Source organism: Cellulomonas sp. NPDC057328 (assembly GCF_042667215.1).
Classification (GTDB): Bacteria; Actinomycetota; Actinomycetes; order Actinomycetales; family Cellulomonadaceae; genus Cellulomonas.
Window position 1 is genome coordinate 1 of record NZ_JBHUZW010000001.1, and the last position, 113,255, is coordinate 113,255.

At 77.0% G+C, this 113,255-nt stretch carries 105 protein-coding genes and 1 riboswitch (1 of these 106 running past the window's edge); of the genes, 49 read left to right on the plus strand and 56 right to left on the minus strand.

Annotated elements, in window-relative coordinates; translation table 11 throughout:
- Positions 1-121: 121 nt before the first annotated feature.
- The 4 genes from ACFUMH_RS00005 to ACFUMH_RS00020 form a co-directional block, all read right to left on the minus strand.
- Positions 122-346, minus strand: coding sequence for a DUF6458 family protein (locus ACFUMH_RS00005; RefSeq protein WP_378198370.1), 225 nt, complete (start codon positions 344-346; stop codon positions 122-124).
- 121 nt (positions 347-467) lie between these two features.
- Positions 468-1,319: an alpha/beta hydrolase gene (locus ACFUMH_RS00010; protein WP_378198373.1), complete on the minus strand. Its 852-nt coding sequence runs from the start codon at positions 1,317-1,319 to the stop codon at positions 468-470.
- An 11-nt stretch (positions 1,320-1,330) separates the two neighbouring features.
- Positions 1,331-2,155: an alpha/beta fold hydrolase gene (locus ACFUMH_RS00015; protein ID WP_378198377.1), complete on the minus strand. Its 825-nt coding sequence runs from the start codon at positions 2,153-2,155 to the stop codon at positions 1,331-1,333.
- A gap of 122 nt (positions 2,156-2,277) precedes the next feature.
- Entirely contained in the window at positions 2,278-5,028 is a 2,751-nt protein-coding gene (locus ACFUMH_RS00020; RefSeq protein ID WP_378198380.1) for a helix-turn-helix transcriptional regulator, read from the minus strand.
- A gap of 176 nt (positions 5,029-5,204) precedes the next feature.
- On the opposite strand from ACFUMH_RS00020, the gene ACFUMH_RS00025 reads away from it, so the two are divergent.
- Positions 5,205-5,612: an SRPBCC family protein gene (locus tag ACFUMH_RS00025; protein ID WP_378198383.1), complete on the plus strand. Its 408-nt coding sequence runs from the start codon at positions 5,205-5,207 to the stop codon at positions 5,610-5,612.
- 41 nt (positions 5,613-5,653) lie between these two features.
- The gene (locus ACFUMH_RS00030) at positions 5,654-5,968 is read left to right on the plus strand and encodes a hypothetical protein (protein WP_378198387.1); all 315 of its coding nucleotides are present in this window, start codon (positions 5,654-5,656) and stop codon (positions 5,966-5,968) included.
- 86 nt (positions 5,969-6,054) lie between these two features.
- Here the strand turns inward: ACFUMH_RS00030 and ACFUMH_RS00035 are convergent, their stop codons facing one another.
- The 5 genes from ACFUMH_RS00035 to ACFUMH_RS00055 all read right to left on the minus strand — a co-directional run bounded on the left by ACFUMH_RS00035 (position 6,055) and on the right by ACFUMH_RS00055 (position 14,718).
- The gene (locus tag ACFUMH_RS00035) at positions 6,055-8,169 is read right to left on the minus strand and encodes a prolyl oligopeptidase family serine peptidase (RefSeq protein ID WP_378198390.1); all 2,115 of its coding nucleotides are present in this window, start codon (positions 8,167-8,169) and stop codon (positions 6,055-6,057) included.
- A gap of 138 nt (positions 8,170-8,307) precedes the next feature.
- Positions 8,308-10,401 (minus strand): PhoX family protein, encoded by a 2,094-nt coding sequence (locus tag ACFUMH_RS00040; RefSeq protein WP_378198393.1) that lies wholly within the window; start codon positions 10,399-10,401, stop codon positions 8,308-8,310.
- 147 nt (positions 10,402-10,548) lie between these two features.
- Positions 10,549-12,636: a cytochrome c oxidase assembly protein gene (locus tag ACFUMH_RS00045; RefSeq protein ID WP_378198396.1), complete on the minus strand. Its 2,088-nt coding sequence runs from the start codon at positions 12,634-12,636 to the stop codon at positions 10,549-10,551.
- A gap of 30 nt (positions 12,637-12,666) precedes the next feature.
- Positions 12,667-13,413 (minus strand): copper resistance protein CopC, encoded by a 747-nt coding sequence (locus ACFUMH_RS00050; protein ID WP_378198399.1) that lies wholly within the window; start codon positions 13,411-13,413, stop codon positions 12,667-12,669.
- A gap of 480 nt (positions 13,414-13,893) precedes the next feature.
- Complete coding sequence (locus tag ACFUMH_RS00055; RefSeq protein WP_378198402.1) at positions 13,894-14,718, minus strand: hypothetical protein; 825 nt, start codon at positions 14,716-14,718, stop codon at positions 13,894-13,896.
- 141 nt (positions 14,719-14,859) lie between these two features.
- On the opposite strand from ACFUMH_RS00055, the gene ACFUMH_RS00060 reads away from it, so the two are divergent.
- On the plus strand, positions 14,860-15,369 hold the full coding sequence (locus ACFUMH_RS00060) for a Rieske (2Fe-2S) protein (RefSeq protein WP_378198405.1): 510 nt from the start codon (positions 14,860-14,862) through the stop codon (positions 15,367-15,369).
- Positions 15,362-15,790: a hypothetical protein gene (locus tag ACFUMH_RS00065; protein ID WP_378198408.1), complete on the plus strand. Its 429-nt coding sequence runs from the start codon at positions 15,362-15,364 to the stop codon at positions 15,788-15,790. Before ACFUMH_RS00060 ends, ACFUMH_RS00065 begins: the two co-directional genes overlap by 8 nt.
- Positions 15,791-15,936: 146 nt before the next feature.
- Here ACFUMH_RS00065 and ACFUMH_RS00070 read toward each other — a convergent pair whose 3' ends face one another.
- The 7 genes from ACFUMH_RS00070 to ACFUMH_RS00100 all read right to left on the minus strand — a co-directional run bounded on the left by ACFUMH_RS00070 (position 15,937) and on the right by ACFUMH_RS00100 (position 22,339).
- Positions 15,937-17,478, minus strand: coding sequence for a dihydrolipoamide acetyltransferase family protein (locus ACFUMH_RS00070; protein WP_378198411.1), 1,542 nt, complete (start codon positions 17,476-17,478; stop codon positions 15,937-15,939).
- A 26-nt stretch (positions 17,479-17,504) separates the two neighbouring features.
- Positions 17,505-18,578, minus strand: a complete 1,074-nt coding sequence (locus ACFUMH_RS00075; RefSeq protein ID WP_378198414.1) for an alpha-ketoacid dehydrogenase subunit beta — start codon at positions 18,576-18,578, stop codon at positions 17,505-17,507.
- Positions 18,575-19,720, minus strand: coding sequence for a pyruvate dehydrogenase (acetyl-transferring) E1 component subunit alpha (gene pdhA, locus ACFUMH_RS00080; RefSeq protein WP_378198418.1), 1,146 nt, complete (start codon positions 19,718-19,720; stop codon positions 18,575-18,577). Before pdhA ends, ACFUMH_RS00075 begins: the two co-directional genes overlap by 4 nt.
- A 122-nt stretch (positions 19,721-19,842) precedes the next feature.
- On the minus strand, positions 19,843-20,139 hold the full coding sequence (locus ACFUMH_RS00085) for a hypothetical protein (protein WP_378198421.1): 297 nt from the start codon (positions 20,137-20,139) through the stop codon (positions 19,843-19,845).
- Positions 20,140-20,192: 53 nt separating this feature from the next.
- Entirely contained in the window at positions 20,193-21,272 is a 1,080-nt protein-coding gene (gene hisC / locus ACFUMH_RS00090; RefSeq protein WP_378198424.1) for a histidinol-phosphate transaminase, read from the minus strand.
- Positions 21,273-21,396: 124 nt separating this feature from the next.
- A complete protein-coding gene (locus ACFUMH_RS00095) occupies positions 21,397-21,996 on the minus strand; it encodes a hypothetical protein (RefSeq protein WP_378198427.1) in 600 nt (199 codons plus the stop codon).
- A gap of 1 nt (position 21,997) precedes the next feature.
- Positions 21,998-22,339, minus strand: a complete 342-nt coding sequence (locus tag ACFUMH_RS00100; protein ID WP_378198430.1) for a hypothetical protein — start codon at positions 22,337-22,339, stop codon at positions 21,998-22,000.
- A 328-nt stretch (positions 22,340-22,667) separates the two neighbouring features.
- Between ACFUMH_RS00100 and ACFUMH_RS00105 the strand changes: the two genes are divergently transcribed.
- The 4 genes from ACFUMH_RS00105 to ACFUMH_RS00120 all read left to right on the plus strand — a co-directional run bounded on the left by ACFUMH_RS00105 (position 22,668) and on the right by ACFUMH_RS00120 (position 25,854).
- Positions 22,668-23,696: a peptidoglycan-binding protein gene (locus ACFUMH_RS00105; protein ID WP_378198433.1), complete on the plus strand. Its 1,029-nt coding sequence runs from the start codon at positions 22,668-22,670 to the stop codon at positions 23,694-23,696.
- A 26-nt stretch (positions 23,697-23,722) separates the two neighbouring features.
- The gene (locus tag ACFUMH_RS00110; protein ID WP_378198437.1) at positions 23,723-24,340 is read left to right on the plus strand and encodes an ABC transporter ATP-binding protein; all 618 of its coding nucleotides are present in this window, start codon (positions 23,723-23,725) and stop codon (positions 24,338-24,340) included.
- A complete protein-coding gene (locus ACFUMH_RS00115; RefSeq protein WP_378198440.1) occupies positions 24,337-25,398 on the plus strand; it encodes a hypothetical protein in 1,062 nt (353 codons plus the stop codon). Before ACFUMH_RS00110 ends, ACFUMH_RS00115 begins: the two co-directional genes overlap by 4 nt.
- 81 nt (positions 25,399-25,479) lie before the next feature.
- Positions 25,480-25,854, plus strand: a complete 375-nt coding sequence (locus ACFUMH_RS00120; protein WP_378198443.1) for a phage holin family protein — start codon at positions 25,480-25,482, stop codon at positions 25,852-25,854.
- Here the strand turns inward: ACFUMH_RS00120 and ACFUMH_RS00125 are convergent.
- The 7 genes from ACFUMH_RS00125 to ACFUMH_RS00155 form a co-directional block, all read right to left on the minus strand.
- On the minus strand, positions 25,838-27,436 hold the full coding sequence (locus ACFUMH_RS00125) for a hypothetical protein (RefSeq protein WP_378198446.1): 1,599 nt from the start codon (positions 27,434-27,436) through the stop codon (positions 25,838-25,840). The two genes, ACFUMH_RS00120 and ACFUMH_RS00125, sit on opposite strands and share 17 nt — an antisense overlap.
- Positions 27,433-27,693 carry a hypothetical protein gene (locus tag ACFUMH_RS00130; RefSeq protein ID WP_378198449.1) on the minus strand — a complete coding sequence of 87 codons (261 nt, stop codon included), beginning with the start codon at positions 27,691-27,693 and terminating at the stop codon, positions 27,433-27,435. The genes ACFUMH_RS00125 and ACFUMH_RS00130 overlap by 4 nt, the downstream gene beginning before the upstream one ends.
- A 161-nt stretch (positions 27,694-27,854) precedes the next feature.
- Complete coding sequence (locus ACFUMH_RS00135) at positions 27,855-28,535, minus strand: hypothetical protein (RefSeq protein ID WP_378198452.1); 681 nt, start codon at positions 28,533-28,535, stop codon at positions 27,855-27,857.
- The gene (locus ACFUMH_RS00140; protein WP_378198456.1) at positions 28,532-29,878 is read right to left on the minus strand and encodes a DUF58 domain-containing protein; all 1,347 of its coding nucleotides are present in this window, start codon (positions 29,876-29,878) and stop codon (positions 28,532-28,534) included. Before ACFUMH_RS00140 ends, ACFUMH_RS00135 begins: the two co-directional genes overlap by 4 nt.
- The gene (locus ACFUMH_RS00145; RefSeq protein WP_378198459.1) at positions 29,875-30,885 is read right to left on the minus strand and encodes an AAA family ATPase; all 1,011 of its coding nucleotides are present in this window, start codon (positions 30,883-30,885) and stop codon (positions 29,875-29,877) included. The genes ACFUMH_RS00140 and ACFUMH_RS00145 overlap by 4 nt, the downstream gene beginning before the upstream one ends.
- The gene (locus ACFUMH_RS00150) at positions 30,882-31,439 is read right to left on the minus strand and encodes a hypothetical protein (RefSeq protein ID WP_378198462.1); all 558 of its coding nucleotides are present in this window, start codon (positions 31,437-31,439) and stop codon (positions 30,882-30,884) included. Before ACFUMH_RS00150 ends, ACFUMH_RS00145 begins: the two co-directional genes overlap by 4 nt.
- Positions 31,436-32,293: a DUF4129 domain-containing protein gene (locus ACFUMH_RS00155; protein WP_378198465.1), complete on the minus strand. Its 858-nt coding sequence runs from the start codon at positions 32,291-32,293 to the stop codon at positions 31,436-31,438. Before ACFUMH_RS00155 ends, ACFUMH_RS00150 begins: the two co-directional genes overlap by 4 nt.
- Before the next feature lie 194 nt (positions 32,294-32,487).
- On the opposite strand from ACFUMH_RS00155, the gene ACFUMH_RS00160 reads away from it, so the two are divergent.
- The 10 genes from ACFUMH_RS00160 to ACFUMH_RS00205 all read left to right on the plus strand — a co-directional run bounded on the left by ACFUMH_RS00160 (position 32,488) and on the right by ACFUMH_RS00205 (position 42,985).
- Positions 32,488-33,330 carry a DUF2243 domain-containing protein gene (locus ACFUMH_RS00160; protein WP_378198468.1) on the plus strand — a complete coding sequence of 281 codons (843 nt, stop codon included), beginning with the start codon at positions 32,488-32,490 and terminating at the stop codon, positions 33,328-33,330.
- A gap of 64 nt (positions 33,331-33,394) precedes the next feature.
- Positions 33,395-34,261 carry a cytochrome c oxidase assembly protein gene (locus ACFUMH_RS00165; protein WP_378198471.1) on the plus strand — a complete coding sequence of 289 codons (867 nt, stop codon included), beginning with the start codon at positions 33,395-33,397 and terminating at the stop codon, positions 34,259-34,261.
- Positions 34,262-34,535: 274 nt separating this feature from the next.
- Entirely contained in the window at positions 34,536-34,886 is a 351-nt protein-coding gene (locus ACFUMH_RS00170) for a hypothetical protein (RefSeq protein WP_378198474.1), read from the plus strand.
- A 23-nt stretch (positions 34,887-34,909) separates the two neighbouring features.
- Positions 34,910-35,164, plus strand: coding sequence for a hypothetical protein (locus tag ACFUMH_RS00175; protein WP_378198477.1), 255 nt, complete (start codon positions 34,910-34,912; stop codon positions 35,162-35,164).
- Positions 35,165-35,575: 411 nt separating this feature from the next.
- A complete protein-coding gene (locus tag ACFUMH_RS00180; protein WP_378198480.1) occupies positions 35,576-36,064 on the plus strand; it encodes a M15 family metallopeptidase in 489 nt (162 codons plus the stop codon).
- A gap of 47 nt (positions 36,065-36,111) precedes the next feature.
- Positions 36,112-37,239, plus strand: coding sequence for a class I SAM-dependent methyltransferase (locus ACFUMH_RS00185; RefSeq protein WP_378198483.1), 1,128 nt, complete (start codon positions 36,112-36,114; stop codon positions 37,237-37,239).
- 204 nt (positions 37,240-37,443) lie between these two features.
- A complete protein-coding gene (locus ACFUMH_RS00190; RefSeq protein WP_378198486.1) occupies positions 37,444-38,814 on the plus strand; it encodes an SWIM zinc finger family protein in 1,371 nt (456 codons plus the stop codon).
- Complete coding sequence (locus ACFUMH_RS00195) at positions 38,811-41,348, plus strand: DUF6493 family protein (RefSeq protein ID WP_378198488.1); 2,538 nt, start codon at positions 38,811-38,813, stop codon at positions 41,346-41,348. The genes ACFUMH_RS00190 and ACFUMH_RS00195 overlap by 4 nt, the downstream gene beginning before the upstream one ends.
- A gap of 153 nt (positions 41,349-41,501) precedes the next feature.
- Complete coding sequence (locus ACFUMH_RS00200; protein WP_378198491.1) at positions 41,502-41,738, plus strand: helix-turn-helix transcriptional regulator; 237 nt, start codon at positions 41,502-41,504, stop codon at positions 41,736-41,738.
- Entirely contained in the window at positions 41,735-42,985 is a 1,251-nt protein-coding gene (locus tag ACFUMH_RS00205) for a HipA domain-containing protein (RefSeq protein WP_378198494.1), read from the plus strand. The genes ACFUMH_RS00200 and ACFUMH_RS00205 overlap by 4 nt, the downstream gene beginning before the upstream one ends.
- Before the next feature lie 21 nt (positions 42,986-43,006).
- Here ACFUMH_RS00205 and ACFUMH_RS00210 read toward each other — a convergent pair whose 3' ends face one another.
- From ACFUMH_RS00210 to ACFUMH_RS00220, 3 genes are all read right to left on the minus strand, one after another.
- Positions 43,007-43,831 carry a hypothetical protein gene (locus ACFUMH_RS00210; protein WP_378198497.1) on the minus strand — a complete coding sequence of 275 codons (825 nt, stop codon included), beginning with the start codon at positions 43,829-43,831 and terminating at the stop codon, positions 43,007-43,009.
- Between the two features lie 268 nt (positions 43,832-44,099).
- On the minus strand, positions 44,100-44,876 hold the full coding sequence (locus ACFUMH_RS00215; protein ID WP_378198500.1) for a hypothetical protein: 777 nt from the start codon (positions 44,874-44,876) through the stop codon (positions 44,100-44,102).
- 34 nt (positions 44,877-44,910) lie between these two features.
- Positions 44,911-45,792 carry a hypothetical protein gene (locus ACFUMH_RS00220; protein ID WP_378198503.1) on the minus strand — a complete coding sequence of 294 codons (882 nt, stop codon included), beginning with the start codon at positions 45,790-45,792 and terminating at the stop codon, positions 44,911-44,913.
- A gap of 65 nt (positions 45,793-45,857) precedes the next feature.
- Here ACFUMH_RS00220 and ACFUMH_RS00225 point away from each other — a divergent pair, with 65 nt between their 5' ends.
- The 3 genes from ACFUMH_RS00225 (at position 45,858) to ACFUMH_RS00235 (ending at position 49,842) form a co-directional block, all read left to right on the plus strand.
- Positions 45,858-47,246: a DUF4240 domain-containing protein gene (locus ACFUMH_RS00225; protein WP_378198507.1), complete on the plus strand. Its 1,389-nt coding sequence runs from the start codon at positions 45,858-45,860 to the stop codon at positions 47,244-47,246.
- A gap of 87 nt (positions 47,247-47,333) precedes the next feature.
- Complete coding sequence (gene purB / locus ACFUMH_RS00230) at positions 47,334-48,785, plus strand: adenylosuccinate lyase (RefSeq protein ID WP_378198510.1); 1,452 nt, start codon at positions 47,334-47,336, stop codon at positions 48,783-48,785.
- A gap of 202 nt (positions 48,786-48,987) precedes the next feature.
- On the plus strand, positions 48,988-49,842 hold the full coding sequence (locus ACFUMH_RS00235) for a hypothetical protein (protein WP_378198749.1): 855 nt from the start codon (positions 48,988-48,990) through the stop codon (positions 49,840-49,842).
- Positions 49,843-50,937: 1,095 nt separating this feature from the next.
- Here ACFUMH_RS00235 and ACFUMH_RS00240 read toward each other — a convergent pair.
- Positions 50,938-52,221, minus strand: a complete 1,284-nt coding sequence (locus ACFUMH_RS00240; protein WP_378198513.1) for a glutamyl-tRNA reductase — start codon at positions 52,219-52,221, stop codon at positions 50,938-50,940.
- A gap of 25 nt (positions 52,222-52,246) precedes the next feature.
- Here ACFUMH_RS00240 and hemE point away from each other — a divergent pair, with 25 nt between their 5' ends.
- From hemE to hemL, 6 genes are all read left to right on the plus strand, one after another.
- Complete coding sequence (hemE, locus tag ACFUMH_RS00245; RefSeq protein ID WP_378198516.1) at positions 52,247-53,332, plus strand: uroporphyrinogen decarboxylase; 1,086 nt, start codon at positions 52,247-52,249, stop codon at positions 53,330-53,332.
- The gene (locus ACFUMH_RS00250) at positions 53,329-54,810 is read left to right on the plus strand and encodes a protoporphyrinogen/coproporphyrinogen oxidase (RefSeq protein ID WP_378198519.1); all 1,482 of its coding nucleotides are present in this window, start codon (positions 53,329-53,331) and stop codon (positions 54,808-54,810) included. The genes hemE and ACFUMH_RS00250 overlap by 4 nt, the downstream gene beginning before the upstream one ends.
- 192 nt (positions 54,811-55,002) lie before the next feature.
- Positions 55,003-56,019 carry a hydroxymethylbilane synthase gene (hemC, locus tag ACFUMH_RS00255; RefSeq protein WP_378198522.1) on the plus strand — a complete coding sequence of 339 codons (1,017 nt, stop codon included), beginning with the start codon at positions 55,003-55,005 and terminating at the stop codon, positions 56,017-56,019.
- On the plus strand, positions 56,016-56,921 hold the full coding sequence (locus ACFUMH_RS00260; protein WP_378198525.1) for a uroporphyrinogen-III synthase: 906 nt from the start codon (positions 56,016-56,018) through the stop codon (positions 56,919-56,921). The genes hemC and ACFUMH_RS00260 overlap by 4 nt, the downstream gene beginning before the upstream one ends.
- Entirely contained in the window at positions 56,918-57,988 is a 1,071-nt protein-coding gene (hemB, locus tag ACFUMH_RS00265) for a porphobilinogen synthase (protein ID WP_378198528.1), read from the plus strand. The genes ACFUMH_RS00260 and hemB overlap by 4 nt, the downstream gene beginning before the upstream one ends.
- A complete protein-coding gene (gene hemL, locus ACFUMH_RS00270; RefSeq protein WP_378198531.1) occupies positions 57,988-59,415 on the plus strand; it encodes a glutamate-1-semialdehyde 2,1-aminomutase in 1,428 nt (475 codons plus the stop codon). Before hemB ends, hemL begins: the two co-directional genes overlap by 1 nt.
- Before the next feature lie 1,310 nt (positions 59,416-60,725).
- Here the strand turns inward: hemL and ACFUMH_RS00275 are convergent.
- Together ACFUMH_RS00275 and ACFUMH_RS00280 are read right to left on the minus strand one after the other, a co-directional pair.
- Positions 60,726-61,673 carry a sulfite exporter TauE/SafE family protein gene (locus tag ACFUMH_RS00275; protein WP_378198534.1) on the minus strand — a complete coding sequence of 316 codons (948 nt, stop codon included), beginning with the start codon at positions 61,671-61,673 and terminating at the stop codon, positions 60,726-60,728.
- A 180-nt stretch (positions 61,674-61,853) separates the two neighbouring features.
- Positions 61,854-62,312 (minus strand): RrF2 family transcriptional regulator, encoded by a 459-nt coding sequence (locus ACFUMH_RS00280; RefSeq protein WP_378198537.1) that lies wholly within the window; start codon positions 62,310-62,312, stop codon positions 61,854-61,856.
- Between the two features lie 138 nt (positions 62,313-62,450).
- Here ACFUMH_RS00280 and ACFUMH_RS00285 point away from each other — a divergent pair, with 138 nt between their 5' ends.
- The 3 genes from ACFUMH_RS00285 to ACFUMH_RS00295 all read left to right on the plus strand — a co-directional run bounded on the left by ACFUMH_RS00285 (position 62,451) and on the right by ACFUMH_RS00295 (position 65,788).
- The gene (locus tag ACFUMH_RS00285; protein ID WP_378198752.1) at positions 62,451-62,792 is read left to right on the plus strand and encodes a metal-sensitive transcriptional regulator; all 342 of its coding nucleotides are present in this window, start codon (positions 62,451-62,453) and stop codon (positions 62,790-62,792) included.
- A gap of 63 nt (positions 62,793-62,855) precedes the next feature.
- Positions 62,856-63,089, plus strand: coding sequence for a heavy-metal-associated domain-containing protein (locus ACFUMH_RS00290; RefSeq protein WP_378198540.1), 234 nt, complete (start codon positions 62,856-62,858; stop codon positions 63,087-63,089).
- A gap of 74 nt (positions 63,090-63,163) precedes the next feature.
- Positions 63,164-65,788, plus strand: a complete 2,625-nt coding sequence (locus ACFUMH_RS00295; RefSeq protein ID WP_378198755.1) for a heavy metal translocating P-type ATPase — start codon at positions 63,164-63,166, stop codon at positions 65,786-65,788.
- Positions 65,789-65,920: 132 nt separating this feature from the next.
- Here ACFUMH_RS00295 and ACFUMH_RS00300 read toward each other — a convergent pair whose 3' ends face one another.
- From ACFUMH_RS00300 to ACFUMH_RS00315, 4 genes are read right to left on the minus strand one after another with little or no spacing between them, the layout of a single operon-like run.
- Positions 65,921-66,718, minus strand: a complete 798-nt coding sequence (locus ACFUMH_RS00300; RefSeq protein WP_378198543.1) for an ABC transporter permease — start codon at positions 66,716-66,718, stop codon at positions 65,921-65,923.
- The gene (locus ACFUMH_RS00305; protein ID WP_378198547.1) at positions 66,715-67,677 is read right to left on the minus strand and encodes an ABC transporter ATP-binding protein; all 963 of its coding nucleotides are present in this window, start codon (positions 67,675-67,677) and stop codon (positions 66,715-66,717) included. The genes ACFUMH_RS00300 and ACFUMH_RS00305 overlap by 4 nt, the downstream gene beginning before the upstream one ends.
- The gene (locus ACFUMH_RS00310) at positions 67,674-67,979 is read right to left on the minus strand and encodes a transcriptional regulator (protein WP_378198550.1); all 306 of its coding nucleotides are present in this window, start codon (positions 67,977-67,979) and stop codon (positions 67,674-67,676) included. The genes ACFUMH_RS00305 and ACFUMH_RS00310 overlap by 4 nt, the downstream gene beginning before the upstream one ends.
- Positions 67,976-68,605 carry a hypothetical protein gene (locus ACFUMH_RS00315; protein WP_378198553.1) on the minus strand — a complete coding sequence of 210 codons (630 nt, stop codon included), beginning with the start codon at positions 68,603-68,605 and terminating at the stop codon, positions 67,976-67,978. Before ACFUMH_RS00315 ends, ACFUMH_RS00310 begins: the two co-directional genes overlap by 4 nt.
- A 145-nt stretch (positions 68,606-68,750) precedes the next feature.
- On the opposite strand from ACFUMH_RS00315, the gene ACFUMH_RS00320 reads away from it, so the two are divergent.
- A complete protein-coding gene (locus ACFUMH_RS00320; RefSeq protein ID WP_378198556.1) occupies positions 68,751-69,626 on the plus strand; it encodes a CPBP family intramembrane glutamic endopeptidase in 876 nt (291 codons plus the stop codon).
- A gap of 379 nt (positions 69,627-70,005) precedes the next feature.
- Here the strand turns inward: ACFUMH_RS00320 and ACFUMH_RS00325 are convergent, their stop codons facing one another.
- Both ACFUMH_RS00325 and ACFUMH_RS00330 read right to left on the minus strand, forming a co-directional pair.
- Positions 70,006-70,593 (minus strand): HdeD family acid-resistance protein, encoded by a 588-nt coding sequence (locus tag ACFUMH_RS00325; RefSeq protein ID WP_378198559.1) that lies wholly within the window; start codon positions 70,591-70,593, stop codon positions 70,006-70,008.
- A 121-nt stretch (positions 70,594-70,714) separates the two neighbouring features.
- Entirely contained in the window at positions 70,715-70,927 is a 213-nt protein-coding gene (locus ACFUMH_RS00330; protein WP_378198758.1) for a hypothetical protein, read from the minus strand.
- A gap of 173 nt (positions 70,928-71,100) precedes the next feature.
- On the opposite strand from ACFUMH_RS00330, the gene ACFUMH_RS00335 reads away from it, so the two are divergent.
- Positions 71,101-73,710 (plus strand): YbhN family protein, encoded by a 2,610-nt coding sequence (locus ACFUMH_RS00335; protein WP_378198562.1) that lies wholly within the window; start codon positions 71,101-71,103, stop codon positions 73,708-73,710.
- 146 nt (positions 73,711-73,856) lie between these two features.
- Here the strand turns inward: ACFUMH_RS00335 and ACFUMH_RS00340 are convergent, their stop codons facing one another.
- The 6 genes from ACFUMH_RS00340 to ACFUMH_RS00365 form a co-directional block, all read right to left on the minus strand.
- Complete coding sequence (locus ACFUMH_RS00340; RefSeq protein WP_378198564.1) at positions 73,857-74,003, minus strand: hypothetical protein; 147 nt, start codon at positions 74,001-74,003, stop codon at positions 73,857-73,859.
- A gap of 15 nt (positions 74,004-74,018) precedes the next feature.
- Positions 74,019-74,093, minus strand: a riboswitch (cyclic di-GMP riboswitch).
- A 190-nt stretch (positions 74,094-74,283) separates the two neighbouring features.
- On the minus strand, positions 74,284-74,454 hold the full coding sequence (locus tag ACFUMH_RS00345; protein WP_378198567.1) for a CsbD family protein: 171 nt from the start codon (positions 74,452-74,454) through the stop codon (positions 74,284-74,286).
- Positions 74,455-74,600: 146 nt separating this feature from the next.
- Positions 74,601-75,227, minus strand: coding sequence for a 1-acyl-sn-glycerol-3-phosphate acyltransferase (locus tag ACFUMH_RS00350; protein WP_378198570.1), 627 nt, complete (start codon positions 75,225-75,227; stop codon positions 74,601-74,603).
- Complete coding sequence (locus ACFUMH_RS00355; protein ID WP_378198573.1) at positions 75,224-77,539, minus strand: SpoIIE family protein phosphatase; 2,316 nt, start codon at positions 77,537-77,539, stop codon at positions 75,224-75,226. Before ACFUMH_RS00355 ends, ACFUMH_RS00350 begins: the two co-directional genes overlap by 4 nt.
- A gap of 79 nt (positions 77,540-77,618) precedes the next feature.
- Positions 77,619-78,596, minus strand: a complete 978-nt coding sequence (locus tag ACFUMH_RS00360; protein WP_378198576.1) for an aldo/keto reductase — start codon at positions 78,594-78,596, stop codon at positions 77,619-77,621.
- Between the two features lie 66 nt (positions 78,597-78,662).
- Positions 78,663-80,705 carry a penicillin-binding transpeptidase domain-containing protein gene (locus ACFUMH_RS00365; protein ID WP_378198579.1) on the minus strand — a complete coding sequence of 681 codons (2,043 nt, stop codon included), beginning with the start codon at positions 80,703-80,705 and terminating at the stop codon, positions 78,663-78,665.
- Between the two features lie 185 nt (positions 80,706-80,890).
- Between ACFUMH_RS00365 and ACFUMH_RS00370 the strand changes: the two genes are divergently transcribed.
- Positions 80,891-81,682 (plus strand): GNAT family N-acetyltransferase, encoded by a 792-nt coding sequence (locus ACFUMH_RS00370; protein WP_378198581.1) that lies wholly within the window; start codon positions 80,891-80,893, stop codon positions 81,680-81,682.
- 74 nt (positions 81,683-81,756) lie between these two features.
- Here ACFUMH_RS00370 and ACFUMH_RS00375 read toward each other — a convergent pair whose 3' ends face one another.
- A complete protein-coding gene (locus tag ACFUMH_RS00375) occupies positions 81,757-82,605 on the minus strand; it encodes an LLM class flavin-dependent oxidoreductase (protein ID WP_378198584.1) in 849 nt (282 codons plus the stop codon).
- 254 nt (positions 82,606-82,859) lie between these two features.
- Between ACFUMH_RS00375 and ACFUMH_RS00380 the strand changes: the two genes are divergently transcribed.
- The 4 genes from ACFUMH_RS00380 to ACFUMH_RS00395 all read left to right on the plus strand — a co-directional run bounded on the left by ACFUMH_RS00380 (position 82,860) and on the right by ACFUMH_RS00395 (position 87,304).
- A complete protein-coding gene (locus ACFUMH_RS00380; protein ID WP_378198587.1) occupies positions 82,860-84,338 on the plus strand; it encodes a phytoene desaturase family protein in 1,479 nt (492 codons plus the stop codon).
- 145 nt (positions 84,339-84,483) lie between these two features.
- The gene (locus ACFUMH_RS00385; RefSeq protein ID WP_378198590.1) at positions 84,484-85,059 is read left to right on the plus strand and encodes an ATP-binding protein; all 576 of its coding nucleotides are present in this window, start codon (positions 84,484-84,486) and stop codon (positions 85,057-85,059) included.
- A gap of 85 nt (positions 85,060-85,144) precedes the next feature.
- Positions 85,145-85,966 (plus strand): type I 3-dehydroquinate dehydratase, encoded by an 822-nt coding sequence (gene aroD, locus ACFUMH_RS00390; protein WP_378198593.1) that lies wholly within the window; start codon positions 85,145-85,147, stop codon positions 85,964-85,966.
- A 102-nt stretch (positions 85,967-86,068) separates the two neighbouring features.
- Entirely contained in the window at positions 86,069-87,304 is a 1,236-nt protein-coding gene (locus tag ACFUMH_RS00395) for a serine hydrolase domain-containing protein (RefSeq protein ID WP_378198596.1), read from the plus strand.
- Between the two features lie 75 nt (positions 87,305-87,379).
- Here ACFUMH_RS00395 and ACFUMH_RS00400 read toward each other — a convergent pair whose 3' ends face one another.
- From ACFUMH_RS00400 to ACFUMH_RS00410, 3 genes are all read right to left on the minus strand, one after another.
- Complete coding sequence (locus ACFUMH_RS00400) at positions 87,380-88,726, minus strand: AI-2E family transporter (RefSeq protein WP_378198599.1); 1,347 nt, start codon at positions 88,724-88,726, stop codon at positions 87,380-87,382.
- A 213-nt stretch (positions 88,727-88,939) separates the two neighbouring features.
- Positions 88,940-89,884, minus strand: a complete 945-nt coding sequence (locus tag ACFUMH_RS00405) for a DMT family transporter (protein WP_378198602.1) — start codon at positions 89,882-89,884, stop codon at positions 88,940-88,942.
- A 334-nt stretch (positions 89,885-90,218) separates the two neighbouring features.
- Positions 90,219-90,782, minus strand: a complete 564-nt coding sequence (locus ACFUMH_RS00410; RefSeq protein ID WP_378198604.1) for a TIGR03086 family metal-binding protein — start codon at positions 90,780-90,782, stop codon at positions 90,219-90,221.
- Positions 90,783-90,817: 35 nt separating this feature from the next.
- Between ACFUMH_RS00410 and ACFUMH_RS00415 the strand changes: the two genes are divergently transcribed.
- Positions 90,818-91,690 (plus strand): helix-turn-helix domain-containing protein, encoded by an 873-nt coding sequence (locus ACFUMH_RS00415; RefSeq protein ID WP_378198607.1) that lies wholly within the window; start codon positions 90,818-90,820, stop codon positions 91,688-91,690.
- A 135-nt stretch (positions 91,691-91,825) separates the two neighbouring features.
- On the opposite strand, the gene ACFUMH_RS00420 is transcribed toward ACFUMH_RS00415, so the two are convergent.
- Both ACFUMH_RS00420 and ACFUMH_RS00425 read right to left on the minus strand, forming a co-directional pair.
- Positions 91,826-92,266, minus strand: a complete 441-nt coding sequence (locus ACFUMH_RS00420; RefSeq protein ID WP_378198610.1) for an ArsR/SmtB family transcription factor — start codon at positions 92,264-92,266, stop codon at positions 91,826-91,828.
- Positions 92,263-92,991, minus strand: a complete 729-nt coding sequence (locus ACFUMH_RS00425; RefSeq protein WP_378198613.1) for an SRPBCC family protein — start codon at positions 92,989-92,991, stop codon at positions 92,263-92,265. Before ACFUMH_RS00425 ends, ACFUMH_RS00420 begins: the two co-directional genes overlap by 4 nt.
- Before the next feature lie 99 nt (positions 92,992-93,090).
- Here ACFUMH_RS00425 and ACFUMH_RS00430 point away from each other — a divergent pair, with 99 nt between their 5' ends.
- Positions 93,091-93,699: a hypothetical protein gene (locus ACFUMH_RS00430; protein ID WP_378198616.1), complete on the plus strand. Its 609-nt coding sequence runs from the start codon at positions 93,091-93,093 to the stop codon at positions 93,697-93,699.
- Here the strand turns inward: ACFUMH_RS00430 and ACFUMH_RS00435 are convergent.
- Positions 93,696-93,917 carry a hypothetical protein gene (locus tag ACFUMH_RS00435; RefSeq protein ID WP_378198619.1) on the minus strand — a complete coding sequence of 74 codons (222 nt, stop codon included), beginning with the start codon at positions 93,915-93,917 and terminating at the stop codon, positions 93,696-93,698. The genes ACFUMH_RS00430 and ACFUMH_RS00435 overlap by 4 nt on opposite strands.
- 147 nt (positions 93,918-94,064) lie before the next feature.
- Here ACFUMH_RS00435 and ACFUMH_RS00440 point away from each other — a divergent pair, with 147 nt between their 5' ends.
- Both ACFUMH_RS00440 and ACFUMH_RS00445 read left to right on the plus strand, forming a co-directional pair.
- On the plus strand, positions 94,065-95,201 hold the full coding sequence (locus ACFUMH_RS00440) for a 6-phosphofructokinase (RefSeq protein WP_378198622.1): 1,137 nt from the start codon (positions 94,065-94,067) through the stop codon (positions 95,199-95,201).
- 61 nt (positions 95,202-95,262) lie between these two features.
- Positions 95,263-96,225, plus strand: coding sequence for a DUF4240 domain-containing protein (locus tag ACFUMH_RS00445; protein ID WP_378198625.1), 963 nt, complete (start codon positions 95,263-95,265; stop codon positions 96,223-96,225).
- A 101-nt stretch (positions 96,226-96,326) separates the two neighbouring features.
- On the opposite strand, the gene ACFUMH_RS00450 is transcribed toward ACFUMH_RS00445, so the two are convergent.
- Complete coding sequence (locus ACFUMH_RS00450; RefSeq protein WP_378198627.1) at positions 96,327-98,693, minus strand: hypothetical protein; 2,367 nt, start codon at positions 98,691-98,693, stop codon at positions 96,327-96,329.
- Positions 98,694-98,800: 107 nt separating this feature from the next.
- Between ACFUMH_RS00450 and ACFUMH_RS00455 the strand changes: the two genes are divergently transcribed.
- Positions 98,801-100,066 carry an alpha-amylase family protein gene (locus tag ACFUMH_RS00455; protein ID WP_378198630.1) on the plus strand — a complete coding sequence of 422 codons (1,266 nt, stop codon included), beginning with the start codon at positions 98,801-98,803 and terminating at the stop codon, positions 100,064-100,066.
- Here the strand turns inward: ACFUMH_RS00455 and ACFUMH_RS00460 are convergent.
- On the minus strand, positions 100,051-100,545 hold the full coding sequence (locus ACFUMH_RS00460; protein WP_378198633.1) for a MarR family winged helix-turn-helix transcriptional regulator: 495 nt from the start codon (positions 100,543-100,545) through the stop codon (positions 100,051-100,053). The genes ACFUMH_RS00455 and ACFUMH_RS00460 overlap by 16 nt on opposite strands.
- Before the next feature lie 71 nt (positions 100,546-100,616).
- Between ACFUMH_RS00460 and ACFUMH_RS00465 the strand changes: the two genes are divergently transcribed.
- Positions 100,617-101,849: a Bcr/CflA family efflux MFS transporter gene (locus ACFUMH_RS00465; protein WP_378198636.1), complete on the plus strand. Its 1,233-nt coding sequence runs from the start codon at positions 100,617-100,619 to the stop codon at positions 101,847-101,849.
- 2 nt (positions 101,850-101,851) lie between these two features.
- Here ACFUMH_RS00465 and ACFUMH_RS00470 read toward each other — a convergent pair whose 3' ends face one another.
- The 3 genes from ACFUMH_RS00470 to ACFUMH_RS00480 form a co-directional block, all read right to left on the minus strand.
- Positions 101,852-103,258, minus strand: coding sequence for a hypothetical protein (locus tag ACFUMH_RS00470; RefSeq protein ID WP_378198639.1), 1,407 nt, complete (start codon positions 103,256-103,258; stop codon positions 101,852-101,854).
- Positions 103,259-103,383: 125 nt separating this feature from the next.
- Positions 103,384-104,208 carry a nitroreductase/quinone reductase family protein gene (locus ACFUMH_RS00475; RefSeq protein WP_378198642.1) on the minus strand — a complete coding sequence of 275 codons (825 nt, stop codon included), beginning with the start codon at positions 104,206-104,208 and terminating at the stop codon, positions 103,384-103,386.
- The gene (locus tag ACFUMH_RS00480) at positions 104,205-104,810 is read right to left on the minus strand and encodes a dihydrofolate reductase family protein (protein ID WP_378198645.1); all 606 of its coding nucleotides are present in this window, start codon (positions 104,808-104,810) and stop codon (positions 104,205-104,207) included. Before ACFUMH_RS00480 ends, ACFUMH_RS00475 begins: the two co-directional genes overlap by 4 nt.
- Before the next feature lie 103 nt (positions 104,811-104,913).
- Between ACFUMH_RS00480 and ACFUMH_RS00485 the strand changes: the two genes are divergently transcribed.
- Both ACFUMH_RS00485 and ACFUMH_RS00490 read left to right on the plus strand, forming a co-directional pair.
- Positions 104,914-106,083 carry an AAA family ATPase gene (locus ACFUMH_RS00485; RefSeq protein WP_378198648.1) on the plus strand — a complete coding sequence of 390 codons (1,170 nt, stop codon included), beginning with the start codon at positions 104,914-104,916 and terminating at the stop codon, positions 106,081-106,083.
- Positions 106,084-106,087: 4 nt separating this feature from the next.
- The gene (locus tag ACFUMH_RS00490; protein ID WP_378198652.1) at positions 106,088-106,888 is read left to right on the plus strand and encodes a glycoside hydrolase family 16 protein; all 801 of its coding nucleotides are present in this window, start codon (positions 106,088-106,090) and stop codon (positions 106,886-106,888) included.
- A gap of 13 nt (positions 106,889-106,901) precedes the next feature.
- On the opposite strand, the gene ACFUMH_RS00495 is transcribed toward ACFUMH_RS00490, so the two are convergent.
- Positions 106,902-107,516: a LysE/ArgO family amino acid transporter gene (locus ACFUMH_RS00495; RefSeq protein WP_378198654.1), complete on the minus strand. Its 615-nt coding sequence runs from the start codon at positions 107,514-107,516 to the stop codon at positions 106,902-106,904.
- 69 nt (positions 107,517-107,585) lie between these two features.
- On the opposite strand from ACFUMH_RS00495, the gene ACFUMH_RS00500 reads away from it, so the two are divergent.
- On the plus strand, positions 107,586-108,461 hold the full coding sequence (locus tag ACFUMH_RS00500) for an ArgP/LysG family DNA-binding transcriptional regulator (RefSeq protein WP_378198658.1): 876 nt from the start codon (positions 107,586-107,588) through the stop codon (positions 108,459-108,461).
- A gap of 40 nt (positions 108,462-108,501) precedes the next feature.
- On the opposite strand, the gene ACFUMH_RS00505 is transcribed toward ACFUMH_RS00500, so the two are convergent.
- On the minus strand, positions 108,502-108,933 hold the full coding sequence (locus ACFUMH_RS00505; RefSeq protein ID WP_378198661.1) for a DUF1905 domain-containing protein: 432 nt from the start codon (positions 108,931-108,933) through the stop codon (positions 108,502-108,504).
- A gap of 60 nt (positions 108,934-108,993) precedes the next feature.
- Positions 108,994-109,761 carry a potassium channel family protein gene (locus tag ACFUMH_RS00510; protein ID WP_378198664.1) on the minus strand — a complete coding sequence of 256 codons (768 nt, stop codon included), beginning with the start codon at positions 109,759-109,761 and terminating at the stop codon, positions 108,994-108,996.
- 238 nt (positions 109,762-109,999) lie between these two features.
- On the opposite strand from ACFUMH_RS00510, the gene ACFUMH_RS00515 reads away from it, so the two are divergent.
- From ACFUMH_RS00515 to ACFUMH_RS00525, 3 genes are all read left to right on the plus strand, one after another.
- Entirely contained in the window at positions 110,000-111,283 is a 1,284-nt protein-coding gene (locus ACFUMH_RS00515) for a cellulose binding domain-containing protein (RefSeq protein ID WP_378198667.1), read from the plus strand.
- A 193-nt stretch (positions 111,284-111,476) separates the two neighbouring features.
- The gene (locus tag ACFUMH_RS00520) at positions 111,477-112,865 is read left to right on the plus strand and encodes a TrkH family potassium uptake protein (protein WP_378198670.1); all 1,389 of its coding nucleotides are present in this window, start codon (positions 111,477-111,479) and stop codon (positions 112,863-112,865) included.
- 100 nt (positions 112,866-112,965) lie between these two features.
- On the plus strand, positions 112,966-113,255 hold the 5' end (the start) of the coding sequence (locus ACFUMH_RS00525; protein ID WP_378198673.1) for a LysE family translocator. The gene runs 322 nt beyond the window's last position; the window shows 290 of its 612 coding nt (coding positions 1-290); its start codon is at positions 112,966-112,968; the stop codon falls past the right edge of the window.

The following is a 113,255-nucleotide window of genomic DNA, read 5'->3' on the forward strand; positions in this document are numbered from 1 at the left end:
GTCCGCGGCCGCGGGGGGGGGCCCGGGCGGCGCCGCCCCCCCGCGGCCCCCGGCCGGCGCCGGGTGGTACGGGTGGTGCGGTGGTGCGGGGCGGCGTCCGTCGCGGGACGCCGGCGGGTCCTCAGGCGCGCGGCGCCGGCGGGTTGTCGTGCCGCTCGACGACCTCGCGGTGGGTGGTGTTGGTGCGCTGCGCGTTCGTCGCGATCGCCGCGATGAGCCAGATCAGGCCACCGCCCATGAGGATGTACCCGATCACCGTGAGGTTGATGCCCTCGATCCGGTCGGCGACGCCGAACGAGAGGATCGCCCCGATGACCAGGAGAGTGATGCCTCCTCCGATGCCCATGTCCGCTCCTTCAGCCGGGACCGGGGCGGCGCCCCGGTCGTGGTGCGGGAAGTCTGTCGGTGTCCGGCCCGGCCCGCACCTCGAGCGGTCGGCGGCGCCGGACGCGCGTCCAGCCCGCCGGTCATCCCGCCGGTCGGGCGACGGCCCACGGCCGGTCGACGCGGGCGTGGTCGAGCGCCCAGTCGAGCGCGAGGTCGGCGACGTCCTCCCAGCCGGGTGCGCCGCACGTCCAGTGGTCCCGTCCCGGCAGCTCCTGGTAGTCCGTGACCGCCGGCGAGCGGTGGTAGTGCCGGGCGTTGGACCGGTTCACCGACGGCGGCATGATGTGGTCCTTCTCGCCGGCGACGAAGAGCAGCGGCGCGCGGTCCGCGTCGTAGTCCACCCACGTCTCCTGGTGACCGGGCTTGAAGTTCGCGAACAGCCCGTACTCGAACACCCAGTGGCCGGGCGCGGCGATCGCGTAGCGCTCCCAGACCCGCCGCGACTCCTCCTCGTCGAGCGTGTTGGTGAACGCGTAGTGGAACTCCTCGGGGGTGAACGCGACGGCCGCGCGCCGGTTCGCCGGGTTCTTCAGCGCGGGGAACAGCGAGCGCGCCTGCGACAGCGGGTTGACGCGCACGCCCTCGGTGGGCGCCGAGTCGATCGCGACGCCGGCCGAGCCCAGACCGCGGGCCAGCAGCAGCTGCGTGAGGGCTCCGCCGAAGGAGTGGCCCATGATGATCGGCGGCGTCGCGACGGACTCGACGACGGCCGCCAGGTGGTCCACCGTCTCGGGCACGGTGAGCCGGGCGATCACCTCCGGGTTCTCGCGCAGCGCCTCGACCTCGATCTCGAAGCCCGGGTAGGCGGGTGCGAGGACGGTGTAGCCCTTCGCCTCGTAGTGCGCGACCCAGTCCTCCCAGCTGCGGGGGGTCATCCACAGCCCGTGGACGAGGACGATCGTGTCCGGGCGCGTGCCGGTGGTTCCGGTCATGGCGGTGCTCCTCAGCCGTCGATGAAGGTGAGCAGGTCGGCGTGCAGGCGCTCGCGGTCGGTGTCGGGCAGCGCGTGCGGGCTGCCCTCGTAGACCCGGAGCGTGGCGCCCTCCACGAGCTCGGCGGTGCGCTGCCCGCCGACCGTGAAGGGCACGATCTGGTCGTCGTCGCCGTGGACGACCAGGGTGGGGACGTCGATCGTGGCGAGGTCCGGGCGGAAGTCCGTCGCCGAGAACGCGGCGATGCACTCGTACGCGGCGCGGTGCCCGCACGCCATGCCCTGCAGCCAGAACGCGTCGCGGAACCCCTGCGGCACGTCGTGCGTGCGGTTGTGCCCGAAGAACGGGCCGTCCGCGAGGTCGCGGTAGAGCTGGGCGCGGTTCGCGCGCTCGCCGGCGCGCAGGCCGTCGAACACCTCCCCCGGGACGCCGTCGGGGTTGTCGTCGGTGCGGAGCATGAGCGGCGGGACGGCGCTGACCAGCACCACCTTGGCGACGCGCGCCGTGCCGTGCCGCCCGACGTAGCGGACCACCTCGCCGCCGCCGGTCGAGTGGCCGACGAGGGTGACGTCGGTCAGGTCGAGGTGGTCGAGCAGGCACGCCAGGTCGTCGGCGTAGGTGTCCATCTCGTTGCCGTGCCAGGTCTGGCTCGAGCGGCCGTGGCCGCGGCGGTCGTGCGCGATCGCGCGGTGGCCGTGCTCGGCGAGGAAGAGCGCCGCGGCCTCCCACGCGTCGGCGTTCAGGGGCCAGCCGTGGCTGAGGACCACGGGCGTCCCGCCGGTCCCCCAGTCCTTGTAGAAGATCTGCGCGCCGTCGTCGGCGGTGACGTAGGGCATGGCGGGTACCTCCGGCGGGTCCGGGCGGGTGGGCGGACCCAGCGTCCTGCGGGGACACGGGCGCGTGGACCACGGACGGTGCGTAGTGCCCCGAACACGTCGGTGGCGCGCGGCCGGCGGCCTCAGGCGCGGCCGAGGCGGTCGGCGAGCTGGCGGCGCGAGGAGATGCCGAGCTTCTGGAACACCTTGCGCAGGTGGTAGTCGACGGTGTTGACGCTGAGGAACATCGTCGCGCCGATCTCGGCGTTGGTCCGGCCCGCCGCCGCGAGCTCGGCGACGGTCAGCTCCTGCGGCGTCAGCCCCGCCGGACGCCCCGGCGCGGCGGCGACGGCCACGGTGTCCCCCGCCGCCTCGAGCTCGCGCCGCGCCCGCGCCGCGAACGGCTCCGCCCCGGCGTGGTCGAGGATCTCCGCGGCCCGCCGCAGGTGCGTGCGCGCGTCGGCGCGGCGCCGCCGCCGGCGCAGCCACTCGCCGTGCAGCAGGTGCGCGCGGCCGAGGTCGACCGGGGTGCGGAGCCCGTCGAGCAGCGCGACCGCGGTGCCGAACGCCTCCTCGACGCGGGCGGACGCACTCGCGTCGTCGGCCGCCCGGGCGGCGTCCACCAGCGCCCGGCTGCGCGCCGCCAGCCCCAGCGCCCACGGCGACGCGCACGCCGCCGCCCGCTCCTCCAGCAGGCGCAGCACCCGCTCGCCCTCGTCCAGGCGCCCGCTGCGCACGCAGGCCTCGACGTGGTCCGGCCAGAGCGTCGGGGTGACGTGGAAGAACGGGTCGGCGACGAAGGGCGCCAGCAGGTCGTACGCCTGCGCGTACCGGCCGTCGGCGAGGTCGACCACCGCCAGGCCCGCGAGCGCCGCCGAGTGCACCCCGCCGAACCCCGTGGCGAGCGTCGCCCCGGCGATCGCGTGCACCTGCTCGCGCGCGACGCCCGACCACACCAGGACGGACAGGTTCACGACGTGCTCCGCCTCGTACCCGATCGCGCGGCGCAGCTCGCGCACCTGCTCCATGTACTGCACCGCCCGCCGCGGCGAGCCGTCCGCCGCCTCGACGAGCGCGAGCGCCCACAGCGCGCAGTCGAGCGCCTGCAGGGCGCCCGCGTCGCGCGCGACGTCGGCGCAGCGGGTCATCAGCCGGTGCCGCGCGTCGACGTCCCACACCGCGGTGGCCAGCCCGACGCTGCTCGCGCCGAGGCGCAGGAACGACGCGTCGTCCATCCGCTCGAACGCGTCGAGGGCCGCCCGCACCAGCGGGACCGCCTCGGCGTAGGGCAGGCGCACGAGCGCCCCCAGCGCGCGCAGCACGACCGCCGCGTCGCCGTCGCGCACCCCCGCCCCGGCCGTCAGGCGGCGGCCGACGTCGTCCCAGTCCAGGCCGGTGGCCGAGCGCTCGGCCGGCAGGGCGCGCTCCCACGCGCGCACGAGCGCCGTCTGCTCCAGCTCGGGGTCCTCGTCGTGGAAGAGCTCCGCGGCGGCGAGCATGTCGGCCGCGGCGTGCGTCAGGGCCGGCGCGGCGACGAACAGCGCGTAGTCGGCGTCGACCACCATGAGCCGCCCGCGGGACACCGGGTCGAGCACCTCGTCGTCGATCTCGTCGACCAGGTCCTTCGCGAGCTGCCCGCGGCCGGCGACGAGCGCCGCCTCGGCCGCCCGGACCAGCCGGGCGTACCTGCGGCGGCCGGGCGGGGTCAGGGCCGACGCCTCGGCGAGGACGCGGGCGCGCGAGGCGAACCCGCCGCGGGCCGCGGCCTGGTCGGCCACCAGCTCCAGGCGCTGCGCGACGTCCTCGTCCGTGCCGACCGTCGCCTTCGCCGCGTGCCACGCCGCACGCTCCGGCAGGTCCGTCTTCTCCGCGATGGTCGACAGCGCGCGGTGCACCTGCCGGCGCTCCTTGCCGTGCGCGGCGTTGTACGCGGCCGACCGGACCAGCGGGTGCCGGAAGGCGACCGCACGGCCGCGCTCGACGAGCCCGGCGGTCTCGGCGGCGTCGGCCGCGTCGTCCGCGAGGCCGAGCTCGCGCGCGGCCGCGTCGATGAGGTCGGCGTCGCCCGTCGACTCGGCCGCCGCGACGAGCAGCCAGCGCTGCGCGTCCGCGTCGAGGGCGCGCACCTGCCGCAGGTAGAACTGCTCGAGGTGCCGGCCGATCGGCAGCGGCTCGTCGCCGAACGTCGTCTCCGACAGCCGGCGGACCGTCAGCTCGCCCGCCAGGTCGACGAGCGCGAGCGGGTTGCCGCCCGTGGCCGCAGCCACCTGCACGGCGACGGCCGGGTCGAGGCCCGGCAGGGAGCCCGCGAGCAGGCGGACCGCCGCGTCGGTGGGCAGGCCGCCCAGCCGCAGCGTGTCGATGCCCGCGGTACGGGCCGCGAGCTCGTCGTCCTCGCGCGCGGCGAGCAGCAGGACGGCCCGCTCGGCCTCGAGCCTCCGGGCGACGAACGCGAGCACGTCGAGCGACTCCGGGTCGAGCAGGTGCGCGTCGTCGACCACGCACACGACCGGCCGGCGCTGCCCGGCGACGCCCAGGAGGCTCAGCACGCCGAGCCCCACGAGGAACCGGTCGGGCGGCGCACCGGCCGCCTCCCCCGACGCCACCTCGAGCGCGTGCCGGTGCCGGTCCGGCAGGGCGGGCAGGTGCTCGTGCAGCTGTCGCAGGCACCGCTGCACCGCGGCGAACGGGATCGTCTGCTCGGCCTCGTACCCGTCGACGCGGACGAGCTGCAGACCGCCGGCGTGCGCGCCCGCCGCGTGCAGCAGGGTCGTCTTGCCGATCCCCGCGTCGCCGACGAGCAGCAGCGCGCCGCCGCGTCCGTCCCGCGCACGGCCGACCAGCAGCCCCAGCCGCCGCAGCTCCTCGTCCCGGCCCAGCACGTCCTCGCGCATCGCCCACCACCTGGTCGCCGCACGGCACCCGTCGACGCCGCGCCCCCGGATCGGTCGTCCCGCACTGCGCACGTCCGTGTCGGGACCAGGGCAGCACCGCCATCCTGTCCGTCCGGCCCCGGGTCGCGCCAGGTCCCGCCGGTGCGGCTGTCGGTGCCGGCTGCGACCATCGCCGCATGGCGACCGACTCCGTGCACCTCGGCCAGCACGTCGCGCGCCCCGCGGCCGACGTCTACGCGTTCGCGTCCGACCCCCGCCACCTGCCGCGCTGGGCGTCGGGCCTGGGGTCGGACGTCGAGCAGCGCGACGGCGACTGGTGGGTGAGCACCGACGCCGGGCCTGCCCGCGTGCGGTTCGCGCCGCAGAACCCGTACGGCGTGCTCGACCACGAGGTCCGCACGCCCACCGGCGAGACCGTGCACGTCCCGCTGCGGGTGCTCCCCGACGGCGACGACGCGTGCGAGGTCGTCATCACGCTGCGCCGTGCGCCCGGCATGTCGGACCAGGACATGGCGCGCGACGCCGAGCTCATGCGCGGCGACCTCGCCCGCCTGCGGGATCTCCTCGAGTCGGACGTCGACTGAGGCCACCCAGAAGCTGAGCCGCGCGTGGGAGGCTGCGGACCGTGATCTGGTCCGACCGACGCCGGCGGAAGCGGGCGGTGCGGCACGCCGTCCTGGCCGTCGAGGCCGCGTTCACCGCCGCTCCGGACGTGCCCGACGACGCCACGGAGGACGAGTTCGAGGTGGCGTGCGACGTCGAGGACCTGCTGGCCGTTCTGGCCGGGGGGCTCACGCGGTCCGGCATCGGAACGGGCGCCTACAACGACGTGCTCGCGCTGGTGGGCGCGCTGCTCGCGCGTCAGGGGCGAGGGGTCGACGTCGACCAGGCGGCCCGACTGACGACGCTCCGAGACGCTGTCGTGGAACTCGACGGCTGATCGGCCGACCGGCTTTCCCGCGCCGGCAGCACGACGCCCCGCCGTCCGCGGGTGCGGGCGACGGGGCGTCGTGACGGGCGGATCTGTCAGCCGAGGATCTCCGGGTAGGCGACCGCGTCGTCCCCGGTCCGCCCGAGCACGTGCGTCGCGAGGAACGCCTCGACGGCCTGGTACCAGACCTTCGCGTGCTGCGGCGTGAGCACCCAGTGGTTCTCGTCCGGGAAGTAGAGGAACCGGTGGGCCGTGCGGCCCTCGTCGTCGGCGGGCAGGCCCGACGCGGACAGCAGCTCGTACCAGAGCCGCAGGCCCTCGCCGATGGGCACGCGGTAGTCCTTGTCGCCGTGGATGACGAGCATCGGCGTGACGATGTCGCCGACGAACCGGTGCGGCGAGTTCTCCAGCGCCATCTCCGGCGTCATCTCGCGCTGCCAGTAGTACGACGCATCCGTCGTGGGGCCGAACTGGTCGAGGGCCCACAGGCTCGCGTGCGTGACGATCGCGCGGAAGCGGTCGGTGTGCCCGGCGACCCAGTTGGCCATGTAGCCGCCGAACGAGCCGCCCATCGCGGCCGTGCGGGTGGCGTCGAGGTCCGGCCGCTGCAGCGCCGCGTCCGTCACCGCCATCAGGTCGGTGTACGGCGCGGCACCCCAGGCGCCCCAGCCGCGCTGGACGAACTCCTGCCCGTACCCGGTCGACAGCGCCGGGTCCGGCAGCAGCACCGCGTAGCCCTGCGCGACCAGCAGCCACGGGTTCCAGCGCCACGACCACGCGTTCCAGGAGCCGAGCGGGCCGCCGTGGATCCACAGCAGGAACGGCGCGGGGTCGTCCGCGGACGCGCCGTCGGGCACCGCGAGCCAGGCACGGACGCGCGAGCCGTCCTCGGCCGTCGTCTCGACCTCCTCGAGCCGACCGGGCAGCGCGGGCAGCGGGGCCGGCGCCGGCAGGGGCGTCGCCGCGACCGGCGCGCCGCCCTCGAGCGCGGCCGCCAGGTCGATCCGGACGGGGTGTGCCGGGGCCTCGTACGACGTGCGCAGCGCGTAGGCCGTGCGGCCGTCGGGAGCCACCTGCACGTCCGAGAAGGCGGCGTCGTCGCTGGTGAGGCGCGTCACAGCGCCGGAGCTCAGTTCCACGTGGAACATCGGCGCGCGGCCGTCGTCGTCGGCCGTGACCAGCAGGCCGTCGGACGTCGGCAGCCACACGACGGCGCCGGGCCAGCGGTCCCAGTCGGCACCGAGCCGGCGCGGCTCGCCGCCCGTCAGCGCCACGACCCACAGCTCGATGGCCGGCGCGTCGTGCGGCGTGGAGAGCGTCTCGCGCTCGTAGGCGACCCACCGGCCGTCGGGCGAGACGACCGGACTGCCGAGGTCGGCGTCGGGGTCCGAGAGGAGCACGGACCGCTCGCCGGTCGCGACGTCGATCGTCACCAGGTCGGTGCGCACGTCGCCCCGCGCGACGTTGCGGCCCCACGAGGTGACGACCGTCCGGCCGTCGGGCGTGAGGACCGGGTGCTGCTCGCGCAGGCCGGTGCCCGCGTCCGGGGTGACGTCCCGCAGCGCCAGGCGCGGGTCGCGCTCACCGGCGACGGGCGTCGCGACCTCGTCGGACACCGAGGCGACGAACGCGTGCGGCGTCGCCGGGCCGAGGTCGTGGTCCCAGTACCGGATCGGGTACGAGTCGTGCAGGATCGCGGCGACCTTCTTGTCCTTGCGCTCCTTGGCGATGCGCGCGTCGGCCTCGTCGTCGGCCGCCGACGGCAGCACGTCGGAGACGACGAGGACGGTCGGCGCGTCCGTCGCCACCTGCACGCCGCCGACGCCGGACGCGCGGTGCGCGACCACGCGCGCCTCCGCACCGTCCGCCGGCAGCAGCCACAGCGCGGGCGTCGGGTCGCCGTCGGGGTCCTCGGCGTCGGGGTCGGGGCGCGCGCTCGTGAAGAGCAGGTCGCCGGACGGCGTGAACGCCGCGGACGCCTCGCTCTTGGCGCTGCGCGTCAGGCGGCGCGCGGGCTTCTCGCCGGCCGGGTCGACCTCCCACAGCGCGGTCACCCACGCGGTGCGCTTGCGGTCGAGGGTCTGCACGGCCGTGACGAGGCGCGTGCCGTCGGGCGAGAGCCTCAGGCCGCCGAGGCGCGGCAGCGCGATGTACGCGTCCAGGTCGTGGAAGGGCGTCGCGGGTGCGTCGGGGGTGGTGGGTTCGGTCACCGCACCGGTCTATCACGCCCGTAGGGCGTGCAGCGGAGCGCTTTCCCGTGTCGCCGGTCGTGCGCGCCGGGCCGTCCGCGGACGGCGACCGGCCCGCCGCACGCACGGTGCGACGGGCCGGCCGACGGGCGCGCGACGTCAGTCGCGCCAGACCTGCACGACGCTCGGGCGCGGGCCGCCCCAGCGGCCGCCCTCGAGGGTCCCCTCGGCGACGTAGTCGGGGAAGAACGACTGCTGCGCGCCCCAGGCGCCGTCCTCGCCCGGGTGCTGCACGGCGACGTAGACCATGGAGTCGCGGTCGCGGATCACCGGGCCGCACGTCTCCGCGCCGGCGGGCACCGAGAGGAACTGCTGCACGCGGCCGCGCTCGCGGCCGGTGAGCGGCATCTTGAACAGGCCGTCGCCGTAGCCGATGGTGCCCGGCTGGCCGTCCGTCGAGATCCAGAGCGTGCCCTCGGAGTCGAACGCGACGTTGTCGGGGCAGGAGATGGGCGAGACCTTCTCCGGCGGGAAGCCGGCGAAGTAGGTGCCGGACGTCGTCGCCGGGTCGCCCGCGAGCAGGACGATGGCCCAGCCGAAGGTCGTGGACCGGGCGTCGCCGTACGCCTCGGTGATCTCGACGACGTGCCCGTGACGGTTCTCGACGCGCGGGTTCGGCTCCGTGGCGCCCTCCTTGCCGGCCTTGCCGCGGTCCGTGTTGTTGGTGCACGCGACGTAGATGCGGCCGGTGAGCGGGTTCGGCTCGACGTCCTCCGGGCGGTCCATCTTCGTCGCGCCCACCGCGTCGGCGGCGAGGCGCGTGTGCACGAGCACCTGCTCGGTCGTGAAGCCCGGGACCTGGCTGACGCCGTCGAGCACCAGCGGCACCCACTCGCCCGTGCCGTCGAACGCGCCGTCGGAGGGCAGCGCACCCGTGCCGGTGATCTGCTCGACCGGCGAGTCGCCGTGGAACCGCGCGACGTACAGGTTGCCCGCGGAGAGCAGCTGCTTGTTCCGGGCGCGGTGACGGGCGCCGGGCTTGTAGCGCTCCTTCGACACGAACTTGTACACGTAGTCGAAGCGCTCGTCGTCGCCCATGTACGCCGCGACGTGGCCGGAGCGGCCGACGATGACGTTCGCGCCCTCGTGCTTGAAGCGGCCGAGGGCCGTGTGCTTGACCGGCGGCGCCGTCGGGTCCTCCGGGTCGATCTCGACGACCCAGCCGAACCGGTTGACCTCGTTCTCGTAGCCCGGCGTGCGCGCGTCGAAGCGCGGGTCGACGTGCTCCCAGCCGCGGGTCGTCTCCTTGTCGCCGAAGCCGTAGCGCTTCTCCTCGGCCGTGCCGCGCGCGCGGAAGTACTGGTTGACGTTCTCCTCGCCCGAGAGCACCGTGCCCCACGGCGTCGTGCCGCCGGCGCAGTTGTTGAGCGTGCCGAGCACCGTGGTGCCGGCCGGGTCCGCCACCGTCTTCAGCAGGTCCGACCCGGCGGCCGGCCCGTCGAGCACGAAGGGCGTCGACGCGGTGATCCGCCGGTTGACGCGCGCCCCGACCTGGTACTCCCAGGGCCCACCCTTGCGGCGGCGGTGCAGCGCCACGACCGACATGCCGTGCGCGGCCATCGCGACCCGGCGCTGGCGGTCGAGCTCCTGCGGCGTCGTGGCGGGCGGGAACATGATGTTCTCGTTCGTGTACTCGTGGTTGGCCACGAGGAACGCCGTGCGGCCGCCCGGCTGCTCGAGGATGTCGAGGTAGTCGCAGTTGTAGCCGAACAGGCGCTCCGCGGTCTCCGGCGTGATCGTCGCCGGGTCGAAGACGTCCTGGGGGGACATCAGCGGGTCGCCCCAGCGCACGAGCGGCGCCCAGCGGTAGCCGTCGGGCACCGTGAGGGCGTCCGTGGCGGCGGGCACGGGCGCGATCGGGGCGAACGGCAGTCGGCCGCGGCCCCAGCCGTGGCCGAGGTCGTGCGCGGCCGCGGCGGGCGCGTCGGCGACGACCGACCCGACCACGACCGCGGCACCCGCGACCAGACCGCCGGCGAGGACGGCGCGGCGCGACAGGGCGGCGGACGCGACGTCGCGGAAGTAGGCGTTGCCGCTGGTGTTCGGCACAGGCTGCGCGCACGCGTCGCCGCAGCGCAGGTGGCAGGTCACGGGCGAGCGCCGGCCCGCCGTGTGGCCCGCCATCGGCAGCAGGGGCAGGAGGGTGCGGCGGTGGACGCCGGCCGCGACGTCGCGGTCGTCGGTCGTGGTCATGGGTGTCTCCGTGCGTGCGGGGGGCTGGGCGGCGACAGCCTGGCAACCGGACGAACCGGTCAGCGGCACGCGCGGTGAGCACGGGGTGAAGGACGGGCGAACACTCGACGGCCCGCGCCACGTCCGCCGGCGCCGCCCGCGAGCGGGTCAGCGCCGGCCGGGCTCCCGCTCGGCCAGGCCCGCGAGCATCGCGTTGTACTCGCCGAGCTCGGCGTCGCCGTCCCGGTCCGCGCGGCGGTCGTTGCGGCGGGCCGTGCGCTCGTCGTCGCGCGTCCACTGCACCGCCACGACGATCGCCAGCACGACCGTCGGGATCTCGCCGATCCCCCACGCGACCGACCCGCCGAGCTGCTGGTCGCGGATCGCCGACGGCCCCCACGGGCGGCCCATGAGGCCGAACCAGTCGGCCGCGAGCAGCGACTGCCCGCCCACCAGCGCGACGCCGAAGAACGCGTGGAACGCCATCGTCGCGAACAGCAGCAGCAGGCGCATCGGGTACGGCGGGCGCGTCGGGCCCGGGTCGACGCCCACGAGCGCGTTGACGAACAGGTACCCCGCGACGGAGAAGTGCACGACCATCACGAGGTGCCCGACCGGGCTGCGCATCGACCACTCGAACACCGGCGAGTAGTAGAAGACGACCATCGAGCCGGCGAAGTTCACCGCCGCGACCACCGGGTGCGCGAGGAACGTGCCGACGCGGCTGTGCACGAGCGTCAGCACCCACTCGCGCGGGCCCCGCGACGCGTCGTCCCGCAGGTGCGTCGACCGGCCCGGCAGCGCCCGCAGCGCGAGCGTCACGGGCGCCGAGAGCGCGATGAGGACCGGCACCACCATCGCGAGCACCATGTGCTGCACCATGTGCGCGCTGAACAGCACGTGCCCGTACATCGCTGGCCCGCCGGACGTCGTCCACAGGAACGTCGCCATGCCGACCAGCCACGACGCGGTGCGCAGCCACGGCCACGCGTCGCCGCGACGCCGCAGCCGCGCCACCCACCGCAGGTACACGACGACGCCCGCCACGGCGGCGGCCGCCATCAGCAGGTCCCAGCGCCACTGCGCGACCCACTGCAGGCCCGTCGGCTCGGGCGGCAGCGGGTGGCCCGTCAGCAGGTACGCCGGGGACGTGTCCGCGGACGGCTCGTCCGGCACGGGCGGCGGCGACGCCCCCAGCGCGACGGCCACCCCGGACACCGCGCCCATGACGGCGAGCTCCACGAGCACGAGCCGCCAGAACGCCCGGCCGGCGCGGTCGCCCGCGAGCGCCGGGATGGTCCGCCGGCGGTGCAGCAGCCCCAGCAGGCCGAGGACGCCGAACAGCACGACCTTGACGACCAGCAGCGCGCCGTACCGGCTGGCGAACCCCTCCCAGCCTCCGAGCCGCACGACGCCGTTGACGGCGCCCGACACCGCGACCGCGACGAAGCACCACGCCGCGATCGTCGAGTAGCGCGCGACGGCGGGGACGACGTCCGGGCCGAGCCGGCGCACGAGCAGCGCGAGCGCCGCCAGCGCGCCGATCCACACGGCCGCGCCGACCAGGTGCAGGAACAGCGACGACGTCGCGAGCTCGTGGCTCGCGGCACCGGCGGCGTGCCCCGTCTGCCCGAGCTGCCACAGCGCCACGACGACGAGCGCGGCGGCCCACGCCGCACCCGTGGGCGTCGCGACGACCAGCGACAGGACCGTCGCGACCGCCGCGAGCGTCGTCAGGGTGAGCAGCGCGCGGCCCAGGTCGATCTGCGTGACGAACAGCGCGAGCTCGTCGCCGAACCCGGGCGACGTCGGCGACGACCCGGCGACGGACGCGTACGCGAGCACCAGGTGCACGACCGACAGCAGCGTCCACGTGCCCGCGGCGACGCCCGCGAGCACCAGGCTGCGCGGGTAGGCGCTGCCGTCGGCGACGGGGAGGCGGGCGGGGCGACCGGTCGCGACGGGTGCGTCGGGGGCGGGCACCTGGGCCGTCGGGCGCGCCGCCGCCGCCGACGCGCGCCGCGGGAGCACGCACACCGCGAGCAGCAGCGCCCCGAGCGTCAGCGCGCCGGCGAGCTCGGTGAGGGTCTCGACGACCGGCAGGCCCCACCGCACGACGGCGCCGGGGTCGCCGAGCGCGACCGCCGCGGCCGTGCCGCTGAACGCGACGCCGGCGAGGGCCGCCAGCGTCCCGGTGACCGCGAGGACCGCGGGCGCACCGGCGCGGCGCACCGCGACGACCGACGACTGCTCCACCGGATCAGCGTAGGCGCCGCGGCGCGCGCATCAGGTGCGGGGACCGCGGTCCTGCGGGGTGCCGTCCGCCACGTCGCCGCCGCGGTCCGGCGTGTCGCCCCCGCGCTGCTTGCGCGCGACGACGGTGGCGACCGCGCCGATGACGGCGACGATCATGAGCGCCCACGCCCACCACGGCAGCGTGCCCGGGTAGTTGTCGCGCGCGGCCTCGCCGGAGCCGCCCATGTCCGGGGTCAGGTCGACCGACTCGCTCGGCGACGGGGTGGGGTCCTCCTCCGCGGTCGTCGCCGCCTCGGACGGGGTCGCCATGGTGGTCACCGTGCCCCCGGCGGGCGCGGCCTCGCCGCCGGCCACGGCCGCGCCGACCGGCTCGCTCGCCGTGAAGCCGAACGTGCCGCTGATCGGGTGCCCGTCGGCGCTGGTCACACGCCAGTCGACGCGGTACGCGCCCGCCGGGCGGTCCTCCGCAAGGGGCTGCACGACCGACACGTCGGCGAGCTGCACGGGGCCCGCGCTGACGACCGTGCCGTCCTCCGCGGTGACGACGACCTCGGAGCCGAGCTCGAGCGCGGCCTGGTCGAACGTCAGCGTGATCTGCGCCGGCGCGCCCGCGAGCGCGGCGCCGTCCGCGGGGTCGCTCGACCGCAGGGTGTTGTGCGCGGCGGCGGGCACGGCCGCGAGCACGAGCGTCACGACGGCGGTCGCGAGCGCCGCGAGCAGCGCGACGACGGGTGCGAGGGGTGTCCGCGGCGACGCGGGACGGGACGACGGGCGCATGGCGGGTTCTCCGGTGTCGTGGTGCGGGCACGGTGCTGCTCCGATCCCATCACGGCGCCGCCCGGGCCGCCGTACGGACGCCGCCCTCCCCCACCCGCCGAACCGGCCGTCCTGCAGCACCACGAGGCCGGAGCGCTGCACGACGGCCGGTTCGCGACCCGGGACGACGACCGCCCCCCTCGCTCACCACCACCGAACCGGCCGTCCTGCAGCACCACCACGCCGAACCACTGCACGACGGCCGGTTCGCGACCCGGGACGACGACCGCCCCCTCGCTCACCACCACCGAACCGGCCGTCCTGCAGCACCACCACGCCGAACCGCTGCACGACGGCCGGTTCACCACCCGGCCGGTTCGCCACCCGGACGCGACGCCGAGCCGGGCGGCTGCCGCGCCTCCCCGACGACGACCCCTGATCGCACCACCGAACCGGCCGTCGTGCAGCGATGGTGCTGCGGGACCCTGCACAAGGGCCGGGTCAGCGCGGTCGTGGGCCCGTGCGCGGGCGGCGTGCGAGGCCCGCAGCGAGGACGACCGCCGCGGCGGCCGCCGCGGCCACCGCCGTGCGGAGCGGGTCCACCGCGCCGGGGCTCTCGAGGAGGTCGACGACCGGCTCCGCCGGCGGCGTCCCCGCCTCGGCGGCCGCACCCGGCGCACCCGGCTCCGCACCCGTGCCCGCCGCTGCCGGAGCGGCGGCCGCGGCCGGGTCGACGCCGAGCTGGTCGGCACCGAGCTCCTCGCCCCCGAGGGCGTCCGCGACGTGGTGCCCGTCCGCGACGTGGTGCCCGTCCGCGCCGTGGTGCCCGTCCGTGCCGTGGTGCCCGTGCGCCCCGTGGTGGTGGTGCGCGCCCGCGTCCGCCGCCGACGCCCCCGACGCCCCGGCCGTTCCCGACGCGCCGCCCGCCCCCGGGTCGGCCACCGTCACCGCGGCCACCACCGGCATGCCCGGGGGCCCGCCCGGCGCCGCGGGGCGCGCGGGTGCGGCGGCGGCCGGTGCGACGGCGGGTGCGAGCGTCGTCAGCACGGGCTGGAGCGCGACGACCGCGAGCGCGACCGCGACCGCGGCGATACCGCCGGCACGTCGGCCCTCGACCGCGCGGGCTGCCGCGACGCCGGCCGCGACGACGAGGGCGACGAGTGCCGCCAGGACCGTGGCGGTCGGCAGCGCGCCGCCCGCGTGCGCGTGTGCGGCCACGGCGGCGGCGAGCGCGAGGACGGCCGCACCGCCCCCGCGGAGGAGGGGCCGACGACCGGAGGGGGGTCCGTCGGCGCGCGGGGGCGGCGCGTCCTCGTCGTCGAGCACCCGTCGACCGTGCGCCCGTCGCGCCGTGGGGTCCACACGCCGAATCGCTTAGGGGACGCGTCGGCGCGACCTGCTTCCCGTCGGGCCGGTGACGGGCGACGATGGGCGGGCCCGCCGCCCGTCCCACCGCCCGGAGGACCGATGTCCGTCCGCACCTCCCCCTCGCCGCACGACGCCGCGACCTCCCACGGTGCCGGCTGCGGGCACTGCCCCTCCCGGCGCGACGTCCTGGCCCGGGCGGGCGCCGCGGCGCTCGGCGCGGCGGCCGTCGGCGTCCTCGCGGCGTGCGGTGGCGGCGGCCCGGACGCGGGTGGCGAGGACGCCGGCGGCGAAGGCTCGTCCACCGGCGGCGCGGACGGCGCGCTGGCCTCGGTGGACGACGTGCCGGTCGGCGGCGCCCTGTCGGTCGAGGGTCCCGGCGGCACGCCGGTGCTGCTGACGCAGCCGACCGAGGGGACGATCGTCGGGCTGTCGGCGGTGTGCACGCACCAGGGCTGCACGGTCGTCCCCGGCGACGACGCGCTCGAGTGCCCGTGCCACCGCTCGGTGTTCACGCTGGAGGGCGAGCCGGTGTCCGGGCCGGCGACCGAGCCGCTGCCGCCGTTCGCGGTGACCGTCGGCGACGACGGCCGGATCGTCGCCGGTGCCTGAGCGCGCCGCGGACGGCGTGCCCGCGACGCCGGCGCCTGCCGGCGCCCGCCGCCCGGTCGCGTGGGTGCCGCGCGTGCTGGCCTCCGGCGCGGTCGCCATGTCGGGCGTCGTGCACCTGTACCTGTGGGGGCTCGGCTACTTCGAGGGCATGTGGCTGCGGCCGCTGTTCCTCGCGCAGGGCGTCGGCGGGGTCGTGCTCGCGGTGCTGCTGGTGGCGTGGCGCAGCGCGCTCCCGCTGGTCGGCGCGGTCGCGTACGGCGCGGCGACGCTCGGCGGCTTCGTCGTCGCGACGACGCCCGCGGGCCTCGGCGGCGTGCGGGCCCGCTGGGAGGGCTGGCCGGAGTGGGTCTCGGCGGTGACGGAGCTGCTCGCGATCGCCGCGGGCCTCTGGGCCCTCGCGCGCGAACGCCGCAACCCCTGAGGCCGAAGCCACTGCCGCCACCGCCACCACCGACGCCGCCACCACCGACGCCGAACGGAATGCCAGGTCGCGTCACGGGTACCCGATACGGCACCGGTATGCCGTTCGGCGCCTGGTGGGGCGGGGAGTCGACGGTGGTGGGTCGGTCAGCCCCAGACCAGGGCCTGCGCCGGGTCGGCCAGCACCGCCGCCACGTCGGCGAGGACGCGTGCGCCCAGCTCGCCGTCGACGAGCCGGTGGTCGAAGCTCAGCGCGAGCTGCGTGACGTGCCGCGGCTTGACCTTGCCCTTGTGCACCCACGGCTGCTGCCGGATCGCGCCGAAGGCCAGTATCGCCGCCTCCCCCGGGTTGAGGATCGGCGTGCCGGTGTCGATGCCGAACACCCCGACGTTGGTGATGGTGATCGTCCCGTCGGACATGTCGGCGGGCGACGTGCGGCCCGCGCGGGCGGTCGCCGTCAGCTCGCCGAGCCCGCGCGCGAGCCCGAGCAGGTCGAGCCGGTGCGCGTCCTTGATGTTCGGCACGACGAGCCCGCGGGGCGTCGCCGCCGCGATCCCGAGGTTGACGTAGTGCTTGTAGACGATCTCCTGCGCGGCGTCGTCCCAGGACGCGTTGACCTCGGGGTGCCGGTCGACGGCGAGCAGCAGCGCCTTCGCGGCGATCAGCAGCGGCGTCACGCGGACGTCGGCGAACTCGCGGTCGCCGCGCAGCCGCTCGACGAGCTTCATCGTCCGCGTCACGTCGACCGTGTGGAACACGGTGACGTGCGGGGCGGTGAACGCGCTCGACACCATCGCCTCGGCCGTGCGCTTGCGCACGGACCGGACGGGCACCCGGGTCTGCCGGGCGTCGGGCGTGACCGAGCCGCTGGCGAGCCACGGCTGGTCGTCGCCCGGGTAGGTGGCGAGGGTGCGGGCCTCGGCGCGCGCGGAGTGCGCGAGCACGTCCTCGCGCGTGACGATGCCGCCGGGGCCGGTGGCGTGCACGCCGTCGAGGTCGACGCCGAGGTCCCGCGCGAGCTTGCGCACGGGCGGCTTGGCGAGCGCGTGCAGCCGGGGCGCGGGGTCGGTGGGCGTGGCGGGGGCCCCGGGGGCGGCGGACGTGGCGGCGGGTGCGGGCCGCGGCGGGGTGGACGAGGTCGCGGGCCCGGCCGGACGGGCAGCACCACCCCCCGGTGCGGCGGCGGTGCGCGACCGGCGGCGCGACCCGCCGTCGGCGACGCCGTAGCCGACGAGCACGGCGCCCGAGCCCTCGTCCGCGGGTGCGCCGCCGGCGGGCGCCGTCGTGCGCTCCTCACGCGCCGCACCGACCTCGTCGGCCCCGCCGGGCTCCTCCGACGACCGGCTCGGGTGCGGGTGCTGCGCGCGGGGGCCGCCGTGGCCGGCGCCCGGAGCGGCGTCGGCCGAGCGGGCACCCGTCGGGCTCGCCGGCGCGGCGCCGCGCGGGTCGGTGTCGACCTCGATGATCGGCGTCCCGACCTCGACGGTCGCGCCCTCCTCGACGAGGATCCGCGTGACCACGCCGGTCCACGGCGACGGCAGGTCGACGAGCGACTTCGCGGTCTCGATCTCCACGATCGTCTGGTTGACCTCGACGGCGTCGCCGACGGCGACGTGCCACGTGACGATGTCCGCCTCGGTGAGGCCCTCGCCCGCGTCGGGCAGGGGGAACTGCTGGTACGTCGGCACCGGTGCTCCTGTGTGCGGTGGGGCGCTCAGAACGCGAGCGCGCGGTCGACGGTGTCGAGCAGCCGGTCCAGGCCGGGCAGGTAGTCGTGCTCGACCTTCGCCACCGGGTACGGCGCGTGGAACCCGCCGACGCGCAGCACGGGCGCCTCCAGGTGGAAGAAGCACGCCTCGGTGATGCGCGCCGCGACCTCGGCGCCGGTGCCGTAGAGCACGGGCGCCTCGTGGACGACGACGCAGCGGCCCGTGCGCGCGACGGACGCGGCGACGGTGTCGGTGTCGAGCGGCGACAGGGTGCGCAGGTCGATCACCTCGAGGCTGCGGCCCTCCCCGGCGGCGGCCTCGGCGGCCTTCAGCGCGGTGGCGACCGTGGGGCCGTAGGCGACCACGGTCACGTCGGTGCCGGGCCGGACGACGCGCGCGTGGTCGAGGTCGGCGCCCGCCGGGGCACCGTGCGGGGCGGGCAGGGCCGCGTCGAGGTCGACGTCGCCCTTCTCCCAGTACCGGCCCTTGGGCTCGAGGAAGATGACCGGGTCCGGCGAGGCGATGGCCTGCTGGATCATCGTGAAGCCCTCGGCGGGCGTCGACGGCGAGACGACGCGCAGGCCGGCGGTGTGCGCGAACAGCACCTCGGGCGACTCGCTGTGGTGCTCGACCGCGCCGATGCCGCCGCCGAACGGGATGCGGATGACGACGGGCAGGCGCAGGCGGCCCTGCGAGCGGTAGTGCATCTTCGCCAGCTGCGTCGTGATCTGGTCGAACGCGGGGAACACGAAGCCGTCGAACTGGATCTCGCACACCGGGCGGTACCCGCGCAGCGCGAGGCCGATCGCCGTGCCGACGATGCCGGACTCCGCGAGCGGCGTGTCGACGACCCGGTCGCCGCCGAACTCGGCGTGCAGGCCGTCGGTGACGCGGAAGACACCGCCGAGCGGGCCGATGTCCTCGCCCATGAGCAGGACCTTCGGGTCGTTGGCCAGCGCGCGCCGCAGGCCGAGGTTGATCGCCTTCGCGAACGGCAGGCGCTGGGTCCCCGTCGGGAACGGTGCCACCGGGGGCGCCGCCGGGGTGCTGGTGCTGGTGCGCTCGCTCGTGACCGTCATCGGTGCCCCCCTGCCTCGGTGCCGTCGTGCTGGGCGTAGGACTGCTCGTACTCGGTGAACCACGCGCGCTCCGCGTCGACCACGGAGTGCGGTGTCGCGTAGACGTGGGCGAACATGCTCTCGCTGCTCGGGCGGCCCATCCCCCGCACGGTCGTGCGGATGTGCTCGCCGAACGCGTCGGCCTCGCCGGCGAGCTCGGCCTGGAAGACCTCCGGCAGCTCGCCGGTCGCCTCCAGGTGGCGACGCAGGCGGTCGATCGGGTCGCGGCGCCGCCAGTGCTCCTCCTGCTCGCGCGGGCGGTACCGGGTCGGGTCGTCCGACGTCGTGTGCGCGCCCATGCGGTAGGTGAACGCCTCGACGAACGTCGGCCCGCCGCCGCTGCGCGCGCGCTCCAGCGCCTGGCGCGTCACGGCGTAGGTGGCGACGACGTCGTTGCCGTCCACCCGCACGGACGGGATGCCGAACCCGGGCGCTCGGTCGGCGAGCGGCACGCGCGCCTGCTTCGTCGTCGGCTCCGAGATGGCCCACTGGTTGTTCTGGCAGAACAGGACGACGGGCGCCTGGTTGACCGAGGCGAACACGAGCGCCTCGCTGACGTCGCCCTGCGCGGTCGCGCCGTCGCCGAAGTACGTGACGACGGCCGTGTCGCGCGCCGGGTCGCCCGTGCCGACGAGGCCGTCGCGCTGCACACCCATCGCGTAGCCGGTCGCGTGCAGCGTGTGCGAGCCGATGACCAGCGTGAACAGGTGGAAGTTGTGGTCGGCCGGGTCCCAGCCGCCGTGGTCGACGCCGCGGAACAGGCGGAGCAGGTCGGTCATCTCGAGGCCGCGGGCCTGCGCGACGCCGTGCTCGCGGTAGCTGGGGAAGACGTGGTCCTGCGGCGCCAGCGCGTGACCGGAGCCGGTCTGCGCGGCCTCCTGGCCGAGGCACTGCGCGTACAGCGCGAGCTCGCCCTGCCGCTGCAGCGACGTCGCCTCGGTGTCGAACCGGCGGGTCAGCACCATGTCGCGGTACATCGCGCGGAGCCGGTCGGGGGTGAGGTCGGCGGCCCACCCGTCGTACTCGGGGTGGGCCACGCGCTCGCCCGCGGGCGTGAGCAGCTGGACGAGACCGTCGTCGGTCAGGGGTCCGGTCGGGCTCACGGGCCCTCCTTCGCCTCGGGGACTGCGAACCTACGTCAGCGTAGGCTACGGAACCGTAGGTTCGGAGGGGAGGCGCCGACAAGGGTCCGCCGCACCGTTTGTCGGATCCCCACACCGGCCCCTCAGCGCGGGGGGAGACCGCCGCGGGCGCGCAGCTCGGCGTTCTCCCGCACGACCGGCCAGGTGCTGAACGCGAAGACCAGGAACATGACCGCGTTGAGCACCGGCACGAGCCCGACCAGCACCCACCAGCCCGAGTAGCCCGCCTTCTGGATGATCCGCACGTACGCGACCAGCACCACGAGGTAGACGGCCAGCACCACCGCGAGGCCGACGCCGGTGGCCAGCCACTCGACCCAGCCCGCGTCGACGCCGTAGCCGGGGCCTGTGAACACCTCGGGCTCGGGGGTCGGGTCCATCCCGCCATGCTGGCGCGGGCACCGCGACGGCGCCAGCGCCGTGCGACCGGGCGTCAGCGCGGGGCGTGCTCCGCGGCGACCTCGAGGAAGAGGTCGGTCGCCTCCTTCTCCCCCACGCTCACGCGGACGCCGTCGCCGGCGAACGGGCGGACCAGGACGCCGGCGCGGGCGCACCGGTCGGCGAACGTCGACGTGAGGTCGCCGAGCGGCAGCCACACGAAGTTCGCCTGCGAGTCCGGCAGCTGCCACCCCTGCGCGCGCAGTGCGTCGAGCACCCGGGTGCGCTCGACGACCAGGGCGTCGACGCGGGTCAGGAGCTCGCCCTCCGCGCGCAGCGAGGCGAGCGCGGCCAGCTGCGCGACGTGCGAGACGCCGAACGGCGTGGACGCCGCGCGGATGCCCGTCGCGAGGCGCGGGCGCGCCACCGCGTACCCGACGCGCAGGCCGGCGAGCCCGTACGCCTTCGAGAACGTGCGCAGCACGACGACGTTCGGGTGCTCGGCGAACAGCGCGAGCGCGTCGGGCGCCTGCGGGTCGCGGACGAACTCGACGTACGCCTCGTCGAGCACGACGAGCACGTCGCGCGGCACCGCCGCGAGGAACGCGCGCAGCTCGTCGTCGCGGACCGCGGGACCCGTCGGGTTGTTGGGCGTGCACACCAGCACGGCCTTCGTGCGCTTCGTGACGGCGGCCGCCATGGCCGGCAGGTCGAGCCGCCCGTCGGCACCGACCGGCACCCGCACGCCGTGCGCGTGCGCCAGCTCGATCGCGATCGGGTACGCCTCGAACGACCGCCAGGGCAGCACGACCTCGTCGCCCGCCTCGCACACCGCCGTGAGCACGTGGCCGAGCACGGCGACCGACCCTGTCCCGGCGACGACCGACTCCTGCGCCACCCCGAGCCGCTCCGCCAGCGTCGCGGTCAGCTCGGTCGCGTACATGTCCGGGTACCGGTTGACGTCGACCGCGGCGTCCGCGATCGCCGCCACCACCGACGGCAGCGGCGGGTACGGGTTCTCGTTCGACGACAGCTTGTACGCCGCGGCACCCACGGGCACGCGCGCGCCCGGGACGTACGCGGGCAGGTCGGCGAGGGCCTTGCGGAGAGGGACGCGACTCACGCCCGCCAGCATGCCACCGCGCGCGCCGGCGGGGCCGCACCGCGGCCACCGTCCACGCGGCACGCGTGCGGCACCGGGACGGACGACGTGGCCGGCACGGGTCCGTGCCGGCCACGTCGCCGGACGCGGCCCCTCGTCATGCGCCGCCGGGGAACGGGTCGCGCACGCACTGCTCGGCCTCGGGCGACGCCGGTTCGTAGGCCGGGCCACCCTCGGTGCCGAGCACGAGGCGCTCGAACTCGTCGGCCGAGAGCTCCTTGCCGTCCGGGACGCCGTGCTCGTCGAAGCACGCCCGGACAGCCTCCGCGTAGGTCAGCCCCTGCGGGTTGGCGCGGAGCTCGCCGTGGTACATCGAGACGGTCGCGTACGCCCGGTCCTGGCACCCCGTGGTGAAGGCGTCGAACTCCTCCGCCTCCCCGGGGCCGTCCGGCACCGGCCCCACGGACGTGCCCCCGTCCTCGTCGAACGTCACGTCGAGGTCGGTCGGCCAGCCCTCGAGGCACTCCCGGTAGTCGTCCTGCGCCTCCGCGAGCTCGGCGTCCGTGACCCAGTGGTCGGCCAGGACCTCGCGCACCAGCGCGCTGTCGGTGGCCGCCAGGTCACGGTCGATCCACTCGCGGTGCAGCGCCGCCACCTCACGCGTCTCCTCGGGCGCCGGACCGGCGCCCGAGGAGCAGGCCGACAGCAGGCAGAGCAGCCCCACCAGGGGTCCCGCACGGTGCACGACGTCCCTCATGTCAGAAGGCCGCGTACCCGGACCACGTGCCGCTGGAGTTGGACCCGCGACCGGCGTAGCCGACCACCATGAGCGACGGGGACGTCACCTCGGAGAAGTGGCCGCTGATGGGCCCGGTGTACGAGCGGACCGTGCCGCCGCTGTCGCGCGCCTGGACGCGCACCTGCACGCGCCAGCACGACTGGTTCGAGACGCGGGCGTACGTCCCGCTCTTCGTGGTGGCCATGGAGCACGTGGGCCCCCCGGACGGGGTCACGGTGAGCGCCTGCGCACCGGTCCCCAGCAGCGTCGCAGCGAGCGTGAGCGCACCCACGGCCGCACCGATCCTCCATCGCCTCGACATGGTCGATCTCCTTTGATCGTGACGGTGCACCGGGCCGGGTGGCCCGGTGCGGACGTCCGCCCCGGGACGAGCGCACGGGCATCGCAGCAGAGCGACACACGGGCTGTCAACGGCCGATACTTGCGAGTCATGGTGAAACGTGAAAGCTCGCGTCGGGACGAGATTTGACCCGGTGGAACCCGGGTCGCGCGGCACCCGGCTGCGCTACCGTGTCGCGCCCGCGCACACCGGAGTCGCGAGGACGGCGAGACTTTCGCACCCTCGGCGACGCCTTGCACCCCTCGGAGGCACCGTGCCCCAACGTCCTCGCGGTGGACGGACCACCGCCGTGGCGTCGGTCGCCCTCGGCGCCGTCGCGCTGCTCGCGGCGGGCGGCGTGACCGGGGCCGTCCTCGCGCCCGAGCGCGCCCCCACGACCCTCGTCGGCACCTCCGCGCCGGCACGCGTGCCGGTCGGGCACGAGCGGTTCGACGACGCCCGCACGGTCACGGTCGCGGTCGAGCGCAGCCCCAGCACGCCGCTGACCGTCCGCGACGAAGGCCTCGTGACCCGGTCGGCGTGCGCACCGGGCACCGTGCTCGCGTCGGGCACGAGCCCGTTCACCGTGGACGACCGCCCCGTCGTCGCGCTCGCCACGTCGCAGCCGCTGTGGCGGGACCTCGGCGCCGGTGCGCGCGGTCCGGACGTCACGGCGCTGCAGGAGGAGCTGGCGCGCCTGGGCCACCCGGTGCGTGCCGACGGCACGTACGGGCGCGCGACGGCCGCCGCGGTCACGTCGCTCCTGCGGGGCCTCGGCGTGGACCGGCCGACCGGCGCGCTCGCGGCACGCTCGGTGCTGTGGCTGCCTGCGCCGCAGGTGACGGTCGGCGAGTGCGCGGTCGGGCCGGGGCAGACGGTGGGCACGGAACCGGTCGCCACGACCGCCGCCGCGGTGACGGCCCTGACGCTCACCGAGCAGCCCGCGGGCCTCGTGCCGGGCGACCGGGTCGTGCGCAGCAACGGCGCGCAGGCGCCCGTCGGCGCGGACGGCCGCGTCACCGACCCCGCGCTGGTCGCGGCGTTCACCGCCTCGCCGGAGTGGCGGCACGCCCAGGACGGGAGCGGGCAGGACCCCCAGCAGACGGCGAGCCCGGCGGCGACCGTCGAGCACGCCCTCGCGACGCCGGTCGACGCGCACGTCGTCCCGCCGTCCGCCGTGTACGACCTGGCGGACGAGCGCGGTTGCGTGCTCGGCGACGCGGGCCCCGTCGCCGTGCGCGTGGTGGCGTCCTCGCTCGGCACCACGCTCGTCGTGGCGGAGGACGCGGTGCCCGCGCACGTGCAGGCACCGCCGGCCGAGACCCCGCCGTGCCGGTGACGTCGGCGCCCGGCGACGTCCCGGTCGTGCGCACCCACGGGCTCACGCACGCGTTCCCCGGGTCCGCGCCGCTCTTCGTGGAGCTCGACGTCGAGCTGCACGCGGGCGACGTGGTCGGCCTGGTCGGGCCGTCGGGCTCCGGGAAGTCGACGCTCCTGTCGCTGCTGGCGGGCTGGCTGCGCCCCACGGCCGGTCGGGTCGAGCGGCAGGGCGTCGCGCACACCGGGTGGGTCTTCCAGAACCCGCACGGCGTCCCGCGGCGCACGGCGCTGGACCACGTCGTGCTGCCGCTCCTCGCGCGCGGTGCCCGCCGGCGCGACGCCGAGGGCGAGGCCGGTCGCGTGCTCGAGCGCTTCGGCCTCGCCGCCGTCGCGGACCGTCCGTTCCGCGCCCTCTCCGGCGGGGAGGCGCAGCGGCTCATGCTCGCCCGCGCCGTGGCGACCGGCTCCGACCTGCTCCTGGTCGACGAGCCGACCGCCCAGCTGGACCTGCGCACCGCCGCCACCGTCAACGACGTGCTGTCGGCGGTGGCGCAGGACGACGCGATCGTGGTCGTCGCCACCCACGACCCGCGCACGCGGGACGCCTGCACGCGGGTCGTGGACCTCGCCGACTTCCAGACGCCCGCACCGGAGGCGCCGTGAGGGTCTCCTCGGTGCTGTCGGAGGCGTGGCGGGACCTGGTCACGGGCACCACGCGTGCCGCCACGCTGGCCCTCGTGCTCGCGGTCGGCGCGGGCGCCCTCGCCGTGCTCGACGCACGCGCCACCGTCGACGTGCTGCGGCACGCCGCGGACTTCCGCGCCGCTGGTGCCTCGACGTGGGTCCTGGAGGACCGGGCGAACGTGGACGGTGCCCGCTGCGACGGCCTCACGGGCGTCGCCGGCATGCGCGCCGGCGCCGTGCGCCAGGGCGACGGGCTGCGCGCACGGGCGCTGCCGTCATCGCTGCTCACCGTGTGGGAGGTCACGCCCGGGCTGCTCGGCGCGGCCCTGGGACGCCCGGTCGACGCCGGCCCCGGCCTGTGGCTGTCGGTGGACCTGGCCGAGACACTCGGCGTGACGGCGGGCGGCACGCTGGCGACGACGAGCGGCGACGCCCGCGTCGCGGGCACCTACACCTGGCCGGACGACGGTCGTGCACGGTCGCTCGGCTACGCGGTGGTCGCACCGGTCGCCGCCACGGGCACCTTCGACGCGTGCTGGGCGCACACGTGGCCGCCCGACGCGGACACGGCCGCGCTGCTGCACTTCACCACCGGGTCGGCCACGACGTCCCAGCCGTCGCTGCGGCAGCTCAACGCCAGCCTCGGCGAGCAGATGGACGTGCCCGGCCTGCTGGCCGCGCGCGTGACCCGCTGGGCGCCGGCCGCGGCGACCGTGCTCGGGCTCGCGCTCGGCTGGGTCGGCGTGCGCGCGCGGAGACTGCAGGTGGCGGCGGCCCTGCACGCGCGCGTCCCGCGCGCGCACCTCGCGTGGCAGCTCCTCGTCGAGGCGGCAGGCTGGGTCGCCGTCGCCGCCGTGGTCGCCGCCGCGGCGTGCGGCTGGGCCGCGGCCGCGGGCAACCCCGACCCCGGCGGTGGGGTGTGGCTCGGTGCCCTGCGCACCGTCGGTGCGGGCTGCGGCGCCGCCCTCCTCGGCACGCTCACGGCCGCCGTCACCACGCGGGAGCGGCACCTGTTCCGGTACTTCAAGGACCGCTGAGCCGCCCGGAGGGTCCGCCGCGCACCACCGGCGTCCGGCGACGCACGCCCCGGACGTGGCCGCCGGTGGCAGGATCGACGCATGGGATTCGTCGTGCGTGTCCTCATCAACGGTGTCGCGATCTGGCTCGCGACCCTCCTGCTGCCGGGGCTGGAGGTGCTCGGCGGCGGCTCCACGGCCGGCCGGATCGGCGTGATCCTGCTCGTGGCGCTCGTGTTCGGCCTGGTCAACGCGATCGTGAAGCCGATCGTCGCCCTGATCTCGCTGCCGCTGTACATCCTCACGCTGGGGCTGTTCACGCTCGTCGTGAACGCGCTCATGCTCATGCTCACCGCGTGGATCACCGAGCGCGCCGACTGGGGGCTGCGCGTCGACGGCTTCGGCACCGCCGTGGTCGGGGCGCTCATCGTGTCGGTGGTCAGCTTCGTGCTCTCGGCGGTCACGAAGCGCGACTGACGTCGGCCGGCGCGGGCAGCGCCGGCGGGACGAGGAGTGGTGGCGGTCCGAGCACGGGCGGCGGTCCGAGCGCAGGTGCTGGTCCCAGCACGGGTGCGCGGTCGGGCGCGGGTGCCGGTCCGAGCACGGGCCCCGGCCCCGGCCCCGGCGCCGGTCCGGGCACGAGCGGCGCCGGTTCCGGCGTCGTCGCGACCCACTGCGTCGTCGTCGCACGCCCGCCCGACGCCCCGCCGAGCACGTCCGCGAGCGCACGCCGCACCCGCTCGCCCGCCGGGGCGGCGGCGAGCGCCGCGTCCGCCGCCTGCGCCGTGCGCACGTACCCGTGCACGCCGTGCGCGGCGAACGGCACCTCCGGCCGGCTCCGGCCGTCGACGACGACGAGGTCCGCGCCGCCGCGGCGGGAGTCGGGCTCGCCGTCGAGCGACGGGACGCCGTCCTTGTCGTCCACGAGCGCGACGTGCGCGACGCCCGGCGGCAGGGCCCGCGGCACGTCGGGCGACCCGGCGGTGACGACGGCGCGGACCGCGTAGGTGCCCGTGGCCGCGACGGTCGCCGCGACCATGCCGCCCTGCGAGTGCCCGACGAGCAGCACCGGCTCGTCCCGCCCGACGCCCGCACCGGCCATCGCGGCGAGCACCGCCTGCGACATCGCGTCCGGCTGTCCCGCGACCAGGTGCGCGTTCGTGCCGTTGTGCGTCGGCGACCGACCGGTCAGGCCGGCGGACTGCGTGCCGGGGACCGCCACGACCCAGGACGCCGTGCCGTCCGCCCGCGGGAGCCGCTGCACCGTGATGGTGGCCTCCGGGACGTCGGCGCGGCCATGCCCGTACGACGCCACGACGAGGTCGAGGGCGTCGCCGAGGTCGCGCACGCGGCGGTGCAGGAGCGGCCCCACGAGCGGCACCACGACGGGCGGACGCGCCGGGAACCAGCCCCCGGCCAGGCCGGCCAGGTCGTGCACCGGCCGCCCGCCGCGCAGCCAGGGCGGCAGGCCGGCGGCGAGCGCGCCCGCGAGGAACGCGACGGCGTCCGCCGTGCCGGGTCCGTCCAGCAGGCGCGCCGGCACGGACCGCAGCCCCTCGAGCGTCGCCTCGACCGGCGGCGGGCCGCCCTGGGTCCGGAGCAGCACGTTACGGACCCAGTCGCGCAGCACCTGGTCGAGCACCCACACGGTGCCGGTGGACAGGAGCAGCGGTACCGCGGCCGGCCCGGCGGCGGCCACGACCCCACCGGCGACGCCGAGCCCGGACCGCGCCGCCCGGGCGGCGTCGGACTCCGCGCCCGCGTACCCCTGCGCGGCGCGCAGCAGGCCGTCCGCGAGCGCGCGGAGGTCGTCGGCGAGCCGGTGCGGCGCGTACCAGGCCGTGCGTACGTCCCGCAGCGCGTGGTCGAGGGCGGCCGTCTCGGGCGAGCCCGGCAGGGTGGCGACCTCGTACGTCACGGTCGCGAGGTCCGTCGCGGCGGCGTCGAGGCGCTCGGCGGCGGCACGCAGGCGGGCCGCCGCCGCGGCCAGGCCGTCGGGGTCCACGGTCGTGGTGCCCGTGGAGGTGACGTGGACGACCGTGCCGTCGGCGCGCGTCACCGCGCACCGCCTGCGTACGCGCGCGTGACGTCACGGCACACCGCCGCCTCGCGCGCCGCGACGACGTAGGCGTCGACGTCGTCGAGCGCCGCCGTGACGGCCCGCAGGGCGTGCTCCAGGTCGTCGCGCCGGTGCGCCGCGGCGTCGGCCGCGCGGCCCCGCCACCAGAGGTCGTCGAGGACGGCGAGGGCGGTGCGCGTCGCGGCGACGTCCGCGCGGGCCGCGTCGACGAGCGCCTGGATGCGGGAGGTGGCCATGCCGCGACGCTAGGCAGGCGCCGGCTCCGGCCGGCTGCGCGGCGGCCGTCCCTGCGGAGGGCGGCAACCGGTGGCGGGGCTGTGGTCGGGCGGGCGCACGGCGTGACGCCTCGGTCGCCCGGCGCGACGCGTCGGTCGCCTGGCGCGCCGGGCGCGGCGCCTCAGTCGTCCGCCACCTCCCGGCGCCACCACGGCTCGTCCGGGCGCACCAGCACCACGGCGGCCACGAGCGCGGCGGCGACCGCACCGGCCACCCGCCACACGTCCCCGCCCGTGGCACCGCCCGCGACGGCCGTCGCGACGAGCGCCAGCACCTGGGCCCCCGCCTGCGCGACGAGCGCCGCCGGCGCGGCGTCGCGCAGCACCGCGAGCTCGACGCGCGTGCGCCACCCCGTCCGCGCCGCGAGGGCCGTCAGCCACAGCAGCGCGTGCAGCAGCAGGACGAGCAGCGCGAGCCGCGACACCTCGGGGGGGCCGACGACGAGGACACGCACGCCCACGCCCAGCACGAGCAGCGCCGCGGCGGGCGACCAGGGCCAGACCGCCGGCGCCGCGCCCACGAGCGCGAGCAGCACCACCCCGGCGCCCACACCGGCGCCCGGCTCGCCCCCCGCCCCGGCGCCCGGCTCCGCGGCACCGGAACCACCCAGGGCGACCAGCACGGCGGCGACGCCGACGGCCGCGAGCACCCCGCGCAGCACGACGGCGTGCACGGCGGGGCCTGTGCGCAGCACCACGTGCGGTGCGGCCGGGCGCGCGCCGCCGGCACCGGGACGCCCCCGGGCGACGACCCGGCGCACCCGGTCGGCGGCACGCCGCACCCCCTCGAGCGCGGGCGTCACGCCGGCACCCCTGCACCCGGCCGGCGCTGCGCCCGCCGCGCGAGGGTCTGCAGCGCCACGGCCGGTGCCTCGCGCCACGTCACGAGCTCGACGTCGTGGTCGGTCAGCGCCGCGAGCCGGTCGGCGCGGGCGACCTGCACGATGCGCAGCGCGATGTGCTCACGGGCGCCGAGGTGCCGGGTCCGGACCTGCGGCAGCACGTCGACCGCCACGACCCGGTGCCCCGCGCGCCGCGACTGCTCGGCGACCACGGCCGCCTCGTCGTCGAGGAACGTGGAGAACAGCACGACGAGGGCGCCCGACGGCACGCGCGGCGGACGCAGCCGCGTGGCCGGCTCGCCCTCCGGGTGCGTGAGGGCGAGCGCGTGGCGGATCCGGTCGAGCTGGCGGCGACCGCCACCGGGCGGCAGGGGCCGACGGCGCACGCCGAGGTCGTCGAGCCCGACGCGGTCGCCGCGGTCGAGGAACGCGCGCGCGACCGCCGACGCGGCCTGCCGGGCTCGGTCGAGCGACGTCGCGTCCTGGGGTCGTGGGGACTGCGAACCGCGCCACGTGATCGGGTCGGGGCCGACGTCGTCGCGGCTGTCGACCACGAGCACGACGACGGCCTCGGCGAGCGCGTGCTCGCGGCGCACCCACAGCTCGCGCAGGTCCGGCGCGCGGCGGGCGGTGACGCGCCAGTCGATGCGGCGCAACCGGTCGCCCGGGGCCCACGGGTGGACGTCGCGCAGGTCGCCACCCTCGCCCGGGCGCGGTGACGGGTGCGCGCCCGTGAGCCCGCGGAGGCGGGGTGGCAGCGGGACGTCGGGCAGCGCACCGGCGGGCGGGAGGACGACCGTGCGCCGCGTGACGGGCCGGGTGGGTTCGGCGACGCTCGCCGCACCGGGGCCGACGCCCTGCACGTGGGCGGTCGCGACCTCCTGCGGGCCGGTCCGCACGGTCCGCGTCTCCACCGCCAGCCGCCGGGTGCCCCGGACCGCCACCAGCACGTCCGTCACCGGCCGGTGGAGGCGCAGCACGTCCACGTTCGCGGCGACCGCGCCCGGGGGCACCGCCACGACCAGCGTGCCGGTCAGGCGGCCCGCACCCGGGACGTCGTCCTCGCCCCGGGCCAGCGTCGCGCGCACGGGCCCCGCGGGGCGGCGCAGCATGTGCCACGCCGCCGCCACCACGGGCCCGGCGCCGAGCACGGCGGCGTCCGGCCGGCCGGCGAACGCACCCACGAGCAGCAGCACCGCGCACGCAGCGGCCCCGAGCGCCACCGACGTCACGGGCATCCAGCGCCCCGCGCCGCCCGGGGTGCCCGGGGTGCCCGGGGTGCCCGGGGTGCCCGTCGACGTCATGCCCGGCGCGCGGTCGTCGGCCCCGGCACCTGCGCGAGGACCTCCTGCACGACCGCCTGCGGCGCGAGGCCCGACGCCCACGCCTGCGGGGTCAGCGACAGGCGGTGCGCGAGCGCGGGCACGGCCACCGCCTTGACGTCCTCGGGCGTCACGAAGTCCCGGCCGTCGAGCACGGCGAGCGAGCGGGAGACCAGCACGAGCGCCTGCGACCCGCGCGGCGACGCGCCGACCTCGACGGCCCGGTGCGCACGCGTGGCCGCGGCGAGGTCCACGCAGTACGCGAGCACGTCCGGGTCGACGGTGACGGCCTCGACGCCGGCCTGCATCGCCACGAGCGTCGACGCGTCGACGACCCGGCCGACCGACGCCTGCTCCTGCCGCCGCTCGAGGCGCCGCGCGAGCACGTCGACCTCCGCGTCGCGCCCGGGGTAGCCGACGGCCAGCCGCACCATGAACCGGTCGAGCTGCGCCTCGGGCAACGGGTACGTGCCCTCGTACTCGACGGGGTTGGACGTCGCCACGACGTGGAACGGGTCCGGCAGCGGGTGCGTGCGCCCGTCCACGCTGACCTGCCGCTCGGCCATCGCCTCGAGCAGCGCGGACTGCGTCTTGGGCGGCGTCCGGTTGATCTCGTCCGCGAGCAGCAGACCGGCGAACACGGGGCCGGGGCGGAACTCGAACGTCGCGGTCGCCGGGTCGAAGACGCTCGACCCCGTGACGTCCGACGGCAGCAGGTCGGGCGTGCACTGCACGCGCCGGAAGTCGAGCCCGAGCGCGGTGGCGAGGCTGCGGGCGGCGAGCGTCTTGCCCAGGCCGGGGACGTCCTCGAACAGCACGTGGCCGCCCGCGAGCACGGCGGCGAGCGCGAGCCGCAGCGGCTCGCGCATGCCGACGACGACCGTCGCGACCTCGTCGAGGACCGCGCTGCCGCGCGCGCTGACGTCCGCGACGGTGAGGGTCGTCGCGGCGGCGCGGGCCGGCGCGGCGGCGGTGGGGGCGTCGGTCATGCGTCGGTCCTCCGGGGGTGGGGATCGGGGTCGGGGGTGCCGGCGGCCGCGTGCGGGGCCGGGGCGGGATCGGGGCCGAGGCGCTCGAGCGCCGCCACGGTGTGCGCGACGTCGGACGCGGACGGCAGGGGGTGGGACGTGCGGGTGAGGGTCGCGCGGGCACGGGCGCCCAGCAGTCGCTCCACGTCGGGCAGGGTGCCGGGGTCGGCGAGGTCGACACCGTGCCGCGCGAGCCGGCACGCGGCGACCTCCCGCAGGCGCCGCAGCACCCGCTCGCCGGCGCGTCCGTCCCGGCCCACCATCGTCCACGCGAGCTCCAGCACCTCGCCCCGCGTCCCGTCGCGGGCGGCGGACCGGTGCCGCTCGCGCACCGGCTCCGGGGTCAGGTCGACGCGCTCGACGACGGCGGTCAGGGCGGCAGCGCCCAGCGCGACGACGACCGCGGACCGCACGTCCAGCCCGAACGCCAGGAGCAGGGTCGCCGCCGCAGCCAGCACGACCACCGGCCGCTTGAGCCGCGCGGTCAGGACGCGCACGACCTGCCCGGCCGTCACGGCGTGCCGCCCGGGTCGGCGGGAGGTGCTGTGCCCGCGCGGCCGTCCCCGCCCGCCTCCTGCTCCCCCGCGGCGTCCGCCCGCCGCGCCAGCCCCGTCCCGACGACGTCGAGCAGCTCGCGCGCACGGCGGACGTCGGCGGCCGTGACGGGGTGCGCCCCGAACCGTGCGGTCAGGTAGAGCGCGAGCAGCGCACGCGTCGCGTCGGGGTCGGCGCGCGTGCGGTCGAGGACGTCGAGCGTGAACTCCGTCGCCGTCTGGGCGCGGTCGCGCACCACGCCGGTCGACGCGGCGGCCTCCTCGACGGCGACCCACGCCGCGACGACGGCGTCGCCCGGCGGCACGTCGTCGGCCAGCGCGCGCGACGCGGACCGCACACCCGCGCGCATCGCGGCGACCACCTGCATGTCCCCCACGTCGGCCGCCGTGCCCGGCGCGTCGGCGTCCCCGGGCGGCGGCGGCGTCCACCACCGGCGGCGGCGCAGCCACCTCGCGACGAGCGCCAGCACGGCGGCGACGGCGAGCACGACCAGCACCACGGTGACGGTGCGCAGCCACGCGGGCGGGTCGCCGGGCTCCGTGACCGGGCGGTCGACGCCGGCCGGCGGCGGGGACGGCGGGGGCGGCGCGGAGAACGTCGGCAGGTCCGGCGGCTCGACCTGGCGGCCGCCGAGCTGGACGGGGCCCGCCAGAGCGCCCGCCAGCACGGCGACCACGACGAGGACGGCCGCGGCCGCGGTGAGGACGACGGCCCGGTCGCGCGCGGACGCCACGGCGCGGTCGGGCCCGGCGGGTGCCGCGGGACGGGCAGGGGGCGGCACCTCCGGTCGCGGCGTGCGCTGCGTCGTCGGCACCGGCCTCCCCCTCGTCGTCGGTGCGGGCGCGGCCAGGCTAGTGGGCGCGCGCGGCCGCCGGGGGCTCGTCCACAGGTGGCTCGGCCGTCCGGGCGACCGTCGGCGCACCTCCACCCGGTCTGCCCGGACGGGCAGCCGTCTCGACGCGCACGTCCGCACCGTCCGGGGTAGGCAGGGCCGTGGGGAGGGAGCACATGGCGGAGGCACGGGACGGGACGGGCGAGCGCGGGCGGTCGGTCGGCGCGGCGGCGCTGGTCGGGGTCGGGCTCATGGCGGCGGTGGACGAGATCGTCTTCCACCAGGTGCTGGGGTGGCACCACTTCTACGACCGCTCGACGCCCGACGTCGCGCTGCTCTCGGACGGCCTGCTGCACGCCGCGGAGCTGGTCGTGCTCGTGGCAGGCGCGTTCCTGCTCGCCGACCTGCTGCGGCGGCGCGCGCTCGTGCCGGTCGCCGCGTGGGCGGGCGGGCTGCTCGGCGCGGGCGGGTTCCAGCTCGTCGACGGGCTGGTCAACCACAAGGTGCTGCGCCTGCACCAGGTGCGGTACGACGTCGAGCTGCTGCCGTACGACCTCGCGTGGAACGGGTTCGCCGTCGCGCTGCTGGTCGCCGGGCTGGTGCTGCTGCTGCGGTCGCGGCGTCGCGCGGCGACCGGGAGCGATGACGGGTTGGGCGACGACGGGCCGGGCGACGGGACGCGGGCGCGGGCCGACGCGCGTGCGGCCGGCGGGCGGGAGACGGGCGGCCGACGCGCGGCGGGCGCCCACGCCGCCGAGGGACCGGCCCGGGGCACGGGCCGTACGCACGCCGCCGAGCGTCCCGCGCGGCCGGCGGTGCGCGCACGGGTCGAGGAGCCGCCGGCCACACCGCCCCGCGGGCGGCGCCGCGCGCCGGGCCCGGCCACCGGCGCGATGCCGCTCGTGCCGCCCACGACACCCGGGGCAGCCGAGGCGCCCGAGGCACCCGGGTCGCCTGCCGACGCCCCCCGGCGACGCCGCGACGACCGCCCGTCCGGCCGGCGGGCCGCGGACCCGTGAGCGCCCACGGGCGTCCGGTCCGCGCGTCGCACGACGCGCTGCCGCACGGACGGCGACGCGGACGGTGACCGGCGTCCTCGCGGCGGTGACGCACCACGGCGGCGCCGGTGGTGCGGCCGGTGCCGCGTGGCCGCAGGTCGTGCTGGTCGCGGCCCTGCTCGCCGTCCCGTACGCGGTCGGCGTCGCGCGGTACCGCGACCGGATGCCACGCGCGTGGCCGCCGTGGCGGACCGCCTCGTGGTGCGCCGGCGCGCTGCTGGTGGGCGTCGCGATGTCGCCCGTGCTGGCCGTCGTGCCCGACCCGGCGGTGCGGCACATGGTCCAGCACCTGCTGCTCGGCATGCTGGCGCCGCTGGGTCTCGTGCTCGCGGCACCGGTGACGCTGCTGCTCGGCGCCGCGTCGCCCCGGGGGCGTCGGGGCGTGGCCACCGTCCTGCACGCGCCCGCGGTCCGCGTGCTGACGCACCCCGTGACGGCGGCGCTGCTGCACGTCGGCGGGCTGCTCGCGCTGTACCTGACGCCGCTGTACGCACGGGCCGCCGCCGACCCGGTCGTCCACGCCGTCGTGCTGGCGCACTTCCTGCTCGCCGGCTGCCTGTTCGCGTGGGCCGTCGCCGGCCCGGACCCGGCGCCGCGGCGGCCGGGCGTCCTGCCGCGGCTGGTCGTGCTCGTCGTCGCGTCCGGCGTGCACGGCGCGCTCGCCAAGTACCTGTACGCGCACGCCGACCGCCTGCCGCCCGGCGGTGGGCACACGGTCGCGCAGGTGGAGGCCGCGGCGCGGTGGATGTACTACGGCGGCGACGTGGCGGAGGTGCTGCTTGCGGTCGCGCTGCTTGCCGGGTGGTACCGGGTGCGCCGGCGGTCACCGGCCCGCACTGCGGTCGGTGGTAGCGGTCAATTCACTGCACATGGTAGTCAGATTCGTGCTTGACGCTCTTTCGCGCTGAGCGCTACGGTCCTCCCGGCCGCACACAGCGGCGTGAATTCACTCAGGCGGCAGAAGAAATGAAGGTCTCGCGACTCGTCAGCCTGTCGGCCGCATCCGTGGTCAGCATCTCCATGATCGTCGGCGTGGGCGCCACCGCGCACGCCGCCCCGCCCGTGCCCGTCGCCAAGCGCACGGTCCTGCACGGCCCGCAGGCGTCCTCGACGCACAGGGGCAGACGGCACAGCTCCTCGAGCTCATCGCCGCGATCCCCGACTCCGTGCTGCTGCAGGGCGACGCGGCGAAGAACGCGTGGATCGCGGAGCGCCTCGTCGCCAGCGGGCTCTCGCCCGTCGCAGTCGCCGAGCTCGACGGCACCGGCGCCGTTCCGGACGGGTTCCTCGAGTGCTCCGGGGCTATCCTGATCCTCATCGGAACAACGGCGATCCCTGCGGCCAAGCTCCTGAGGATCAAGCGGCTCATGGACGACCTCGGCGGGGTGACGACGGCGATCAGGATCATGTGGGGTGCGAGTTTCTCCCACGAGAAGCTTAAGGCCGTGGGCGCAGCGGCGGCGGCTCTCGGAGCCGAACTCCTCGGCATTGCAGCGGTGAAGACCGCCTGCTTCTGAACAATGAAGGGGTGAGTTCCGCCATGAAGAAGCACCTACCGACGGCCGCGTTCTTCGGCCTGATGATCCTTGCGGGCGTCGTGTACTTCGCCGCTGAGAACGTGCTGCTGGCGGCCGCTGTCGCGGCACTGGCCGTGACGATCTGGGGCTTCACGCCGTCCGGATTCGGCCACGTGCCGAAGCGTGGACCGGTCGTCAGCCCGAAGGAGCTCAAGGAGTACCGACGACAGCACCCCGGCGCGACGATCGCCGACGCGATCGAGCACGCCGGTCGGTGAGTCGACAGGTCGTGGTGCCACCCATCGTCGGGCGGCACCACGACTTGTCGCCGGTGTCGAGCCCGATCCCGTCCGGGCGCGAGCGGGGACGCGGACGTGCGCACACTGATCGCGTGACGACGTCGCGATGCCCTCAGCCCGCGGTGCGGGCGTCCGTGCGTCGCTCCTCGCCACCGGCCTCCTGACGGCCGTCGTGGCCCCCGCCGGCGACGACGGCGGTACGGCCCACCCGACGGTCACCACGAGCCCCCCGCCGTGTCGGCGACCGCAGCACCTCGTCCGCTCACCGATGCCGCCCCCGCGGAGGCGCCCGCACCCCCGCCCGCCTACGCGGCCACGGTCGGCCCGATCACGCCCGATCACGCCCGAGCTCGCCGCCCGCTGCAGGCGTCGTAGCGGCCCGGCTGCCCGGTGCCCCTGGGGGAGCTGCGGTACCTGACGGTGACGCACCACGACATGGCCGGCGGCGTCGTGACGGGCGAGCTCGTGGTCCACGCCGACGTCGCCGACGGCCTCGTCGAGGTCTTCCGCACCCTCTTCGACGCCGGCTACCCGATCGCCTCGATGCGGCTCGTCGACGACTTCGGTGCCGACGACGACGCGTCGATGGCCGCCGACAACGCCAGCGCCTTCAACTGCCGGGCCGTCACCGGCGGCACCGGCTGGTCCGAGCACTCCTACGGCCGCGCGATCGACGTCAACCCGGTCGAGAACCCGTACGTGCGGGGCACCACGGTCCTGCCGCCCGCGGGCGCGGCGTTCGTCGACCGGCACGCCGCACCCGGCGTGATCCTCGACGGGGACGTCGTCGTGCAGGCGTTCGCCGCGCACGGGTGGCAGTGGGGCGGGCACTGGACGAGCCCGAAGGACTACCAGCACTTCTCGACGACGGGCCGCTGAGCGCGCGTTGCTAGCGTCGGCCCGGTGACCCGACCCCGGTGCGCCCGATGAGCGACGTCCTCGACCAGCTGCGCCGCCACCCCGACCTCGAGGCGCCGAACCTGTTCGCCGTCGACGCGACCGACCGGCTGGTCCTCGACGAGGCCGCCGACGCGCTCGCGGACGCCGCCGACGGGACCGTCGTCGTCATCGGCGACCGCTACGGCGCGCTGACCCTCGGCGCCGTCGCGAGGCACGGCGTCACCGGCGTCCGCACGCACCAGGACCGGCTGACGGGCGAGCGCGCGCTGCACGCGAACGCCGAGCGGCTGGGGATCGGCGGGTTCACGTCGCACGAGCTCACCCCCGACCTCGTCGCCGGGGCGCGGCTCGTGCTGCTGCAGCTGCCGCGGTCGCTCGACGCGCTCGACGAGATCGCGGCGCTGGTCGCGGACCACGCGGACCCGGCCGTCGTCGTGGTCGCCGGCGGGCGGGTCAAGCACATGACGACCGCGATGAACGACGTGCTGGGCCGGCACCTCGCGGTGGTCGAGGCGCGGCTGGCACGGCAGAAGTCGCGGGTGGTCGTCGCGTCGTCCCCGCGCCCGGCGCAGGACCGGCCGGCGCGGCGGTGGCCGGAGCGCGCGGAGCACCCCGACCTCGGCCTCGTCGTCTGCGCGCACGGCGGCGCGTTCGCGGGCACCGGCGTCGACATCGGGACCCGGGCGCTGCTGGCGCACCTGGACGCCGTCGGGCAGACCACGGGCGCGGCCGTGGACCTCGGCTGCGGCACCGGCGTGCTGGCCGTCGCCCTCGCCCGCCTCCGGCCCAAAGTGGCCGTGACGGCGACCGACGAGTCGGCGGCGGCCGTCGCCTCGGCGGCAGCGACGGTCGACGCGAACGACGTGGCGGACCGCGTCCGCGTCACCCGCGCCGTCGGGACCGAGGGCATCCCCGACGCGAGCGTCGACCTCGTGCTGCTCAACCCGCCGTTCCACGTGGGGGCGACCGTGCACCCCGGCGTCGCCCGCACCCTGTTCGCGGACGCCGCGCGCGTGCTGCGGCCCGGCGGCGAGCTGTGGGCGGTGTGGAACTCGCACCTGCGCTACCGCCCGACGCTCGAGCAGGTCGTCGGGCCGACGCGTCAGCTCGGGCGGGACCCGAAGTTCACGGTGACGGTGTCGACGCGCCGCTGAGCCACCCGGTCGCTCGGGCTCCCCCTCGCAGCGCGTGCTCGCCGTCGTTGCAGCGGCGTGCCCCCAGGACGGTCCCGGAGGCCCGCTCCTCGTGCGCCACCCTCGACGCAGCCACCGTCTCGCACCCGTCCGGCCGTTCTCCGTGTCGGCGCCCTGCCCTACCGTCGTCCCGCCGGCACCCGCCGGGCGTGGGAGGAGGGGGCCGTGGCCGTCGACCAGGTGTACCGGTACCCCGCGCCGTCGCGCCTCGCGCTCGCGGACGGCCACGCCGACCTGCGGCTCGCGACCAGCGGGGGCAGCACGGCCGCGGGCGCGGCCGAGCACCCGCACTTCTTCGACGGCGAGGTCGCGCACGCCGACCAGACCGCCGTCGCGCTGCTCGCCGTCGCCCGCGTGGCGCGCACCCGCTTCTGGACGCCGCCCGGCATGGTCGCGGCGGCGATCCGCGCCGCGGACCCGGTCGTGACGAGCGACGGGCGGAACCTGCGGTTCGAGTCCTTCTCCGTGTGCTGCGGCGTGCACGCACGGCTCGACGTCCTCCCGGGCGGCCTGGCCGCCGCCGCGGTCACGACCGGCACGACCAACGTCGACGTGAACCCTCCCCTGCGTGCCGCGCTGGCGCAGGTCGCGCGCGGCGACGCGCTGCGCCTCGCGGTGGGCGAGGAGCTGGCGGTCACGACGGCGGCCGGCACGGTGGTCGAGGAGCGGGTGCCGCTGCCGGGGCGCTGGCTGAAGGGCTTCGCCGAGGTCCAGGTCGCCGGCGCGGGCATGGCGCCGGTGTGGGAGGTCGGCGCCGCCGCCGCACGGGCGTTCGTCCGCGGGTTGCCGCGCGGCACCACGCGCGTCGGCACGGTCCTGTGGGCGGTGCCGTCCCTCGCCTCGGTGCGGCTCACGAGCCGCCCCGGGAACGGCGCCGTCGCGGTCGTCGGCGCCGACCGGCTCCGGGTCCTGGAGCCGCTGCTGCGGTTCGCGACGGGTCTGCGCACCTACGCGCCCGCCGGCGCCGGTGCGGGACGCGCGACGGCCGCCACGTGGGAGCTCGCGATGCCGGGGGCACGTCTCGTCCTGACGCTCAGCCCGGACGTCGGTCGCGGCTTCTCGGGTGAGGGCGGGGTGCTGGTCGACCTGGCGGACCCGCGCACGGGCGACGACGCGGACCTCGTCGGCGCGGCGCTCGCGTACGAGCCGCGCGTCGACGTGCTCGACCTGCACCGGCGCACCGGGCTCCCGCACGAGCGCGTCGTGCGGGCGCTGACACGGCTCGGTGCGGCCGGCCGGGTCGGGTACGACGCGCACGCGGGCGCCTTCTTCCACCGGGAGCTGCCGTACGACCCGGCGGCGCTCGACGCGCTGCACCCCCGCCTGCTCGACGCCCGCGCGCTCGTGGACGCCGGTGCCGTCTCGCCCGCCGACGACCGGGGCGTGCACCGGGTCCGCAGCGGCGACGTCGAGCACGGGGTCCGCCTCCGTCCCGACGGCGACCGGTGCACGTGCCCCTGGTACGGGCGGCACGGCGACGACCGGGGGCCGTGCAAGCACGTCCTCGCGGCGCGGCTGCTGGCGGACCGCGCATGACCCGCGACCACGCCGCTGCCGCGGCACACGTCCTGGACCGGGTACGCGCGGGCGACGGGGAGGCCGTCGTGGCCGCCCTCGCGGGGATGACGGCGGCAGGTCGGACCGCGACGTGGCGCTCGCTGCGCCCGCTCGGCGAGCCCGACCGTGGCGACCACATGTCCGATGCGCGCTGGCGGGTGTGGACGAGCGACGCGATGGCGCTGGCCCGGCTCGGCTGCGCGCCCGCGTCGCAGGCGCGCGAGGCGCTCGAAGGCCAGTGGTGGGACGCACGCACGGCCGAGCTCGCCGCGCAGGTCCTCGCCGACCGCGACCCGTCGTGGCTGACGACGCTCGACCGCGGCGACGCGGTCCCGTTCCGGGTGCTGCGCGCACTGCTGCGCCGCGGCGTCCTCGAGCCGCCGCTGGGCGACGACTACGTCCTGGCCGCGGTGCACACGCTCGCCCGGCGCGGCGTGCACGCCTCCGCGGTGCTCGATGCCGTCCGCGCCGATCCCGGGCTCGTGGACGACGTGGTGTGGCGCCTGCTGACGACCGAGCGCGCGGGGCGGGCGCTCCAACGCATCGACGAGTTCCTGCTCGCGCCGACCGAGCAGTTCGGCACGCCCCTCCCCCCGTGCCCCGAGGCGACCTGGCGCCACGCGCTCGTCACGCTGTCCTCCACGGGTGAGCTCGACCGCGACCGCCTGCTCGACGCCTGCCTGACCGCACTCGGCGCCGACTGGTCCGCGGCCGACCTGGTCTGGTTCGTGCGCCTGCACGCGGCGCTCGCCCCCACCCTCGACGAGACCGCGGCGCGCACCTCCGTCTACGCAGGGCTGGTGACGCGCACGGCCGGCGGCCCCGTCACCGTCGGCCTCGACGCGCTCCGCACGCTCGAACGGGCCGGCCGCCTCCCGCCCGCGACGTTCCTCGCCGTCGCACCCGCGGTGCTGGCCCGGTCGGAGAAGGGCAGCGCGTCGGCCGCGCTCCGGCTGCTGCGCGCGCTCGCGGCCCGCGAACCCGCAGCGACCCACGAAGTGGTCGAGGTCGTGCAGGCGGCGTGCGAGCACCCGCACGCGACGGTGCGCGAGGACGCGACGCGGTTGCTCGCGGACCTCGGTGCCGCACCCGCCGCCGCGGCGGAGGACCCCGGCCTGCCGGACACGCTGCCCCCCGACCTCCCCGCCGTGGCGCCGGTCCGTCCCGTGCGGGACGCCGACGAGCTGCTCGAGCTCCTCGTCGCCCTGGTCGAGGGCGTGCGCGACCCCCTCGCGCTCGAACGCGCCCACGAGGGCGTCGTCCGCCTGCGCGACGCGCACCCGCCCGTGGGAGCGGCCGCGGTCGTGGCCCGGGCGCGCGCCGTCGTCGCCGAGTTCGACCCGTACCGCGACTGGCTCCCCCGCAGCGAGCGCGTCGAGCTGGCCCGGCTCGTCCTCGTCTGGCTGGACGGCGCCGAGCCCGCACCCCGCAACCGCGGCCGCCCCCACCCGCAGCGCCGGTGGTTCGCCGGGCGGGTCTCGGACCGGTCCCTGGGCGCCGCCGTCGCGCGCCGCGGCGACGAGGTCGCCCGCGCGGTCCGCACGGGAGGGGGAGCGCTCGTGTCGCTGCCGAGCGGCTCCGACGGCAGCCTCGACGCCGACGTCCTCGCCGCACGGCTCGCCGCCCCCGGCCACCGCCCTGTCCGGCACGACGTCGGGCTGGCCCTGCTGCGGGTCCCCGCCGGGCAGCTCGACGCGCTCGGCACCCACCTCGCGCCCTCCCCCGAGGGCGCTGCCGCACTCCCTCTCCTGCGCGGCTGGCGCCCGGACTGGCAGCGCGTCCAGGGCGTGTGCGACGACGCCGCCCCGGAGACGTGGGCACGCGCGGTCGCGTGGCAGGACGGCCGGACTCGCCTCGGGCGGGACGACGATCTCGTCGCGCTCGTCCTGGACCGGCACGACCCCCTGCGCGGTGCACCGGACGAGCAGGGCGACGAGGTCACGTCCTGGCCGTGGTTCACCGGCGACCGCCCCGACCTCCTCGCCTCCCACGCGCACCCCGGGCTGCTGCTCGCGACGTCGGACGGCCGCTCCGACATGGTGCTGCCGGTGCTCGACGCATTCGCGTCCACGGCCCGGTCGGTCGGTCCGCCGACGTGCTCGGCGCTGGTGCTCGCGGCCGCGTCGGGCGACGGGACGGTGCGCATCGGTGCCGCGGACGCGGTCGCGGCGCTCGCATCGCGCGGGCTGCTCGGCGGGGCCGTGCTCGGGGCGCAGGTCCGCGCCCTGGTCGCCGACGGCACGGTCGTCGGCGGGCGAGTCGTGGCGACGCTGCGGGAGGCGGCCCGCGCCGGGGCGGCCGCCGCCGACGTCGTCCTCGACGCACTCGTCGCGGCCCTGCCGGACGTCGCCGGCCGCCGCGACGCCCACCTGTGGGTCGACGCGGTCGCCGAGGTGGCGACGGCGCGGGGCCAATCCCCGGCGCTCCCCGACGCGCTGCTGGCGCGCGGCCGGGGGTCGAGCGCGCTCGCACGGGCGGTGCGTCGGGTGCCGGGCGTGCCACCCTCGCCCTAGCCCGGACGTCGCCGCCTCAGGCGCTCGGCGGCCACCGCTCGGACGACGCGCCGTCCCGCCGCCATGCCATGAGCGCATATCCGCACATAGATCGCATGTGCTGATATCGTCACATCGATCGCGTGGGTCGATATCCGCGCACGAGAGGCGGTCATGGCCACACCACCGGAGACGACCTGGGCGTCCGTGCACAGCGCAGCCGAGCTCGGCGCGTTCCTCCGCCACGTGCGCGAGAGTCGCGGCCTGTCCCAGGAGGAGCTGGCCGACGAGCTCGGCATCGACCGGCGCTACGTCTACCAGATCGAGGCGGGCACCCCGACCCTCTACACCCGGCGCCTGTTCGGCCTGCTGCGCCTGCTCGACGTGCGCATGGAGGTCCACGCCCGGTGAGCGTGCAGGCACTCGACGCGTGGCTCTACGGCACCCTCGTCGCCCGCGTCGAACGTGACCGCGACGAGCGCGTCCGCCTCCGGTTCACCGGCGAGGCGCTCGCCCGGTGGGGCCGCGGCGCCTCGGTGCTCTCCGGCCTGCTGCCCCTCTCCGACCGGCCGCCCGCGTCGGCGGCCGCGTCCGCGTGGCTGCGCGGGCTCATGCCCGAGGGGCGGGCGCGCAGCCATCTCGCGTCCCGCGCCGGCGTCGCCCCCGACGACGTCGTCGGGTTCCTCGCGGTGTACGGCCGGGACACCGCCGGCGCCGTCACGCTCGTGCCCGAGGGCACGGCACCGGACCGCCCCGACACCCCGGCGCGCCTCCTCGCCGAGGAGTCGATCGGTGCGCTGCTCGACGAGGCGGCCGAGTCCGGGACCGCCGACCAGCCGACCTCCATCACCGGGCTGGAGTCGAAGATCGTCCTGACGGCGGTGCCCGGCGGGCTCGCGCAGCCGACCCCTCGCCTGCCGTCGACGCACATCCTCAAGCTGGCGCGACCCGCCGGCTCGCGGTCCGCCGACCTCACGGACACGGAGGAGGCCGCGCTCGTGCTCGCACGCGCGTGCGGCCTCGGCGACGTCGAGGCCGACCACCGGGACTTCGCGGGACGGCGCGCGCTCGTCGTACGTCGCTACGACCGCGTCCTCGCGCCCGACCGGGTCGACCGGGTCCACCAGGAGGACACCGCCCAGCTGCTCGGCCTGGACACCTCCGACCCCGACCGCAAGTTCCAGTACGGGCGGCGCCTGCCGTCGCTGCGCGAGATCGCCACCCGGCTCGACCGGCTCGGCGTCCCGCTGCGCGACCTGCTCGCCCTGACGACCTTCAACCTGGCGATCGGCAACACCGACGCCCACGCCAAGAACCTCTCGGTCCTGCACCTCGCCGACGGCTCCCATCGGCTCGCCCCCGCGTACGACGTCTCCCCGCACACCCACCACGCGCACGCCGACACGCGCTTCGCCATGGACGTCGACGGGGAGCGCGCGATGGCGACGCTCGGGGCGCAGCACCTCGTCGCGGAGGCCACCGCGTGGGGGGTGCCTCCGCGCCTGGCGCGACGCACGGTGCACGGCACGCTGGACCGGCTCGCCGCCGCGCTCGACGCGCTGGACCGCGCGGCCCACCCCGGCGTCGGCGAGGCGGCGTGGACGACCGTGGACCGGCGCGTCGCGCGGCTGCTCGACGACTCTCGACGGATCGGCTGACCGTCCACCCGCGCCCCTGGCTCACGCAGCCGCCGGAGCACCGGGCAGGCGGGGCGCACGTGGACTGCCGTCGCGACCCCGGTCGGGACCGACGCTCACCGCCACCAGCACCGTCGCCCGCTCCCCGGGAGCGCCCGCCAGGAGGCTCTTGACCCGCCGGACCGCGACGCGCGGAGCGGCGATGCGGCCGGTTCCCGGTGGACGGAACGTCAGTCCGGGCACGTCCGCCTCGTCGAACACCCACCGCCACCACGGCAGACCGCGCGTGCCTGCGACGTGGACGTGGACCGCCCCCGGGACCGCGGTCCCCGACGTCGCGAGAGCGGTCGTCACCGCCACCGCCAGCCCTCGGGTGAGGGGCACCCCGTCCCCGAGGAGCCGCCGCACGCGTCGCACCCCTGGGTCCTCAGGACCGCCGATCCACACGCGCGCACCGCCCACGTCGAGATAGGCACCGCGCCGCTCGACCGGCAGGGAGTCGAGGGGAACCGGTGCCTGGCGCCGCTTCGACGACAGCCAGAACCGGATCTCCTCCAGTGCCGCAGCGGCGCTGTCCCGCACCACCAGGTCGTCGTCGTGCAGCAGGTCGCACAGGAGGAGGGGCACGCGGTCGGTCGTCAGGCGGCGACGCTCCCGCACGAGCTGCCCCAGGCACTCGGCGGCCATCACCCGGACCACGGGCCGTTCCGCCGACCGCGCGAGGTCCATGAGGTACGCCTCGTGAGCCGTCTGGTCCGCCACGACGGACGTCAGCTCCATCGCGGCGTAGGGGATCCGCGCGTCGTCGGTGCCCGGGTCCGTGAGCTCCTCGCGGAGGAGTGCCTCGGCGTCCGGTCGGGCAGACATCAGTACTTCTTCCCCTTGTCGTTCTTGACGAGCCCGCCCCGGCGGAGCACGGCCTGCTGCATGTTCGTGAGGCCCGACACGACCCGCGCCGGCCTCGGCGAGAGCACGGGTGCGCACGACCGTCGAGCAGGGCCACGACGAGCGCGACGAGGCGCGCCCCGGACGGGACGAGAGGCTGACGCCCGGAGAGCCGAGGGAGTGGCCGTCGACCACGGGGACGTCGTCGCCCCCTGCGCAGGCCGCCCACCCGGGGCGCCCCCGCCGCTGGTCACGGCGCGATCTCCGCCACCGGCATCCACAGGTCGAGCCCGCCCAGCGTGTCGTGCGTCCACGCGGACGCGCCCCCGAGCGGCAGCTCCAGGCCGCGCCCCGTGACGGCGCGGAGCCAGCCGGCGAGCCCCGGCCGGTCGTCGGACCAGAGCAGGCCCGCGAGCACGTCCACGAGCGTCAGCTCGCCGAGCACCTCCGGGTCGTCCGGGTAGAGCTCCCGTCGCCGTGCGACCCACCGGTCGTGCACGCCGTGCACGTCGAGCGGCGCGGCGTCGACCGCGGCACAGGCGCGGAGGCGGTCGCCGACGTCCCGCGCCAGGCGGTTCGGCCACAGGGACGCCGAGCCCTCGAGCCCTGCCGGCGCATAGCCGGGGTCCGGGAACGCCGCCGCGGCACGACGGGCGTCCGCCGACGCCATCGCCAGGTCCACCTGGTTCTCCCCCTCGACGGTCGCCGCCAGGATCACCGGGGTGCGCCCCCCGCGGAGCACCGTCCCGACAGCACGGGTGTCCCCGACCGGCAGCGGCTCCCCCGCGTGGTGGCGCAGGCGCAGCCCGGCGCGCGGGACGAGCGCGAGGAGGATGCCCTGCCCCGCCGCCTCCCCCACCGCCGCGACGAGGGCCCTGATCTGCGCGTCCCGCACCGCCGTGGGCCATCCGCAGGTGAGGCGGTCGATGCACCAGCCCGAGGCGTCGTAGGAGAGGTACGTCAGCAACGACGCGCGCAGGCTCAGCACGGGACCGACCGGCCCCGCGGACGTGTGCGGTCCGTCCACGCGCCGTCGCCGCCCCTCGCCACCCCCGCCCGCCTCACGCCTCCCGCCCCGTCGCCGCGTCCACCCGTCGTCCTCCCTCACCCGCCGCGCGCCCCCGACGCACCTGCGCGAGACGGTGCTGCGCGAGACCGCGGACCCGCCGCGTGCGTCCGTCCCGCACGAGCACCTCGAGAACGTCGGGGCGTTCGGACGTGCCGGCGAGCCGCCGCTGCAGGGAGTCGGTCCACGCGGCCACCGCAGCCGGCGCGATCGGCAGGCCGGCCGCCAGGGCACGCGCCGAGCGCAGCTCGGCGACGCGGGCGGCGACGAGCCCCCGCGGGTCGAGGAGGGCCGCGCGGGCCCAGTCGTCCAGCTCGCCGTCGGGCGCGTCGTCCAGCGCCGTCAGCACGACGGAGGTGGCGACGTGCGGGTCCGGCTCGCCCGCGAGGCACGACCGCACCGCAGCGCCGCGTCCCTGGCGGAGTGCCGCCGCGTACAGGGCGTGCCGGTCGTGCTCGTCGTCCCATGGCCCGTGGTGGTCGTCCCCGACCGCTACGGCCAGAGCGTCGAGGGCGCGGTCCAGGCCGGGGTGCCGCGCGGCGAACCCCGACTCGCCCGCGCGGCCGGCGTCCTGCACGAGCGTGGTCCCGGCGACGTCGCGCAGGAGCGCGTGCAGGCGGTCCGCGCCCGTGTCGTCCAGCCCCACCCCCCACACGCGTGCGAGGTACCGCCGCACCGCACCGACGGCGGCCCCCGGGTCGCCGGTGCGCGCGAGGACCGACAGGGCGCGGTCGGCGACGTCGTCGTACTCGTCCGCGGGGGCGTCGTCCCCGAGCGCCACCAGGTCCAGCGCCCGCACGGCGGCGCGCAGCCGGCGCACGTCGGGCCGCCGCTGCGCCCCCGGGACCCGCCCCGACCCCACCTCCCGCTCGGTCATGCGCCGATGGTGGCACCCGTGCGGCGCGCCCGGCCACAGCGGCGGGCGGCCTAGCCTCGTGCGTCATGAGGGTCGGCGAGTTCTGGCAGGTCGTCGCGGCGGCGGACGAGCACGCGCGCGACCACGGCACCACCCCCGCCGAGGGGCTCCGCGCCCAGCTCGCGCCCCTGCCCACCGGCGCGGTGCGGCGCTTCCACCGGCACGTCGAGCGGTTCGCGGCCCGGGCTGCCACGTCCGAGCTGTCGGCCGCCGCCCTGCTGCTGGGCGGTGACAGCGACGACGGCTTCCTGGACCTGTGCACCTGGCTGGTCAGCCGGGGCCGCGAGACGTACGCGGCGGTGCTGGCCGACCCCGACCGCCTCGCGGACGCCGAGCACCTCGACGACCAGCTCGAGCACGCCGAGGAGTGGTCCTACGTCGCCGAGGAGGTCCTGGACGACCGCGACGCCGACCTCGGCGACGAACCCGACCTCGGCCCCGGACCCGAGCCGCTCACGGATGAGCAGGTCGCGGCCCTGCCGTCACGCTTCCCGCGCCTGTGGGCGCGGTACGGGCGCGGGGCCGACGACGGCCCCCCGGCGGGGCCGGCCGTGCCCGTGGCCGAGGTGGGCGCTCGACCCGGACCCGCCGTCGGCGCCGTCCCGGACCGAGCGGTGGCACCACGGCGACGGATGACGATCTCGCCCTTCGGCGTCCCCGACGGCAGCACGGTCCCCGGGGTGCGGTTCGAGCAGCCGCCGAAGGACGCCGACATCGAGTACCTGCGTGCGCGTGGCGTGCGCGCGGCCTGGCTGGAGAGCACCTGCTGGGACCGCACCCACCGCGGGCTGGACTGGCTCGTCGACCTCGCGCCGCTCGTCCTGGTCGTCGCCGCCCGCGGGACCGTGCCACACCTCCCCGCCGAGGCTCTCGCCCACGTGCAGCGGCTCGACGTGCATCCCGCTCAACGGCTCTCGGCCCCGCTCGACCCGTCGACCCTCACCTCCCTGCGGCAGCTGGCCGCCGCGCGGCGGCACCTCGACGGCCCACTCACCGCGCTGACAGGGCTCGAGGCACTCACGCTCGAGCAGGCGCCGATCCCGTCGCTCGACGAGGTCGCCGGTCTGCCGCACCTGCGCGACCTGCAGCTGTCGCTGGACCGCGCCGCTGGGGAGAAGCCCTTCTCCTTCGCAGGTGCGGACCGGCTCCCGGCGCTGCGGCAGCTCGCCGTGATGGAGTGCGCCATCGGGCCCCTCGACGGCGTCCAGCGTCTCGCCTCGCTCGAGAGGCTCTTCCTGTCCGCGCGCCATCCGCGCCGGTTCGACGGTCCGGTCGACCTGGCGCCGCTGGCACTGCTGCCGCGGCTGCGCGACATGCGCATCGTCACGAACGCCCCGTGCGTCAACGCCGACGTGCTGGATGCACTGCCGGCGCTCGAGGTCGCGGTCGTCGGCAAGCTCGAGGTCCGTCGCTGACCGCGGACCGCACCTCCTGGCGCCCGGCGCGGTGACCTTGTGGACGTCCGTCACGTCCGCCCCCTGCGCTCTGGGAGACTTCCTCCCATGACCTCGCCCGTCGACGCCTCCGCGCGCGTCCGCCTCGCCGACGTCACCCCGTCGATCGCCCTCGGACCGCTCGACGGGCGCTACCGCCCGGCCGTGGCGCCGCTGGTGGACCACCTGTCGGAGGCGGCGCTCAACCGCGCGCGCATCGAGGTCGAGGTCGAGTGGGTCATCCACCTGACCGACCACGGCGTGGTGCCGGGCGCGCCGGAGCTCGCGGTCGACGAGCAGGAGTACCTGCGGGACGTCGTGGCGACGTTCGGCGCGGCCGAGATCGCCGAGCTGGCCGAGATCGAGCGCACCACCGTGCACGACGTGAAGGCCGTCGAGTACTTCCTCAAGCGCCGCATCGCCGCCGCGCCCGAGGCCCTGCGGCCCGACACCGTCCTGGCGCAGGTCAACGAGCTCGTGCACTTCGCACTCACGAGCGAGGACGTCAACAACCTCTCCTACGCGCTGATGGTCCGCGGCGCGGTGCGCGAGGTGTGGTTCCCCGCGGCCGTCGCGCTCGTCGACGAGGTCGCGGCCATGGCCGCCGAGCACGCCGGCCACGCGATGCTCGCCCTCACGCACGGCCAGCCGGCGACCCCGACGACGCTCGGCAAGGAGCTCGCGGTGCTCGCGCACCGCCTGCGCCGCCAGCTGCGCCGAATCGAGGCCGACGAGTTCCTCGGCAAGCTCAACGGCGCGACCGGCACGTACGGCGCGCACCTCGCGGCCGTGCCGGACGCCGACTGGCAGATGGTGTCGCGCACGTTCGTCGAGCACCTCGGCCTCACCTGGAACCCCCTGACCACGCAGATCGAGTCGCACGACTGGCAGGCCGAGCTCTACGCCGACGTCGCACGCTTCAACCGCGTGCTCCACAACCTCGCCACGGACGTGTGGACGTACATCAGCCGGGGCGTCTTCACGCAGATCCCCGTCGCGGGCGCCACGGGCAGCTCGACGATGCCGCACAAAATCAACCCGATCCGCTTCGAGAACGCCGAGGCGAACTTGGAGCTCTCGTCCGCGCTGCTCGACACGCTCGCCTCGACGCTCGTCACGAGCCGGCTGCAGCGCGACCTCACCGACTCCACCACGCAGCGCAACATCGGTCCCGCGTTCGGGCACTCGCTGCTCGCGATCGACAACGTGCGCCGCGGCCTGCGCGCGCTGGCCGTCGACGAGGCACTGCTGGCACACGAGCTCGACGAGAACTGGGAGGTCCTCGGCGAGGCGGTGCAGTCGGCGATGCGCGCGGCGTCCGTCGCCGGCGTCGAGGGCATGGAGAACCCGTACGAGCGGCTCAAGGAGCTGACGCGCGGCCGTCGCCTCACGGCCGACGACATGCGGACCTTCGTCGCGGGTCTCGGGCTGCCCGCCGACGTCGCCGAGCGCCTCGCCGCGCTCACCCCCGGCACGTACACCGGTCTGGCGACCGAGCTCGTCGCCCACCTGGACCAGTAGCCCGTCCGGACTGTCACGGCACGCCCGTTTCATCCCCCGTTCGCCTCACCCGGACGGCGTAAACGGGTGCTCATCTGTGGGAGCGGTACCGATCGGACCCGCTCAAACCTGGACATGTGCCCTGTTGCGGGTCAGAATCGTCGCGTCCGTCGGAATCCTCCCCCTCCGTCCGATACGGCAAGGAAGCCCGCCCGTGACTCTGATGCAGAAGGCGATCACGCCCGCGCTCACCCAGGCGCACCTCACGCAGGGCCACGACCGCATCGCCGGCTACGTGGTCCGCGCCGAGGACGTCGCGTTCGCCACCACCCCGGCTCAGCTGTTCGAGGTGCACGGCCTGGGCTACCCGGGCTCACCGTTCAGCCCCTACGACCGGTACATCGACATCCTGCGGTTCGAGTCGTCGCCGCAGCTCCAGTACCGCGACGTGCCCGGCTACATCGTCCCGCTGTGGTGGCTCCGCCACTCCCGCATCCCCCCGGGCGCCGAGCTCATCCGCGTGCACGACGACGGCTCGTCGACGCTGCTCGCGCGCTACGGCGACGTCGGCACCGGCTGGACCGTCACGCAGCTCGGCGCCCCGCGGGCGGCTCTCGCGTCGCTGTCCCGCTGCGTCGGGCCCGTCGCCAAGTGGCACGGCGCGTACCTCGAGGCGGACGTCGTCGACGGCGGGCACACGGTCGTGCTCGCGCTGGCGAACCCCCCGCTCGCCGAGACGGGCTTCCACCAGTCGCCGTCGGGTCGCTGGTACCGCCGCGTCGCCCGCGAGGACGTCACCGAGCTGTTCGAGCTCGACCTGACCGCCCGCTGGAACGGGCTGTCGGTGCGCGTCGTCGACCAGTGGCAGGACGCGCAGCGGTACGTCGTCGCGCGCATCTCGCACCTGGGTGACGACATCGAGCGCGCCGAGCGCCTGCACCTCGAACGCGTCGAGGCCGGCGTGTACGAGGCGATCGTCTACGCCGCCGAGCTCACCGACATCCAGACCAACCAGGTCGTCCCGCACACGTGGGCGCCCGGCCCGGCCGCGCAGCAGCGGCACTGGGCGCACTCCTGACCCGGCAGTCCCCCAGCGACACGTCGATCTGGACGAATGTGTGGAAACTCTCCCATCCCACGCTCTGATCCCCTAGGATCGACGAGCACCGGTACGGACAGCGCTTCACCAGCGCCCGTACCGACGTCAGGCCCTCACGGGCGCTGACCCCGGAACCGCACCGGGCCTGGTCCTCCCCCCCGACCAGGCCCGGTGCGCTTTTTCTTGCCAGCGCACCGGACGGGCGCGGCCGTCACCGGATGCGGTCGCGCCGCCGGCCCCGGACGCACGAACCGGCCCTCCGCAGCGCGCCGGCCACGCGCGCGCGACCCGGTCGTTGGGCAACAGGGTGGAAGCCGACCCCTGCACAACGACCGGTCCGACGTCCCCCACGCAACCCGGCCGTTGCGCGGCACGGTGACAGGCGACGCCTGCACAACGACCGGTTCGCCGCCCCACCGCACACGACCCGGCCCTTGCGCAGCACCGTGACGACCGACGCCTGCACAACGACCGGTTCGACCGCCCAACCCCCGCGACCCGGCCCTTGCGCAGCACGATGGCCGCCGAGGCCTGCACAACGACCGGCTCGCCGGCCCAACCCCCGCGACCCGGCCCTTGCGCGGCACGGCGGCCGCCGAGGCCTGCACGACGACCGGCTCGGCAGCCCACCGGCACGCGACCCGGCCGTTGCGCAGGCCCAGACGACCGACGCCTGCACGACGACCGGTTCGACCTGCCGCCCGGACGATTCGGCGTGACGTGCGACTCCGGTGGGCGTCGCCGCCGGACCACCGGATCGGCCGCCGTCCGGTCCAGGACCCGGCCGTTGTGCAGCACCACGGCGGCGGATCGCTGCGCAACGGCCGGTTCGGCGGCGCAGCGACGGCGGCGCAGCGACGGTGGCGGTGCAGCGACCGGGGCACGGCGGCGGCAGCCGGCGGGTGCCGCGGGTGGCAGCGCTGCGGCAGCCGGCGGGTGCCGCGGGTGGCAGCGCTGCGGCAGCCGGCGGGTCCGTGGGTGACAGCGCTGCGGCAGCCGGCGGGTGCCGCGGGTGGCAGTGCCGCGGCGGCCGGTCCGCCGCCCGCGAGCGGTCGCCGGTATCGACCGCTCGCGTCAGCCGCGGGTGGTGGCCGGGGTGACGTCCGGGACGTCGACGGCCGCGAGCTCCGCCAGGGCGGCGGCGTACGCGGCGGCGTCGCCGGCGCGGGCGGCCGCTCGGGCGGCGACCGTCGGGGCGTGCAGCTGCGCGCGGACCTTGCGGCGCAGCGACCGGGCGCGGCGCTCGTCGCGCCCGTCCTCGGGGACCGCGGCGAGGGCCGTCTCGAGGGCGCCGAGGACGCGCGTGCGCTCGGCGACGACGGCGGGGTCCCAGTCGCGGACGCGGCGGTCGGCCTCGAACTCCTCGGCGGCCCGCTCGACAAGCGCACGGGCCTGGTCGAGCGCGGCGTGCTCGGCGGGGGCGTGCTCGGCGACGGACTGCAGCGACACGAGCGCGACGCCGGGCAGCGACCGGACGTCCGGGTCGACGTCGTGGCGCAGGGCCAGGTCGACGACCGTCAGCGGGCGCGCCTCGCCGCGGCGCGCGGCCGCGAGGGCGTCGACGCCGAGCACGGCACCGGCGGCGCCGCTGCACGCGACGACGAGGTCGACGTCGCGCAGCTCGGCGAGCAGGTCGGCGCCGGCGGGCAGCGCACGCACGCCGCGGGCGGCGGCGAACGGTCCGGCGCGGCCGCTGGGCGAGTACACGCGCACGTCGCGGACGCCGCGGGCCTTGAGGGCGGCGAGGCTCGCGCCGGCGTACGAGCCGGTGCCGACGAGCACGCACCGCACGGCGGCCCAGTCGGCGGACCCGTCGACGCCGGGCAGGGTCCGCTCGGCGAGGTCCAGCGCGACGCCGACGACCGATCGCCCGGTGGCGCCGAGCCCGGTGGCGGTCTCCACGGACCGCGACGCGCGCGAGGCCGCCTGGAACAGGGCCTCGAGGGTCGACGTCGTGGTGCCGTCCTGCCGCGCGCTGGTGAGCGCGCGACGCACCTGCCCGGCGATCTCCCGCTCCCCCACGACCATCGACTCGAGCCCGGACGCCACGGCGAAGAGGTGCTCGCTCGCGTCGGTGCCGGTGAGGGGGCGCAGGTGCTCGGCGACCTGCTCGGGTGCGTAGCCGGAGCGGGCCGCGACGGCGTCGGCGACGGCGCGCCGGGCGCTGGGGGTGTGGGCGACGTCGTCGACGTCCAGGTACAGCTCGAACCGGTTGCACGTCGCGAGCACGACGGCACCGGTGACGGCGGGGGTCGCGGCCACGAGGTCCTTGCCGACCACGTGGACGTCGGACTGCAGGCGCTCCAGGACGGTCAGGTCGAGGTCGTGGTGGCTCGCGACGAGGGACAGCAGCACCACGTGCTCGATTCAATCATCCCGAGAAATGTCCGGCACAATCGGTGGCGTGAGTCTTTCAGCACACCATCCGCTCGTCGACGGGCGCACCACCGATTCGCCGCTGGTGACGGCGTATTCCGGTCGCCGCCCCGAGCGGCTGCCGGTGTGGTTCATGCGTCAGGCCGGCCGTTCGCTGCCCGAGTACCGCGAGGTGCGCGCCGGCATCCCGATGCTCGACTCCTGCCTCGACCCGGACCTCGCGGCCGAGATCACCCTGCAGCCGGTGCGCCGGCACGGGGTCGACGCGGCCGTCTTCTTCTCGGACATCGTCGTGCCGCTCAAGCTGGTCGGGGTGGACGTCGAGATCAGGTCGGGCGTGGGCCCGGTCATGGGGTCGCCGGTGCGGACGGCGGACGACGTCGCCCGCCTGCGCGACCTCGGCCCGCTGACGCCCGAGCGCCTGGCGCCCGTCACGGCCGGCGTGGAGCGGACGGTCGCGGCGCTCGGCAGCACGCCGCTCGTCGGCTTCGCGGGCGCGCCGTTCACGCTCGCCGCGTACCTCGTCGAGGGCGGCCCGTCGCGCGACCACCTGGCCGCGCGTCGCCTCATGCACGCCGACCCGGCCACGTGGACGGCCCTCATGGACTGGACGGCGGAGGTCACGGGCGCGTTCCTCGAGGCGCAGGTGCGCGCGGGCGCGAGCGCCGGGCAGGTGTTCGACTCGTGGGCGGGTGCGCTGTCGCTCGCGGACTACCAGGCGCACTGCGCGCCGGCGTCCGCGCAGGTCCTGGCGCTGGTCCGGTCGCTGGGCGTGCCGGCGGTGCACTTCGGCGTCGCGACGGGCGAGCTGCTGGTCGCGATGCGCGACGCGGGCGCCGACGTCATGGGCGTCGACTACCGAGTCCCGCTCGACGAGGCGTCGCGGCGGCTCGGCGGGACGACGCCGCTGCAGGGCAACGTCGACCCGGCGCTGCTGGGCGCGCCGTGGGACGTCCTCGAGGCGCACGTGCGCGACGTGGTCGAGCGCGGCCGGTCCGCGCCGGGGCACGTCGTCAACCTCGGCCACGGCGTGCCGCCGGAGACCGACCCGACCGTCCTGACGCGCGTCGTCGAGCTGGTCCACTCGCTGTGAGCGCCGGCGAGGCCTGGGACGTCGTCGTCGTCGGCGCCGGCGTCGCGGGCCTCGTCGCCGCCCGTGACCTGGTCCGGGCCGGGCGCCGTGTCGTGCTCGTCGACGGCCGCGACGCACCGGGCGGCGCGGTGCGCGGGCACGACGTCGCGGGCCTGCGGCTCGACGCGGGCGCCGAGTCCTTCGCGACCCGCGGCGGCGCGGTGGCGACGCTGCTCGACGAGCTCGGCCTGCGCGACGACGTCGTGACGCCCGAGCCGCGCGGCGCCTGGGTGCACCTGACCAGCGGCGACGGTCCGCTGCCGCGCACCGGGCTGCTCGGCGTGCCCGCGCACCCGCTGGCCGGCGACGTGCGCCGCACGCTCGGCACGCGCGGCGCGCTGCGCGCCGCGCTGGACCTCGTCCTGCCGGCGCGGGTGGGCGCGCGCGCGACGACGTTCGGGGCGCTGGTGCGGGCGCGGATGGGCGACGCGGTGGCCGACCGGCTCGTCCACCCGGTCGTGGGCGGCGTGCACGCGGCCGACCCCGACGACCTCGCGACCGACACCGTCGCACCGGGCCTGGCCGCCGCACGGGCGGACGCCGGGGGCTCGCTCGCGCGCGGCGTGCGGGCGCTGCGCGCGTCGGCACCGGCGGGCAGCGCGGTGCAGGGGCTGCGCGGCGGGATCCACCGGCTCGTCGACGCGCTCGTCGCGGACGTCACCGGGCACGGCGGCGTCGTCCTCACGCGCACGCGCGCGACGTCGCTGGTCAGGGACGCGGACGGGACGCTCGTCGTGCGGACCGAGGCGGCCGGGACGACGGCGGCGCCCGCGACCGCCGCCGGTGAGCTGCGCGCGCCGCGCGTGCTGCTGGCCACGCCGCAGGCGCCGGCGCTGCTCGCGGGCCTCGGCGCGGCGGACCTCGCGTCGGTCGCCACGGACGACGGGGTGCCGGTCACGCTCGTCACGCTCGTGCTCGACGCGCCGGCGCTCGACGCCGCGCCGCGCGGCACCGGCGTGCTCGTCGGCCCGGGCGTCACGGACGTCACGGCCAAGGCCCTCACCCACGCGACCGCGAAGTGGGGCTGGCTGGCGCGCACGGCGCCCGCGGGCCGGCACGTGGTGCGGCTGTCGTTCGGGCGCGCGCCGGCGTCCGGTGCGGGCGGCGCGGGCGGCGCCGACGGCGTCCCGCCGGCGGACGCGCTGCTCGACGTCGCGCTCGCCGACGCGTCGACCCTGCTCGGCGTGCCGCTGGCCGCCGACGCGCTGGCCGGGCACGCGGTGGTCCGCTGGACGCAGTCGCTGCCCCGACCGAGCGCGGCCCACCGGGCGGCGGTGGCGGCCGTGCGTGCGGCGGTCGCGGGGCTGCCGGGCGTGGCCGTGTGCGGCGCGTGGGCGGCCGGGACGGGGCTCGCGTCGGTCGTGCCGGACGCGCGTGCGGCCGCGGCGACGCTGCTCGCCGCGACGTCCGACGCTCCGGACGACCCCGCCCACAATTGATCCGAGGAAAGGCGAGCCTTACCATTTCCGTACCCGGTGTGACGGCGACCTGACGCATTGTCAGAATGGGTCGCCGGCGCGTGTGACGCGGACCTGACGAATTGTCATCACGCCGCCGCGGAAATTGTGAGAACGCGCACCACGGGCGCCCGCGGCTTCGACATCACCGCGCCGCGGGTCGAGACTGGGGCCATGCCCCAGCACGTCCGTGTCGGTACCCGTGCGAGCGTGCTCGCCCTCACCCAGACCGGCCACGTCGCCGACGCCCTCGCCGCGCTGGCCGACCTCACGGTCGAGACGGTGCGCGTGCGCACCGAGGGCGACCGGGTCTCCGCGCCGCTCGCCACGCTCGGCGGCACCGGCGTCTTCGTCACCGCGCTGCGCGACGCGCTCCTCGACGACCGCTGCGACGTCGCCGTGCACTCCCTCAAGGACCTGCCGACCGGCGACGCCGACGGCCTGACCGTCGCCGCGATGCCCGTGCGCCAGGACCCCCGCGACGCCCTCTGCGCGCGCGACGGCCTCACGCTCGCCGAGCTGCCCGCCGGCGCGCACGTCGGCACCGGCTCGCCGCGCCGCGCCGCGCAGCTGCGGGCCCAGCGCCCCGACCTCGAGGTCGTCGACATCCGCGGCAACGTCGACACCCGGCTTCGGCGCGTGCGCGGCGCCGTCCCCGTCGAGGGCGCCGCACCCGCACCGACCGCCACGCCCGTCGTGACCGGCGCCGGCTCGCCCGTCGGCGACCTCGACGCGGTCGTCCTGGCGGCCGCCGGGCTCGCCCGCCTCGGCCGGCTCGACGCCGCGACCGAGCTCTTCGCGCCCGACGTCCTGCTGCCCGCGCCGGGCCAGGGGGCGCTCGCCGTCGAGGTCCGCGCCGCCGACGCGACCGGCGACACCCCGCTCGCGCAGGCCCTGCGCGCGCTCGACGACGCCCCGACGCGCCGCGCCGTGGTCGCGGAGCGCGCGGTGCTCGCCCGGCTCGAGGCGGGCTGCGCCGCGCCGATCGGGGCGTGGGCGGAGCTCGACGAGGACGGCGTCCTGACGCTCGACGCCACGGTCGTCGCCGTCGACGGCACGCGGTCCCTGCGCCGGCGCACCAGCGGGCCGGCGCGGGACGACGACGACGCCCGCGCGCTCGGCCGGGCGCTGGCGGAGGAGCTGCTCGCCGCCGGCGCAGGCGACCTGGCGCCGCTGGGCGTCACCTCGTGACGACGGTCCCGCCGGGCCGCGGCACGGACGCCGGCCCGCTCGCCGGTCTGCGCGTCCTCGTCCCCCGCCCGCCGCTCGACGCGCCCGGCGACACCGCCCCCAGCCCGGCCGCGATCGCGCTGCGCGCCGCGGGCGCCGAGCCGGTCGTCGTCCCGCTCGTCCGCACCGTCCCCGTCGAGGACGCGACCGTCCTCGACGACGCCCTGCTCGCGCTCGGCGCCGGCTGGTACGGCTGGCTGGCCGTCACCAGCCAGGCGGCCGTCGCGGTGCTCGCGGACCGGGCCGCCGCGACCGACGACGGCCTCGCCGAGGTCGTCGCACGCGGCGCCGCCCGCGTGGCGGCGGTGGGGCCCGGCACGCGCCGCGCCCTCGAGGCGGTCGGCGTCCGCGTCGACGTCGTGCCACCGGTGCGGTCCACGGCCGTCGACCTCGTCGCCGCGTGGCCCGCCCTCCCCGCCGGTGCGACGAACCCCGACGGGCACGCCGCCGCGGGCCGCGTGCTCTTCCCGCGCGGCGACCTCGCCGCCGCCACGCTCGCCGACGGCCTCGCCGCCGCCGGGTGGTCCGTCGACGACCCGGTCGTCTACCGCACGGTCCCGGCGGGCCCGCCGGACCCCGCGGTGGCGCGGGCATGGGCGTCGGGCGACGTCGACGCCGTCCTGCTGACGTCCGCGAGCACCGTCCGCGCGCTCGTCGACCGCCTCGGCCCGCCGCCCGCCGGCACCCGCGTCGCCGTGATCGGCCCGAGCACCGAGGCCGAGGCCGTGCGCCTCGGCCTACGGGTCGACGCCGTCGCCGCCGAGCAGACCCTGTTCGGGCTCGTCGCCGCCCTCGCCGGCGTCGTCGGCCCGTCCGCACCCGGACCCACCCCCTCCCCCACCCACCCGGAGGACACGCCGTGACCGAACTCGTCACCCCCGGCCCCGCCGCCCCTGGCCCCGCCGCACCCGGCCCCGCCACGGCGGACCCCACCGCCGCCGGCGGGTACACCGCCGGGCGTCACCGCCCGCGACGCCTGCGCCGCACCACCGCGATGCGCCGCCTCGTCGCGCAGACCCGCCTGCACCCGGCCGACCTGGTGCTGCCCGCGTTCGTCCGCGAGGGGCTGACCGGGCCGCGCGAGATCACGTCCATGCCGGGTGTGCAGCAGCACACGCGCGACTCGCTGCGGCGCGCGGCGGCCGAGGCGGCGCAGGCCGGCGTCGGCGGCATCATGCTCTTCGGCATCCCGCAGGTGCGCGACGCCGTCGGGTCGCAGGCCACCGACCCGCAGGGCGTCCTCAACGTCGCCATCGCCGACGTCGTCGCCGAGGTCGGGGACGCGCTCGTCGTCCAGGCCGACCTGTGCCTCGACGAGTTCACCGACCACGGCCACTGCGGCGTGCTCACGCCCGCGGGCACGGTCGACAACGACGCGACGCTCGACCGCTACGCGCGGATGGCCGTCGCCCAGGCAGACGCGGGCGCCCACCTCGTGGGGCTGTCCGGGATGATGGACGGGCAGACCGGCGTCGTCCGCGACGCCCTCGACGCCGCCGGCCACACCGACGTGTCGGTGCTCGCGTACGCCGCGAAGTACGCGTCGGCGTTCTACGGGCCCTTCCGCGAGGCCGTGGAGTCGCAGCTGTCGGGCGACCGCCGGACCTACCAGATGGACGCCGCCAACCGGCGCGAGGCGCTGCGCGAGGTCGCGATCGACGTCGACGAGGGCGCGGACGTCGTCATGGTGAAGCCCGCGATGTCGTACCTCGACGTGCTGGCCGACGTGGCCGCGACGTCGTCGGTGCCGGTGTGGGCGTACCAGGTGTCCGGCGAGTACGCGATGATCGAGGCCGCGGCGGCGAACGGGTGGATCACTCGTCGGGGTGCGATCACGGAGTCCGTGCTCAGCATCACGCGCGCGGGTGCCGATGCTGTCCTGACCTACTGGGCGACGGAGCTGGCCGGCTGGCTGGCGGAGGAGCGGTGATGACGCAGCTCGAGCACGAGCCCGCGACCGACGAGCCGAACGACTACCCGGCGCCCCACGACGCGGCACCCGCCGACGACGCCGCCGACGCCCCCGCCGACGGCTGGGAGCGCACGAGCGACGACGCGTTCGCGCACGCGCAGGCCGTCATCCCCGGTGGCGTGAACTCGCCCGTCCGCGCGTTCGGGTCGGTCGGCGGCACGCCGCGGTTCGTCGCGTCGGCGCACGGGCCGTACCTCGTCGACGTCGACGGGCGCGAGCACGTCGACCTCGTCATGTCGTGGGGCCCGGCGCTGCTGGGGCACGCGCACCCCGAGGTCGTCGCCGCCGTGCAGGAGGCCGCCGCGCGCGGCCTCGGGTTCGGCGCCCCGACGACGACCGAGGTCGAGCTCGTCGACGAGATCCGCCGCCGCGTCCCGGCCGCCGAGCGCGTCCGGCTCGTCTCGACCGGCACCGAGGCCGCCATGACCGCCGTGCGGCTGGCGCGCGGGTTCACCGGGCGCGACAAGGTCGTGAAGTTCGCCGGCTGCTACCACGGGCACGTCGACGCGCTGCTGGCGGCCGCCGGGTCGGGCGTCGCGACGCTCGCGCTGCCCGGGTCCGCGGGCGTCACCGCGGCCACGGCCGCCGAGACGATCGTCCTGCCGTACAACGACCTCGAGGCCGTCGAGGCGGCGTTCGCCGAGCACGGCGACACGATCGCCGCCGTGTTGACCGAGGCCGCGCCCGCGAACATGGGCGTCGTCCCGCCGCTGCCCGGCTTCAACGCCGGCCTGCGCCGCATCACGTCCGAGCACGGCGCGCTGCTCGTGCAGGACGAGGTGCTCACCGGGTTCCGGGTCGGCCCCGGCGGCTGGTGGGGGCTCGAGGGCCGCGCGGAGGGCTGGTCGCCCGACCTGCTGATGTTCGGCAAGGTCGTCGGCGGCGGGCTGCCCGTCGCCGCCGTCGCTGGGCGCGCGGACGTCATGGACCTGCTCGCGCCGCTCGGACCCGTCTACCAGGCGGGCACGCTGTCCGGTAACCCCGTCGCGACCGCGGCGGGCCTCGCCACGCTGCGCCTGGCCGACGCCGACGTGTACGCGCACGTCGACGCGGCGTCGACGTACCTGCGCCGCGCCGTGACCGGCGCGCTCGCCGAGGCGGGCGTGCCGCACGCGCTGCAGTGGGCGGGCAACCTGTTCAGCGTCGTGTTCGGCGAGCAGGCCGCCGCCGAGGGCGCCCGCGACTACGCCACCGTGCAGGCGAGCGAGCACTGGCGGTACGCCCCGTTCTTCCACGCGCTGCTCGACGCGGGCGTGTACGCGCCCCCGTCGGCGTTCGAGGCGTGGTTCGTCTCGGCCGCGCACGACGAGGCCGCGCTCGACCGCATCGTCTCGGCGCTGCCCGCGGCGGCCCGCGCGGCGGCGGAGGCGGCTCCCCCGGCCTGACGGCGGGGCGCCGCGCCCGCGAGCCCGTCAGTCCCACGTCGACCTCGTCACCCGTGCGTGACGAGGTCGACGCACACGTGACGAGCTCGGCATCCGCGATGAGCGGGCGCGCCCGGTTCCGTCCCGTCCGCCACCCGCCGAGCTCGGCGCACACGTGACGAGGTCGGCGTGCCGGGGCAGGTGGCTGGTCGGTCCCGGCCGACCGACGACCGCGAGTTCGCCGGTTCGGCGGTGAGGTCGCCGGGTCCGGCAGACGACCTCGACGTCGCACCGGCGACCTCGGCGATGGGCGCGCGGTGACCTCGGCGTACCGGAGAACCGGCGACGCCGGGGCCGGCGCGAACTCCGTCCGCGTGCTCGCGAGCTCGTCAGCTCTGCGTCGACCTCGTCGGTCCTCCGTGACGAGGTCGAGGCACACGTGACGAGGTCGGCGCGCCGGGGCAGGTGGCCAGGCTGGCTCCGCCGACCGACGGCCGCCGACTTCGCCGGTTCCGCGGTGAGGTCGCCGGTCCGAGCAGGCGACCTCGACGTCGCACCGGCGACCTCGGCGATGGAGCGTGCGGCGACGCCGGCGGATCGAGCGACGGCGGAGCGTCCTGGAGCCCGGTACGCGTGCTCGCGAGCTCGTCACTTCTGCGTCGACCTCGTCGGTGTTCCGTGACGAGGTCGACGCACACGTGACGAGGTCGGCGCGCCGCGGCAGGTGGTTGGGCCGGCTCCGGCCGACCGACGACCGCGAGTTCGCCGGTCCGGCGGTGAGGTCGCCGGGTGCAGCAGACGACCTCGCCGTCGCACCGGCGACCTCGACGATGGGCGCGCGGTGACCTCGGCGTACCGGAGGACCGGCGACGCCGGGGCCGGCGCGAGCGCCGTCCGCGTGCTCGCGAGCTCGTCAGTTCTGCGTCGACCTCGTCGGTCCTCCGTGACGGGGTCGACGCATACGTGACGAGGTCGGCGCGCCGCGGCAGGTGGCTGGGCCGGCCGCCGACCGAGGACCCGGCGAGTTCGCCGGTTCGGTGGGGAGGTCGCCGGTTCGGGGAGGCGATGTGGGTGTCGGACCGGCGAACTCGGCGAGAAGGGTGGGTCGGAGCCGGCGGGAGAGGTCGGGCCGGGGCTGTCGAGGCGGTGTCGTGCCAGCGCGACGACGCCCCCGTCGGTGGTCCGGCAGGGGCGTCGCGGCGTGCGGGGGGTCCCCGGCAGTCGGGCCGGGGACCGGCGTGTGGCACGCCGCCGGGCGCGGACCCGGCGTGCGGCACGCCGTCGGGCGGGAACCCGGCGTCCGGCGGGCCGTCGGGCAGGAGCCGCGTGGGTCAGGCGGTCGGCCCGGCGACCGGGGTGCGGTCGGCCGGGGCGTCGTCGGTGGGGACGTCGGCAGCGGCGCGCTCGGCGGCGAGGTCGGTGCGGTAGGCGCGGACCGACCAGACGACGGCCGCGACCCACACGAGGGCGAGCGCCGCGAGGGTGAGGCCCTCGGCGGAGGTGCCCTTCCAGCCGACCAGGTCGGACCGGATGATCGTGCGGGTGTTGGTGAGGACGATGACGCCGCCGACGGCCGAGCCGAGGACGCGGCCGGGCACGTGCCGGACCAGCCACGCGGCGAGCGGCGCCGCGACGAGGCCGCCGATCAGCAGCGCGGCGACCATGCCGAAGTCGATGCCCTGCGAGCCGAGCGCGAACAGGAAGCCGAGGCTCGCGGCGAGGGCGACGAGGAACTCCGAGGTGTCGATGGAGCCGACGACCTTGCGGGGCTCGAGCCGCCCGGACGCGAGCAGCGCGGGCGTGCCGACCGGGCCCCAGCCGCCGCCGCCCGTCGCGTCGACGAACCCGGCGAACAGGCCGAGCGGCGTGAGGAACCGCTTGCGCAGCGGCAGGCCCTGACGGTCGGTGCGCAGCCCCTTGAGCGTGAACCGCACGAGCAGGTAGATGCCGAGCGCGAGCAGCACGAACGACATCACCGGGCCCGCCGACGCGGTCGACAGGTTCGACAGGAACGTCGCCCCGGCGAACGCGCCGACCGCCCCGGGGACGCCCACGCGCAGGACGACCCGCCAGTCGACGTTGCCGAACTTCCAGTGCGAGACGCCGGACGCGAGCGTCGTGCCGATCTCGGCGAGGTGCACGGTCGCGGACGCCGCGGCCGGGTTGGTGCCGATCGCGAGCAGCAGCGTGGTGGACGTGACGCCGTACGCCATGCCGAGGGCGCCGTCGACGAGCTGCGCGGCGAGGCCCACGAGGGCGAGGAGGACGAGGGAGGGCACGGGAACCACCTGGGGCAGGCGGCCGGCGCGGTCGCGTCGGTCGGGACGGGGGACGCCGGTGGCGCCCGCGGACTCCGCAGATAATTCCGACCCGCTTGCTCGCCTTTCAAGAGTCGTCCGCATGCCGGACGCCTCGTCCCGTCACGCGGACGGGCCGAGCGCGCCGCACGAACGGGCCGGTCAGGGGTTGTGCCAGGCGTCCTCGCGCGCCGCGAGCGCGTGCACCGCGTCGGGCAGGTCGCCCGCGACGAGGTCCGCGAGCGTGACGACGTCGAGGACGTCGCGCACCGACGCGCGCAGCGCCACCCACACCTCGAGCAGGGCCCGCGCCGAGCCCTCGTACGCGAGCGCCGGCGGCCGGACGTCCCGCACGGTGACGAGCGGCCCGTCGACGGCGCGGATGACGTCGGCGAGCGTGATCTCCGCCGCCGGCCGCGCGAGCTGGTAGCCGCCCGACCGCCCGCGGACGCTGGTCACGACGCCGCCGCGGCGCAGGTCGCCGAGGATCCGCTCGAGGAAGCTCGTCGGGATGTCCTGCCCGGCGGCCAGGACGTCCGTGGGCACCGAGTCCCCCGCGGGGCGGGTCGCCAGCTCCGCGCACGCCCGCACCGCATAGTCCGCCTTCGCCGAGACCCGCATGGCACCGATCATCCCCGACGCGTCCCACGATCCGGGACACCGGCACCGGCGCGGGACGGAGGTCCCCCCGGACGGAATACCCCCGGGGGGTACCGTGTTGGGACCACCGTGAGCGAGACGAGCGCGAAGGAGACCACCGTGGACGAGACCGCACCGGCCGGGGCCGGCGACGCCACGCACGGCGCGGGGCACCTCCCGCCCCACGGGTACACGCCCGCCAAGGACGAGTACCTCAAGCGCCTGCGCCGCATCGAGGGCCAGGTCCGCGGCATCGCGCGCATGGTCGACGAGGACACGTACTGCATCGACGTCCTCACGCAGATCTCCGCGGTGACCAAGGCGCTGCAGGCCGTGAGCATCGGCCTCGTCGAGGACCACCTGGCGCACTGCGTCGTCGACGCCGCCCGGCAGTCGCCCGAGGCCGGCGCCGCGAAGGTCCGCGAGGCGTCCGACGCCATCGCCCGCCTCGTCCGCAGCTGACCCCACCCGGACCCCACCACCCCGCCGCGTGGCCACCCCGCGGCACCGTCGAAGGAGAGACCCATGAGCCAGACCACCACGTTCCGCGTCGACGGCATGACGTGCGGCCACTGCGTGCAGTCCGTCACGTCCGAGCTCACCGCGCTGCCCGGCGTCACCGACGTGCAGGTCGACCTGGTGAACGGCGGGTCGTCGCCCGTCACCGTCACGTCGGACGCGCCCCTGGACGCCGCCGCGGTGTCCGCCGCCGTCGAGGAGGCCGGGTACGCGGTGACGCCGACCCGGTCGCTGCTGTGAGCGCCGCACGGACCGGCGGCCCGCACGACGCCGCGGTGGGGCAGGCCCTCGGGGCCCCCGTCGCGACCGTCGACCTGGCCGTCGAGGGGATGACGTGCGCGTCCTGCGTCGCGCGCGTCGAGAAGAAGCTGAACCGCGTGCCGGGCGCCCGCGCGACCGTCAACCTCGCGCTCGAGAGCGCGCACGTCGAGCTGTCCGACCCGGGCCCCGACGCACCGGCGCCGACGGTCGACGCGCTCGTCGCGGCCGTGCGCTCGGCCGGCTACGACGCGCGGCGCACGGGCGGCACGGGCGGCACGGGCACGGTCGGGGGCGACGCCCCGGCGCACGAGGCCCGCACCGACGAGGCCGACACCGACGCGACCCGCACCGGCGAGACCCGCAGCCACGGAGCCGACGGGCACCCCGGCGCCCCGGGCGGCACGCCCGCACCCGCCGTCGCCCAGGGCGCCCCCGCCGGCCCCGGCGCGGCTCCCGTGCACCACGGCACGCACCCCGACCCGGACGAGCCCGCCGCCGGCCACCACCGCGGCGCGCACGACCACGGCGGCATCGACGGCTTTTCCGACGACGACACGTCCGCCCCGGTCGACGCGCGCGGCACCGACCTGCGCCGCCGCCTGCGCCTGGCCACCGTGCTGACGGTGCCGGTGCTCGTGCTGAGCATGGTGCCGGCGACGCAGTTCCGCGGCTGGCAGTGGCTGGTCGCGGCCCTCGCGCTGCCGGTGGTGACGTGGGCGGCGTGGCCGTTCCACAGGGCCGCCGCGCGTGCGGCCCGGCACCGCGCGTCGACGATGGACACGCTCGTGTCGATCGGCGTGGTCGCGGCGACCGCGTGGTCGCTGTGGGCGCTGCTGCTGGGCGGCGCCGGCGAGCTCGGCATGCGCATGGAGCCGACGCTCCTGCCGGCGCAGGCCGCGGGCCACGGGCCCGGCATGCCCGAGCTGTACTTCGAGGTCGCGGCCGTCGTCACGACGTTCCTGCTGGCCGGCCGGTACGCGGAGCACCGCTCGCGCCGCCGCGCGGGCGACGCGCTGCGGGCGCTGCTCGACCTGGGCGCCAAGGACGTGGCGCTGCTCGTCACCGGCCCCGACGGGCGCCGGCGCGAGGAGCGCGTCCCCGTCGCGCGCCTCGCCGTGGACGACCTGTTCGCGGTCCGCCCGGGCGAGAAGGTCGCCACGGACGGCGTCGTCGTCGAGGGCACGAGCGCCGTCGACACGTCGCTGCTCACGGGCGAGCCCGTGCCGGTGGACGTCGGCCCCGGCGACGAGGTCACCGGCGCGACCGTCAACACGTCGGGCCACCTCGTGGTCCGGGCGACGCGCGTCGGCGAGCAGACGCGGCTGGCGCAGATCGGCCGGCTCGTGTCCCGCGCGCAGACCGGCAAGGCGCCCGTGCAGCGGCTCGCCGACCGCGTCTCGGCGGTGTTCGTGCCGGTGGTGATCGTCATCGCGCTCGGCACGTTCGGGGTCTGGCTGGCCACCGGCGGCGGCCTGCAGGCGGCGTTCACCGCGGCCGTGGCCGTGCTGATCATCGCGTGCCCCTGCGCCCTCGGGCTCGCGACGCCGACGGCGCTGCTGGTCGGCACGGGCCGCGGCGCGCAGCTCGGCGTGCTCATCAAGGGCCCGGAGATCCTCGAGGAGACGCGGGCCGTCGACACCGTCGTGCTCGACAAGACCGGCACGGTGACGGCCGGGCGCATGGCGCTCGTCGACGTGCTGCCCGTCGCCGGCGCCGACCGCACCGAGGTGCTGCGGCTGGCCGGGGCGGTCGAGTCCCGGGCGGAGCACCCGATCGCGCGGGCGGTCGCCGAGGCGGCGCAGGCCGCGGAGCCGGCCGTGGGCACGCCCACGGGCACGACCGACGGCACGGTCGCGCCGGCCGCCGGTCCCGGCGTCGGTGCCGACGGCGTCGCGATCGGCGCCGACGAGGTCCGCGACTTCCGCGCCGCGGCCGGCGGCGGCGTCGAGGGGGTCGTCCGGACGGCGCACTCCGGCCTCGGCCTGGCCCGGCGGGTGCTCGTCGGCCGGCTCGGCTGGCTCGGCGAGCAGGGCGTCGACACGTCGGCGGCCGCCGACGCCGTCGCCGCCGCGGAGGCGGACGGTGCGACCGCCGTCGTCGCCGCGTGGGACGGCGCCGCGCGCGGCGTGCTCGTGCTGCGCGACCCGGTGCGATCCACGTCCGCCGACGCGGTGCGCGAGCTGCGCGCGCTGGGCCTGCGGCCGGTCCTGCTCACGGGCGACAACCGGGGCGCCGCGCTGGCGGCGGCCCGCGAGGTCGGCATCGCCGCGGACGACGTGATCGCGCAGGTGCTGCCGGACCAGAAGGTCGAGGTCGTCGAGCGGCTGCAGGCCGGCGGCGCACGCGTCGCGATGGTCGGCGACGGCGTCAACGACGCCGCGGCGCTCGCGACGGCCGACCTCGGCCTCGCGATGGGCACGGGCACGGACGTCGCGATCGAGGCGGCCGACCTGACGCTCGTCCGCGGCGACCTGGCGTCGGCCCCGCAGGCGGTCCGGCTCGCGCGGCGCACGCTGCGCGTCATCCGGCAGAACCTGTTCTGGGCGTTCGCCTACAACGTCGCCGCGATCCCGCTGGCAGCGCTGGGCCTGCTCAACCCGATGATCGCGGGCGCCGCCATGGCGTTCTCGTCGGTCCTCGTCGTGACGAACAGCCTCCGCCTGCGCCGCTTCGCCTGAACCACCGACGCCGTCCACCCACCTCACCCCATCTCCGTCGAACGGAATGCTGGCGCCCGTCTCGTCCGCGAAGACGGCACCAGCATTCCGTTCGGCGGGTGGGGAGTGGGGGGTGGGGGGTAGGGGGTGGGGTCAGTGGAAGCGGCGGCCCTCGTCGCGGCGGACGGCCCAGACCGCGAGCGCGCCGAAGGCGACGGTCCACGCCAGCAGCAGGGGCGCCGCGAGGGTGGGGGCCTGCTCGCCGACCGTCACCTGGACGACCAGGTCGCGCGCCGCGCGCGACGGCAGCAGCAGCGAGATCGCGTCGAGCCAGCCCGGGAACATCATCGGCGGCAGGAACAGGCCGCCGGCGAAGCCCAGGGGGAACAGCGTCGCCTGCGTCACCGCGAGCGCGGCCTTGGTCGACATCGAGTACCCGATCGCGAGGCCGAGCAGCGTGAACGGCACCGCGACGGCGACGACCATGGCGACGGCCCCGAGCGCGCGCGCCCACGAGAGGGTCGCGGCGGTCAGCAGCCAACCGATGAGCGCGAGCGGCACGAGCGACAGGTACGCCCACGCGAGCCCGTTGAGCACGCGGCCGCCGAGCCGCGGGCCCGGCTGCGCGGGGAGCGTGCGCAGGTACCCGTCGAACGGCTTGGCGCGGTCCTCCGCGACCCCGGCGCCGTGCGTGAACAGGCACGCCGACATGATCGCGAAGACCGCGAGCTGGCCGACGGCGGCGGTGGCCGCCACCGGGTCGTCCGCGACGGCGCGCTGCGGGATGACGAAGAACAGCAGCGCCAGGCCGGGGAAGAGCATGTTGCCGAGCACCGCGATGGGCACCCGGAGCGTCTCGACGAACTGGTAGCGCGCGTGCAGCCACGCGACGGCCAGCGGGGGGCGCAGCGCGGCACGCGGGCCGGCGGCGCGGTCGGTCGTCGTGGTCATCGGGACACCTCCGGGGTGCGGACGCCACCGGCGCCGCGGGCGGTCAGGGCGAGGAAGGCCTCCTCGAGGGACGCGCCGCGCACCTCGAGCGCGTGGAACGCGAGGCCGGACGCGACCAGCGCCCGGACGGCCTCGTCCGCGTCGGCGGCGAGTACCGTGCAGCGGGTGCCGCCGCCGGGCGCGGGCTGCGCGTCGACGACGTCGTGCACGCCCGGCAGGGCGGCGAGCGCGGCCCGGGCGGAGGCCGCGTCGCCGGGCAGCGTGAGGGTCGTGCGCCGCAGCGCGACGAGGTCGAGGACGTGGTCGATGCGGTCGTCGGCGAGGACCCGGCCGCCCCCGACGACGACGACGCGCTCCGCGAGCGCCTCGATCTCCTCCAGGTAGTGGCTCGTGACGATGACCGTGGCGCCGTCGCGGTGGTAGTCGCGCAGCGCCTCCCACAGCACGTGCCGCCCCTCGACGTCGAGGCCGGTGGTCGGCTCGTCCAGCAGCACGAGCCGCGGGCGGCCGACCAGCGACAGCGCGACCGCGAGCCGGCGCCGCTGCCCGCCGGACAGGCCGCCGGTCTGCCGGTCGGCGAGCTCCTCGAGCCCGAACCGCGCGAGCACCTCGGCCCGCGGCATGGGCGCCGCGTAGTGGCCGGCGACGAAGTCGACGACCTCGCGCACCTTGAGGGTCTCGGGCAGGCCCGTCTCCTGCGGGGTCGTGCCGAGCAGCGTGCGGGACGCCGGGTCGCGCGGGTCGCCGCCGAACAGGCGGACGGTGCCCGCGTCGGGGCGGCGCAGCCCGGACAGCAGCGACAGCAGCGTCGTCTTGCCGGCGCCGTTGGGGCCCAGCAGGCCCACGATCTCGCCGGGGTCGACGCGCAGGCTCACGTCGTCGAGCGCCGTCACGTCGCCGAACCGGCGCGTCACGTGCTCCACGAGGACCGGCGGGACCTCGTCGGTGGTGGTGGTCATGGCTGTGCTCCCTTGAGCAGCTCGGTGAGGGTCACGGTGTAGCGCTCGAACGCGGCGCGTCCGGCGCGGGTCAGCTCGACGTAGGTGGCGGGCGTGCGCCCCTGGTGGGTCTTGGTCTGCGCCACGTACCCGGCGTCCTCGAGCCGGCGCAGGTGCGTGGACAGGTTGCCCGCGGTCATGTCGAGCAGCCCCTGCAGCCGCGGGAAGGCGATGCGGTCCCCGCGGTCGAGCGCCGCGAGGGTGGCGACGACCCGCAGGCGGGACGCCGAGTGGATGACGGGGTCGAGGTCGGCGTCCGTCACGAGCGCCGCCGCGTCACGTGGGCGACGACCGCGCCGAGGAGCATGCCGCCCCCGCCCGCGAGCGACATGACGAGGTACCCGCTGGGCGTCCCGGCCAGGGCCGCGCCCGCGGCCGCCGCGATGACCCACACCCCGAGCACGTACATGGCGCGGATCTGCCACATCGCCCCGCACACCATGTACAGCAGGCCGACGACGAGGCACGCGAGGCTGTTCGCGACGATCGCGATGACCTCCGGGCTCGCGCCCGCCCGGACGACGCCCGCCACGATGAGCCCCTGGGCCATGAAGCCGGCGAACCAGGTCAGCCCGAACATGGTGCCGACGCTGCGGCTGGTGCCGCGCAGCCCGCGCGAGCGCCGGCCGATGTGCGTCAGCGTGACGACGAGGCCGACCACCATGAGGGCGCCGAACGCGGTGCCCGCGGGTGCGGTGGAGGTGCCGGTCGGCGAGCGCTCGGCGGACCACCACTGGATCGCGTAGCCGACGAGCCACAGGACGCCCCACGTCCCGAAGAGCACGCGGTCGTCGATGTCGGTGTCCTGCACGCGCCGGCGCTGCGCCGCGACGATCGCGAGCCCCTCGGCGGGGTCCAGCGGTGCGTCGTCCGGCTCGTGCGTGTCCATGGCGTCCTCTCCGACGACAAGTGCTTTGCGTTGCAAACCACTTTGTCGCACGTCTCGCGCGGGCGTCAACCCCCTGGCGCGGGTGCGGCCGACGGTGGTCCCGGTCCGGCCGGTCCCGACGTCCGCGCCGTCGTACCCTGCGGGCGTGGACGAGCGCGCGGACGGGACGGCACCGGTGGCCGCGGCACGGCCGGAGGCGGCTCCCGCACGGACCGACGCACGGACCGGCACGCGTCCCGGCACGGCCCCGCCGCCCGGCGAGCGCGCGACCCGGCGGCGCATCGGTGCCGAGATCTGGATCGTGCTCGGCCTCTCGCTGGGCCGGTCCGCGGTGTACGCGGTCGTGAACATCGTGGCGCGGCTGACCGAGGGCACGCCGCTCGCGCAGCAGTCGACGACCCTGAACCCGAGCCGCTCGCCGCGCCCGTACCTGGACCTCACGTACCAGCTGCTGACGATCGGGTTCGCGCTCGTGCCCGTCGCGCTGGCGCTCTACCTGCTGTCGGCGCACGGCCGGTCGGCGGTCCGGCGCATCGGCCTCGACGGCGGGCGGCCGTGGCGCGACCTCGGCGTCGGCCTGGGCCTGGCCGCCGTCATCGGCATCCCCGGGCTCGGCCTGTACGTGGCCGGGCGCGCGCTGGGGATCACGGTCGAGGTCCAGGCTGCGGCGCTGAACGGGGCGTGGTGGACCGTGCCCGTGCTCGTCCTCGCGGCGCTGCAGAACGCGCTGCTCGAGGAGGTCGTCGCCGTCGGCTACCTCATGGAGCGGCTGCGCGACCTGCGGTGGGGCGCGCCCGCGATCGTCGTGGCGAGCGCCCTGCTGCGCGGCTCGTACCACCTGTACCAGGGGTGGGGGCCGTTCGTCGGCAACGTCGTCATGGGGCTCGTCTTCGCGGAGTACTACCGCCGACGACGGCGCGTCATGCCGCTCGTCGTCGCGCACACCGCGCTCGACGTCGTCGCGTTCGTCGGGTACGCGCTGCTGCCCGACGCGTGGCTCGAGGCCGTCGGCGTCGGCTGACGGGGCGCGCTCGCGGCTCGCTCCGCCGCGCGGATGTCGGCCTCCCCGCCCGGCGGTCGGCTTCCCGCGCGGCGAGACCCGTGCGGCGGTCCGTGCCTCGCGCGGCGGGTCGGATCGCCCCGACACCCGGCGCGTCGCCGCGCACCGGAAGGTCGTCCGGCGAGCGTGCGCACACCGTGCGCACGCGGTGCGTACGCCCGCGGGAAGGGACCCGGGTCCCGGCGGCACGCCGGTGCGACACGCCGGCACGCGAGGCCGGGTCCCGGTGAGTCGTGCGGCCGTCCAGGGGGCTGTCAGGTGAGGGGACAGAGTCGGCCGGCCGGGCGCGGTCAGGCGAGCGGGCGGTCGGACGGCCGGGTGCGGTCAGCCGGCCGGGCGGTCAGGCGGCGCGGACGCCGCGCTCCAGGTCGCGGACCATGGCGCGCACGGCGAACCCGCTGACCACGGCCAGCGCACCGGCGACGAACGCGAAAAGCCCCAGCAGCACGGCGAAGACGCCGATGGTGTCCTGCGGCCGCGCGACCAGCAGCAGCGCGAACAGCGTGCTGACCAGGCCGGACGCGAGCATCCAGAACCACCCCGGGTCGCGCGTGCGGGACAGCGCGGCGGCGCCGATGATCCAGATGATCCCGAGCAGCAGCAGCCACGCGGCGAGCAGGAAGAAGAGCACGCGCACGGTGGGCCCGGGCCACACGATGACGATCGCGCCGACGGCGATGCCGGCGAGCCCCTGCGCGAGCCACCAGCCCCACCCCGGCACGCCGCGGTTGACCAGGCCCTGGACGACCGCGACGACGCCGTCGACCACCGCGAAGATCCCGAACAGCCAGACGATCGCGGCGAGCGTCGGCTCGGGCTGCGCCATGAGCAGCAGGCCGAGGACGAGCAGCACCACGCCCCGCAGCACGGGCAGCCACCACAGCGTGCGGACCGTCCGTGCCACCTCGCGCGTCACGTCGTCGACCACGGCGCCTCCTCGGCGGGGACCGCGCGGACCGACGCCCGCGGCGACGACCCCCTGCTCGGCACGCTAGCGCGGCGCCGCCCGCCCCACCCGTCGAGCATCGGCCGGTGCGGCCGCGCGCGGGTCAGGCGCGCCCGAACCGCCCGCCGTACTTGCGGTGCACCGCCTGCTTGCTGACGCCGAGCATCGCCGCGATGGCCACCCACGGCACGCCCGCCGTGCGCGCCCGGCGCACCGCCACCGCCTCCCGCCGCTCGACCTCCCGGCGCAGCCGCGACAGCGCCAGCAGCGAACCCAGCGGGTCGTCGTCCTCGGCGCCGCGCACCAGTGCCGCCATGTCGGTCTCCTCCTCGGTCACGTCCGCACCCCTGTCGCCGTTCGTCAACATATGTTGACCCCGGCGGCCGAGGCGTGTCAACAGATGTTGACCCGCGGGGTGGAGGCGGGACGCCCGCGAATGCACCGCGAGGCGGACGATCCGCGCGGGCACCGCTGCCTAGACTCGCCACCATGTCCACACCGCCGACGTCCGCGCCGCGCGGCGCCGTCGGCTCGCCGGGGGACGACCCGCAGCACGAGGAGGGGCGCACGGCACCGCAGCAGCCCGCCGACGCGCCCGTGCCCGCGCCGGCCGGCTCGGCGGACGTGCGCGCGGTGCGCGCACCCGTGGACGTCGTCGACGTGCCCCCCGCGCGCGTGCACCACCCGAGCGACCTCCTCGGCCTGGTGCTGTTCTCCGTCCTCGCCGTGCTCGTCGTCGTCATGGCGACGTACGCGCAGAACACGACCACCGGCGTCGCCGAGGACGTGCAGGGGTTCGCGACCCTGCTGCGGCGGATCCTGTTCGTGCCCGTGTCGTTCCTCGAGGGCTTCACGACCGTCGTCGTGCCCATCGCCGTGCTCACCGAGCTCGCGCTGCGCCGCCTCGGCCGCCAGCTCATCGAGGGGCTCGTCGCCGCGGCCACCGCCATCGCGCTGACCGCCGCGCTGCACTGGGCGTTCCTCGCCGTCGGCTCCGACCACGTGGTCGCGGGGCTGTCCGTGCGGCTGTCCGGCGAGTGGCGGCTGACGCTACCCGGCTACGTCGCCATGCTCGCGGCGCTGCTCACCGTGAGCGGCCCGCGCAGCCGCCGACGCTCCGTCGCGTGGTCGTGGAACCTGCTGTGGGTGACGATCGGCGTCGTCCTCGTCACGGCCGGCGTCTCGCTGCCCGGCGTCGCGCTCGCGCTGCTCGTCGGACGCGTCGCGGGCCTCGCCGTGCGGTACACGGCGGGCGTCACCCCCGAGCGCGCGTACGGCGACGCCCTCGTCGACGCGGTGCGCCGCGCCGGCTTCACGCCGAGCGCCGTGCTGCGCGTGCCCGACGCCGTCCTCGAGGCCGAGCGCGCGCCGGGCACCGCCGAGGCCGTCGCCGCCCTCCCCGCGGCGACGCCCGCGCAGTGCGCGCTCGCCCGATCGTCCGGCGACCGCCTGTACACGCTCGTCGACGCCGACGGCCGCCGCCTCGACCTGCTCGCGTTCGACGGCGACCGCCAGGTCGTCGGCATGCTCACCCGCCTGTGGCGCAGCCTGCGGCTGCGCGGCATCGAGGGCCGCTCGGCGATCTCGCTGCGCCAGGCCACCGAGCGCGCGGCGCTGCTCGCGTACGCCGCGAGCGCCGCCGGCGTGCGCACGCCGCAGCTGCTCAGCATCGCCGAGGCCGACGACTCGATGTTCCTCGTGCAGGAGCGCCCCGGCGAGGCCGTCCCGCTGTCCGACCTCGACCCCGAGGACGTCGACGACGACGTGCTGCACGCGATCTGGGCGCAGCTGGCCCTCGCGCACACCGCCGGCATCGCGCACCGCGCGCTCACGTCCGACGTCGTCCTCGTCGAGCGCACCGCGGACGGCCCGCGCGTGTGGATCGACGCGTGGGAGCAGGGCGACGTCGCGTCGTCCGAGCTGGCGCGCCGCCTCGACACCACCCAGATCGTCGCGATGCTCGCCCTGCGGGTCGGTGCGCGGCGGGCCGTCGAGTCGGCAGCCGCCGTGCTGCCCGAGGCCGACATCCAGTCCGTCGGGCCGCTGCTGCAGACCGTGACGCTGCCGCGCCGCACGCGCGAGGAGATGCGCGCGCACCGCGAGGTGCTCGCGGACCTCCGCTCGGCGCTCGTCGCGCGCCTGCCCGAGGCGAGCGTGCAGCCCGAGCAGCTCGTGCGGTTCGGGGCGCGCACCATCTTCACGATCCTCGTCACGATCGTCGCCGTCTTCGTGGTGCTCGGCTACGTCAACGTCGCGCAGATCGGCGAGGTGCTCGCCGAGAGCGACTGGCGGTACAGCGCGCTGGCGTTCGCGTTCGGCCTCGCGACGCTGCTCGGGGCCGCGCTCACCTTCGTCGCGTTCTCCCCCGTGCGCCTGTCGGTGTGGCGGGCGACGCTCGTGCAGACCGCGGCGACGTTCGTGGCGCTCGCCGCGCCCGCCGGCATCGGCCCCGCGGCCCTCAACCTGCGCATGCTGACCCGTCTGGGCGTCTCCGGCTCCCTCGCCGCCGCGACCGTCGCGCTCGTGCAGGTCAGCCAGTTCGTCACCACGCTGCTCGTGCTGCTGGTGCTCACCGTGACGTCCGGCGTCAGCTCGCCGTCGACGCTGTCGGTGTCGCCGGCGATGCTCGTCGCCCTCGCCGTCGTCGCGGCCGCCGTCGGCGTCGCGCTGCTGTTCCCCGGCGTGCGCGCGTGGGCGCACCGCACCGTCGGGCCCACCGTCCGCCAGACGCTGCCGCGGCTCATCGAGGTCGTCGGGCAGCCGTGGCGCCTCGCGCTGGCCGTGGGCGGCAACGTCCTGATGACCATGGGCTACGTGCTCGCGTTCGAGGCGGCGCTCGCCGCGCTCGGCCAGGAGGTCGGGCTCGTGCAGACCGCGCTCGTCTACCTGACGGGCAACACGGCGGGGTCGATCGTGCCCACCCCCGGCGGCATCGGGACCGTGGAGGCGGCCCTCACGGTCGGCCTCACCACGATCGCCGGCGTCAACGCCGGTGTCGCCGGGACCGTCGCGCTGCTGTTCCGCCTGCTGACGTACTGGCTGCGCATCCCGTTCGGGTGGGCCGCGATGCGGTACCTGTCCCGCAAGGGCGACCTGTAGGAGCGCGTGGTCCGGCGGCGGCTCTCCGCGACGTCGTCCTCGAGGACACGTCCGGACGCCGGCCCCGGGAACACGTCCGCGCAGGTCGCGGACCCTCGGTCCACGCCTGCGCGGCGGTGTGCGGCACGGTCGCCGCGAGCGGCTGCTCAGGCAGCCATGCGGTCCCGCTGGGCGGGGAGCGTCGCCACCACCTGCAGGCGGCGGGCCGTCGCGGCCCACGACGCCACGCGGGCGTCGGGGAGGGGGTTCGCACGAGCCTCGAAGGGCTCCGCGGCGGATCCACGCTGGTCCATGATGTGGGCCTCTCGTTCGGTAGCCCGGCTGACCGCGTGGGTCCCGTGGCTTTGCGTCCCCTCCTTGCGGAGGGTTTGCCGTTTCGCTGACAAGTCCGACATTAGCCCGTTCTCATCGTCCGGGGAAGTGGTCCAGGTCACCTGATCAGGACGAACGATCAATTCACCCGTTCGGCCAGGGGCGCACGGCGTCGCCGGGCGTCGCCGGGACCCTGCCCGGGCAGCGGCGCGCCCCCGGTCCGACGAGCGGTCCGGGGGCGTGCGTCGCGCGGGGCGGAGATCAGCGGAAGGCGTCCTTGACGTTCTCGCCGGCCTGCTTGAGGCTCGCCTTCGACTGGTCCTTCTGGCCCTCGGCCTCGAGGCGCTCGTCGTCGGTCGCCCGGCCGGTGCCCTCCTTGGCCTTGCCCGTGGCGTCCTCGACCGCGTTCTTGATCTTGTCGTCCAGTCCCATGACAGCCTCCTTCTCGATCCGTCCCCTCGACGCTATGCCCGGGGCGCGGCCGCCGCATCCGGGCGGGAGCGGGGCACGGCGCGCGGGACGGCCGGCGGACGGGGTCGGGCGGACGGGGTCAGGCGGACGGGGTCGGGCGGACGGGGTCAGACGGACGGCGCCGCGTCGGCCCCCGGCCCGGCCTCGTCGCGCAGCCGCGGCTCGGTGCGCCGCGCCGGCACGAGGCCCGCCTTGTCGGCGTAGAACGCGCGGACCGCGTCCATGTCCGCCCGGACGTCGCCGGTGAGGCGCAGGGTCGGGCCGAGGCCCGTCGTCATGGTCGTGCGGTCGACGTAGCCGAGCGTCACGGGTAGGTCCGTCGCCCGGGCGATGCGGTAGAACCCCGACTTCCAGCCCGAGCCGGAGCGGCTGCCCTCCGGCGTCACCACGAGGTAGAACCGCTCGCCCGCGCGGATGCGCCCCACGACGTCGTCGACGAGCCCGGCGGGGTCGCGCCGGTCCACGGGGATGCCGCCGAGCGCCCGCATCAGCGGGCCCGCCGGCCCGGAGAAGAGCGTGTGCTTGCCGAGCCAGCGGAACGTCAGCCCGCCCTCCCACGCGATGGCGAGCATGAGGACGAAGTCCCAGTTGGACGTGTGCGGCGCGCCGATGAGCACACCGGCACCGTCGCGCGGCAGCCGCTCCGTACGCAGCTCCCAGCGGCTGACGCGCCAGAACGCGCGCGCGACGGCGGCGCGCACGCCGGGGGCCCGCGGGGCCGGTGCGGGGCTCACGCGGCGCCCGCCACGACCGCCGGCGCGACCGCGGGGTCCGGCTCCCGCGCGAGCACGAGCAGCGTGATGTCGTCCGTCGAGTCGTCGTCGCGGCAGGCCTCGACGACCTCGTCGATGTCGACCGGTCCACCGTCCTCGCCCGCGCCGAACGCCGTCACGAGCCGCTCGATGCCCGCGGCCAGCGACGTGGAGCGCGAGTCGACCAGGCCGTCGCTGTAGAGCACGAGGGCACCGCCCTCCTGCACCCGCACGCGCGTCGCCCGCGGCTCACCGGAGCCGACGCCCACCGGCCGGTCCACCGCGACGTCGGCCAGCGACGCCCGGCCCGTCCCGTCGAGCAGCAGCGGCTGCGGGTGGCCCGCGCTGCCGACGCACGCCTCGCCCGTCGCGGGGTCGACGACGGCCACGACGAGCGTCGCCATGTCGTCCGGCATCGTGCGGCGGGCCAACGCGTCGAGGTCGGCGAGCGCGTCCTCGACCTCCTGGCCGCGCAGCACGTACGCGCGCAGCGCGTTGCGCAGCTGGCCCATCGCCGCGGCGGCGCTCACGCCGTGCCCGGCGACGTCGCCGACCACGACGGCGATGCGCCCGTCCGGGAGCTCGAGCGCGTCGTACCAGTCGCCGCCGACGCGGCCGCCGGCGGACGGCTCGTAGCGGGCGTGCAGCGACCAGCCCGCGGGCTGCGGCAGCGCGCGCGGCAGCAGCGACTGCTGCAGGGCCTGCGCGGCGGCCATCTGCCAGCGGTTGCGCAGCAGCAGCACCTCGAGCAGCCGCGTGCGCAGGTCCTCGACCGCGCGCACGTGCGCGTCCGCCCACGGCTCGCTGCGCCCGCGCACCACCTCGCGCCAGCGGTCGAACGACAGGCGCGGGCTCAGCCGCACCTTCCCGTCCTCCTCGCGGGCGATCTTCGCGTTGTGCGGGTCGCCGCCCCAGTAGACGTCCTGGACGACCTCGTGCCGCAGCCACACGACGCACTGGTCGTCCGGCAGCTGCACCGCGAGGACGCCCGCGACGCCGGGCAGCCGCGCGGCGAGCATCGGGTCCTCCTCGGCGAGCGCGGCGCAGTCCGTCACGGGCTCGGCACGCCGGGCCACCCAGTCGAGCAGCGGCGTGAGGTCGGCGGGCACCGTGCCGGCGGTCGCGACGATGCCGTCCGCGCGGACGACCGCGCCCTGCGCCGGCACCACGGCGAGCACACCGGGGCCCGCGACGAGCGCGTCGGCGAGGGCCCGGTCGGAGTCGCGGGCCGCGTGCAGCACGCGGTCGATGACGCCCTGCGCGGCCAGCTCGGTCTCCAGCTCGCGCTCCTCGGCCCGGGCCACGAGGCGCAGCGAGAGGGTCGAGCCGAGGAACTCGGCGGCCGCGCGGGCGCCGTAGGGAACCATGTACGCGCTGCTGTAGTGGTGGCACGCGACCAGGCCCCACAGCTTCCCGTCCCGCAGCAGCGAGATCGACATGGACGCGCGCACGCCCATGTTGCCGAGGTACTCGATGTGCACGGGCGAGACGCTGCGCAGCACCGCGTGCGTCATGTCGAGCGGCTCCCCGGACGCCGGGTCGAACGGCGGCACGACCGGCGAGGGCGTGTAGCCGACGTCGGCGATGAGGCGCACCCAGTTCGTCTCGTAGAGCTGCCGGGCCTGCGGCGGGATGTCGGACGCCGGGTAGTGCAGGCCGAGGAACGCGTTGAGGTCGTCCCGCTTCGCCTCGGCGACCACCTCGCCGTTGTACTCGGGGTCGAAGCGGTAGACCATCACGCGGTCGAAGCCCGTCAGCGCGCGCACCTCGCGGGCCGCCACGTCGTACAGCTCCTCGAGCGAGCGCGCGCCGTTGAGCTGCTCGACCGCGCCGCGCACCGCCTGGTACGTGTTGGGGAAGCTGAACGGCCGCGGCCCGTACGCGGGCTCGAGCTCGACGACGAGCAGCGTGCCGGCGCCCACCGCCACGCGGTGCAGGATCGCGTCCATCGTCACGGGACCGTCCACGCCGGCCACGTCGAGGCTGAGCGGGTTGCGTGCGCGCAGGTCCCCGAACGTGCGGACGTGGTGCCGGACGGCCTCCGCCGCCTCCGGTCCCAGCACGGCGCCCAGGTCCGTGCCGACGACGTCCTCGGCCGCGCGCCCGACCAGCCGCTCGACCGTGCGGGACACGTGCCGGACCTCCAGCGCCGGCTCCGTGACGGCCAGCAGCACCCCGTGCGGCTGCACGGACCCGGGGATGCGGATCGGCTCCGCGGCGCACGCGTCGAGGTCCAGGGGCACGTCCGCGGCCAGACCGGCGACGCGCGGGGTCGCGCTGCCGTGCTCGGTCATGCGACTCCGTCCAGCCGTGCGTGCGCTTCCCGCAGCACCGTAGTCGATGCCCCGGGCACCCGTCCGGGTGGAGCGGCGCTCAGACGTCGAACGGGGCGTCCAGCCACGTGCGCGACGGCGGCACGAGCGTCTCCAGCTCGTCGAACAGCGCGTCGGGCAGCGGCGCGGCCGCCGCGGCGAGCGTCTGCGCGACCCGCTCGGGCCGGGACATCCCGACGATCGTCGCCGCGAACCGCTCGTCGCGGAGCGAGAACTGCAGCGCCGCCGTGCCGATGTCCGTGCCGTGCTCGGCGCACACGCGGCGCATCGCCTCGGCGGCGGCCAGCACCTCGTCCGGCGCCGGGCGGTAGCCGTAGCTCGTCGGCCCGCCGGACTGGTGCGCCAGGATGCCGCCGCCGTACACCGCCGCGTTGAGGACGCCCATGCCGCGGGCCTGCGCCTCGTCGAGCAGGGCGCCGGCGCTCCGGTCGAGCAGCGTCCACCGGTTGTGCACGAGCAGCACGTCGAAGACCCCCAGCGCGAGGTAGCGCGCGATCTCCTGGACGCGCCCGCCCGCCAGCCCGATCGCGCCGACGGCCCCCGACTCGCGCAGCTCGACGAGCGCCTCCACGGCACCGCCCGGCGCCGTGAGGTCGTCGAACTCGTGGAACTCCGGGTCGTGCAGGTGCACGAGCGGCAGGTGGTCGACGCCCAGCCGCGCGCGCGACTCCTCGACCGAGCGCCGCACGCGCTCCCCGGAGTAGTCCGCGCCCTCGGGGTCGACCTTCGTCGCGACGACGACGTCCGCCGGCAGGCCGCCCGCCGCCGTCAGGGCCGCACCGATGCGCCGCTCGCTCTCGCCGCCGGAGTACCCGTTGGACGTGTCGATGAAGCGGATCTCGCTGTGCAGCGCCGCACGCACCGTGTCGATGCCGCGCTCGGGCGAGACGTCCTCGCCGAACAGGTCCGGCATGCTGCCCAGCGGGCCGCCGCCGAGCGCGACCGCGCTCACGGTCAGGTTGGTGCCGGGCAGCGGACGCATCCACCCCGCCCCCCCGGGCACGTGCGGTGCGGTCATGGACCCTCCCTCGCCGTGCGGGCGCCCGTGTCCGGACCCGCGTCGAACCCGTCGTCGGCCGGCGCCTCAGCCGACCAGGAAGGACCGCAGCAGCGGGCCCGCCGTCGTCGAACCGTAGTCCCCCTCGGCCACGAACACCGCGACGGCGAGGTCGCCCTGGACCGCGATCAACCAGGCGTGGTTGCGCAGGTCGGCCTCCGGCCCGAACTGCGCCGTGCCCGTCTTCGCCAGCACCGGCTCCCCCGGCACGTCGGCGAGCAGCCCCGCCCCGCCCTCGGTGACGACCGCGCGCATCATGTCGCGCAGCGCGGTGGCCTCGTCGAGGGTCAGCGGGGTGGGCGGGCCCGCGGGCGCGGCCGACGGGTCGGCGGCCGGGGCGGCCGTCGCGTCGCCGTCGGTCGCCGCGGCGTCCGTCGTCGCGTCGTCGCCGGGGCCGTCCGTCGCGGCCGCGTCGCCGGCGGCACCCGGCTCCGGGTCGACGACGAGCCGGGGCACCACGGCGCGGCTCGTCGCCACCGACGCGGCGACCGTCGCCATGCCCAGCGGCGACGCGAGCACCTGTCCCTGCCCGATGACCGACGCGGCGTGGCCCGTGCCCGACGCGTCGTCGGGGACCGCGCCGAGGAACGCCGGGAAGCCGAGCTCGGCGGCCGGGTCCAGGCCGAGCGAGCGGGCGGCGTCCGCGAGCGCGCCCTGGTCCGCGAGGTCGCGCGCGCCGATGAAGGCCGTGTTGCAGGAGTTCGCGAACGCCGTGCGGAACGGCACGTCGCCCTGCGCGGACGCCGGGTAGCCGGGGAAGTTCTGGAACGTGCGGCCGTCCACCGTGATCGTCGGCGGGCACGCGACCGACGACGTCGGCGTCAGCCCGCCGCGCAGGTACGCGAGCGCGCTCACGACCTTGAACGTCGAGCCCGGCGCGTACTGGCCGAGCGTCGCCGTGGAGATGCCCTCGCCGCCGGCGCCGCTGGCCGCCGCGAGCACGTCGCCCGTGGACGGCTGGATCGCGACGATCGCCGACGCGGGCGCCACGCCCGCGAGGACCGCCTCGGCGCGCTCCTGCAGGCGCTGGTCGAGCGTGACGCGCAGGGGCTGCCCGGGCACGGGCTCCGTGGTGAACAGCTCCCGCACGGCCGGCCCGTCGCCGCCCTCGGCCGGCTCCGCGCGCACCGTCACGCCCGGCGTGCCGCGCAGGTGCTCGTCGTACTGGCGCTGCAGGCCGGAGAGCCCCGCGAGGTCGCCCGCGGCCACGGCGCCCCCGGACGCCTCGACGATCTCCGCCGTCGCCTGGCCGACCGTGCCGAGGATCGGCCGCGCGAAGGTGCGCGTCGGCGCGAGCGGCAGCGTGTCCGGCACCGCGACGACGCCCGGCAGCGCGCGCAGCGCGGCCTTGTCGACGGACTCGTCCTCGACGCGCAGCGTGATCGCCTCGACGAACGCCTTCTCGCCGGCGCCGGCGACGCGCTGCGCGTACGCCTCCGGGTCGATGGCGAGGGCCGCGGCGAGCGCCCGCGCGGCCGCGTCGTGCTGGTCGGCCGGCAGCCGGGTCTTGTCGACGCCGAAGCGCTCGACGTCCCGCTCCGTGACGAGCACGGCGTCCCCCGCGCCGATCACGTCGCCGCGCGGCGCGGCCGTGCGCGCCGCGCGCAGCACCTCGCCGTCCTGCAGGTCGGGGCCGAGCAGGGCCGGCGACCACGCGACGCGCCACGCGTCCTCGTCGTCGCGGGCCAGGCGCGTGTCCGCCGTCCACGTCCAGTCCTCGTCGACCCACGGCAGGTCCCACGTGACCTCGAGGGCCGCCGTCGCGGTCTCCTCGTCGTCCGCCGTCGTGACCTCGCCCACCTCGACCGTCGCAGCCGCGGTCTCGCCCAGGCCGGCGACCACGGCGGTGCGCGTCGCCGCGAGGTCCGCGGGTGCCGGGGCGGCCGCGTCGAGGGGCACGTCGGTGAAGTCGCCCGACATGAGCGCCGCCGCGAGCGCCTCGGCCGCCGGGCGGGGGTCCGGCCGGTCGGGCGTGCAGGCCGCGACGCTCGAGGTCAGGAGCAGCCCGCAGGTCAGTGCCCACGCCGCGCGCCGGTTCCGTGCGCGTGCCGTCGCCGTCGTCGTCCCCATGCCGTCCTCCTCGTCGGTGGCGCGCCCGCCTCCGCGGCGTCCGGGCACGGCCGCACGAAGCGTGGCACCGGGCCCCGGGCCGCCGCTGCGGGTCACGGGTGATCTTCACCGCTCCTCCCCAGGAGGCATGACGAGTATCGCTCGTCCGGTTGCATCTGGACGCGGGTCCAGGTCACGATGCGGGCATGGAGCACGGGGGGACAGCAGAGGGACCGGCACGCCGGCAGCCACCGCCGGACGTCGTCGGACCGCTGGAGCCGCGCGACCGGACGGCCGCCGCCGCGGTGCTCGCGGCCGCGCTCGCCGAGGACCCGGGGTACTCGCACCTCTTCCCGGTGCGGGCGCGCCGCGAGCGGGAGCTGCGCGAGGTGTACCGGATGACCCTGGCCGACGGCATGCGGCACGGCCGCGTGCTCGTCACGAAGCTCGGCGACGAGGTGACGGGCGTGCTCGCGCTGTACCCGCCGGGCACCTACCCCATGTCGGCCGGCCGGTGGCTCCGCCAGGGCCTGCGCCTCGCGCGGATCGCGCTGTTCACGCGCGAGCACAGCGGCGGCATCATCCGCTTCGGCGAGCTGACGTCGCAGGGCGTGCCGTGCGACGCCTGGTACGTCGAGGCGTTCGGCGTGCGCCCCGACCTGCAGCGCGCCGGCCGCGGGTCCCTGCTGCTGCAGCGCTTCCTCGACGACGTCGACCGCGCCGGCGTGCCGTCGTACCTGGAGACGACCAAGCACGACAACGTCGGCTACTACCACTCCCGCGGCTACACCGACGCGCACGAGCCCGTGCCCCTCACGCCGGAGGGGCCGTTCATCTACCCGATGACCCGGCCCGCGCGCACCGCGGGTGCGGCCGGCGACGCGGGGACGGCCGGCGACGCGGGGGCGGGCGGCGACGCGGGGACGGACGCCGTGGCCGACGCGCGCACGGTGCCCCACGCCGCGCCGGACACCGTCGAGGACGACCCCGCCGCCTGAGCGGCCGGCGCCGCCTGTGCGGCCGACGTCCCGCGCGGGGCCGGACGGGGTGCCGCCGCGCGGGCCGGTCGTGCTCACGCCTCCGGCCGTCCCCGGCGCAGGCGCGCCAGCAGCGCCTCGGGCGTCGCGGTCGCCGGGTCCCAGCGGGAGTCCACGAACCACGTCGCGCCCGCACCCGCGAGCTCCTGCACGCGGTCGCGGGCCGCCACCGGGTCGTCCGGCAGCACGCCCTGCACGACGACGTCGAACGGGCCCGCGTCCGGTGCCCGGTGCGCACGCGCCCACGCGACCACGCCCTCGACGTCCGCCGCGGTCATCTCCCGCTCCGGATCCGCCCCGCGCAGCTGCGGCACGACGCCGTCCCACCGCACCGCACGGCCCATCGACCGCTCGCTCGGGAACGCCGCCACCGGCCACACCGGCACGTGCGTGCGTCCGTCCGCGCGCGGCACCGGCCGCGGGTCGAAGCGCATGCCGTCGACGTGGAGGTGCGTGCCGTCGACGTGGACCGGCCCGCCCGTGAACGCCTGCGCCAGCACCGCGAGGTCGTCGTCGAGCAGCTCGGCGCGCTCGCGCAGCGTGCGGCGCTCGGCCGGGACGGCCGCGACCGCGCCGTCGTCCGCCACCCCGACGCCGACGGGCAGCACGAGGCGCCCGCCGGACAGGTGGTCGACCGTGACGGCCTGCTTGGCGACGACCCACGGGCGCCGCCGCGGGAGCGCGAGGACCATCGCGCCGAGGGTGATGCGGTGCGTGCGCACGGCGGCCGCCGCGAGCAGCGCCCACGGGTCCCACGACGGCATGCCGGCGATGTCGACGCCGTCCCACGTGAACCAGCCGTCCCAGCCGTGCTCCTCCGCGACGACCGCCATGTCGACGACCTGCTGCGCCGCCCCGAAGCTCGCCACGAACCCGACCTGCACCCCGGCCACCTCCGCCCGTCCTGACCCTGCCCGTCCTGGTCCCGCCCGACCTGATCGCGCCCGACCTGATCGCGCCGATCCGACCCCGCCCGTTCCGCCCCGGTCCCTCCTCGCGCGACGCTACGCACGGCCACCGACATCCCGCCCGCTCCCCGGGCGGTGGCCCCGGCGCGCGGCGCCTAGGCTGGCCGTGCCCCCGCACCGGCCCGTCCGACGCCCGGCCCGTGCCCCGCCCCCAGCCCGAGGAGGCCCGCGTGCCCACCGACGTCGTGGTGGTCGGGTCCGGCCCGAACGGCCTCGCCGCGGCGGTGACGTGCGCACGCGCGGGGCTCGAGGTCGTCGTGCTGGAGGCCCAGGACACGGTCGGCGGCGGCTCGCGGACGCTCGACCTCGGCCTCGCCGACGGCGTCGTGCACGACATCTGCTCCGCCGTGCACCCGATGGCGTGGGCGTCCCCGTTCCTGCAGGAGTTCGACCTCGGTGCGCGCGGCGTCGAGCTGCTGACGCCCGAGGTGTCGTACGCCCAGCCGCTCGACGACGGCGAGGCCGGCATCGCGTACCGCGACCTCGCGCGCACGGTCGAGGCGCTCGGCCCCGACGGGCCGGCGTGGCGCGCGCTCCTCGGGCCGCTGGCGGAGCGGCCGGAGGTCGTCGTCGGCGTCGCGATGGGAGACCGGCGGAGCATCCCGCGCGAGCTGCTGCCGACCGGCGTGCCCACGGCGGTGCGCTACGCGCTCGGGCTCGCGGAGCAGGGGTCGCCGCTGTGGACGCGGCGGTTCCGCGGGCACGTCGCCCCCGCGCTGCTCACGGGCGTCATGTCGCACGCCATCCACCCGCTGCCCGCGGTCCCCGCGGCCGGCGCCGGGCTGCTGCTCGCCGCGCTGGCGCACGCCGGCAGCGGCTGGCCGCTCCCCCGCGGCGGGTCGCAGGCGATCGTCGACGCGCTGCGGGCCGACCTCGAGGCGCACGGCGGCACCGTCCGCGCCGGGCACCGCGTGGGGTCCGCGGCGGACCTGCCGCCCGCGCGGGCCGTCCTGTTCGACACCAACCCGCGCACGGTCGTCGAGGTGCTCGGCGACCGGCTGCCGGCGCGCACGCGCCGCGGCCTGGAGCGGTTCCGGTTCGGGCACGGCGCCGCGAAGGTCGACTTCGTGCTGTCGGGCCCGGTGCCGTGGGCGTACCCGGAGGTCGGGCGTGCCGGCACGGTGCACCTCGGCGGGTCGCAGCAGCAGGTCGCCGAGGCCGAGGCCCACGTCGCCGCCGGCAGGCACGCGCCGCGCCCGACGGTCTTGCTGAGCGACCCGACGGTCGTCGACCCGGGCCGCGAGGTCGGCGGGCTGCACCCCCTGTGGACGTACGCGCACGTGCCGGCGGGGTCGGACGTCGACGTCACCGAGGCCGTCACGGCGCAGGTCGAGCGGTTCGCGCCCGGGTTCCGCGACGTCGTCGTCGCCTCGCGGTGCATCCCCGCCGCCCGGATGGTCGAGCACGACGAGAACTACGTCGGCGGCGACATCTCCGCCGGGGCGCTCGACCTCGTGCAGACGTTCGCCCGGCCGACCGCGTCGATCGACCCGTACCGGCTCGCGGAGGGCGTGTACCTGTGCTCGGCGTCCGCGCCGCCGGGCCCCGGCGTGCACGGCATGGGCGGGTGGTTCGCGGCCCGGCGGGCGTTGCGGCAGGTCTTCGACGTGCGGCACGCGCCGGCCCTCGCCCCGGGGGTGGCAGCATGACGCGCCGCCTGGACGACGGTCCAGGTTCGCACGACGCCACGCCGCGGCTTCGGTGGTGCGAAACCGGCGCTGCCCCTACCGTCGTCCTCGGGCCGCGCACGGGGACGCGCGGACGGACGGACGGCACGGGCAGGGGGCGATGGGCGTGAGCGACGAACCGACCGCCTCGCACGCGCCCGCGCAGCCCGCCGGAGCCGTCGACGCGGCCGCCGGCACGGGCGTCGTGCCGCCGCGGACGCTGCCCGACGACGACGCCGCCGGCCGCCCCGCGCACGCCGGCGAGGAGCTGCACGCCTCCCACCCCGCCACGACGTTCGTCGCGCTGCGCCGGTGGGTGCTCGACAGCGCCGCCCAGCTGCGCACGCTGCGCGGCGACCTGCGCGAGCAGATCGCCGCGTCGTCGTCGTCGGCCGTGGAGCCGCTCGGCGACGTGCCGGAGAAGGTCGTCCTCGTCGCCTCGGAGCTCGCGACGAACGCCCTCGCGCACGGCCGTCCGCCCACGCAGGTGCGGCTCTCCCAGGACGGCCGGACGTTCCTGCTCGAGGTGTCCGACGGCGCGCTCGACCGGCACCCGTTCCTCGCGGAGGGCCGCGCGCCCGGTGACGGCGGCTTCGGGCTGCAGATCGCCCGCCGCCTGTCGCTCGACGTCGGCTGGTACGCCGACGCCGAGGGCAAGCACGTCTGGGCGACGTTCTGCGCGACGGAGGACGCGCGCGGCTGACCGCCGCACGCCCCGCCAAACGCCCCGCCAGACGCCCCGCCGGACGTCCCGCCGCCGTCCCCCGGCGATGACCCACACTGTGCGCATGGCGGGCACCACCACCTCCCCCGACGCCGACGCCGGCTCCGACCCCGGCGGCGCGCGCGTCCTGCGGCTGCGCGGCGCGACCCTCGGCGCCGGCGTGCCCGCCGTGTGCGTGCCGCTCGTCGCGACGACCCCCGACGCCGCCGCCGCCGCCGCGCGCGCCCTGCCGCCGGGCGTGGCCGACGTCGTCGAGGTGCGGCTCGACCACGTCGCCGGCTCCGCCGCCGACCCCGCGCTCGCCACCGCGACCCTGCGGGCCGTCCGCGCCGCCCTGCCCGACGACGTGCCCGTGCTCGCGACGTTCCGCTCGGCGCGCGAGGGCGGTGCGCAGCCCGCCGACGACGCCGCGTACGCCGCGGTCGTCCTCGCCGCGATCACGTCCGCCGGGGCGGTCGACGCCGTCGACGTCGAGCTCGCCACGCCCGACGCCGTGCGCGACGACCTGCTCGCCGCGGCGCGCACGCACGGCGTGCCCGTCGTCGTCTCGACGCACGACTTCGCCGGCACCCCGCCCGCGGACGCGCTGGTCGACGTGCTGCGGCGGCAGCGGGACGCCGGCGCGGACGTCTGCAAGGTCGCGGTGACGCCCGCCGACGCGGACGACGTGCTCACGCTCCTGCAGGCCACGCGCACGTTCGCGCGGGAGGCCGACCGGCCCGTCGTGACGATCGCGATGGGCGGGCTGGGCCTGGTCACGCGGCTCGCCGGCGAGGTGTTCGGGTCCGCGCTGACGTTCGGCTCGGTCGGCGCCGCGAGCGCGCCCGGCCAGCTGGACGCCGTGCGGCTGCGCGAGGTGCTGACGCTCGTCCACGCCGCGCTCTGACGGGTCGGCCCGGCCGGTCCCGCGCGGGCCGGTGAGTCCGGGCGGCCCCGACGGTCGGCACCGGAGGACCGCCCGCGTCCGGCGTCGACCCGAGGAGCAGCCGTGCCCGTCACCCGTCCGTCCGACCCGGCCCGTCCCCCGGCCCTCGACCGTGCGCACGGGCCTGCGGGCTCGTACGACCTGGACCGCGCGGCCGCGGGCGTCGCCGCCGCTGTCGGCCGCGCCCTCGCCGACGGGCGCACGCACGGCGCGGCGTGGCTCGTCGCGCACGGCGACGACGTCGTGACCGGTGCCGCCGGCGAGGCGTCGCCCGGCCGTCCCGTGCGGCCGGACTCGCTGTTCCGGATCTCGTCGGTGACGAAGCCGGTGGTCGCGGCGGCCGCGCTCGCGCTCGTCGACGCCGGCCTCCTCGCGCTCGACGCGCCCGTCGACACGTGGCTGCCCGAGCTCGCGGACCGCCGCGTGCTCGTCGACCCGCGCGGGCCGCTCGACGTCACCGTGCCCGCCGAGCGCCCGACGACCGTGCGCGACCTCCTCGAGTCCCGCGCCGGCCTGGGCATGGACTTCACCGCGACCCACGCCGACCCCGTCCTCGAGGCGCTGGCCCAGCGGGGGCTGCACGCCGGCCCGCCCGCACCGCAGGCCGACCCGGACCCCGACACGTGGGTGCGGGTCGTCGGCGAGGTGCCCCTGTCGGAGCAGCCGGGCACGCGGTGGCGCTACCACCTGCCCCTGCAGCTGCTCGGGGTACTCGTCGCGCGGGCGGCCGGCGGTGCGCTGCCCGCGGTGCTGCGGGCGCGCGTGCTCGACCCGGTGGGCATGCCGGGCACCGCGTTCCACGTGCCGCCCGACAGCCTGGCGCGCCTCGGCCGGCAGTGGGTGACGGGCGCCGACGGCGCACCCCTCGTCCACGACGAGCCGGACGGGCAGTGGGCGCGGCCGCCGGCGTTCCCCGACGGGGGCGCCGGGCTCGTGTCGACCGTCGCCGACCTGCACGCGTTCGCCCGCATGCTGCGCGCGGGCGGGACGGCCGCCGACGGCACCCGCGTGCTCGCCGTGGACACCGTCGCGGACATGCTCCGCCCGCACGTCGGCCCGCTGGGCGACGACGCGCGGGGCGCGTGGGGCCTCGGCATCGGCCTGTGCCGCGTCGACATGCCCGACGGCCGGCACGCCGGCAGCCACGGCTGGGACGGCGGGCTCGGCGCGACGTGGTGGACGGACCCGGTCTCCGACGTCGTGCTCGTCCTGCTGACGACCGACGCGTGGGCCTCGCCGGAGGCGTCCGCGCTGTTCCGCGAGGTGTGGGCGGCGGCGTTCGGCGGCAGCGCGGAGTGACGCCGTCCTCCGCGCGCCGGCCGGGACGGGGGCGCGCCGACGGGCCGACGGCGCCGGCGGTTCAGCGGGCGGGCGTCACTGCACGCCGTCGGCGTGCCGCTGCTCGACCTCCCGCGCCGCCGCCCGCGTCCGCTCGGCGTTCGTGCCGCCACGGGGCGACCCGTCCCCGGGGGTCTCCCCCGGGTCGTGCAGCATGTGGGACTGCACGAGCTCGTGGCGCTGCACGTACGTGTTCGCGACCGCCTGGATCGTCGCGGCGATCGGCAGGGCGAGGAACGCGCCGAGCGCCCCGAAGACGGCCCCGAACGCCAGCACGACGACGAAGGAGACGGCCGCGTTCATCTCCAGCGCGCGCGCCGAGACCTTCGGCGCGAGCCACAGGTTCTCGACCTGCTGGTACCCGAGGATGAACGCCAGCACGCCGAGCCCCTGCGGCACGCCCTGCGACGTCAGCGCGACCACGATCGGCAGCGCGCCGCCGATGTACGTGCCGATCGTCGGCACGAACTGCGACACCACGCCGGTGAACAGCGCGAGCGGCAGCGAGTACGGCGTACCGAGGATCGCGAGGAACGCGAACGTCGCGACCGTGGCGATCGCGGCCAGGACGATGCGCGTGTTGATGAAGTCGGCGACCTTGACCTGCGTGATCTCCCAGAGCCGCAGCACCTCCTGCTGGCGGTTCGGCGTGAGCCACCGGCAGATCGACGCGCGGAACCGCGGTCCCGCGGCCAGCAGGTAGTACGTGACGAGCAGGATCGTCAGCGCCGCGAACAGGCCGCCGAGGATCGTCGTGCCGACGAGCAGCGCGCCGCTCGCGACGTCGCCGCCCCACGCCTCCGTCGCCTGCCGCAGCAGGTCGTCCGTCTCCGGCACCTCGACGCCGAACCGCTCCCCCACGGTCGTGCGGGCGTCGGCGTAGAGCTGCGGCACGGTCTCGACGAGCTGCACGAGCTGCTGCACGAACAGGTTGCCGAACAGCGCGAGCACGACCAGCACGAGCACCAGCCCGCCGATCAGCGCGAACGCCGCGGCCGCCCCCCGCCGCCACCCGTGCCGCACGAGCCACACGACGATCGGCTCGAGCGCGAGCGCCAGGAAGAACGCGATGAGCAGGTTGACGAACAGCCCGCCGAGGGCGCCGAGGGCGTCCCACGCGAAGATCGCCACGAACACGGCGACGACCGCCATCGCGAGCGCCTTGCCCCACCACCGCGGCGGGCGGCGGGCGTCGTGCTGCAGGGCGCGCGTGCCCTCGTCGCCCGGGCGCTCGGGCGCACCGACCACGGGCGGCGGCGCGGCGGTGGCGGAGCCGGTGGCCGCGCCCGGGCCCTCGGCGGTGGGCGGGTCGGTGACGGGGGCCGGCCGCGCGGCCGGTCCGGCGGCCGGCGCGGCGGGGTGCGGGGCGTCGGGGCTGCTCACGGGCGTCCTCCGGTCGGGCGGCGCCCCGGGTGACGGGGCTCGGGCACACCCTAGGGCCGCGCGGCGGCGCCGGTGCGAGCGGCACGACGCACGTCCCCGACCCGCCGGGCGCGCCACCTCGCCGAGCGCGGCACCTCGCACCGAGCGCGGTAGTCGTACCACCCGCGCTCGGTGGGAGCTGCCGCGGTCGACGGGACGGGACGGTGCCGGCGGTCAGGCCGGGACGGCGGCGCGGGGTGCGCGGCGCGCGCCGGACGCGAGCACGAGCAGGCCGGCCGCGAGCACCGCGAGGCCGACCACCGATGCCGTCGCGAGCCGCTCGTGCAGCAGCGCGAGCCCCAGCACCGTGGCGGTCAGCGGCTCGGCGAGCGTGAGCGTGGCGACGGTGGCGGCGCCGAGCCGTGCGAGGCCGTACCCGAACAGCACGTACGCGAGCGTCGTCGTGACGAGGCCGAGCCATGCCACCTGCACCAGCCCCGCCGGCGTCGTCAGGGCGCCGGCGCCCGCGACGAGCAGGACGGGCACGCTGACCGCACCGGCCGTCCCGAACAGGGCGCCCATCGTCGAGGTCGAGGACCAGCCGCCGTCGATGAGCGCCGCCCCGGCCAGCGTGTACAGGGCGTAGGCGGCGCCGGCGCCGAGCGAGCCGAGGACGCCGACGGGGTCGATCGCGCCCGCGGTACCGCCCGGTGCGCCCAGGCCGAGCACCGCCACGCCGACCGTCGCGAGGGCGGTGGCGACGCCCCACGTGGCGGTGGGCCGCTCGCGCCGCACCGCCCACGCGACCAGGCCCGTCACCACCGGCGCCGACCCGAGCGCGATGACCGTGCCGACCGCGACCCCGTTGCGCCCGGTGCCGAGGAAGAACGCCGGCTGGTACGCGAGGACGCCCGCGGCGCCGACGACCACCGCCACGGCCCGCTGCGCCCGCGTCCGGGCGGCGCCGCGGACGGCCGCCGGGCGGTCGGCTCCGGGCGTGCCCGGGCGCGCGGCGGTCCGCCGGGCCAGCAGGGCGGCGACGAGGGCGAGGGCGAGGCCGCCGACCGCGATGCGCGCGGCGCCCAGCGCCACGGGGTCGGCGTCGGGGCCGAGCGCCTGCGCGGTCCCGGTCGTGCCGAAGCAGACGGCGGCGAGGAGGACGGCGAGGACGGCGCGCACGCGCGGATCGTCGCACGCCCGGCCGCACGCCGGCGTCGGGCGCGGCGGACGCGACCGCGCGGCCCCGGGGGCAGGCGCGTCGGAGGCGCGGCACGTCGCGGACGGCACGTCGCGGCGTGTCGCGTCGGAGGGCGACGTCCTCCCACGGGCGTACGCACGCCGTGCGCACTCCGTGCGTACGCCCGCGGAAGAGAATCACCTCCCGCGACGACACGCCGCAGCGGTTTCCGACACGCCGGCAGTACCCGCGGCGCGCGTCGAGCCGGCCTGGTGGTCGGCGTGGGCGGCGTGCCGGGTACGCCAGAGCTGCGTGCGCGCGGCGGTCGCCCGGGGGTCAGGCCGGGACGGCGGCCCGTCGGCCGAGGGAGGCGAGGGCGCGGGTCTGGCGGTCGGCGTCCGCGGGGACGGCGAGGGGCGGTGCGCACACACCCTCGCCGTACAGGTGCTCGCCCATCGCCGCGACCATGCCCTCGATGACGTCGAGGTCCTGGTCGGTGAAGCGGTGCGCGCGACCGTCGGCGGCGGCCACGTCCCAGCGGTGCGCGACCATGTCGAAGCCGTAGAACATGTCGAACGTGGCGCCGAGCGTCGACGGACCGGTGAAGGAGTCGAACGGCCGGTCCACCACGTCCGGGTCGGCCAGCGCGGTGCGCACGGCGGCGGCGTGGGTGCGCCAGCCGGCCGCCGGGTCGGCGAGGTCCGGGCGCGGGCCGAGGTCCACGTCGTGCCGGGCGAGGTAGTCGCGCTGCGTGTCGACGACGTGGGCGACGACGTCACGGGCCGTCCACCCCGCGCACGGTGAGGGCGCGTCCCACGCCGCGGGGCTCGTCGCGTCGAGGACGGCCGCGAGGCCGGCGGCGCGCTCGGTGTAGGCGTCGAGGATCGGGTTGTCGGTCATGTGCGGCACGCTACGCCGGGCGGAGGAGGTGCGGCTTGGACGAACGCGACACGCGCGCCGGCGCGACGGGGGGCGTCGACGACGTCGAGCGCGCGCACCTCGTGGACCCGCGGGACACGTCGTTCCGCATCGGCCGCTGGGGGCCGCCGGAGGACCTCGCGCCGCTGGTGCGGCGCTACTGGGTGCCGACGTGGTCCGTGCCGGACGCGCGGGAGACCGAGCAGCGCGTGCTGCAGTACCCGGTGTGCCTGCTCGTGGTGGCCGACTCCTACGCGCGGTTCTACGGCGTGCAGCCCGGCCTGTCGACGACGACGCTGCGCGGCACCGGGTGGGCGGTCGGGGTGATGCTGCAGCCCGCGGCCGGGTCGCTGCTGGTCGGCGGGTCCGTCGCGCCGTGGACCGGCCGGCACGCCGACGTCGCGGACGCGCTGGCGGCCACGGCGTCGCGGCCTGACGTCGACGCGCTGGTCGCGGGTGTGCGCGCGGACATGGCCGCCGACGCCACGGCCGAGGCGGCGCAGCGGTCCGCGACCGACCGGGTCGGCGCGTTCCTGCGGCGGTACCTGCCCGTGGACGACGAGGGACGGCTGGTCGACGCGGTCGTCGCGGCCGTGGAGGACGACCCGAACCTGCTGCGGGTCGGTCAGCTGTGCGAGCGGTTCGGCGTCACCGAGCGCACGCTGCAGCGCCTCACCCGCCGGCGCCTCGGCCTGACGCCGAAGTGGCTCGTGCAGCGGCGGCGGCTGCACGAGGCCGCGGGCCGCCTGCGCACCGGCGGGACGACGCTCGCCGACCTCGCCGCCGAGCTCGGCTACGCCGACGAGTCGCACCTCTCCCGCGACTTCCGCCGCGTCACGGGGATGACGCCCGGCGCGTTCGCGGCGCGCTTCACGCACCCCACCCCCTGACGCACCCGCCGCGCCGCCGGCCGCTCCCCGCGAGCCGGTGTGCAGCGTTCGTCATGCCATGCGCGACGAACGCTGCACACCCCGCGCCGAGCGGGGACGTGGTGAGGCGCCGCCGGTGGCGGGTGCCCCCGCGCGTCAGGCGGTCGCCGTGCCCGCCGCCGGCGGGTCGGCCGGGATGCTCGCGCCGGATGCGCGGGTGCGCCGCCGGCCGCGGGCGAGCTCCGTGGCGAGGGCGTCGAGCGGCTGCGCGAAGGGGTCCTGGAACGCGCGCAGCCAGTCGCCGACGACCGCGAGCGCGGCGGCGTCCGCGGCGTAGAGACGCCGGCTGCCGTCGGCGCGCACGGTGACGACGCCGGCCTCGCGCAGCACGCGCAGGTGCTGGGACGTCGCGGGCTGCGAGATGCCGAACTCCGCGCGGGCGAGCGCGACGAGGTCGCCGGCGGCGCACTCCGCCACGGCGAGCCGTTCCATCAGGCGACGGCGCACGGGCTCGGCGAGCGCGGCGAGGACCGCGTCGACGTGCGGCGCGGACGCACCGGCCGGCGTCGCGTCCGTGCGCCGTGCCGCCGTGCTCACCCCGCCTGCCCGGCGGTGCCCTCCGCGCCGTCGTCGGCCGCAGTGCCGCCCGCGCCCTCGCCGCCCGCGGCCGCGCCGTCGCCCTCGTCCGGCGCCGGCTGGCCCGTGTAGAAGGCGATGGTGCGCGCACCGGCCCGCCGGGCGGCGTCCGCGTCCTCGCCGTCGCCGACCGCCGCAGCCGCCCAGCCGGTCGCGGCGGACGTGATGAACGCCTGCCCCTCCGGCCCCACGGACCAGGCCTCGGCCTCGGCGGGGTCGACCGACGCACCGCTCTCGAGGTGCAGCGCGAGCCCCCACAGCGCGAGGTCCCAGCCGACGCCCACGGCGCCCGGACCGAACTGCTCCCAGAACGCCGGGTCGACGTGCGCCTCGTGCAGAAGGCGCAGCTCGGTGCCGCCGTCGGCGGGCGCCAGGTGCACCTCGACCCAGCCGACCTCACCGCCGTACTCCCACGTCACGGCGAGCCGGTCGGGCCGCTCGCACGCCTCGACGGTGCCGCCGGCGTTGCCCTCGAGCTGGTACCGGCCGCCCACGCGCAGGTCGCCGCTGATCGGCATGAACCACCGCGGCAGGCGCTCGGCGCTCGTGACGGCGTCCCAGACGTCGTCGACGTCCGCGCGGTACACGCGGCGCGCCTCGGCGACCTTCGTCGGCCGCCCGTCCCGCTCGCCCGTGCGCACCACGCGCGTGACCAGCCCGACCTGCTCCAGTGCGTCGATCGTCATGACCCGTCCTCCCGTATAAGTGGCGTCTTATACGCTAGCCCGGCGCCGGCCTCCTGTCGAGAGGTCGACGTCACCGGCCACCCGCGGGACCCTGTCGGCATGAGGCTCCCCCCGACCGTCGCCGCGGGCGTCGCGGCCGGCACGGTCACGCTCGCGTTCCGCCGCTGGCGCCGGCCCGACGTGCGCCCCGGCTCGGAGTTCCGCAGCGGCGGAGGCGTCGTCCGGGTCGAGGCCGTGGACGTGGTCGACCCCGCGGCGATCACGGACGACGAGGCGCGGGCAGCCGGCCACCGGGACGCCGACGCGCTGCGGCGCCGCCTGCCCGACGACGAGCCCGACCTGCCCGTGTACCGGGTGCGGCTCGCGCCCGCCGGGCCCGACCCGCGCATCGCGCTGCGCGAGGACGCCGACCTCACCGACGCCGACGTCGCCGCGATCGACGCGCGCCTCGACCGGCTCGACCGTGCGAGCACGCACGGCCCGTGGACCATGACGACGCTCGACCTGGTCCGCCGCCACCCGCACGTGCGCGCGCCCGACCTCGCCGCCGAGGTGGGCCGCGAGCGCGACCCGTTCAAGATCGACGTCCGCAAGCTCAAGAACCTCGGGCTGACGCAGAGCTTCGAGGTCGGCTACGCGCTCTCACCGCGCGGGGAGGCGTACCTAGCCCGGACGCGCCGCGCGGCACCGCCGGGTCAGTACAACTAGCTGGGCCGCTCGTCCGCGAACGCCGAGCCGCGCGCAGCCAGCCCCTCGCGCAGCAGCCGGACCGCCTTGGGGCCGACGCCGTGCAACGACAGCAGGTCGCCGGCGCGACGGTCCGTGAGCTGGTCCCAGCGCGTGAGTCCCTCCGCCGCGAGCGCACGGCGCGCCGTCGCGCCGATCGCCGGCGGGTACTCGGTGGGCACGGGCGCGTCCTCGGGCACGGGGTCCTCCGTCGTCTCGTCGGCACCAGTGTGCCGACCGGCACCGACACCCGTCGCGACCAGCCGTTGGCGCTGGTCACGCGCGTGCACCAGGCTGGGCGCCGACGGGGCCGGTCCGCCGGCCGGGCGCGAGCACGGGAGCGGTTCATGGCGCGGTCGACGGCGAAGAAGGTCGGCATCCTCACGGCGGGCGGCGACAGCCCGGGGCTGAACGCGGCGATCCGCGGGTTCGGCAAGACGGCGATCGGCCACTACGGCATGGAGCTGTTCGGCTTCCGCGACGGCGTCACCGGGCTCGTCGAGAACCGGTACGTCGAGCTCGACGGCGCAGCGCTGTCCGGCATCCTCACGGTCGGCGGCACGGTGCTGGGCACGAGCCGCGACAAGGTCCACCGCTTCCCCGTCGAGGGCGGCGGCACGCAGGACATGATCCCCACCGTCGTCGAGAACTACCGGGCGCTCGGGCTCGACGCGCTCATCATGCTGGGCGGCGGCGGGACGGCGAAGAACGCGATGCGCCTCGTCGACGCCGGCCTCAACGTCGTCCACCTGCCGAAGACGATCGACAACGACATCGCCGAGACCGACACGACGTTCGGCTTCGCGACGGCCACCGAGATCGCCACCGACGCCGTCGACCGGGTGCACTCGACGGCGCACAGCCACCACCGCATCATCCTCACCGAGATCATGGGGCACCGGGCCGGCTGGCTGACGCTGGCCGCCGGCATCGCGGGCGGCGCGGACGTCATCCTCATCCCCGAGATCCCGTACACGGTGGACTCCGTGGCGGCGACCATCAAGGCGCGCACGGCCCGCGGCTCGTCGTTCTCGGTGGTCGCGGTCGCGGAGGGCGCGCGGGACGTCGACGACACGGCGGACTACCAGGCCGCGCAGCTGCTGGTGAAGGCCGCGAAGACGCCCGAGGCGCAGCGCGCGGCGCGCACGCACCTGGCCAACGTCGAGGACCAGCAGCGCGAGCACACGTTCCGGCTCGCGCGCGAGCTCGAGGCCGCGACCGGGCTGGAGTCACGCGTGACGATCCTCGGGTACGTGCAGCGCGGCGGGACGCCGTGCGCGGCGGACCGCCTGCTCGCGACCCGGCTCGGCGCGGCCGCGGCGGACCACGTCGCGCGCGGGGAGTTCGGCGTGATGATCGCGGCGCGCGGCGAGGGGACGGCCGCGGTGCCGCTCGGCGACGTCGCCGGGAAGGTCAAGCTCGTCCCGCCGGACCACGCGTGGATCACCGCCGCGCGCCAGGTCGGCACCGGGCTGGGTGACTGAGGGCGCCGACACCCGCCCCGGTCCGGGCCGCGGAGGGGCGCGGCATGGTGGGATGTCGCCCGTGCGACTGCTGCGGCGCCCCCTGCGCGAGGACGAGTTCTGGCGTCTGATCGACGTGCTCGGCGGCTCGTCCGACGACGAGGCCGTCGAGCGGCTGACGGAAGCGCTCCGCGCCCGTGGCCGGCGGACCGCGATCGCGTTCGCCGAGCGGCTGGCGATCGTGCTGCACGACCTCGACCGCGAGGTCCTCGCCGACCAGCCCGTGCGCTGGTCGGACGACGACGAGGACGACGACCCGATCCCCTTGTCGGACGACTCGTTCCTGTACCTGCGCGCCGACGTCGTCGCGCGCGGTCGCGAGATGGTCGAGCGGGTCCTCGCGGACCCCGAGGTCCTGCTCCAGCACCGCTGGGACGACGGCGAGGCGCTGCTGTACGCGGCCGACGAGGCGGCGGGGCGCGACATCGAGACGCGCGTGTCGTACGAGACCGGCTCGAACGAGGCGCACTGGTCGCGCCGGGACGTGGCCGACGACGACCCGTTCGTCCCGCCCGTCGTCGCCGTGTCGGTCGCCGACCTCTCGCAGCCGGTCGAGGTCGAGACGCACGGCGCCGACGGGAGCCACCGGCAGGAGGTGACCTACCTCCCGCCCGACTGGCTGCACCGCCGCACCGAGACCGCGGTGCACACGGGACTGCGGGAGGCGGTCGGCGACGTCGCCGTGCTGCCGCAGGACTCCCCGGACGCGTGGCTCGAGGTGCGGCTGGGCCTCGGCACGCGCTGGGATCTCGCGCCGCGCGTCGAGTCGGGCGCCGCACAGGCGTGGGGCGACGGCACGGTCACGCGGGTGCACGTCGAGCTCCCCGGGGACGAGGTCTCGGCCCTTCCGCGCACGGACCACGTGACGCTGCTGCTGTCGGTGGCGGCGACCTGCGTGCTCGCGGTGCTGCCGCCGGGCCACGAGGCGCGTCCACGTCTGCAGGGCGTCGCCACCGCGGGTCGACCGCTGCTGCCCGGGTCCTGAGATCGGCCGCACCCGGCCCTCAGGGACGACGCCGCGCGCGCTGCGCTGACGCGGGACCTGGGGCGGTGCCCGCCGCGGCGGTCCCCGAGGGGACACCGCGGTCAGCGCCGAGGTCGCGTCGCGCGCCGCACTCCGAGCAGCAGCAGCGTGCCGAGGGCGAGCAGCCAGGCCGCCGCGGCGCCGAGGGGACGGACCTCCGTGCCCGTGTCCGCGAGCGCGCCCCGGTCGTCGTCGGCGACGGGCGGACGCGGCACGTCGGGCGGTGGCCCCGTCGGTGGCCCCGTCGGTGGCCCTGTCGGTGGCCCCGTCGGTGGCCCCGGCGTCGGGGTCGGGGTCGGCGGCGCCACCGGGTCCACGAGCACGTTCCCCACCTCGACGAGGACCGCCCGCGCCGGCGCGAGCGCGAACTCCTCCCCGAGCGCGAGCGGCCGGGTGACCCCGTCGACGGTGATGCGCGCGGTCGTGGTGACCTCCACGCCCTCGCGGGCCCCAGTCGCGGTCTCGGTGACCACGCACGTCGTCGCGACGGTGACGGTCTGCTGCGGGATCGCGGCCCGCGGGGTCCCGGCCGGCACCTCCAGCGGGAGCGGGGTGCCGCCCGCGCACACGAGGGCGAGCACCGCGGGCGACGGGCGCAGCGCAGGGTCCGGCGAGGTGGACTTCACCACCTCGACCGTCCCCCACGGCACGAACCGGTTGACGAACGCGCAGGTCGGGTCCGGCGCGTCGACCGTCAGCGTCACCTCGACGCTCGCGGTCGCGACGTCGAGCGGCCCGGTCGTGGGGCCGCAGTCCGCGTCGACCAGCTCCCAGTACCCGGTGTCGGACGAGGCCGGGAGCAGCTCCGTCACCGTGTACGTCGTCGCCGGGTCGACGACGAGGCCGTCGACGAGCGGGCCGCTGCCCGTGCCGTCGGGCGTGGCCGGCGCGGGGACGTCCGGCTGCGTCGTCGTCGCCGTGCCGGGGTAGCTGAGGACGTCGTCCTGCGGGGTCACGAGGAAGTCGAACGTGCCGGTGCCGCCGACCGACGTCTTCGTCACGCTGATCGATCCGCCCGGGAGGAACCGGTTGGTCGCCACGCAGTCGAGGGCGCCGCCGACCAGGGTGACGGTCGCGGACCGGCGCAGCGGGCCGGTCGGCGTGACGGCGAGCGGCTCCCCGTTGCAGCTCGCCTGCTCGAGCTCCCACGAGCCGGCGGGGGTGGGCGGGGGCAGGACCTCGGTCGCGGTGTACGTGTCGGGCGGGAGGTCGGCGAGGTCGATGGCCGTCTCGGGCACGCCGGGCTGCGTCGTCGTCACGAGGGCGACGGCAGGCGGCGCCGACTGCCCCGTCAGCTCGAAGGCGAACGTGCCGGTGCCGCCGAGCGTCTCCTTGCGCAGGACCGCGCCCCCCGTGACGGTGCGTGCGTTCGTGAACGTGCAGACCACGTCGTCGCCGGCGGCCAGCGTGACCGCCACCGAGCGGTCGCCGCCGATCTCGAAGGTCGACGTCGCAGGTCCCTCGGCGTTCGTCGCCGTGCACACCGGCGGACCGGACGGCACCCACCCGGGGGACGCCCGCTCGGCGAAGGTCCAGGGGACCGAGCCGGCGCCCCGCACGAACGTCATCTGGGCGGCGGCGCGGTCGGATGCCCGCAGGGTGAGGTCGCCCACGCCGTCGCCGTCGGCGTCCGCGTAGGAGACGTTGCCGTCGAAGCGGAAGTCGCCCGCGCCCGAGGAGCCCGCGGCGAGCTCCTTGCGGACGGTGATGGTGCCGGCCGTCGGCGGGGGCGAGACCGCGTAGTAGTAGCACAGGACGTGCCGCGCGTCCGTGGGGAAGACCACGGTCTCGACGTTGTCGCCGTTGACGGCGTCGCGGGCGCACCGCAGCGCCGCGAAGCCGAGCTCCTCGCCGCGGCCGTTCAGCGGGGCGTCGGGCGTCCCGCCCTGCACCCACAGCCGGTTGCCGCGCGCCGCGGCCTGCTCGCCGGCGTCGAGCTGGACCGTGACGGCGCCCTCGATCCAGCTCCCTGTCGGGCGCCCCGCGGCGTCCCTCTCCTGCACGGTGTCCTGCGTGACGATGTCGGAGCGCAGCCCACCCGTCACCGTGCTGAGGTACTCGCTGCGGACGGCCGGGCCCGCGATGCCCGTGCCGGTGGAGAACCGCCACCCGGGCAGCGGGCGGCAGCCGGGGGATCCCTCCGCCTCCGCGGCGACCGTCACCGCGTCGCCCGCGGCGTAGGTGCTGTCCGGGCCGAGGTCGCGCAGCGACTCCTGCAGGTTGTTGCGCGCCTTGTTGGCCATCACGTCGGTGTACTCGTCGCAGACCCGCGCGACGTAGGTGATCGAGAGCGGCTGCTGACGCGGCAGCGCGGCCGCGGCAGGGCCGGTCGCCGACGGTGCGAGGCCGAGCACGGCGGCGAGCGCCAGGGCCAGCGCGGGCCGTCGGCGTGCACGACCGACGCGTGGCTGGTCTGCCGTCTGCCTCATGCGAGCCCCCCGATCCGCGTGACGTGGGCCACAGCGTGCCACGGGCACCGCACGTGCACCAGGCCCCACGGTCGCGGCCGACGTGCCGCGGCGGCAGGGTGGGGCTCGTGACCAGCACCGACACGTCCGCACGCGCCTGGGTCGAGCACGCGATCTGGTGGCACGTGTACCCGCTCGGCGCGGTCGGCGCGCCGATCCGCACGCCGGACACCGACCCGGCGCCGCACCGCCTGCGCCGGCTGCTCCCGTGGCTCGACCACGTCGTCGCGCTCGGCGCCAACGGCCTCCTGCTGGGTCCGGTGTTCGCGTCGTCGACGCACGGCTACGACACGACCGACCACTTCCGCGTCGACCCGCGCCTCGGCACGGAGCACGACCTCGACGCCCTGCTCGCCGCCGCCCGCGAGCGCGGGATCCGCGTGCTGATGGACGGCGTGTTCCACCACGTCGGCGCGGAGCACCCGCTGGTCGCGCAGGTGCTCGCCGAGGGGCGCGACGGGCCGCGCGCGTCGTGGCTGGCCGTCGACTGGGACGCGGAAGGAGGGCCGCGCACGGCCGACTTCGAGGGGCACCGCGCGCTGGTGAAGCTCAACCACGACGAGCCGGCGGTCGCGGACCTCGTCGCGGACGTCATGACGCACTGGCTGGACCGCGGGATCGACGGCTGGCGGCTCGACGCGGCGTACGCGGTGCCGCCGGCGTTCTGGGCGCGCGTGCTGCCGCGGGTGCGGGAGCGGCACCCCGGCGCCTGGGTGGTCGGCGAGGTCATCCACGGCGACTACGCGGCGATCGTGCGGGAGTCCGGGATGGACTCGGTGACGCAGTACCCGCTGTGGAAGGCGACGTGGAGCAGCCTGCGCGACCGCAACTTCTTCGAGCTCGACTGGGCGCTGCAGCGGCACGCCGAGCTGCTGGACGCGTTCCTGCCGCAGACGTTCGTCGGCAACCACGACGTCACGCGCATCACCACGCGGGTGGGCCCCGACGCCGCCGTGCTGGCGCTCGTCGTGCTCCTGACGGTGGGCGGCGTGCCGTCCGTCTACTACGGCGACGAGGTCGGCGCGACGGGCCTGAAGGAGGACCGCGAGGGCGGCGACGACGCGGTCCGGCCCCCGCTCCCCGCCACCCCGCCCGATCCCGCTGCCCCCGGCCAGGACGTGCTGCACGCGCACCAGGCGCTGATCGCGCTGCGGCGGCAGCACCCGTGGCTCGTCACGGCGCGGACGACCGCGGACGAGCTGACGAACGAGCGGTACCGGTACACGACCACCTCGGCGGACGGCGCCCGCCGGCTGCAGGTGGAGCTGGACGTGAGCGGCCGGCCGCGGGCCGTGGTGCGGGACGGCGACCGCGTGCTCTACGCCTGGGGCTGAGCCGACCGCTCCCCCGCCGGGTCGCCCACGGTGCGACCGTGCAGCGCGGCGTCGACGCGGGCGAGCACCGCGACGGCGGCGCGGACCTCGCCCGGGTCGGCGGCCGCCCCGGCGAGCACCGCCGCCCAGTGGTCGCGCAGCCGGGCGACGCTCGCGTCCGCGAGCGCGGTCGGCCGCACGGCGACGCTGCGTCCGTCGCGCCCGTGCGCCCGCTCGACCAGGCCCTTGGCCTCGAGCGTGCGCAGCGCGGTGCTGAGGTTGCTGCGCTGCAGGGCGAGCGCGTCGGCGACGGCGGACGGCGAGTCGCCCGGGTGCCGGTCGAGGTGGCGCAGCACCGCGGCCTCGGTGGCGGTGAGGGGGACGACGCCCTCGGCGCCCTGCCGTGCCTGGAGCGCGCGGGCGACGGCGAGGACGAGGTCGGCGAGCTCGGCCAGGTCGTGCGCGGGGCCGGTGCCGCGCCGTTCCGGTGTGACGTCCACGACGACCACCGTACCGGGCGGGACTATGGGCCTATAGTTATCGACAAATAACTGTCTGACGAAGGACCCCCATGCCCACGCTCACCGCCGCCGGCCCCGCGACGGCCGCACCCCCGCGCCGCCTCACCGGCGGGCTCCTGCTCACGCTCGCGCTCCTCTCCGCCGTCGCGCCGTTCGCCACCGACCTCTACCTCGCCGCCTTCCCGCAGATGACCGGCGACCTGCGCACCGACGAGACCGGCGTGCAGCTCACCCTCACCGCGTTCCTCGTCGGAAGCGCCGCCGGGCAGCTCGTCTTCGGCCCCCTGTCCGACCGGTTCGGGCGCGTGCGGCCGCTCGTCGCGGGCGCCGCGCTGTGCGTGGTCGCCAGCGCGGCCGCGGCGCTGGCGCCGACCGTCGGCGTGCTCGTCGCCGCGCGCGTGCTGCAGGGGCTCGGCGGCGCGGCCGGCATGGTGATCGGCCGGGCGGTCGTCACCGACCTCGTCACCGGCGCCGCCGCCGCACGGGCGCTCAGCCTCATGATGATCGTCGGCGGCCTCGCGCCGGTCGTCGCGCCGCTGGTCGGCAGCCTGCTCGTCGGGCCCGTCGGGTGGCGCGGCATCCTCGGCGTGGTGCTCGGCCTCGCGGTCGTCATGCTCGTCGCCGTCCTCGCCGTCGTGCGCGAGACGCACCCGGCCGACCGCCGCGCCGCGGCACGTGCCGCCCGGACCGGCACCCCGTCGACCGCCGCCGCGCTCACCTCGCGGGGCTACCTCGGGCACACGGTCGCCTACGCCTTCGGGTTCGCGGTGATGATGGCGTACATCTCCGCCTCGCCGTTCCTGTACCAGGACCTCATGGGGATGAGCGAGGTGCAGTACGGCCTCGTCTTCGGGCTCAACGCCCTGCTGCTCGCCGTGGTCAGCGGCGTGTCCGCGCGGCTCGCCGGGCGCGTCCCCGTGCGGCGGCTGCTGGGCGTCGGGCTCGGCGTGAGCCTCGCCGCGTCGGTGGTGCTGCTCGTCGTCGTGGGCGCCGGCGTGGCACCCGGCTGGTTCGCCGTGCCGATCGCCGTCGCCGTCGCCGCGCTCGGCCTCGTGCTCGGCAACGGCACCGCGCTGGCGCTCGCCGCGGTACCGCAGGCCGCCGGGTCCGCGTCGGCCGTGCTGGGGGCGCTGCAGTTCGGCCTGGCCGCGCTCGTGTCGCCGCTGGTGAGCCTCGGTGGCGGGACGAGCCCGCGCAGCCTCGCGGTCGTCATGGTCGCGTCGGCGGCCGTCGCGGTCGTCGGGTACGCCGTCGCGGGACGTGCGGGGCGGCGCACCGCCTGACGTCACGACAGCCGGCGCAGCGCCGTCGGCCCCGGGTCCGGCACGGGCGTCGGCGTGGGCGTGGGCGTGCCGCCCGGCCACGGCGGCATCGGGAACGGTGACGACGGACGCGGGTCGGGGTCGTTGCAGGACGCCATCGCGTCGCTCGGGTCCGCCGTGCACGTGTCGGGCCCGTCCCCGCCCTCGACGCGGTCGTTGCCCTCGACGCCGTCGACGCCGCGCAGCGTGTCGGCACCGCCGTTGCCGCGCAGCAGGTCGGCGCCCGGCCCGCCGACGAGCGTGTCGGACCAGTGCACGCCCGCCAGCACGTCGTCGCCGCGCCCGCCGTGCACCTCCTCGACGTCGGGCACGGTGTCCCACGGCGCCGGCACGCCCACCGCGTCACCCTCCCCGGGGGCGCCGTCGCCGGCCAGGCCGTCGAGCGTCACGGTGACCCCACCCGTGCGCGCGCCGTAGTCGGCGACGTCGTGCCCGGGCCCGCCGACGAGCTGGTGCGGGCCGTCGGGCAGCGCGCCCGTGACGAACCGGTCGTCGCCCTGCCCGCCCTCGGAGCGTCCACCGCCAGGGCCGCCGTCGAGGACGTCGCCGCCCCAGCCGCCCTGCAGCAGGTCCTGGCCGTCGCCGCCGAGGAGCGTGTCGTCGCCCTCCCCGCCGACCAGCACGTCGTCGCCGCCGAGGCCCCGCACCCGGTCGTCACCGGCACCGGCGCACACGACGTCCGGGCCGGGCGTGCCGACGAGGTCGTCGGCACCCGCCGTGCCCCGGACCGTGCAGGCGCGCCCGGGGGCGGTGTCGTAGGCGATGTGGTCCCACGTGGACGTGCCCTCGTAGGTCTCGAACCCGAGCGCGACCGTGCCGGCCCCGCGCCCCGAGAGCGTCCGGTCCAGCACGGTGCGGCCGTCGACCGTCAGCCGCAGGCGCTGTCCGCGCGCCTCGAGGCGGTAGCGGTGCCAACGCCGGGTGTCGAGCGGGACGGCCTGGCGGTCGGCGTACGGGTGCAGCAGGCACACCTCGCCCGCGGCGAAGCCGATCTGCACGAGGTCCGTGGTGTCCCCCACCCACAGCAGCGTCGGCGGGACGCCGGCGGGGTCGTCGAGGCACCGTCCCGTCGTCCCGGCGCCGAGGCGCATGCGGAAGTCGACGTCCCAGCCCGTCATGCGGCCCGCCGAGCCCGTCCACTCCGAGGGCGTCGCGTGGTCGAGCACCATCACGAGCGTCTGCTCGCCGATCGTGATCGTCCCGCCGCGCACGGTCGCGTCCGGGTCGCCGCTGAAGCCGCGCACCTGCCACGGGTCGGCGGGCATGCGCCGGAACTCCTCACGCTGGAGGTCGCCGGCCGACGCCGGCACGGGCACCAGCAGCGCGGCGAGGGCCGCCAGCGCGATCAGACCTGTCCGGGTGCGTCGCATCGTGGGCTCCCCCTGTGGCCGGTGCGGAGCACGCTACGGGGGCGCGCGCCCGCGCCCCAGGGCGCGAAAGGGTTCACCGTGCGCAGCGGGGCGGCCGACGGTCGCGGCGTCGGTCGCGGCGACGCTCAGCCGCGGGCCGCGTCCAGCACCGGGACCAGCTGCTCCTCCTCGTACGCCAGGTGGCGCCCGAGCTCCTCGACGAGCCGGTCCACCTCCCGCAGCACGGCGTCACCGTCCGACCCGTCGGCGCGGACGGCCGCCTGCAGCTCGTCGAGCAGGGCGGCGATCGCCGCGTGCTCGGCGCGCAACCGGTCGAGCACCGGACCGAGCACCGCCGCCTGCGCCGGGTCCTGCGCCAGCATCGGGAACATCCCCGCGTCCTCGCCGTGGTGGTGCTGGTGCAGCCCCGCGCACACCGTCAGGCACGCGACCCGCAGCTGCGCGCCGGGCGCCGGGCCGCCCCGCGCCACCTCGTCGCGGATCAGGGCGAGCTCGCGCCGGAACGTGTCGTGCAGGAGCACGAGCGCCTGCCCCCACGGCACACCCGGCGGCGGGCCGCCGCGGGCCCGGGGCAGGGCGACGACGGCGACGGCGCGCGCCTCGTCCTCGCCCGCCGCGGCACCGCCCTCCACGAGGCGCTCGAGCAGCCCGTCGCGCGCGTCGTCCCCGAGCACCTCCGCGCGGGTCTCGAACGCGAACGGCCCGTCCTCGACGGTGACGACCGGGTCGGCGACGACGTCGCGGAACCACGCCGGGCCCGTCGCCGCGCCGGGTGCCGGGGCGACGACGAGCACGCGGTCGCCGTCGGGCAGGTACGTGAGCGGGGTGGTGCGCGGACCCGCGGGGCCGCGCGTCGTGAGCAGCAGGAGCCGGCGGCGCTCGTACCCGCCGACGCGCCCGGCGTGCGCGCGGAACTCCGCGACGACGCGCCCCTCGTCGACGTGCGTCATGACGCTCCTCCGCCGGCGTGGCGACGCGGGGTCGGCCGGTAGACCAGCTCCTGCGTGCGGCCGTCGAGCAGGCGGCTCTCCAGCAGCTCGAGGTCGAGGTCGCCCGCACCGGCGAGGACCGGGGCCGTCCCGCTGCGGCCGGTGACGACCGGGAAGATCGTCACCTGCAGCCGGTCGACCAGCCCGGCGGCCAGCAGCGCCCCGTTCAGCGACAGGCTGCCGTGCGAGCGCAGCGGCACGTCCGACTCGTCCTTCAGACGGCGGACGACGTCGACCGCGTCGCCCCGCACGACGGTCGCGTCCGGCCAGTCGAGCGGGCCCTCGAGGGTGGACGAGACGACCGTCGTCGGGTGCGCGCGCATCGCCGTGACCCACGGGTCGCGCACCTCGGAGTCCTCCGCGCTGCCCGCGAGCATCGTCACGAACTCGCGGAACGTCGTGGCGCCGAGCACCATCCGGTGGGCGGCGCCGTACAGGGACAGGCGGTGCTCGAGCAGCTCCGGGCCCTGCTTGCCCCAGTAGCCGCCCCAGTCGCCCGGCGGCCCGTAGGAGCCGTAGCCGTCGAGGCTGGCGAAGACGTCGAACGTGTAGGTGGCGGTCATGGTGGCTCCCTGCCCGGTTCCGTGGTCGTCCGTGCAGACCCCGGACGGCGCCCGGACTCATCGGCGACGGCCGGACGTCGGTGGTCGCCCCTACCGTGGCCCCGTGATCAGGACCGTCGCCGTCGAGGGGTACCGCTCCCTGCACGACCTCGTGCTCGAGCTCGGCGCGCTCACCGTGGTGACCGGCGGCAACGGCTCGGGCAAGTCGTCGCTGTACCGGTCGCTGCGGCTGCTGCACGCGTGCAGCACGGGCGCGCTGGCGGGGACGCTTGCGCAGGAGGGCGGGCTGGCCTCCGCGCTGTGGGCGGGGCAGCGGCGGCGCGGGCCCGTGCGGCTGCGGCTCGGCGTCCAGCACGGGCCCGGCCACGTGCGCGGGCGCCTCGCGGACGACGACGTGGCGTTCGGGTACGCCCTCGAGGTCGGGCTGCCGCAGCTCGGCACGGGGTCGCCGTTCGTCCGGGACCCCGAGGTCAAGGCCGAGACGGTGTGGGTCGGCGACGCGCCGCGGCCGCGGGACGTCGTCGCGGAGCGTCGCGGGCCGTCCGTGCGGGCGCGCGACGCCGACGACGCCTGGGTGCAGGTGCCCCGCGACCCGGACCCGACGGAGAGCCTGCTCACCGAGCTGGTCGACCCGCTGCTGGCGCCGCAGGTGCTGCTCGTGCGCGAGCGGCTGCGCGCGTGGCGGTTCTACGACCACGTCCGCACGGACGCGGACGCGCCGGCCCGCCGCGGGTCGGTGCTCACGCGCACGCCGGTGCTCGCGGCGGACGGCCGCGACCTGGCGGCCGCCGTCGCCACGATCCGCCACCTCGGCGGCGGCGACCAGCTCGCCGAGGTGGTCGACCGGGCGTTCCCCGGCTCGGTGCTGGGCCTGGGCGGCACGGACGAGCACGCGACGGTGAGCATGACGCAGGACGGCCTGCAGCGCCCGCTGTCCGCCGCCGAGCTGTCCGACGGGACCCTGCGCTTCCTGCTGTGGGCGGCCGCGCTGCTGACGCCCCGGCCGCCCGCGCTCATGGTCGTCAACGAGCCGGAGACGAGCCTGCACCCGGACCTGCTGCCCGCGCTCGCGCACCTGCTCGCCGCGGCGGCGCGGCGCACCCAGGTGGTCGTGGTCAGCCACGCGCCGGCCCTGGTCGACGCGCTCGGCGCCGACGCGGACGTCCCCGCCGACACGCGCCACGTCGCGCTCGGGAAGGAGCTCGGCGAGACCGTGGTCGCCGGCCGCGAGGGACCGCTCGACGTGCCCGCGTGGCACTGGCCGGGGCGGTGAGGCGGTGCCGGACCTGGACCTGGACCTGAGCGGGTACGCGCTCGTCGCGGCCGAGGAGTTCGACGCCGAGCGCCTCGACACCGGCCGGTGGTGGCCGTACTACACGCCGCACTGGTCGTCGCGGGCCGCGACGGCGGCACGGTACGACGTCGGCGGCGGGCGGCTGCGGCTGCGCGTCGACGCGGGCACCGCGCCGTGGGCGCCCGAGTGGGACGGCGACGTGCGGGTGTCGCACCTGCAGACCGGGCAGGTGTCCGGGCCCGTGGGGTCGGCGCGCGGGCAGCACCGGTTCCGCGACGGGCTGGTCGTGCGGGAGGATCAGCCGGAGCACCGCGGGTGGCTCGTGCGCGACGGCGTCCTCGAGGTCCGCATGACGGCCGTCCGGCACCCGGCCGCGATGGTCGCGTTCTGGCCGGTCGGGGTCGAGGACCGTCCCGACGACTGCGGCGAGATCTGCGTCGCGGAGGTGTTCGGCAGCGAGATGGACGCCACCGGCGGGCTCGTCGGCGTGGGCGTGAAGCCGCAGCGCGACCCGCGGCTCACCGAGGACTTCGTCAAGGTCCGCGTCGCGGGCGACCTCACCGCGCCGCACGACTACGCGGTGCAGTGGGAGGACGACGAGCTGCGCTTCCACGTCGACGGGCGGCTCGTGCACACGGTGCGGCAGCGGATCGACTACCCGGTGCAGCTCATGCTCGACGTCTACGAGCTGCCGGTGCCGGGAGTCCCGCGCGACACCGCCGCCCTCCCGCACGTCGCCGAGGTGCACCACGTGCGCCACTGGCGGCGGCGCGACCGGCTCTGAGCGCCGAGCGCAGTCAGAGCAGCCCGAGGACCAGCTTCACCGCGATCGCGACCATCACCAGGGCGATGACGCCGTCCAGGACGCGCCACGCGCCCGGCCGCGCGAACAGCGGCCGGAGCGCGGCGGCGCCGAACCCGAGGCCCGTGAACCACAGGATGCTCGCCGTCGCCGCGCCGAGCGCGAACCACCAGCGGCCGTCGCCGTGGCCGGCGGCGACCGATCCGAGCAGCACGACCGTGTCGAGGTACACGTGCGGGTTGAGCCACGTGAGCGCGAGGGTGGTCGCGACGGCCGCGCCCGTGCTCAGGCCGGACCCGCCGGCGTCCGCGACGAGCGCGTCGCCCGGGCGCAGCGCCCGGCGCGCCGCGACCGCCCCGTAGCCGAGCAGCACGAGCGCGCCGAGCACGGTGACGACGACGGTGACGGTCCGGCTCGCGGCGATGACCGCGCCGACCCCCGCGGTGCCGACCGCGATGAGGACGACGTCCGACAGCGCGCAGATCGCCACCACGAGCCCGACGTGCTCACGCCGCAGCCCCTGCCGCAGCACGTGCGCGTTCTGCGCCCCGATCGCCACGATCAGCGCCAGCCCGAACCCACCGCCCGCGAGCGCCGCCGTCCATCCCATGCCGCGACCGTACGCAGCGGTCGACATGAACTCCAGCGACAGTTCCTCATGCACCGTTAGCGTGGCTTCATGCCCGACTGGGACCTCGGCCAGCTCCGTGCCCTCGCCGCCGCGGCGGACCTCGGCACGCTCGACGCCGCGGCACGCGCGCTGCACGTCACGCCGTCCGCGGTCAGCCAGCGCATCAAGGCGCTCGAGCAGCAGGTCGGCGCCGTGCTGCTGCGCCGCGAGCGGCCCGTGCGGCCGACCGCCGCCGGCGAGCCGCTCGTCCGGCTCGCCCGCCAGCTCGACGCGCTCACCGCCGACGCGACCCGCCACCTCGCCGACCAGCCGGTGCCGCACGTCGCCCTCGCGGTGAACGGCGACTCGCTCACCACGTGGCTGCTGCCGGCGCTCGCACCGCTCGCCGACCGGGTGGTGGTGCAGCTCGTCCGTGAGGACCAGGACCGGTCGGCGGCGCTGCTGCGCGACGGGTCGGTCATGGCGGCCGTCACGGCGGAGGCGGTCGCCGTGCAGGGGTGCGGCGTCGAGGCGCTCGGGGTGATGCGCTACCGCCCGTACGCGACGCCGGCGTTCCGCGACCGGTGGTTCGGCGGCGGCGCGACCGCCGCCGCGCTGACCGTCGCCCCCGTCGTCGTCTTCGACGCCGCCGACCGGCTCCAGGACCGCTGGCTCGAGCGCCGCGGCGCCGATCCCCTCGCGCCGCCCCGGCACCTCGTGCCCGCGTCGGCGGACTTCGCGACCGCTGTCCGGCTGGGGTTCGGGTGGGGCATGCTGCCCGACCAGCAGAGCGCCGACGACGTCGCGGCGGGCCGGCTGGTGCCGCTCGACGCGCGCGCGCACGTGGACGTGCCGCTGTTCTGGCAGCAGTGGTCGCTGCGGACGCGGGCGCTCGACGAGGTGGCCGAGCACGTGCGGCGCGCGGCGCGCGCGGCGCTGCGCTGAGGCTCGCGGGCGGTCGCTGCCGCGGTGGTCACGGTCGCGGTCAGCCGGCGGTGGTCGGCGCGCCGGCCGCCGGGTCGGCGGCAGGGTCCCAGTAGTCGTCGTCGTCCGCCGGGTCGTGGTGCGGCACCGCCGGGCGCGCGGCCGCCGGCACGTCGTCGACGACCTCGGGGCCGGCCGGCGCGTCCGGGTCCTCGACCACGACGACGAGCGTGACGTCGTCCCCGAGCTCGACGCCCTCCGCCCGGCGCGGCGCCGCCTTGAGCGGGACCCGGAAGCCGCCGTCCTTGGGGAAGATCGACGTGGTGAACGTGGTGGCGCCCAGCGTCACGGTGGCGGGGATGCAGCCCCAGCCGTACGTCACGCGCGACGCGACCGCGCGCAGGCGGTCCGCCTCGGGGTCGGGGAGGGCGACGAAGTGGTACGGCGCCGGCCCGCGCCACCAGATCACCTCACCGCCGAACCGCAGCTCCACCCGGCGAGCATGGCACCGCCCACCGACGCCGGGAAGCACCCGGTGGCAGGGACCCAGGGGTCAGTCCGCCGGCGCGCGCGCCGGCACCCCCCGGACCGGGACGTCCTCGGTCGGGACCCCGCGCTCTCCCAGCAGCGCGCGCAGCGCCCGCACCTCGTCCGCGAGCTCGGCGACCTGGGCGCGCGTGGCCGTCTGCTCCTGCTCGTTGTCGGCAGCGACCCGCTCGACCAACCACGACGCGATGGTCGCGGTGACGACACCGACGAGCGCGACCCCGCCGATCATCAGCGCCACCGCCACGAACCGGCCGGTCGTCGTCACCGGGTACCGGTCGCCGTACCCGACGGTGGTCATGGTCGTCAGCGCCCACCACAGCCCGTCGCCGACGTGCGTGATCGTGGCGTCCGGGTCCGTGCGCTCCGCCTCGGTGACGGCGAGCGCCCCGGTCAGGACGAGCAGCGCCACGCCGCCCCCGACGTAGGTGACGACGCGTCCGCGCAGCGTGCCCGCACCGGTGCGGTTCAGCACCGAGAGGACGGTGACCAGCCGCAGCAGGCGCAGCGGCCGCAGGACCGGCAGGACGAGCAGGACGAGGTCGAGCAGGTGCGCCCGGACGAACGCCGGCCGGTCTGCGGACAGCGCGAGCCGTCCCGCGTAGTCGACGCCGAAGAGGATCCACGTCACCGTCACGAGCGGCTCGCACACGCGCAGGAGTGACTCCGGCGCGCCGGGCCACGCGATCGGCACGGCGTACGCCGCGAGGAAGACGAGCGCTGCCACCGTGAGGGGGGTCTCGGCGCGGCGCTCCCACCGCTCGACCGAGGACATGGCGGTGAGGCTATCCGTCCCGCGCTGACGCGGCGGCTCCCGGCACCAGGCGTCGCCCGGACGGCGCACGACCGCCCGCGCCGAGGCGGTCGCGCGACACCCCGCACGGCCGGCAGCGAATGGTTTCAGGGCGTTCACCGGCGCAAGGTGTATCGGTACATTCCGACGGAACGCGGGCGTGCCCACGTCCGCGCACGCCGTCCGGCGACGCCGCCGGCCCGCGCTGGAGGGAGCGACCGTGCGACACCCCACCCCGACCCGAGGCCGACGGATCCTGCTGGCCGCCGCAGCCGCCGCGCTGGCCCTCGCCGGCCTCACGGCACCCGCGTCCGCGCTGCCCGGCGGCCCCGTGACCGCGGCCGCCACCGCGGGCTGCAACCGCCCCGCCGGCCTCGCGACCGGCGAGCACACCATCACGAGCGGCGGCCGCGCCCGCACGTTCCGCCTCGACGTCCCCGCCGGCTACGACCCGAGCCGCCCGTACCGCCTGGTCGTGGCGTCGCACTGGTGGCACGGCACGTCGTCCGACGTCGTCAACCAGGGCTTCTACGGGCTGAAGCCGCTCGCCGGCACCAGCACCGTGTTCGTCGCGCCGCAGGGCATCGACAACGCGTGGCCCAACACGAACGGCCAGGACGTCGCGTTCGTGGACGACGTGCTGCGCGCCGTCGAGTCCGCGCTGTGCATCGACACGACGCAGCGGTTCGCGACCGGGTTCAGCTACGGCGGCGGCCTCAGCAACGCCCTCGCCTGCGCGCGCGCCGACGTCTTCCGGGCCGTGGCCGTGCTCAACGGCGCCCAGCTCTCCGGGTGCGCGGGCGGCACGCAGCCCATCGCGTACCTCGGCTCGCACGGCGTCGTCGACGACGTCCTGAACATCTCCCAGGGCCGGGCGCTGCGCGACCGTGCGCTGCGCACCAACGGCTGCCAGGCGCAGAACGCGCCCGAGCCCGCCGCCGGCAGCGGCACCCACGTGCGCACCGCGTACACGTGCCGCGACGGCTACCCCGTCGTGTGGATCGCCTCCGACAGCGGCCACCAGTGGGACGCCCGGGACCGCGGCCAGCAGCAGTCGTGGGTGCCCGGCGAGGTGTGGCGGTTCTTCACGTCCCTGCCGTCGACGACGACGAGCCCGACGCCCACACCCACCGCCACGTCGACCCCGACGCCGACCGTCACGCCCACGCCCACGCCCACGCCCACGGTCACGCCCACGGCCACGCCGACGCCCGGCGGCGCGTGCACGGCCACCTACCGCACGGTCAACTCCTGGCCGGGCGGGTTCCAGGGCGAGGTCACCGTCCGCGCCGGCTCCCCCGCGACGTCGTGGAGCGTGACCTGGACCCCGGCGGGTGAGCGCGTCGACCAGGTGTGGAACGGCACGCTGACGACCCAGGGCGGGCCGGTCGTCGTCCGCAGCACCGCCTGGAACGGCCGGCTCGCCGCCGGCGGCACCGCGACGTTCGGGCTCCTGGGCAGCGGCACGCCGCCGACCCCGAGCCTCACCTGCACCAGCTCCTGAGCGCGCTCGGCCGCCGTCGACCTCGTCACCCCGGCGCCCACCTCGTCACTCCTCCGTGACGAGGTCGGGGCGGGGGTGACGAGGTCGACGTGCCGACGCGCGGCGCCGGTGTCGCGGACCGGCGTGCGGATCTTGACGGAACCCTGACGCCCGACCGCCGTCCCGGCGCCGCCCGCCGACCTAGCCTCGCTGCGTGCCCCTGCTCCGCCCCCGCCCGTCCGCGGGCCGTGCGGTCACCGGCACCCGGCGGGTCCGCGACGACGTGCACCGCCCGGGGCGCGTGGTGGTCGCCGCGTTCGCCGTCGGGCTGGTCGTCGGCACGGTGCTGCTGGCGCTGCCGGTCGCGCGCCGCGGGCCGGGCGGCGCGGGTCTGCTCGAGGCGCTGTTCACGGCGACGTCGGCGCTGTGCGTCACCGGGCTCGCGGTGGTCGACACCCCGACGTACTGGTCGCCGTTCGGGCAGGTCGTGATCCTCGCGCTGATCCAGGTCGGCGGGTTCGGGATCATGACGTTCGCGTCGCTGCTCGGGCTGCTCGTGTCGCGGCGGCTCGGGCTCGGTAGCCGCATGGTCGCGGCGACGGAGACGAAGACGGTCGGCATGGGCGACCTGCGCTCGGTGCTGCTCGGCGTCGCGCGCGTCACGCTCGTCGTCGAGGGCGTCACGGCCGTGGTCCTGGCCGTCCGGTTCGCGACCGCGTACGACGAGCCGCCGCTGCGTGCCGCCTGGCTCGGCGTCTTCCACGCGGTGTCCGCCTTCAACAACGCCGGGTTCGCGCTCTGGAGCGACAACCTCATGGGGTTCGTGACCGACCCGTGGGTGTGCCTCCCGATCGCCGCCGCGGTCCTGCTGGGCGGGCTCGGCTTCCCGGTGGTCCTGGAGGTCCTGCGCGAGCGACGCGGCGTGCGCCGGTGGAGCGTGCACACGCGGCTGACCCTGCTCGTGAGCGGCGTCCTGCTGGTTGGCGGCACGCTGTTCGTCACCGCCGCGGAGTGGGCCAACCCGCGCACGCTCGGGGCGCTCGACCCCGCCGGACGGCTGCTCGCCGGGTTCTTCGCGGCCGTCATGCCGCGCACGGCCGGCTTCAACAGCCTCGACGTGGGCGCGATGAACACCGGCACGCTGCTCGGCACGGACGTGCTCATGTTCATCGGCGGCGGCAGCGCCGGCACCGCCGGTGGCATCAAGGTCGGCACGTTCGCCGTGCTCCTGCTCGCGATCGCCGCCGAGCTGCGCGGCGACCCCGACGTCACGCTGTTCGACCGCCGGCTCGCGCCCGCGACCGTCCGCCAGGCGCTGTCGGTCGCGCTCGTCAGCGTCGCCGTCGTCGTCGCGTCCACCGTCGTGGTGGCGATGACCAGCCCGTACACGCTCGACCAGGTCCTCTTCGAGGTCGTCTCCGCGTTCGCGACCGTCGGCCTGAGCACCGGCATCACCGCGGACCTCGCGGCCGGGCACCAGCTGCTGCTCGTGCTGCTCATGTTCGCCGGGCGCGTGGGCCCGGTGACGCTGGCGTCGGCGCTCGTGCTGCGGCAGTCCCACCGGATGTTCCGGCGGCCCGAGGGGCGGCCGCTCATCGGCTGACGACGGCCGTCGGGCGCCGGACCTGTCGCCGGGCCTGTCGCCGGCACCTGCCCGGCCGGTAGCGTCCGGACGGTCGACCCCCTCACCGCCGGGAGCACCCGTGAGCGTCGCGTTCCTCGTCACCACCCTCGTCGTCGTCGCGACGCCCGGCACCGGCGCGCTGTTCACCATCGCCGCCGGCCTCGCGCGCGGCGCCCGCGGCAGCCTGGTCGCCGCGCTCGGCTGCACGCTCGGCGTGGTGCCGCACATGGCCGCCGCGATCACCGGTCTGGCGGCCCTGCTGCACGCGTCGGCGGTGGCGTTCCAGACCCTCAAGTACCTCGGCGTCGCGTACCTGCTGTACCTGGCGTGGCAGACGTGGCGCGACCGCACGCCGCTGCACGTCGAGCA

Coding starts and splice junctions, on each gene's coding strand:
- hemC (WP_378198522.1), top strand. CDS start 55,003: ATGCCCCAGCACGTCCGTGTCGGTACCCGTGCGAGCGTGCTCGCCCTC.
- ACFUMH_RS00235 (WP_378198749.1), top strand. CDS start 48,988: ATGCAGAAGGCGATCACGCCCGCGCTCACCCAGGCGCACCTCACGCAG.
- ACFUMH_RS00060 (WP_378198405.1), top strand. CDS start 14,860: ATGTCCGTCCGCACCTCCCCCTCGCCGCACGACGCCGCGACCTCCCAC.
- ACFUMH_RS00210 (WP_378198497.1), bottom strand. CDS start 43,831: ATGTCTGCCCGACCGGACGCCGAGGCACTCCTCCGCGAGGAGCTCACG.
- ACFUMH_RS00145 (WP_378198459.1), bottom strand. CDS start 30,885: ATGACCGACGCCCCCACCGCCGCCGCGCCGGCCCGCGCCGCCGCGACG.
- ACFUMH_RS00410 (WP_378198604.1), bottom strand. CDS start 90,782: ATGACCGACAACCCGATCCTCGACGCCTACACCGAGCGCGCCGCCGGC.
- ACFUMH_RS00425 (WP_378198613.1), bottom strand. CDS start 92,991: ATGACGATCGACGCACTGGAGCAGGTCGGGCTGGTCACGCGCGTGGTG.
- ACFUMH_RS00140 (WP_378198456.1), bottom strand. CDS start 29,878: ATGACGTCGACGGGCACCCCGGGCACCCCGGGCACCCCGGGCACCCCG.
- ACFUMH_RS00465 (WP_378198636.1), top strand. CDS start 100,617: ATGCCCACGCTCACCGCCGCCGGCCCCGCGACGGCCGCACCCCCGCGC.
- ACFUMH_RS00095 (WP_378198427.1), bottom strand. CDS start 21,996: ATGAGGGACGTCGTGCACCGTGCGGGACCCCTGGTGGGGCTGCTCTGC.
- ACFUMH_RS00510 (WP_378198664.1), bottom strand. CDS start 109,761: ATGTCCTCGGTCGAGCGGTGGGAGCGCCGCGCCGAGACCCCCCTCACG.
- ACFUMH_RS00185 (WP_378198483.1), top strand. CDS start 36,112: ATGAGCGACGTCCTCGACCAGCTGCGCCGCCACCCCGACCTCGAGGCG.
- ACFUMH_RS00335 (WP_378198562.1), top strand. CDS start 71,101: ATGTCCACACCGCCGACGTCCGCGCCGCGCGGCGCCGTCGGCTCGCCG.
- ACFUMH_RS00500 (WP_378198658.1), top strand. CDS start 107,586: ATGCCCGACTGGGACCTCGGCCAGCTCCGTGCCCTCGCCGCCGCGGCG.
- ACFUMH_RS00280 (WP_378198537.1), bottom strand. CDS start 62,312: ATGCGGGTCTCGGCGAAGGCGGACTATGCGGTGCGGGCGTGCGCGGAG.
- ACFUMH_RS00175 (WP_378198477.1), top strand. CDS start 34,910: ATGAAGAAGCACCTACCGACGGCCGCGTTCTTCGGCCTGATGATCCTT.
- ACFUMH_RS00050 (WP_378198399.1), bottom strand. CDS start 13,413: ATGCGCCCGTCGTCCCGTCCCGCGTCGCCGCGGACACCCCTCGCACCC.
- ACFUMH_RS00200 (WP_378198491.1), top strand. CDS start 41,502: ATGGCCACACCACCGGAGACGACCTGGGCGTCCGTGCACAGCGCAGCC.
- ACFUMH_RS00340 (WP_378198564.1), bottom strand. CDS start 74,003: ATGGACCAGCGTGGATCCGCCGCGGAGCCCTTCGAGGCTCGTGCGAAC.
- ACFUMH_RS00195 (WP_378198488.1), top strand. CDS start 38,811: ATGACCCGCGACCACGCCGCTGCCGCGGCACACGTCCTGGACCGGGTA.
- aroD (WP_378198593.1), top strand. CDS start 85,145: ATGGCGGGCACCACCACCTCCCCCGACGCCGACGCCGGCTCCGACCCC.
- ACFUMH_RS00075 (WP_378198414.1), bottom strand. CDS start 18,578: ATGACGGTCACGAGCGAGCGCACCAGCACCAGCACCCCGGCGGCGCCC.
- ACFUMH_RS00450 (WP_378198627.1), bottom strand. CDS start 98,693: ATGAGGCAGACGGCAGACCAGCCACGCGTCGGTCGTGCACGCCGACGG.
- purB (WP_378198510.1), top strand. CDS start 47,334: ATGACCTCGCCCGTCGACGCCTCCGCGCGCGTCCGCCTCGCCGACGTC.
- ACFUMH_RS00130 (WP_378198449.1), bottom strand. CDS start 27,693: ATGGCCACCTCCCGCATCCAGGCGCTCGTCGACGCGGCCCGCGCGGAC.
- ACFUMH_RS00315 (WP_378198553.1), bottom strand. CDS start 68,605: ATGGACACGCACGAGCCGGACGACGCACCGCTGGACCCCGCCGAGGGG.
- hemE (WP_378198516.1), top strand. CDS start 52,247: ATGTCCGGCACAATCGGTGGCGTGAGTCTTTCAGCACACCATCCGCTC.
- ACFUMH_RS00355 (WP_378198573.1), bottom strand. CDS start 77,539: ATGACCGAGCACGGCAGCGCGACCCCGCGCGTCGCCGGTCTGGCCGCG.
- ACFUMH_RS00370 (WP_378198581.1), top strand. CDS start 80,891: ATGGAGCACGGGGGGACAGCAGAGGGACCGGCACGCCGGCAGCCACCG.
- ACFUMH_RS00160 (WP_378198468.1), top strand. CDS start 32,488: ATGGCGGAGGCACGGGACGGGACGGGCGAGCGCGGGCGGTCGGTCGGC.
- ACFUMH_RS00010 (WP_378198373.1), bottom strand. CDS start 1,319: ATGACCGGAACCACCGGCACGCGCCCGGACACGATCGTCCTCGTCCAC.
- ACFUMH_RS00330 (WP_378198758.1), bottom strand. CDS start 70,927: ATGGCGGCACTGGTGCGCGGCGCCGAGGACGACGACCCGCTGGGTTCG.
- ACFUMH_RS00495 (WP_378198654.1), bottom strand. CDS start 107,516: ATGGGATGGACGGCGGCGCTCGCGGGCGGTGGGTTCGGGCTGGCGCTG.
- ACFUMH_RS00470 (WP_378198639.1), bottom strand. CDS start 103,258: ATGCGACGCACCCGGACAGGTCTGATCGCGCTGGCGGCCCTCGCCGCG.
- ACFUMH_RS00100 (WP_378198430.1), bottom strand. CDS start 22,339: ATGTCGAGGCGATGGAGGATCGGTGCGGCCGTGGGTGCGCTCACGCTC.
- ACFUMH_RS00085 (WP_378198421.1), bottom strand. CDS start 20,139: ATGGACCCGACCCCCGAGCCCGAGGTGTTCACAGGCCCCGGCTACGGC.
- ACFUMH_RS00360 (WP_378198576.1), bottom strand. CDS start 78,596: ATGACCGCACCGCACGTGCCCGGGGGGGCGGGGTGGATGCGTCCGCTG.
- ACFUMH_RS00120 (WP_378198443.1), top strand. CDS start 25,480: ATGGGATTCGTCGTGCGTGTCCTCATCAACGGTGTCGCGATCTGGCTC.
- ACFUMH_RS00480 (WP_378198645.1), bottom strand. CDS start 104,810: ATGACCGCCACCTACACGTTCGACGTCTTCGCCAGCCTCGACGGCTAC.
- ACFUMH_RS00300 (WP_378198543.1), bottom strand. CDS start 66,718: ATGACCACGACGACCGACCGCGCCGCCGGCCCGCGTGCCGCGCTGCGC.
- ACFUMH_RS00040 (WP_378198393.1), bottom strand. CDS start 10,401: ATGACCACGACCGACGACCGCGACGTCGCGGCCGGCGTCCACCGCCGC.
- hemL (WP_378198531.1), top strand. CDS start 57,988: ATGACGCAGCTCGAGCACGAGCCCGCGACCGACGAGCCGAACGACTAC.
- ACFUMH_RS00015 (WP_378198377.1), bottom strand. CDS start 2,155: ATGCCCTACGTCACCGCCGACGACGGCGCGCAGATCTTCTACAAGGAC.
- ACFUMH_RS00225 (WP_378198507.1), top strand. CDS start 45,858: ATGAGGGTCGGCGAGTTCTGGCAGGTCGTCGCGGCGGCGGACGAGCAC.
- ACFUMH_RS00025 (WP_378198383.1), top strand. CDS start 5,205: ATGGCGACCGACTCCGTGCACCTCGGCCAGCACGTCGCGCGCCCCGCG.
- ACFUMH_RS00440 (WP_378198622.1), top strand. CDS start 94,065: ATGGCGCGGTCGACGGCGAAGAAGGTCGGCATCCTCACGGCGGGCGGC.
- ACFUMH_RS00430 (WP_378198616.1), top strand. CDS start 93,091: ATGAGGCTCCCCCCGACCGTCGCCGCGGGCGTCGCGGCCGGCACGGTC.
- ACFUMH_RS00345 (WP_378198567.1), bottom strand. CDS start 74,454: ATGGGACTGGACGACAAGATCAAGAACGCGGTCGAGGACGCCACGGGC.
- ACFUMH_RS00365 (WP_378198579.1), bottom strand. CDS start 80,705: ATGGGGACGACGACGGCGACGGCACGCGCACGGAACCGGCGCGCGGCG.
- hisC (WP_378198424.1), bottom strand. CDS start 21,272: ATGCTGGCGGGCGTGAGTCGCGTCCCTCTCCGCAAGGCCCTCGCCGAC.
- ACFUMH_RS00290 (WP_378198540.1), top strand. CDS start 62,856: ATGAGCCAGACCACCACGTTCCGCGTCGACGGCATGACGTGCGGCCAC.
- ACFUMH_RS00475 (WP_378198642.1), bottom strand. CDS start 104,208: ATGACGCACGTCGACGAGGGGCGCGTCGTCGCGGAGTTCCGCGCGCAC.
- ACFUMH_RS00005 (WP_378198370.1), bottom strand. CDS start 346: ATGGGCATCGGAGGAGGCATCACTCTCCTGGTCATCGGGGCGATCCTC.
- ACFUMH_RS00220 (WP_378198503.1), bottom strand. CDS start 45,792: ATGACCGAGCGGGAGGTGGGGTCGGGGCGGGTCCCGGGGGCGCAGCGG.
- ACFUMH_RS00305 (WP_378198547.1), bottom strand. CDS start 67,677: ATGACCACCACCACCGACGAGGTCCCGCCGGTCCTCGTGGAGCACGTG.
- ACFUMH_RS00020 (WP_378198380.1), bottom strand. CDS start 5,028: ATGCGCGAGGACGTGCTGGGCCGGGACGAGGAGCTGCGGCGGCTGGGG.